Below are 90,935 nucleotides of genomic sequence, written 5' to 3'. Positions count from 1 at the left end.
CTTAAAAAATTCAGTTAGCTTGTCAAAGATACCAAACATAGACTTTCTCCTAATTTAAAACATTTGCAAGTAGTGGAATTAATTTAATACCGATTAGTACAATTCCTCCACCAGCCATAAGCTGCTTTATGCCTAATTAGAGATTGTAAAATACTTGTAGTGTGTCTGTATTTCCTATGAAATTGTAGTAAATATCAATTGTTTGGGTGATTTCTCCATTCACTACTTCTTTTTCGTGAACATAGATTTTTGAGATGAGTTCGTTTAAGGTTTCTTTGTCCAGCTTCTTTATATCCCTATGTTTTTTTATGAGTTCAATCCATTTTTTGACATTAATATCTTCAAGATCTTCTTTAACAATCAATTTTTGATTATCTTCTATTCTTTGATTTAGATAATCTTGTTCTTTCTGTGATTTTTCAAGAATTTTTTGGAAGTTACTTTCACTTATCTTGTTATCTAGCCAGTCATCATATAGTCTTTCAATCTTTTTAGTTAAGTCTTCTACTCTTATCTGGTCTTCGTAAATCTTATCCATGATGAATTTTTGTTCTTCTTCATTATCAATTTCTCGTGATTTTTCAAGTGCTTTTATGATTTCTTTTTCATCTTTTAATGCTATTTCTGCATTTTTTCTAATATCTTTAAGCACTATCTCATAAAGAGTATCGTAATAAATTCTATGTTGACTACATAATGATTTTCCATATCTTCTATAAGTGTTACAAGTGAGTAACTTTTCTCTTTTTTTCGATTTGTTTCTTCCAAGATTTAAAGATTTTCCACAATCGGGACATTTCACAATTCCTGCAAATATACTTTCTTCTCCATTTTTAAATGGTCTTCTCCTGCTCTTTAATTTTTCATTTGCTATATTATAAATATCTTCAGAAATAATTGGTTCGTGTGTATTTTCTACTATTATCCATTCCTCTTTGGGTTTATCGGATAACCAACCTACTTTGAATTTATAATTAACTTTTTGACTAGCAATATGACCAATATAAACTGGGTTTTCAATAATTTCTTTTAGGGTTGTGCAGTCCCACCAATACTCTCCACCATCTACGGTCATTTCTAACTTAGTTTTTTTATTTCTAAGTCCTTTTTTTCTATTCCACCAGGTAGGTGTAGGTATTTTTTCTTCAAATAGTCTTCTTCTAATTGCTTGTACTCCATAACCACTAAAAGCAAGATCAAAAATTTTTTCAACAATCCATGAAGTTTCATCATCGATTACTAATTTATGTGGATCTTCATTGTCTTTCCTATATCCTATTGGAGCAAGACAACCAATAAATTTTCCTTGCCTTGCTCTTGTCATATAGGCAGATTTCATCTTTTTAGAAACATCTCTTGAATAAAACTCGTTTAAAACATTTTTAAAAGGAACTATTTCGTTGTTTTCTTGAAAGGTATCTACTCCATCATTTAAAGCTATATATCTGACATTGTTCTTTGGGAAGAAATTTTCTGTATAGTACCCAGTCTGCAAATAGTTTCTTCCAAGTCTTGATAAGTCCTTAGTGATTACTATATCCACTTTTTTATTTTCAATATCTCTAATTAGTCTTTGAAATGATGGTCTATTTGTATTTAATCCAGTATATCCATCATCTATATATACATCGTAAATACTCCAACCCCTTGATTTTACATAGTTTTCTAAAAGTTCCTTTTGGTTTTGTATGCTGGCACTCTCTCCTTTCTGCTCATCATCTTTAGATAGTCTGCAATAAATTGCAGCTTTGAATGAAAAGTGATTTGAATTTGTTTGTATCATTTCCTATTCCTCCTTATTTGAGTTTTCGGAAATAACACAACTTTCTCTAAAACTATTTTTATTATAGCACTCTTTTTTATTACTATCAATATTATATTTGTTATACTCAATTTCATTAGTATTATTTAATTTGCTTGATTTTTTTATTAGTCTTAGAAAAGCGTCCGTATCTGTTCTTCTATCATCATAATTTCTTTTTACAATGTATTTTGTTTGTCTTTTTGTCATAGCTTATCCTTTCATACAATAAAAAAAAGGCGATTAGATTTTTAATTTTCTAATCGCCTTTTAAGTGTCATATTTACATTTTTATTATCTCTGGCATACTTTGATACCTTTTTAGACTTAAAGTCTTTAATAATGCCTTTCCACCTCTTTTTACCTATAAAGATTCTCCTACGTCATAGTTCATTTTTTTATTCCCTCCTTGATGTCTTAGTTTTTCTTTGTCTTCTTCATACCATTTTAAGATTGTCGCATAGTGGTTTTGATAGGTCTTGCCACTACTTTTCATGTATCTTGATAGTTTATTTATCATTATTTCTGTGTGTGAGTTTAATTTTTCTTTAAGGGTCTTATATTCTTCTTTGCTTAACCTTACATTTTTGAATTCTCCATAAAAAATGGGGGTGGACTTTTTATCTATCTCTCCCTCTCTCCCCTTATCTATACTAACCTTATCTAATCTACCCTTATCTATACTGGGTTGACCACTTGACAACCTTTGGTTAACCAGATGACAACCAACTTTTTCTTCTGAAATATATGCTCCATTGTCCGTTTGATAAAGCTGTTGTTTCTGCTCTATATACATTGTTGGCTTATATCTGTCTTTTCTAATATAGTTATTTATCTTCCAATGAGTAATGACGATAATTCCCTGATCAAAGACTATCACAAAGCCTTTGGCAATAAGTATTTTTAGGTCATCTTCATTAGCTCCGATAATTTTGATGATTTTCTTAGGATTATTTACAAAACCATCATCATCTGCCCTCATTGATAGATGAAAATACAGGCATTGACTACTTAGTGGCATATCCAAAAATAAATCGCTATCCACTATCTTTAGTGAAAACATTCTTTTATCTGCCATGCTTTCCTACCTTTCTTCAAATAAAAAAAGACGATAGGTTTTATTTCTACCGCCTTGCGTACATTTATTACGTTTTCAAATTTATTTTAGTTCGTTTTCAATTTCTTCTATGGTTGGTAATGCTCCCTTTAACCTTTCAGGAATTAAGTTTTGTAGTTGATATTCTGAAATTCCAATAGGCTCTCTGGAGCTTTCAGAAGCATATTTTGCCAATACATTATCCTTTGTCTTACAGATTAAAAGACCTATTGTTTGATTATCCCCATCTCCCTTTAATATATGGTTTACAGATGTTACATAGGTTCCAAGTTGCCCTATATCCGCTGGTTTAAATGCGGAAATTTTAACCTCCACAACTACATAGCAATGTAGCTTAATGTTGTAGAATAACATATCAATAAATTCTTCTGAATTTCCAACTACAAGTCTATATTCTCTGCCCACGAACGAAAAACCTGTCCCTAGCTCCAATAAGAATTTTTGAATATTATCCATCAAAGCGTCTTTCAATTCTTTTTCATCATAATTTTGCCTTATAGATATAAAGTCAAAATTATACGGATCTCTCGTCATTTCATTGGCTAAATCACTTTGTGTAGCAGGCAAATTATTTGTGAAATTTGTTATTGCTTTTCCTTGTCTCTCAAATAGATCTGTATCCAAGAAATTTAAAAGCACAGCTCTACTCCAGCTATTTTCTAATGTTTTAGATATAAAGAAAAATGCTTTATTCAAATTTCCCTCACATCTATCCATAATATATCTTTGATGTCCCCATGGGATACTAAAAATCATATTAAAATCTCCACCGACTTTAGATATTTGTAAATCGTCCACAAGCTGTGGACGATTTAATGGCGAATACATTTCATAAAATTTCTTCATATATTTTAAATTAGTAACAGAAAATCCTTTAACATTGGGAATTTCATTTTTTAAATCCGAACTTAATTTTTTATAGAATCCGCTTCCCCATCTGCTTTCTGCCTTTAAGTTAATAATTTCTTCTCCTAAACTATAATAAAACTTTAGCATTTCAGAATTGACCGAAACTGCTGCTTTAAGTTGTCTGCTTGTATATGATCTTTTTATTTTCTCAAGCATTTTTATATATTCACCATCTCCTATAATATCTAAATCTTTTTTATCCATTCTAATCACTCCAATCTGATTCTTTTTATTTTATTCTATCTCTTTCACCAATGGTGGGAGTTTTAATCTTTTTATCACAATCAGCTTACGGTAAACAAGCTCATTTTATCATTACACATTTAGTTTAATTAATGTGATTATACCAAAAATGTTAAATCTTTTCTATCTCTCCCTCTCTCTCTTTATCTATCTCTATATCTTTCTCTATCTCTTGTCGGACATGGGTTGGACTCATTAAGGACAATGTCCTCTGTTTATTTTGTCTGTAAAAAATTCTTTTTTTAATTTTATCCAATAATATCTTTTGTTTGTTGCCATATCTGCTCCTTTCTTGATTTTCGATAATCGAAATTCTTGATTTCCGATTTTCGGAATTCTTGATTTCCGATTTTCGGAAGTCTTGTTATTTTAGTTATTTAAGGGTGTAACTTTTCGTTACTCCCTTAGATTTCTCTGGTCATATCTTTTTTACTTGGTTTTACTTTTTCTTTTACTTTTCTTTTGACTTTTTCTTTTGTCTTATCCTTGTTCTTGGATAGGTCTTTGTATTTCTTTATTTGTTTTAGGATACTTTCTTTTTCTTTTTTATTTTCCTTGGCTATGACTTGCTTAAAGGCATATTCCATTACTTTTATGTCTTTGGCTTGGAAGAATATTTCATAGTTTTTGCTTTCTTTGTTTTTCATTACTGAGAAACTTACTCCAAGTTTGTTTAGTTCTTTTCTTAAGTCTTTGAGGTTGCTTTGATCTATGCTTATATTTTCTAGTTGTCCTTTTTTGTAGAGGTCTTTTATTTTTATTTCATCGCCAATAAGGCTTTTTAGGTTTCCATTTGCTTTTTCTAAAGTATCATTCATCTTTTTTCTAATTTCTTTGTCTAATTTAATTGATTCTTTTGCTGCCTTTATTGTGTATGATATTATGGTTTGTGCTGCTTGCCCTGCTTCTTTGCTTATTTCTTCGTTTATCATGCTTTATCTCCTTTGTTTGAATTAAAAAAAGGGAAGTATAGGCTTTAATTTTTCTATACTTCCCTTTGATTGTTTTTATTTTATTGTTCTTGGTGGTGGAATGCTTTATTTTGATGTTTTTATAGCTTACTTAGGTATTTGTACCTTTTATACTTTAAAATAGCTTACAATGCCTTTCCACCTTTAGTAGTTTATGTGCGTTCTTTTGTCTGATAGATAGTTTTTCATGTTGGAATATATAATCTGTATTTCTTCATTGCTCATCGCTTTTATTTCTTCTGTGCTTTTATAGGTTTTGTATGTTCCATCTTGATCTGCTTTTATGAGTTCATCTATTAGCTCTTGCCTTTTATTCATCTCTATTACCTCCTAGATCTGCCTTTAGTTGTTTGGTCATATTATAGCTTGGATAAGATATTTTTACCAGGTCTTATCTTTCTTGATCCATTTTCTTGTTTTTCATCATTTCTCTGTATTCATTATCTTTAATAACTTGGTCTTGGAATTTTTTAATCTGTGCTATTACACTTGGTTTTTCACCTTGTTTTATTAGCTTATCTATTTCTATGGATAAATCTATGCCAAGTTCTTTGTTTACAAAATCTACTGAATATTTTATATGATTAATTTCCTGGTATTCATCTTTTATCTTGTCTTTTTCTCTATTTATTTCTTCAAGATTTGCCATTAAAAGATTTTTTTCTTCATTCCATTTTTTAGGACTTAGTTTTTCCTTATCTGATAGGAGTTTTTTTAATTTCTCGCTTACTACCTTATATTGGTCTATATCTTTCTTATGTTTGTTATAGAATTTGTCTTTTGTGAATATGTTTTTCTTTTGGTATTCTTCATAAACTCCTTTTTTGGCTTTGTAGATTTCATAGTATAGAATTTTCTTTTCTACATCTTCCATTTCTTTATGGATTGTCTTTGCTTTTTTATTTAGTTTGTAACTATTGGACTTTAAGCTTTCTATTTTTATTTGTAACTGACCAATGGTTTCTATGTTATTTTTTCTTAAATAACTATATGCACTCGTTAGCTTTTTAAAGTCATATTTTTCTTTATTAGTTTTTGCATATCCTTTTAGATATTTACTTTTTTCTTTTTGAATTTCTGAATAAGTTAATAGATAATTTGTTAGATTGAAAAGTTTAGGGTTGTCTATTACCTTATCTCTTTCTATATCCTTAAATTTTTCATAAGCAGTAGTTAGGTTATCTAATAAATTTCCTATCCAACCCTTTAATGTTTTTATCTCTTCTTTTATTGTTTTTACAAGGTTATTATATTTTCTTATTTCTCTATTATAGTTTCCCTTGTCAGTTTCTATTCCCTTTCTTTCCATTGCACTTGCTGCTGATCCTAAATGGATTGTCGGTAGATAATCTGAATTTTGTCTTTTAAAACTTCTATGGTCTACTCTTTTTTCTATCTTGTTTTTTGCTAGGTATTCATTGCAAAGGTCTGAAAAATTTTCTCTCCATTTTTCTACATTGCCTTTATCGTTCCAGGTTGTTAGTTCTACTTTTCTTGTTTTAGGTTTTCCATTTTTGTTTAATACTTTTTCTCCTTTATCATCTAAGATATATTCTTTTTTTGACTTTGCTAAGAACTCTCCTTTTTCGTTTATGGGTCGCATTATGGTCATGATATGACAATGGATATTTCCATTTTTATCTTGACTCTCATCATGGATTGCATAATCTACTATCATTCCTTGTGATGTTAGATTTTCTTTTATAAATCTTTCGACTAGGTTTTTATTTTCACTTAAAGTTAATTCTTTTGGTAGTCCTATTATGAATTGTCTTGCTAGTTGTGCGTTAGAATTTTTTTCTGCCATTTCTACTTTATTCCATAAGGTCGACCTATCATTAAATTCTTTTGGTATATGATCAGGCAATATTATATTTTTTACTAATACTTTTTCTTTTCTTGTATAGTCATGGGTTACACCGTCCCATTCATTTTTTATTTTTTCTCCACTTATATATGCTGCACTTGCTACTGCACTTTTGCCTTTTCCTCTTGATATTATGTTTACTGAAAAATGAAAACTGTCTGCCATTTTTATCACTTCCTTTCTTTTTTGTTGTTTTAGGTGGAGGCTTAATAGATTTTTTATAGCCACCTTGTGAATGAGCGTTTTGAAATGATAGAATAGAAAAAGCCGACTACTGAATTAATTTTTGTTGTTTCAGTATGTCGGCTTAATTGTTACTTTCATTTCAAATTTTAAAAGTCAAGGGCGAGCGTTAGCGAGTTTATTTACCCTTGACTTTTAAAAAGCGAATGGTTGTTGCTCCCTGCAAGGGTTTGGCTCCGCAGGACGCAAGCACCCTTTAGGGTGTATAATTGCGCCCTTAGAAAATCTAAGGGATATTTGATTATTTTATTTTTCTTAATTTTCTCTCATTATTTTTAGTGTTTCTTTGAATTCTTTTGTCTTTGTTGCTTCTTCTAGTAGGATTTTTATTTCTTCATCTGTTAGTTCTTCTGCATTTTCTATAAGGCTTTCTAATATTGCTCCTCTAGTTATTAGCCTATGAGTTCTTTCTTTTCTTCTTTTTATTATGTCTTGTTTTAATATCTTCTTTTCTTGATTTTTTAGTTGCCTTAATCTTTCTTCTGTATCATCAATTTTATCTTTTATTTCTTTTGACTCTTGTCTTATTTGATCTAAATTTTTCATACTGATCTCCTTTCTTGTATTAAAAAAGAGATAACATTTCTGCTATCCCTTTCAAAGTTTCACTATTAAAATTTTATGTCTTTTGAAATATCATCTATGTATCTATAATGATTTTCTATTTTTTATTCTTTCTCCATTTGTTCCATTATTTTTTTATTATTTTATAATAATTTCCTCAAATTTAAGATTTAAAAAGGCTAAGTTTTTCTTACCAATATATCTTATATTGAATTAAAATTGCTACCTTAAATATCTTTCCGATTGTCGCATATACATATTATAATACTCTCCTTTTTTTGCCATCAATTGTTCATGTGAACCACTTTCTTTTATTTTACCATTTTCTAAGAAGTATATTGTATCCATTTTATATAAATTAGACAGATGATGAGATATTAATATTAGAGTCTTATCAGAGCATTTCTCCATCAATAAATCAAATATTTCACTCTCAGCAAGAGGGTCTATATTACTTAATGGTTCATCAAAAATGTATATTTTTTTGTCTTGAGAAAAAATTCTCGCTATTGCAATACGTTGCTCCTCTCCTCCCGAAAATAAAGTCCCTTTATTACTAAATTCTCTAGATATTTCTGTGAATATCCCGTTATCACAATTTTCTATCCTTTGCAACATTCTTAGTACTCGTAGCACTTCTATTACATTCCCAAAATCAACATCTTTCTCTGTTACTTCTTTCATTAAAACATTATCAATTATAGGTAACGAATACATTTTGAAATCCTGAAAAAGAACACTTATATTGTCCCTTATAATATTTATTTTTAAATCTTTATATAATTCATTTTTAAAATATAAACGACCCGATGTGGGATCATATAATCTACACAATAATTTTATTAATGTAGATTTACCTGCTCCATTTTCACCAACTATAGCAACTTTCTCTCCTTGCCTTATTTTCATATTTAGGTTTTCTATGGCATATACATTTGTTTCTGGATACATATAACTAACATTTTCTAACTGTATCTCAAGATTTTTCTCATCAACATAATCTACTTCACCATCATATACTTTTACATTGTATTCCAAAAAATTGAATAGATTTTCTAAATACAAACCATGTTCATATATTTCTGGAATAACCCTGAATAATGTGCTGATATACTCAATCAATCGCTGGTTACTGCCGGCTAGTGCTACAAAATCTCCTATAGAAATTAATTTAAAGAAAACTTTTCGTACAATATAAATTACTGTAATCAGATTAACGCCTTGAACAATCAAGTTCTGAAACACTAATACATATGAGTATTTTTTAGAAAAACTTTTAATTATTTTAATTATATTTGACAAATTATAGTTAAATTTCATTTTAATCAAAGATACGAATCCAGAGTGCATTCTTACATCCTTAGCATATTCTCTATCAGTACTAATTTTAAGAAAATAATCCACTTTTCGCTCTAATGGTGTTATTTTTTCATAAAAATCATATTGCATACTTATAGCTTTTTTATTTAAAAATAAGGACATTAATACACTTGAAAATGAAAATATAATTACAATTGGTTCCATAGTTATTATTAAACCAATAAATGCACCAATTCCTAAAATTGATGTCACAAAATTTGAAAGTGTTTCTTGAATATCTTCTATTCTTTTCTCTATCTGATCTTTAGATTTTTTAAATTCATCGTAATATTCCATTTTTTCAAAACACTCTAGCTCAAATTTAACACTCTTATCAAGCAGTAATTTTTGAAAATGACCCACTATAATTCTTTTGTTTTTAGCTATAAAAAACTGCTCTATAAATATATTTCAAATAAACAAAGTATAAATTTCTAATTATCTTTTTATATTTTCTTAAATGCTCGTAAAGCCTTATTCTATGTGCTTTCGAGTATTTTTACTGTAGGAAGATACTTCACGTTTCTTTGCATATTTCCTCATGTCTTAGCTGTCAGAAGTGGTAAATAAGTAGTAAATTCATTTGTACTACTAAGCAACAAGACGCTCCTGTTGCTTCTCTTTATTCAAGCGTTTCATTTCTGCCATTGCAGAATCGAATGTTGCATGTGCGTAATAGTTCAGCGTCATGGCTATATTAGCATGTCCCATAATGTACTGTAATGCCTTTGGATTCATTCCTGCATTTGCATAGTTGGTACAGAATGTATGTCGCAAACTATGTGGAGTGATGTGTGGCAATTTATCCTCGTTATACTTATTGTATTTCTTAACAAGACCTTTCATCATGCCGTTGTAATCACTTGCCACTTTTGGATAGTTCTTTCTATTAAGAAAGAGGAAATCACTATATCCATCAATCTCAACACGCTTATCATTCTTTCGATTCGCTAACACTCGCTTAAATGCTTGATAGGCTTCTTCAACCATAGGAACTTGACGTTCGCCACTTTTGGTCTTTGGTGTTTCAATGTAGTACCCAATTTCAGTATCTCTCAATAGCTGATGGTCTATATTGACAAGACGATTCTCAAAATCTAAATCTGGAAGTGTCAAACCACCAAACTCTGAAATACGAAGACCTGTTTTTAAGAGTATCAGAATTTCATCATAATTTTTGCTGTAGGTTTTATCAGCTTTTGCAAAGGCTAACAGTTTTTCTTCCTGTTCTTCTGTTAGTACGGTCTTAGGGACAGTATCATCATCAAGAACTGCTTTCAGTTGAAAGTCAAATGGATTCTTCCGAACACAATCATCTTGTATAGCAATATAGAATGAAGCCTTTAAAGAACGTTTGTAGTTATTGATGGTTTGATAAGCATAACCATTTTCACTCATTCTAATAGCCCATTCTTTAGCGTCTGATGGCTTAATACTGTCAATACTTCTTACACCTAACTTGTCTTTCTTCAAAATATCCATAAGATATTTGCGTCCAGTTTCAGTGTTTTTTCTAACCTTTGGTCTTTGAGCGTTCTGTTTTGCGTAAAGCTGGCAGAGTGTCATTTTCTTTCCTACAACATCAATACCATCATGAATGTCTTTCTGTAACTCTGCGATTTTCTCTCTAAGTGAGATACAATCACGCTTTCCTGCTGGTACTCGGTCTGTAGCCACAAGTTTCCACGAGTAAACAAATTGCGGTTCTCCAAATGAATCTATATATTTGTATAAGTATCTTCCGTCTTTTCGTTGGCTCTCTCCAGTCTTTAAGATTCGACCTTTATTGTCACGTCTTTTTTCTGACATGGCATTTGCTCCTTTCCTTTATGGAAAGAGCCTTGATACGACTTAATACTATTTTATCATATACAAGACCCTTTGGCGACGCTAGATTGCGTCCAATGTATCTATAATTTTTTCAAATTGTTTTCGTTTAATCTGAATACGATTGCCATTCATAATCAGCCAATTTGCATTTTTATTTTCCTCTGCCAAGCGTCGTAGCTTGTTTTCGCCAATACGAAAATATTTTGACGCTTCTTCAATGGTTAGGGTATAACGTTCCCAAATAGGAATGTCAGTCTGCTTCATAAAATCCTCCTTTCCAAATCACTTATTTGGATTTCATAAAAGTTGTTTTACCAGCAATCGAACAGCTTTAGCAAAGCTCACGGGAGTTCCACCCCTGCATGGTTCTCATGTAGCCATACTCATTGCCTGCGACGGTTTTATCACGCTCGGACTATTGACTGTATGGGAGTATCATTATCACGATAAGAATGTCGTTGCAGGCAATCCTGCTAAAGATTGCTTCTCGGATCACTAACATGAATCGCTCGCTATCTTTATAAGATAGGTCATGGCGGTTAGTTCCGTTGGCTCTTTTCTTATCGAAACGTATTCGATTACTTTTATTCAGTTTTCAAAGAACAATGGCTCGTTAGCCTATCAAAACACATTGAAAGCTCAATATGCTTTGGTGGAATAACAAACCTCCCTGTTCGGGAAGCGTGGAATGGTTTAGCACGCTTCCACGAAAGGAGAGAGGATATTACTTAATTTCAAATGACAAAATCTTTGTAATCAGTCTGGTTTCCATTCTTCCACGTAAGACTTCATCAACGACCATACTTTGATTGCCATATTCATCTTTCATAAGTCGTAGGGAACGCTTCGTTATGTACCCTCTGTAATGATGTAGAATCTGGTTAATCGCTTCGGTATCGCCATCTGTTGCCTTTACAATGAGAGGAAAGGGAATCATAGGATATTGTGTTTTCATTCTTCAAATTCCTCCATAAACTTTTTAATTAAGGCTAGTCCACTGGTTCTATGCCGATAGACAGTAGAACGGTTCAATTTCAACAGGTCTGCAATTTCTGAATCGCTCATGTCCATAAAGTAAAACAGCAGTAGAATTTCACGTTTCTTGTCTGGCAACTCACGTAATGCTTCACTCAACAAATCATTTTCAACGCCTAATGATAACCCATTGAGTGTAAAAATCTGAAAGTCAGTTGAATAGTTATCTGTTGTCGCAAACTGGCTAACAAGATAATCGCCAACATCCGAAAAGGACACCTCACGCTTTGCAATCCTTGAAAGATAAAGCATATAATTCTTTCGCTCGTCTTCCATAGCACGTTTACAGATATAGTCAAACTGATTTTCTATTGTGGTCTGAAAAGAAGATGGTTTCATGTTTCTCACCCCCTTTCTGTCTAGGAAAGGAAGTGAGCCTTGCTCGTTTATCTCCTTTCACTCTTAGTCCCAATGTGAAAGGGGGATTTGTTGCATTACTGATAAATAAACTTTGTAAAAAAGTTCTGAATAGCCAAAAAAGCATATAAACAGATTTATTTCTCTGTTTACATGCTTCTGTTATTCTATCTATATGATTTATAAAACCACATTGGTGGACGTACTTATCTATTGCAGATAGACGACTTTTTTTGATAAATACTCAATGTGGGGAACTTGATTGTATGTGATATACTTCATGGCGACTTTGACCTCCAACAAACCGCCATTTGGAAGTAAGATACAATATTTTAACAGCATAAATAGCACTACCATATAACGGTTTTTTTTATTGGCGTTTAGTAGTGCTTTTTATTAAATATGAACCTATAAACTATATAACATGTTTTTCTATACCTGTTTCTAATTCAATAGGAACAGTAAAATGTATAGAGGTGGTCTACTATGCGTAAAAAAGAAGATAAATATGATTTTAGAGCCTTTGGTTTAGCCATTAAAGAAGCTCGATTGAAACGAGGTTTAACTCGTGAACAAGTGGGAGCATTGATTGAGATTGACCCACGTTACTTAACTAATATTGAAAATAAGGGGCAACACCCCAGCATACAAGTTCTTTATGACCTTGTATCGTTACTTCATGTTTCCGTTGATGAATTTTTCTTACCTGCTAATAACTTGGTAAAAAGCACCCGACGATTACAGATAGAGAAATACATGGATAGCTTTACAGACAAAGAACTATCCTTAATGGAATCTTTAGCCAGCGGTATCAACGAAGCAAGAAACATCGAAGACTAATTAAAAGAATCCATACATAACGGAAAGAGCCGATAAAATGAGATTGTATTAATCTCATTTTATCGGCTCTACGTCTTTGCGTCTGGCTCTGTAATCACAGTTACTTTGAACTGCTTTATTTCAATTAAATTTTCTTGTCTGCATTTCGGACAATAGAGGGGGAATTTTTTTAATTCAGTATCTTCCCTTATCTTTAATCGTGTTTTATTTCCACATACAGGACACAATATCCACTTGTAGTTTATAATAACTATCTCCTCCTTTACACTTTAATTCAAATCTTTATTAAAGAATATTTCATCTTATTTAACAAGAAACCATATTTATATAACAACATAAAATACACTAAGTTATTTTATTGAACATATATCGTACTTTATCTATCCTACTATTTGGACGACGGGGCTGGCAAACAGGTTCACCGGTAGTAACATGGTACCCTTTTAACTCTGTTAAACAAACACTACGTCCATTTGTAAAGAAAGTTAAATCACTACGATATTCTTGAATACATCGAGCAGGGATTTCTCCACTAAGAATGACCTCATTATTTTTCAATTGAGTGTCTACGATGTTCGCACAATATTTAGGAGCATCGTTGTATGCTCGTGAAAGATATTCCTGTGGCGCATAAATTTTAAAACTAAGATATGGCTCTAACAATTCTGTTCCAGCTTTTTTTAAGACTTGTTCCAATACAATAGGAGCAAGCATTCGAAAATCTGCTGGGGTACTAACAGGGCTATAGTATAAGCCATACTTAAAACAGATTTTACAGTCCGTCACATTCCAACCATATAATCCTTGTTCGCAACCATAGCGTATCCCTTCCATAACTGCATTTTGAAATGATTGATTTAAGTATCCAAGAGAAACCGAGCTCTCATACTGCATTCCACTTCCCAACGGAAGCGGTGATACAGATAAACCAATGGAAGCCCAGAAAGGATTTGGCGGCACTTCGATGTGAATGGTATATTCTGCATTTTTTAACGGTCTCTCCATATAAATGACTGTAGGCTCTTTTAGTTCTATCTCCACATGATACTTTTCTTGCAACAGTGCACTAATCACTTCCATTTGTACTTTCCCTAAGAAAGAAAGTATAATTTCATGTGTCGTAGAATCCACGTAATATCGTAGAAGCGGATCACTATCTGAGATTTCCAAAAGGGCATCAAGCAACATTTCTCTCTGTTCAGGTTTACTCGGTTCAACAGTTGTTTGTAGTAGAGGGTGCGGATTTTCAATCTTTTTTCTCTGTGGCAATAGTTTTGTATCTCCAAGAACACTATTTAACTTCAAAAACTCATTTTGCAAAATAACAATTTCTCCAGAATAAGCTCTATCAATCTTACATAATTCACCATTTATTGAAGTATACATTTCTGTAACTTTTATTTTTTCTTTTTCTGATACTCTAACCGAATCTCGTAAATGTAGTACTCCACTATAAAGGCGTATATATGCAAGACGTTGTCTTTTTTTTGTATATTCAATTTTGAAAACATTTCCGCAAAGTTCAGACGGACCTCGATGTGTTGATGAATAAAATTTATTCGTAATCACTTCTATAAGGTTATCAATCCCTATATTGTTTTTTGCACTTCCGTGATAAACAGGGAACAGGGAACAATTATGAAATCTTATGCTTTCCTCTTGTTCGAGTTCCAATGCTTCTAATGATTTACCGGACATATATTTCTCTAAAAGGTCATCGTTTCCCTCTATTACCGTATCCCATTGTTCAGATTCGGTAAAGTTCGTCACACACATATTAGGATACAGTTCTACCTTCTGTTTGATTACAATTTCGGCAGAAAGTTTCTCTTTAATATCCTGATAAACCGTTGATAAATCAATTCCATTTTGGTCAATCTTATTGATAAAAAAGATTGTGGGAATCCCCATTTTCCTAAGTGCATGAAATAATATACGAGTTTGTGCTTGTACGCCATCTTTTGCAGAAATCAGTAGAATTGCCCCATCTAAAACTGATAATGAACGATATACTTCTGCTAAGAAATCCATATGTCCTGGCGTGTCTATGATGTTCACCTTCGTATTTTCCCACTGAAAAGAGGTTATTCCTGTCTGAATTGTAATTCCTCTCTGACGTTCTAAAAGCGTATTATCCGTCCTCGTTGTACCTTTGTCCACGCTTCCTAATTCTGTAATCGCTCCACTGTTATATAATAAGCTTTCTGTTAAGGTAGTTTTTCCTGCATCAACATGAGCTAAAACTCCAATATTAATAATTTTCATGTGATTTTCCTCCATTCAAAAACCCAAAAGGGCATAAAAATCCCAGTGATAAATACTTTTATCACTGGGATTTTTATGCATAACCATAGGTATACAAAGCATACAGATATTCTCTGGATACTTTAGAATCACATGATAAAGGTATTCTTAAACTGGGTACAAAAAACTAAGCCCTCCTAAAAAAGGACATCTAATTATTTGTTCCCGCTATCAAATTGACAGTTTATTTAAGAATACCTTGCCGCATATTTATTAACTCCTTTTAAATAGTCACTTAAATAATAGCACGTAAGAGCATATTTGTAAAGGAATCTCCAATTTTTTATCAAAAAGAGTACATGATTACAAAGTATCTGTAATCATGTACCAATATTTGTTATTTTACAATCTTCCAATTACTCCCGTTCTTTTCAAGTACCAAATCAAATTGAGATACCTGCGTTGCTTTGGTCTGCTGGTCGATATACTCCACTGTCAGCGATACCGTGACTTGATTATCCTTACGATTGTGAATAGGATTTACCAGTTCTTGAAAGATGTACTCTTTTCCGATTGGTTTTAATATCCCGTCATTCACATAGTAGGAAAGTTCACTGGCTGTCGCTGTAGGATAGAGCTTGAAGAACGTCGTTAAAAACTCATTGATTTCATTGGTTGTAATGGAATCAACCGTCCCCTCACTTTCAATGGCTTTTGGTTTATAACTTGATTTCTTAGGTATGTTGGTAATGGTCGGATTCTTAACCAGTACCATATTTCCAGAACCATCTACATAGACACTCACTATATAAGCAGAGTGGACGGTCTTTGTATTTTCTCCCTCTGTAATGAGCTGGTCTACACTGTAGGTTACATTAAACTCATTGTCGCCAGTTGGCTCTACCGTCCATATCTGAAATCCTCTTACAGAAGACGATACAGGAATATCTTTGCGTACTGTATCAACATTGAGAGCTTGAAGTTCATCTGTCAGATAGCCTTTTAGACTTTCCATTCGATTATCAATGGACTTATCGGATTGCTCCCATGAATAGTAGACTTTCGCAAAGTTCTCTACAAAATTTTCTACATGATGAGTATCAACGTATTCCTTTTCTATGATAGTTGTTTCGTGAATAGTATGAGTATCAATAGCTGTAAAGTGCTTGAATATCGCAAAGCTGAAACTAAGCCCTAAAAGTACCCACAAGGCAATCACAACCTTTTTATGAGGATTGACCTTATAGTATACACGGATAAATATTCCCATCTGTATCAAATGCTAAGCTCTTATATCCAGCTCCACACCTATTTTGATTCAACGAATTACTAGCAAGTGGTAACCCTCTTCTTTTTTCAAAATACGCTACACTATGGGTCAAATATCTACCACTTTCAAACATGTAATCCGCAAGTTCTTTAAGTTGATTTTCAAATATACTTGGATCTTCTTCTTTCCAAACATCTTCATAAACTAAATTCGACTCAACATTTTTAAATCCAAGATCCCATAAGTGAATTATACTATCTTTTAGATATACTAAATCCTCACTTGAAAATGTCGATTTTTGAAATATTTCATCCTCATAGTCTTGTTTGTATTTGTAAAACGATTTAATAACCTTGTCATAAGAACCTTTTCCATCCCTAGTAATTCTTGTTAAATCATGTTTTTCTTTAGTTCCATCAATACTGAATCCAAATCCAGCATGATACCTGTGCTTTTTTAAATAATCTTCCATTATTTTTGAATCATATAATGTCCCATTTGTGGAAAAGGAAAATTGAAGATTATTAAACCATTTATGCCTTTTGCTATATAGCAACAGACAGATATAATCGCTTATTTTATCTATCAATTCCATTTCTAATAATGGTTCTCCACCAATAAAATCAATCAATAAATTATCTGATAAGTTATTACAATATGGATCATTCACAATAAAGTCTACTATTTTTTTGGCTGTTTCAAATGTCATCTTTTTGAAATTATTCTTCCCAACCATATAACAATATGTACATTCCAGATTACATTCTTCTGTTACACACATAGTTACATTTAAATAATTACCTTTTTCCCATGATATTTTAGAAATCCTATCATTTCGAAATGATCTACTAAGTATTGAATTTATGTCTGCTATAGCCATCATTTTCCTCCTAAGTATCTAATTTTAGATTTTCCATTCTTTTTGAATTCAATACGCATGATGTTATTAATAACATCAAATATATTACACAAAGTGCAACATTTCCACCTGACTTAGAAAATCCAAGTTTATTAACCACAAATATCTCTATAGCTACAAGCACAATAGAGCCAATTAGCCCTATTACTAACCACAAATCACCTTTATCTAAATCAATAAAGTACAAAGCCAAGTAAAATATTGATACCATTTGTAGAATAAAAGCTAACAAAATATTTAATAAAATAATAAAATCCGAAAAACCATAATCAAAATAATGCTTACCTGCATGAATTGATATATAATTCAGGATTACTAACATTAATACAGACAGAAAAATAATAACTATTTGACTTACATATTTTGACAAAATTATGTTTTTCTTTTTTATCGGTAACATGAACTCGTATTTATACAATTTTAAATCATAATCTTTTCTCTGTGATAAAAGTATTAATAAACTGTTGGAGAATATTACAACTGCGCAATATGCAAAAACAAGCATTTGCGTGCTAGAAAAAAGATTTATCAAAATCCAAATTGTAAGCAAAAACGCATTCATTACACATATGTTTTTAATATTTTTATAATATATTTCTAATAATAGACCTTTCATATATTAGGATTCTCCTCCCTCTGTCAAAATCAGCAAAATTTCATCAAAATTAGGTTTATTTACAACAAATTCTTTATACTTATTCTTTATCTTCGATATATCTTTTACTAAAATATTTACTCTCCCATATTCTCTCCTATATGAAATTATGTCTGTTTTATCGACTTTTTCTAAATCCGTATCATTACAACGAAGTATCCCATAGTTATATAACAATTCATCTTTTTCTTCGCTCAACACGACTTTACCATTATCCATAAAAACTATATAATCAGCTATTTTTTCCAAGTCTGTTGTAATATGTGATGATATATATACCGAGTGTTCTGGGTTTTCTATAAATTCTAATAATATACATAAAATCTCATCTCTACTTACTGGGTCTAACCCTGAAGTAATTTCATCTAATATGAGAAGTTTTGTTTCATGAGACAATGCTATAGCCAACGATAACTTTTTTTTCATTCCAAATGAAAATTGCTTAGTTTTCTTGTCTATTGGCAAATTAAATCGATTCAAATAATTTTTAAAACTATCTTCTTCCCAATTACTATAATTAAATTTCATTACCTCATTTATCTCATTAGGCGTTAATAATAATGAAAAGTTTGGGTCATCTAAAACAACACCTATGTGTTTTTTAATATCTACTTGATTACAATCTTCAGTACCAAATATCTCTATTTTTCCATCATCTTTTTGAAACATTCCAAGTATACAAGAAATAGTAGTACTTTTCCCCGCTCCATTTCTTCCTATATTTCCTACAATAGATCCATAAGGTACTTCAATATTTATATTTTTCAAAGAAAAATCATTTGTTTTATTCTTTTTATTTAATCCAGATACCCTTAATGCTAATTTATTTTCATATGAATCCATCATTGCCCCTCCTCATATATCTTTTTTATTAAATCTATCAAATCATCTATTGAAATAGAACTTGATTGTATGCTCTTGACAATTTTCTTAGCTAAATCTTCCACTTCTTTATATGTTTCTATTTTTTGTAATTCAATATTTCTTGCTGATATAAAACTGCCTTTGCCATGAATAGTTTCAATAAATCCATCTTTTTGTAAATTTTCATAAGCCTTTTGAACTGTAATTACAGCTACCTTAAGATTTCTAGCCAATACTCTCATAGATGGTATAGAATCTCCAGTTTTCAAATCTTCATTCATAATTTGTTTTTTTATCTGATTTTCGATTTGTTCATAAATCGGTTCGCTAGAATCGGTATTTATTATAATATTGATATTGCACCTCCTGTTTCAGAAGTGTACTTATGTGTACTTGTTATTTTAATAATACCACCAATAAAAATTTTTTTCAACCCCCTTAATTTCCCAATTTTGAGTATAAAAAAAGACGATATAGTTTTAATTTCTATCGTCTAAATCAAATTATTCTAATATACGTCAAATTTATGTTACTAAAGTACTAATTTCTTCCATTTTCTAACCTTAGTTCTAAATGTACCAAATGGTGCTACTGTATTTACATGAATAAATTTATACACTTCCCAAGTTGCTGTTTTTGTTGCTTCATCTGCCCATTTTCTCATATGAGGTTTAAATAATTCTTCTTCTGTTAGCTCATCTATCATAAGATAAATATCTTCAATATTTTTTGTTAATTGTTCTTTTAGTTCCTTTAAAGATTTATGAGCGTAAGCTTCTGTAAACCATTGATATAATTCGGCTAATTGATTCCACTTGAATTTATCTGATGGTGTTTTTACTTCAAGTCCTTTTTTCTCATCTTCTTCCCATTTCAATACTAAAGCTGTCCAACCTACTTGATAGGCAAGATTTTCTGCTGGTGTCCTATCAACTTCGTCTACTCTTTTATCTTTTAATTCTTCTGGGATATTATCAAACTCTGAAATATATTTTGCAAAAGTTTTTTTAATCTCATTTTTTAATTCTTCCTTACTTTCATAAGACCTCATATGCCTACCTCCATGGTTTGTATATAGATATTTTGCCAAAAATAATTATATCTTAATATTTAATCATAATCTTCCAGTAACTTGTAATTCTTATGTTTTGTGATATCAAATTTATCAGATAGTAAAAGTCTTACTACTCTTATCTGGTATATACACGTGCCTCCATCCATTACTGTTATTTCAATAAAATTTTAGATAACTTTATTAAGATTTTCTTTGATTCCTTATAAATCAAGTTTAAAGAACTATAAGAATTTAAATCTCTTGTTCAAATTCATCTTCAAAACTAATAATATCATTAGGAGTGCAAGATAGAGCCTTACATATTCTTTCTAAATTCTTAAATGTAATTGGTTTATCCTTGCCCATTTGTGCCATAACATTTGTTGTAAGCCCTGCCATAGCTATTACATCAGTTTTCTTTAAACCTTTTTTTGCTAACTGTATCCATAATGGTTTATAGTTAAGTGCCATAATATCCCTCTTTTTATGTTCATTAGATTTATTTAATTATAGCATAAATATTGATTTCATTCAATCTTACATTGATTTAGTGATTTATTTTAGAGAATTTGTTGTGTTATTCCGTCCTTATTTTGCCATAAATTGCTTAATACCTTGGGATTTAGCACCAGATAGTGATAGGTAATCCTTTGATGTTATCTCCGGATTTTCCCCCACTTCACACCGTGCATGCGACTTTCACCGCACACGGCGTTCCATCACAAGAAAGATTTTCACGTTTTAACTAAGACTTACACACTTCGTAACAAATTATTTTTTTCTAAATTAGTGGCAATCCTGCCATTTTTCTAAGCTTATTACATTTCTCGATCTGCTTGACCGTTAAGCCAAGCTCTTTTATATATTTTTGGATTGTATCTTCTTTTGTTGCATGGATAAGTATATGAACTGCTTCTGTAACAAGAATTAAGTTGCTATAACTGTCTGTACCGCCTTGTTCAAGCGGTATCTTGTGATGGCAATGTATATCGTTTGGTGTAAGTTTTACACCTGTTACCTCACATCTGCCATATTGAGCTGCAAAGAGCGAGATTCTGTTGTCTGCAAACTCTATACTCTTATCAAGTACAGGATGTCTCATCAACCAAACAAGTGTATCTACATCAATTTGCAGATTTTTATGAATAAAAGCTCTGCCCTTTACAGTGTATTTATTTACAACCTTTTTCTTGTGTTTTGCGTCCTTTGTCCTAATATATCCAGCTGGAATTAGCGGATGTCCATTAAGGAAGCGAATTTGTTTACTTTTTCCATATTTTTCTTTGATAAATCCTTTGTTTAGCGTTCCACTGGTTTTAATATCAAGTCTGTTGTTCATCTGCTTTTTAATGTGAAAGGCTATTTTAGCAAAGTCCAAACTTACATTTGTTGCTATTTGGTAGTAATTATGCAAGCCTGAAACAGTGGCATTATACTTGGCTATTGCTTTGTACTGTTCCTTTTCGTTTGCAGGTCTTTTTATATCCGCAACACATTTAGAAATATTTTCTTTTGCATTTTTCAGTGCCTTATCACTTATATGCGACTGTACAACAAACTTTTTGCCTTTTGGTTTAACCTTAAGCTTAAATCCTAAGAACTCCGAATACCTTTGTTTTAGATTTGTTATTTTAGATTTTTCTTCACTCACATTTAGTTTTAATCGGTCTTGCAACCATTTTGTAACTGCCTGATAGGTTCTTTTTGCATCGTAGTAATTACGGCAAAATATCTTAAAATCATCAGCATACCTTACAATGTATATTTCTTTTAGGTTGCTTGTTCTTAAAGCTCTGTAAGTATGGCTTTTTATCTCTGTTCCTTGACTGTTCGTTCTCTGTTTATATGGATAATGCGTAGGCATTGTCAGCCATTGAGATGAAACCCACCAATCTAATTCGTTCAAGACTACATTAGATAGTAGCGGTGATAATATTCCGCCTTGTGGTGTTCCCTTTGTTGGTGTAATTACCTTTTTATCGGGCATAACTATGTCTGCTTTAAGCATTTCCTTAATGATACAAAGTAACTTTTTGTCATGGATTCCTAAATTCCAAAGCTGCCTTATGAGCTTTGCATGATATACGTTATCGAAAAATCCTTGTATATCAATATCGACTACATAGTGTAAGTGCTGTATCTGCATTAGTCTTGCACATTCTGCAATAGCGTGTTCCGTACTCCTGTTAGGTCGAAACCCATAGGAACTGTCATGAAACTTGGCTTCACATATCGGCTCTAATATTTGCAAGATACATTGTTGTACAATTCTATCTACAATAGTTGGTATTCCTAAAGGTCTAATTTTCCCATTAGGCTTTCGCATTTCCACTCTCTTTACAGGGCGTGGCTTATACCAATGAAACTGTTTTTGTATGAGAGAAATGTATTCTTCTTCATTTAGCCTTGATAGATGTTTTATTGTTCTGCCATCTACCCCAGCCGTATGACTTCCTTTGTTCCCTTTTATACTACGATAGGCAAGTTTAATATTTTCTCTTGAAGTTATCAACTCCATTAAATTTGAAAATACTTTATTATTACCGCTATCTTCATATAAATCATCAAGGACTTTTTGCAAGTCATAGTATTCCGTATAACGGATTTTGTTTTGTTTCAGTGTTTGTTTCGAAGTGGACACAGTCACCATCTCCTTTCGGATTTGATTTTCTTTGTCATACTCGAAGCTGTGTTTGTCTTAATTTCAGTTCTTGTACTTTCCTGTGACTGGTGGCTATCCCTCCACGAACTTATTATTTTCGCTTCATAGGTACTGTGCCACCACTTTCACCGAGATAAAGAATAGTTATATGCTGTTTTTTTCAGTCATTTTCCCATTCAACACTTCATTAGCATTAGACTGCTTCCATGCTCTTGGCTTACCACGTTCCGACAATCTTATCTTTGAATACGTTTAGGTTCTTCCTCTAAGCCTGTGTTTAGTTTTCACCATATCGCCTGTAACGATATATGGATTTTCATAACAACCATTCTTACTCATCCACAAACACCCCATCTTTGATGGGAATTGCCGTTAGGCAAATTCAAACGTTTAGACCCTTACATTCGGAAGTACGTCAGTGCTTTGGTATACACATTCTCACCATGCGTATTCGACACCCGACATATAGATAGCACCGTCCACCTCTGAACAGCTTTCGTGTCTGATGTTAATATCAGTCTTACGGCTACTCTCTGCCGACTTCACCGAGCTTTTGACAATGAAATAGTCTAATATTCATTGCCAATCGGAGTATCAGTGTAGGCATTTCAGGGCGTTACCCCGTCATTCTACCTATCAGATTGCTAGTTCTCCTAAGTTTTGAACTTTCAGTCCTTCGACTTAGTGCATAAGCTTTTCACTTATGAACGTGTCGCACGGTTATCATTACCATAACCTTCCATTAAGTTAATAACTCCCCATGCTCCTAAACCTGCACCAATTGCAGTTACAAGTGTCTTTAAAACTCCAACTCCAGCTGTAAAAAATTCCATATTATTCCTCCTCGTTTTCTTTCTCTTATTTTCTATTTTGTTTAGTGATTTAACTATAAAATTCTTGTAGACCTTATCTCCTTTTTTGTTTTCTTTGAAATATCCAAAGACATGGATCAGATCCCCTTTTTCAAATTCTTTTACAATTTCTACCTTTTCTCCATATACTGAGCAATTTGTATATTCTTTGCCCTTTCCATATTTTTTTACAAGAGCAAAATTTGCTACTTGAACATTTTCTCCATCTTTTTCAAATTCTGAAAATTCAGCTTCCTTAACTAAATTTGCATTAATATTTATCATTTCTCTATCCATTAATTTCTTCTCCTTAATCTAAAAATTTCAATTAAAAAAGCGACTGAACTTATATTTCAATCGCTAAATGTCTTATATATTAAATTGTTTTAAGTGGGACTTCTTATCCTTACCATCTTAACCTCCTGATTTTGAGTATAAAAAAGACGATAGAGTTTTTAATTTCTATCGCCTATCAACACTTTATTTCTATTCTTCTAAAATCGATACTTCAAGGTCTATCGCTTTAAATGTAACAGTTATTCCTACTTCTTCTTTTACTGTTTTTTCAAATAGCTCAGCTATATCATATGGGGACATATCATATATATCTTCATACCATTCATTACTTTCATCGTACATTGTCTCACATATTGCTTCAATATAATTTTTCTTATCCCTTGTGAGTTCTGTATCACTTTCTAAAATAAACTGCTCACCATTTATATTTAATATAATTAAAGATGATTTTCTATTTTCGCACATTTTGCTTTCTCCATAAACTCAAATGTTTAACCTATTTATCTTATAACTTGATTTTAACTTTACCTTATCTCTATTTGTTAGATACTCTTCAACATCAAACAAGTTTTTCTTATCATAATCTTCTAATAACTTATAATTCTTATGCTTTGTAATATCAAATTTATCAGATAAGAAAGGTCTTACTCCTCTTAGTTGGTATATACACTTACCACCATCCATTACAGTTATTTCATCTTGGCTCATAAGTTCCTTACCAGTTTTTTGGTAATTTAGACCAAAAGATTTTTGGTTGGATCTTGTTTCTGATGTGTTATATAGGTCTATGGTTTCTTTTCCTAAGGTTTCTGATAATTCTTTTACTGTTGTTTTTTCTTTTCCTCCTAGAAAGAGTGTAGAGTCACAGTTACCAACTATTGTATCTGCATGGTCTTTATAAATTGCTTTTAATTGAGATTGTGCTTGCAGTATTATACTTGCTGATATTTCTCTTGAACGAATTGTCGCTATTAATTTTTCAAATTTAGGAATTAAGCCTATATTTGCAAACTCATCAAGTAGACATCTTACATGAACTGGAAGTCTTCCACCATACACATCATCTGCCTTATCACATAGTAGGTTAAATAATTGAGAATACATTATTGAAACTACAAAGTTAAAAGTATCGTCAGTATCTGATATTATTACGAATAGAGCAGTTTTCCTATCTCCAATTTTATCGAGTTCTAATTCATCTTCGCTCATTAGTTCTCTAAGCTCTCTTATATCAAAAGGTGCAAGTCTTGCTCCACAAGATATTAGAATTGACTTAGCAGTTTTTCCTGCTGCCAGCTTATATTTCTTATATTGCTTAACTGCAAAATGACTTGGGTCTTTCTTTTCAAGAGCTTCAAAAAGCCTATCAATTGGGTTCATATAGGTTTCGTCATCTTCTCTAACCTCACTTGCGTCAATCATATCCAAAAGTGTCTTAAAGTTCTTTTCTTCTTCTGGTGCTTCATAATAGATATAACCGATGAGGGCAGTGTAATATAACTTTTCAGCCTTTACCCAGAAATCTTCTCCTGCCTTTTCTCCATCTCCCTTGGTGTTAGCAATTATAGTTTGGACAAGCTTTAAAATATCTTTTTCACTTCTCAAATAAGCAAATGGATTGTATTTCATAGATTTTTTAAAGTTTATTGTGTTTAATATCTTTATGTCATATCCATTTTCATAAAGCATTTTCCCACACTCTAACACAAGCGTGCCTTTAGGGTCTGTTACTACATAGGAAGAGTGCATTTGCATTAGATTTGGCTTTACATAAAATCTTGTTTTACCTGATCCAGAACCACCTATTACTAATACATTTTTATTTCTAGCATATTTAGGGTTTTTAGGTCTTGAGTTCATTGTTAGTCTTTCGGTATTAGTTATAAGAACATTGTTTTCAAACTTAGGGTCAATGTATGGAGCAATATCCTTACTTTCTCCCCATCTTGCAGATCCATATTCCTTGCCTTGCCTATATTTCTTTTTGTTTTTACCTTTGCTATATACTATTAGCTTAACAATGGCAGCAACTGAAATACCTACTAATAAGTCCCTTGGATTAAGGCTTGGTATATAAGATAAAGTTCCTATGTCAGAAATTCCCACCATTATTCTATCAATAATATCTCCTCCTACATAAGAATTGATGTGCTTAGAAAAAATATTTCCAATGTAGAAAAAGGATAAATAGGGAATGTTTGATAATATAAATTTCTTTGGGTTGTCTATTTTAATTAAGTTTTTAATATCAGAAAGAATGGCTTCTAATACCTTATTCATCGTAGAAACCTTCGCTATCTAATAAAATTAGTAGGTAGTGTCTTCCTTTTGGTGTTATAAATGTTTGTATGCCTACAAGTGTACCTAGTGGATCAACCCATTCTTTTACTTCAAAATATCCCTTGTTCTTATCTGCATAAGGTAAGAGTTTCTTTTTCTTATCTCTATAAATTAATCCCTTATCCATTAAAAAACTTATAAACTGATTTTGTGGTATTCCTAACTCCTTGGCAGTATTTCTAAAGTTTGTAAGTAGGTTATAATCTACTAATTTGTCATAATAATCTGCTTTTGGTCTTAATTCTTCAATCTCTTCTTCTCTTTCGGCAATAATTCTATTGGCTACCAGAATTGCATCTGCAAGTAGATCTTCATTAGTTTTCTTTTCTTGCCCTAATATATATCCTCCATTCTTTCTAATACTTGGTAAGACTTCTCTAGTTACCCAAGCTTTGAATATTTTTGCTTGTGGTAGTTTTGATGAGAGGATAAGTGAATACAATCCTGATTCGTTAATTATTGAAATATTCTGTATTCCTCCAGGGGTGTTCCATTTCGTTACACCCTTATCTTCTTCATCTACATGGTCATAAACAGCTTTTCTTGGATTGACATATCCTAGCATAGTTGCTACTTCATTTGCTATAAAGAAAAACTCACCGTCTTTTTCTATAACAGTGAGTTTCCCAAAATTCTTATTTTCAAATGTTTTTAAATTACTTATCATAAGCTTTGCTCCTTATGTTTATTTTTAACTTTATCTTTACTAATGTTGTCCTTAGCCATATCTTTAAACTTATTTATAGTCTTCGTTATTGAATCTTTTCTATCGGCTTTTCTTTCAGAAGTCTTAACTGCTTTTTTAAAGGCATGTTCCATTACTTTTATATCCTTAGATTGAAAAAACACAGAGTGGTTACCAGTTTCCTTATCTTTCATAACAGAAAACTTCACTCCGTGTTTATTTAAAATTTTCTTTAGTTCTTTTAACTCAGAATCCTTTAGATTAATTTCTTCTAACTGTCCCTTTTTAACCATATCCTTTAGCTTTACTTCTTCTCCATTATTTTTTATTACATTTTTCAAGCCTCCTTGTTCTTCTATTTGCTTGTGTACTTTCTTTAAGGCATCAAGAATTGTTTTACTTGTTGCTTTTGCAAGCCTTACTTCAAGATTAAGACTCGACCTAGATACTTCTTCATTAATCATCTATTCCACCTCCATATAAAAGTAACTCTTTGTATTTTCTTAACTTCTCTTGATGGATTTTTCTTCTAAAATCTTCTCCCGTAACTTTAACTGGTATTGTCATTTCAAGTATTCTTGAATATATTCTCTGATACTCAAGGTCAATGTTTGGATTTTGAATAATTTCCAATGATAAGTTTGTAGTAAAAATTGTCGGCCTACCCTTTAAGTATCTTGAGTTTATAATGTTATATACTTGTTCTCTTGCATAAGATGTATCCCTTTCAATTCCAAGATCATCTAATATTAACAAAGGAATATTAGATAGCTTATTTATAATTTCATTTGAATCTAGCTTAAATGCAGATTTTTGTATTTGATTTATAACCTGAGATAAATTCATAATCTTAACTTTAACTTGTTCTCTTTCAATTAATTCATTTGCAATAGAACAAGCAAGATAAGTCTTTCCACTGCCAACATCTCCATAAAATAAAAGTCCAACATTGTCTTCCTTCATTTGCTCAAAATTTTTAGCATAATTATAGGCAACCTTGTAAGATTGACCTTCTTCATTTAAGAATCTCTCAAAAGTATATTGGTGTTGGTTTGGCGATGAAAAACAATCTCTTTTTAGCGATGATATTCTCGTTAATATTTCTCTTTCTTCATTTTCCTTATCTCTTTTTATTTCACATTCACATTTAATTCTTGGAATAAACTTTGTAAATCCAATGTCAAGTAATTCTCCATCGACTCTTTTACCACATTCCTTACAATAAATATGTCCATTCCTTTCAATATCATTTTCTCTTAATACAAAATCTTTTAAGCTTATCATAAACTCTCTCCTATATCGTAATTCATTTTTCTTGTTGATTTGTCATTAATATTTTTTGCCTGATCATTAAGATACCAATTGATTATCGTTGCCTTGTGATCTTGATAAACTCTGTTATTTGCTTTCATGTAAGATGATAATCTATCAATGTACTCACTAATTCTGCTTCCTAACTCATTTGTTAAGTCCTTGTATTCTTCATCAGTCAAAAATATATTTTTATATATTCCATAAGGCTTTTGTCCCTTACTAAAATCATTATTTCTTAACTCATTATTACTAATATTGTTATAGTTACCTTCCGATTTTCGAAAATCTTGACTTTCGTTATTCGAATCTCTTGAATTTCGATTATCGAACTTCTGGAATTTTGTTTTTCGAACTTCTTGATTTTTAAATTTCGTATTATTAAATATGCTCATAAAGTCTTTAACATAGATTCTGTTAGGCTTTCCAAGTCCTTGTCTTTTCTTTTCAATCAGTCCTATCCCTGATTTAATATCAAGCTCAGCTATTAATTTATTTGCTTTTTCACTCGCACAATTAAATTGATCTTTTATACTTTCAATTGTGTAGTAAATAAAGACTTTTCCATCTTCATCTATCCAGCCATTTTTATATGAAATACCCATTCGATTAAGCATATATGAATACAAAACTTTAGCTTCAATAGAAATGCTCTCAAAAATCTCATCTTCCATTAATACCATAGGTAACCTAATGAAGTTATACATTTCAGATTGCCTATTATAAAAATAATCAAAATTCATCCCTACCTCCTTTCTTTAAAATAAAAAAGAGCAGCCTTATTTAAGCTACTCTTGTAGAAAGTGTAAAATGGGTTTTCTCTTATTATATTTTCTTTGTGTCTCCTCATACCAGTTGTAAAACTACTCTTACGTCCATGTAGTTTTTTTGGGTCTTTTTGACGTATCCTTCTTCATCTTTATCGAAGACAAAATGCTTATAAAACTGCTTAAAATGCAGGATTTCTAAATTTACATCTTTTGTATCAACGCTATAGTCTCCACATGAGATGTTTTTGGAAACTGGTCTACTATTTCTAATTCTTCTATTTTATATCCTCTTTCTTCAAATACTTGTAGGTCACGAACTAAGGTTACAGGGTTACATGATATATATAGGAACTTTTCTGGGTCAAAGTCTATTATTTTGTCTATTGCTTTTGGATTTATTCCTTCTCTTGGTGGGTCTAGGACTATTAGATCAGGATTTTTATCCAAGTCATCTAAAACTTTTAGAACGTCTGATGCTATGAACTCAACATTGTCGATCCCGTTAAGTTTGGCATTTTCTCTTGCTGCTTCTACTGCTTCTTCTACTATTTCTACACCAATAACTTTTTTTGCTGATTCAGCCAAGACTTGTGTGATTGTTCCTGTTCCTGAATAGAGATCAAAAACCAACTTATCTTTTGCGTCAATTTTTTCTCTCGCCATCTTGTACAAAACTTCTGCGGATCTAGTGTTTGTTTGGAAAAATGAGAAGGGACTTATTTTAAATTTAAGTCCTAGTACTTCTTCTTCAATGTGATCCTTTCCATAAATTAAATTCATTTCTTCTGGAACTATGGCATCTGATAAGGCATCATTTTTTACGTGATAAATTGATACAATTTCTCCTTCAAGATCTAAGTTGAGTAAGAATTTTATAAATGCTTCTCTATCTAGTTCGCTTTGACTAGATGTTGCAAGCAAAATCATAATTTCTCCAGTTTTTGTCGCCTTTCTTATTAAAAGGTGACGCAAAAATCCCTCGTGTCTTTTTCTGTTGTATTGTACTTCTCCAATTTCTTCAAAGTAGTTTCTTATTTCTGCTCTTATTGTATTAAAGTCAGAGTCAACAATATTGCAGTCTGTTGTGTTAATTATCTCATGAAATCTATTTTTTACGTGAAGTCCTAGGGAAAGAGGTCCACCCTTGTACTCGTCGCCAAAGGTATATTCCATTTTATTTCTATAATATTTGTGGACTGGTGATGGAATTATTTCTATTTGTCTTTTAATTCCATTTTCTTCAAATAGTTTTTCTATTAATTCTTTTTTATATTTTATTTCATCGTCGTATTTTAGTGTTTGATAAGTACAGCCGCCACATTTTTCAAAGCGTGGGCAGGGATTTCCTTTTTCTATGACAGATCTTTCTATTATGTTTAAAAGTTTTGCTTTTTTTGACCTTCTGCCTCTTGCTTTTATTTCTACTTTTTGACCTAGGATTCCTCCCTTAAATTCGTATTTTCTATCTTCAAATTTCCCCCTTGATATGTTGGGAAATCTTGATTCATCTATTTTAACTATAATGCTCATTAGCTCACTCCTTTAGGAAAATTATATCAAATTATATGAACCCCCTCAATTTAATAAATTAATAAAATTATGGATAATATTTATATTTTTTATGAGACTTTAATATATATTTTTGTTTTATTTGGTATAATACATTTGATAAGACTTTGTTAGTGGGCAAAAACCCCACAGATTTTTATTGGAGGTATTATAATGAAAAAAACATGGTTGGTATTGCTACTTGCAATGCTAATGACTCTTACTGCTTGTGGCGGCAACAAAAAAGAAGCTACAGCAGATGCAGATGGTAATGTAATTGAGGATTTAAAAATCCAATTTGTTCCTTCTAGGGAACCAGATGAAATTGTAACTAAGACTGAACCACTTAAAGAAATCTTAAAGACTAAGCTTGCTGAAAAAGGATACGATGTTAAAAACATTGATATCACAGTTGGTACAAACTATGAATCAACTGGTGAAGCTCTAAGTGCTGGTTCTGTTGATGTTGGATTTATCCCTGGTGGCACTTATGCAATTTACGATGATGGTGCTGAAGTTCTTTTAACTGCAACAAGAAAGGGACTTTCAATTGAATCTGATGATCCAAAAGAATGGAATGATAAAAAGCCTACAGACAAAGCTGAAGAACAAGTTGATTTCTACAGAGCTTTAATAATTGCTGGACCTACTGAAAAGGGTAAGGAACTTGCTGCAAAAGTAAATAATGGAGAAGAATTAACTTGGGAAGATCTTTCAAGTGCTAAATGGTCTGTAATGGGATCATCTTCTTCTGCAGGATATATTTACCCATACCTTTGGTTACAAAAGAATTATGAAAAGGGCCTAACTGACCTTCCTTCTGTTGTTCAAGCTGACTCTTATCCATCTTCTATGGCAAGACTTGCTTCTGGTCAAGTTGATATTATGGTTGGTTTTGCTGATGTGAGAATGGACAATGCAGAAAAATGGCAAAATGAATTCGGAAAAACTGCTTCAATCTGGGACGAAACAAATGTAATTGGTGTTACTGATAAAATTTACAATGACACAATTTCAGTATCTAAGAACTCAGAAATTATGACTGACGAATTCAAAAAAGCTCTTCAAGATTCCTTCATCGAAATCGGTGAAAGTGAAGAAGGAAAAGATATCATCGCAATCTACAGCCACGAAGGTTACAAGGCTGCTGAAGATAAAAACTACGATGGCGAAAGAGAAGCACAAAAACTATTAAAAGAACTTAAAAATTAAGAAAGAGCTTCAGTAGAAGCTCTTTTTTATGAGGAGAATTATGATTGAATTTAAGAATGTAGATAAAGTATATCCTGGTGGATTTAAAGCCCTAAAAGATATTAATTTAACTATTGATGATGGCGAATTTGTTGCCATAATAGGAAGATCTGGTGCCGGCAAATCTACCTTAATTAGAACTATAAATAAGATGCACGACATAAATGCAGGGACTCTCACAGTTGATGGTGTTGATGTAAAAAGTTTAAAGGGAAAAGACCTTAGAAAATTTAGGAGAAATATTGGTATGATATTCCAATCTTTTAACCTAGTAGAAAGAATTTCTGTCATAAAAAATGTTATGTCATCCTTTGTCCCTGATTTAAACCCAATCCAATCACTTTTTGGAATTTACCCAAGAGAGTGTAAAGTAAAAGCACTTGAAGCTCTTGAACAAGTAGATATTCTTGACAAAGCTTTTGAAAGAGCTGACAACTTATCTGGTGGACAACAACAAAGAGTTGCCCTTGCAAGGACACTTGTCCAAAACCCAAGTATTATTCTTGCTGACGAACCAGTTGCCAGTCTTGACCCAGTTACTGCAAGACAAGTCATGGATTATTTTAAAAAGATTAACGAAAATCTTGGAATAACAATTCTTTTAAATATCCACCACGTTGAACTTGCCCTTGAATATGCGACAATGGTCCTTGGTGTTCGTGATGGAGAAGTAATTTATTACGGTCCTGCCAAAGATGTAGATGATTCCGTTTTAAAATCTATTTATGGAGATTCCTTTGAAGAAATAAAAATGGAGGAAATATGAGCCTCTACTACAAAATTTTCAAACCCAAAAAACATATTCTAAAGTCTGGAAAAGAAGTTTATGAGTATCCAACTTTGACAATTCCTGTTCTCATTCTCTTGCTTCTTTTTACCATTCTTTCTGTAAGAGTAACAAATTTTTCACTGGCAACACTTGCTAAAAATATTCACAAGCTCTTTGCCATTTTATCTCCAATGTTTAAGCCGAACTTTTCCTACTTTCCTTCAGTTGTAGGACCACTTTTGGACACAATAAAAATGTCCTTTTTAGGATCTTTTTTGGGAGCAGTTTTGGCTATGCCTTTTGCTTTCTTGGCTTCAAACAACATGGTGAAAAACAAGGTCATAAATTGGATAGTTAAATTATTATTCTCTATTCTTCGTACCATTCCAACTCTTGTATCTGCACTTATAGCAACATATATTTTTGGACTTGGTGCCTTTGCAGGTACAGTTGCCATATTTTTATTTTCCTTCTCTTATGTTGGAAAACTAACTTATGAACAAATAGAGACAGTTAATATGGGAGCCTTTGAAGCTATGATATCAATGGGCTTTACTAGGGTAATGGCATTTTTTAAATCTATTGTGCCAGAAATTTTACCCTTCTATTTATCAACTGCCCTTTATAACTTTGAAGGTAACGTGAGATACGCTGCCATCCTTGGTTATGTTGGAGCCGGTGGCTTAGGACTTCTTATTAACGAAAACATTAACTGGAGAGACTACAACCGTGTAGGAATGATTCTTTTGACGCTACTTATAACAGTGTTCATCATAGAAAATATCAGCTCCTACTTTAGAAGAAAGTTGAATTAATATGTCAGAAAAAGTAATACAAAAATTAAAACAAGAACCAAAAAATCGTGGCTATATAATAATGATTGTGGCTATAGTCCTTTTTATGATAATTTGGTCATCTTCTGTAATAAATTTTGAATCCGCAACAAAAGATGGAACAGAAGTTGCAAAAAATATTATAAAAGGAATTTTTAATCCAAAAAAAGAAATGCTATTTAACCTAACAACAAAAGGTGTCCCTTACCTATTACTTGAAACTATGTGTATAGCTTTCTTGGGTACACTTGTTGGCGCAATAATTGCCATGCCACTTAGCTTTTTAGCATCATCAAATATTGTTGCAGCTCCAATTGCATATCTAGTAAGACTTCTTATTATTCTAATAAGAACAATACCATCAATAGTTTACGGTCTTATGTTTATAAGAGTAACAGGACCAGGTCCCTTTGCAGGACTTATGACCATGTCTTTCACATCAATTGGCATGCTTACAAAATTATTTTCAGACAACATTATGAATTTAAACAAGGCAATACTCGAGTCTTTTTCATCAATTGGTGCAACAACTTTCCAAAAAATTCGCTTTGGAATAATTCCACAACTCTTTGCCAACTTTGCATCAACAACAATTTATCGTTTTGACATAAATTTAAGAGATGCTGCAGTCCTTGGACTAGTTGGAGCTGGTGGAATTGGTTCACCACTTATGTTTGCCATAAACTCTTACAAATGGCAAGAAGTTGGAGCAATACTCTTGGGACTTATTATCCTAGTTTTATTTATAGAATATTTCTCAACAAAAATTAGAGCAAGATTAGTAGGTGAAAAATGAAATTAAAAATAATTCACACCTCAGACTTGCATGGATATTTTTTCCCAACAGATTATCTAGATAGAAAGATTAAAGAAACAGCTTACCTTTCACTCCTAAACAATATAGAAAAAGATGAACATGTAATTTTGACAGACGGAGGCGACATTCTCCAAGGTTCATCCTTTGACTACTTTGTAAAAGAAAACCTAAACTCAGATATAATAGCAGACATCATGCAAAATGTAGACTATTATACCCTGGGCAATCACGATTTTAACTACGGCTACGAATACCTAAAAACTTATATCGAAAACATGAAGGGAAAACTTGTTTGTGCCAATGTAAAAGACAAACTAGGCAAAATAAAAATTGACCCTTATGCAATAAAAGAAATTGACGGCTATAAAATCGGATTTGCAGGAATAGTCACAGACTGGGTGAATCTCTGGGAAAGAGAAGAAAACATAAAAAACTTTGAAATAAGAGATGCCTTTGAAGAAGCAAAAAAAGTTCTAGAAGAATTAAAAAGAGAAAAAACAGACTTAAACATTTTAATATATCACGGCGGTTATGAAATTGACCTTGAAAGTGGAGAAAAACTAACAGATACAACAGAAAATATTGGTGGAAAAATTGCAAAAGAATTGGACTTTGACATAATCTTAGCTGGTCACCAACACATGGAGCTTGCAGGAAAAATAAATAATACTCTTGCCATAGAAACACCAGCAAACGGTGCTAAAGCAGCCCTTGTTGAAGTTGATTTTGACACAAAAGAAATAAATTCTTCTTTTATAGAAGCTAAACTTGGAGAAAATCCTCTAATAAAAAAATATAAAAACATAGAAAAAAAAGTTCAGGACTATTTAGACCTTCCAATAGCAAAACTCAGCCGTGACTACATGCCAGAAGATAGAATTAAAATGGCACTTAAAGGATCAGACTTGTCAGACCTAATAAATAAAATCCAATTGGAATACACCGGTGCAGACATTTCCATAACATCCTTTGCCAATGTAATATCAGGCTTAAAGAAAAACTTGACCACAAGAGATGTCCTAAACACATATAGATTTCCTAACACAACAGTAGTACTTGAAATCGACGGCAAAACACTAAGAGATGCCCTAGAACAAAACTTTTCATATATCGAATACGATGGAAGTTACAAAGTATCAAAGAAGTTTTTAGAACCAAAAGAAGAACACTACAACTTTGACTTTTTCTATGGAATTGACTATGAAAAAGACCTCACAAAAGAAGTGGGAAAAAGAATAGGCAAAATCTTTTTTAAAGGAAAAGAAATAAAAGATAGCGATAAATTTTCCCTTGTCATGAATAACTACAGAGCAACAGGTGCCGGCGGTTTCAATATGTATAAGGACTTAAAAGTCCTAAAAAATTACGATAAAGAAGTAACAGAAATACTTTTAAATTACTTTAGAAATCTATAAAACAAAAAGAGCTTAAAGGCTCTTTTTTTATTGGATATTTACTTATACCAGTTTAGAAAAATTATTTAAAAAAAGGCAAAAAAATAAGACAGTTTCCTGTCTTATTCGTAAAGATTTCTGCCACCAAATTTAATTTTGCTATTATTTAGCGCTTTCTTTTGTGGATAGTTGTAATTAGAAATCATCGACCTAAAAAGCGTAGCAGCTTCAGATCTCCTAATTGATCTTGTAGGATAAAAGTTACCGTCAGAATAACCCCTCAAAATGCCTGTGTCCACAAGGGCACCTACATATCCTCTTGCCGAAGGGCTTATCATTGCCCTGTCGCCAAACTCATTTGTAGAACCTTCTTTCGGTGATAGCGAATATACATATCCAAGAATTTCTGCAACTTCTTCTCTTGTAATTTCCCTATTTGGATTTAACCTACCAGTTGTTGGTTTAATGTAACCTGCCTTTATGCCCTTAGCTACATCACTATAAAACCAATCAGATGTACTTACATCAGAAAAAGTGACAGTATAAGTTTTGTCATAGCCAGCTAAACTATTTATAGTGGCATAAAACTCTACTCTTGACATGTTTTCATTCGGTTTGAAAGTCCCATCTTGGTAACCAGACATAATTCTCTTATCTGTTATAAAATCTACAGAAGACTCAGCCCAGTGACCTCTTGTGTCTCTAAAAGTTTTCGCAGATACAGTGCTTGTCAAAATCAATGCTGAGGAGATAATGATCAATGAAGTCTTTTTAAAAATCTTCATCTTTATCACCTTCATTCTTATTATATATCATTTATTATCATTTAACAGACTTTCTATTTTAAGTTTCTGTTACAAAGAATTTTTCCCTGTAATACTCCTGCAACATTCGTTCGACTTATAATTTATCTTTGCAATATCTCTTCTCAAAATAATTTATATTTATTAGTAATTAAATAAACATTAAAAAATTTGCAAATAAAAAGAGAACAGATTATGTACATTTATAACTGTTCTCTAAGGGAAGAAAAAAGATGATGAAGTTTTCACTTCATGTATATTGTACGTTAGATATTTTATTTTGTCAATGCTTTTATGAAAATATTTTCAGAATATTTTATTTTTAGAATTATGGCTATTCTATCTGAATATATCTTGCTTTTGTTTTTATGTTAAAATAATTATGAATATCTTTTCACAGATTACACTCTTTGTTTTTTTATGTTAAAATGTATTAGAGGTGATATTTTGTTAAAGGATATAATTTTAAAAAGACGAAGTGTTAGAAAATATAAAGATAAAGAAGTTGATAGAGAAAAGTTAGAAGAACTTTTAATGTACGCATCTATGGGACCAAGTAACGGAAATTCTCACCCAGTTGAATTTATTGTAGTTGATGATAAAGAAAGAATCGAAGAATTATCCAATATGGATTCTTTTGCCACTCTTTATCTAAAAGACGCTCCAGTAATTGTAATAGTTATTGCAAACACAGATATTTGCAAAACTTGGGTTGAAGAAGCATCACTAACTGCTGCTTATTTGCAACTTCTTTTAGAAGAAGAAGGGCTATCATCTTCTTGGATCAATGTTAAAGAAGGAAACACAGCAGGAAAAATTTCTTACGAAGAATATTTTGCCGAAAACTTTGGAGTAAAAAAACCATACAAAGCACAATGCCTAATTCCTATTGGTTATAAGAAGTCAGGAACAAAGGACCACGAAGAATTTGATATATCTTCAAAAGTTCACTATAACGAATTTTAATTTAAGCTGAAAGAAAATCCGATTAATTTCGGATTTTTTATTTTTATTAAAACTAAAAAAAGATCCACCTAAAAAAGGTGAATCTACACATTTTATTTAAATAAACTTACTATAAAATCTATTAATTTATCCAAGAAACTCTTTGTATTTTCTACTGCTTTTTCTCCTTCAGGAGAATTTAAAAATTTTGAAGCCTTATCCTTGTACTTGACGGCAGTATCTGCAAGTCTATTCCAATCCACATCAGCATTTTTCATATTGTTAAAAAGACTAACTAACTTATCTTCTTGGTTCTTTGTCAAATTAATATTGTAATTATTTGTCACATTTTCAATTATAAGCCTTACTTCATTTTCATCTTTTGGCATATTTTTCGCCATGGCATCTTTGATTTCATATATGATGTCATTTGTTTTTTCATCGCCAAGTTCTTCAGAAAGTTTTGTTTGTACTACTAATTCTTCATTGGCAACTTTCTTTAAATCTTCTGGCAATTCTTTTCCAGTATTTTCTTCATAGGCTTTTAAAATTCCCGTCAAAGCTGCTGTACCACTTACCTTTCCAGGTGCAGTTACATAAATTTCTGCATCTTCGACACCAACAGTGTTAAGAGCGTTTATAAAAGCATCTTCTTTTACAACTCTTATATTGTCAGATAATTCAACAGTGAGTCCACTGCCAGCTTTTTGATATCTGACAATAGCTGAAGAAATTGCCTTGTTTCCAATTTCTTTTGAAGTCAAAACATCTCCAAGATACTTATATTCTTCTGCATTTGTAACTTCTATTATTTTTGCATCATCAGATACATTCATTTCACGAAGCATTTCATTCTTTTGATTTTCTTTTAAATCTCTACCAAGAGTTACAATTTCATCGCCTTCCTTAGCAAAAACAAAGCTAGGAAGTAGGGCAAGAGAAAGTCCCAGCACAATAAATTTATTTCTTATCTTCATAACATCCTCCATTTTTTTATTATCATAACAATTATATATGAATAATACTTAAAAAGTATGTGAAATTTATCTGTCACTTATTAAGAATTTCTTAAAATTTTGTTTTTTATTCTTTGAGAATTTTTATCTTATAATTCTAAATTATATTCACAAGAAAAAAGAGCCGGTCTTCCAGCTCTTTAAATCGTAATTTATTCTTCATTTTCTTCATGAAATCTAATCATATCTTCAAATATAAACCACATATCTTGGACTTCGTCTTTTTTTGTTGAGGAGAAAGGAATTATGTTTTCTCTGTGTTCTACTCCCAATTTTTTTGCTATTAGAGAAATTTGTTTATCTACTTGAGATCTTTTTATTTTGTCCTTTTTTGTTGCAATAACTATTCCTGAAAATCCTGAATCTAAAATATAGTCATACATCTGTTTATCAAGGGCTGTTGGTTCGTGTCTAATGTCCACAAGCAATATTGTTTCTAAAAGATTTTCTCTATTTTCAAGATATCTATTGATTATGCCTGCCCATTTTTCTTTTTCTGATTTTGCAATTTTTGCATATCCATAACCAGGTAAGTCAACTAGACGCAGGTCATCATTCACTTTGTAAAAATTTATTGTTCTAGTTTTCCCTGGTGTGGATGATGTTCTTGCAAGATTTTTTCTATTTAGCATTGCATTTATAAAAGATGATTTTCCAACATTGGATCTGCCTGCAAAGGCAAATTCTGGCAAATTTTCTTTGGGATATTGTTTTTCTTCTACTGCAACTTTTTCTAAGTCAGCCTTATTTATCTTCACTAAAATCACCTATCGCAATCTCTGCAACTTCTTCAAATTTAGAAACCGGTCTTATGTCTAATTTTTTAATAGCTTCTTCTTCAATTTCTTTTAAGTCTCTCTTGTTTTCTTCTGGAATTATTACCGTTTTAACTCCATATCTTTCAGCTGCCAAAAGTTTTTCTTTTAGTCCGCCAATTGGAAGAACTTTTCCTCTTAGGGTAATTTCTCCTGTCATGGCAACGTCATTTTTCACAGGTTTTTTGGTCAATGCAGACAAGACTGAAGTTGCAATTGTAATCCCCGCAGATGGTCCATCTTTTGGCACAGCTCCTTCTGGAACGTGGATGTGTATATCTGTATTTGTCCTAAAGTCCGGATCAATTTTATATTTATCTATATTAGATGCAATGTGAGAAATAGCTGCTATGGCTGATTCTTTCATTACATCTCCAAGAGAACCTGTTAGGGTTAATTTTCCTTTTCCTGGCATAACAGTTGCTTCTATTACAAGACTTGTTCCACCTACTTCTGTCCATGCAAGTCCATTAACTGAACCAACTTCAGGAGTTTTTTCTGCTTCAGATATTAAATAAATTTTTTCTCCAAGGAAGTCTTCTATATTTCTAGTAGATACAGAAACTTTTTCCAAGTCTTCTTCTACTATTTTTAGGGCAGATTTTCTTATTATCTTTGAAATTTGCTTTTCAAGTCCTCTAACTCCAGATTCACGAGTGTAATAGTCTATTATGTCTTTAAGGGCTCTTTCAGAAATATTTATATTTTCTTTTTTAAGTCCATTTTCTTCGATTTGCTTGGAAACTAAATATTTTTTTGCAATATTTAATTTTTCATTAGGAGTATATCCTTCTATTTGGATTACTTCCATCCTATCAAGAAGAGGTCTTGGTATAGTTGATGTGGAGTTAGCTGTGGCTATGAAAAATACCTTTGATAGGTCAAAGGGAAGTTCTAAATATCTGTCTGTAAAGGAATTGTTTTGTTCAGGATCCAAAACTTCTAAAAGGGCAGAAGCAGGATCTCCCTTAAAATCATTTCCTACCTTATCTATTTCGTCAAATAAAAATACAGGGTCGTTTTTTCCAGCTTTTTTTATCAGTGATATAATTCTTCCAGGAAGAGCTCCAATATAAGTTCTTCTGTGACCTCTAATTTCTGCTTCGTCAGTCACTCCACCAAGGCTCATGCGGACAAATTCTTTATTTAGAGAATTTGCAATTGACTGTGCAATTGAAGTCTTCCCAACTCCAGGAGGTCCAACTAAACAGAGTATAGGTCCTCTTCCCTTATTGCCAGACAAAATTCTAACAGCAATAAATTCTAATATTCTCTCTTTAACTTTTTTAAGTCCATAATGATCTTCGTTTAAAACTTTTCTAGCTTCGCTGATATTAGTTTTTTCTTCTCCACTTTCAAGCCAAGGAAGATCTATTATCCAGTCTAGATAATTTATTAAAAGAGAATAATCTGGAGATTGTGAATTCAAATTGCTAAGTTTTTGGACTTCTTTTAGTGCTTTGTCCTTAACTTCTTCAGGAAGTGCTTTTTCTTCGATTTTTTTCTTATAAGATTCAGTTAATTCTTCCTCATCTTCTCCATCTCCAAGTTCTTTGTGAATAACTCTTAGTTGTTCTTTCAAGTAGTATTCTTTTTGGACCTCGTCCATTTTCTTTTTCACTTGGTCGTTTATATTTTTTTCTATGGAAAGAATTTCAATTTCCTTTTTCATAACCTCATGAAAGGCAACAAGTCTTTCATAAATGTCTGTTGTCTCCAAAAGTTTTTGATAATCTTCCAATTTTAAATTCAAATATCCCACAACTGTGTCAATAAATCTTGATGGGTCATCAGTATCAGCAATATTTGAAATAAGACCTGGGAAAAATTTTTCATCTAGAGATGAATAAGATTCTATATCACTAAGGGCAAGTCTTAGGGCAGCTTCAACTTCTTCGTCTTCTTTAAAGTCACTTTCCTTGTCATGAAGAATTTCTATCTCTGCTTCTATCATTTCTTCTGTGATATTAAGTTCAGAAATTTTTGCCCTTTCTTCGCCCTCGACTAATACTCTCACAATTCCACCAGGCAGTTTTAAAATTTGTTTTATAGTTGCCACAGTCCCAATTTCAAAGATATCTTCTCTCTTTGGTTCTTCTACTTCTAGTTCTCTTTGAGCTACCAAAAATATTTTGGAATCTTTCATTTCTGCTGCATCTATTGCATTAAGAGAAATATTTCTCCCACAGTCAAAGTGCATGACCATGTGGGGAAAGATAACTAGATCTCGAAGTGGGATAAGTGGTAATTTTATTTTATCCATTTTTCACCTTCTAAAAAAGCCGTGGCAAGCACGGCTAATTATTTATTTATTTTTTTATTAATTCAGCAGCTTCAGTTCCATCTACTGATTCTTTTGTTATTTTTACTGCTTTGATGTCATCTCTTGAAGGAATTTCGTACATGACATTCATAATAGTATTTTCTATAACGCCTCTTAATCCTCTTGCACCAGCCTTTTTCTCAATTGCCTTTCTTGCAATATAAGTTAAAGCTTCGTCATCAAAGATTAAATCAACATCGTCAAACTTTAGAAGTTCTCTATATTGTTTTACTAGAGCGTTCTTTGGCTTAGTCAAGATTTCAACTAAAGCCTCTTCATCTAATTCTTCAAGAGTAATAGTAACAGGTAGTCTACCTATAAGTTCAGGAATTAGACCGAACTTTAAAAGGTCTTCAGTTTCTACCTTTTGCAAAATATTTTCTCTATTAGCTTTCTTATCCATGATTTCAGAACCAAAGCCCATAGAAGATTTTGCAGTCCTATTTTCTATAATTTTGTCAATTCCGTCAAAGGCTCCACCAACAATGAATAGGATATTTGAGGTATCAACTTGAATAAATTCTTGTGAAGGATGTTTTCTTCCACCTTGTGGTGGCACATTGGCAACAGTCCCCTCAATAATTTTTAAGAGAGCTTGTTGAACTCCTTCGCCACTTACATCTCTTGTGATAGATACATTTTCAGATTTTCTAGCAATCTTATCTATCTCGTCAATATAAATAATTCCTTTTTCTGCTCTTTCAATGTCGTAATCAGCATTTTGAATAAGTTTCAAAATAATATTTTCAACATCTTCGCCAACATAACCAGCTTCAGTGAGAGTAGTTGCATCGGCAATAGCAAAGGGAACATTTAAAAGCCTAGCAAGAGTTTGTGCAAGCAAAGTTTTACCAGAACCAGTTGGTCCAATCATTAAAATGTTGGACTTTTGAAGTTCAATATCGCTGCTAACCTTCCTATTTGATGAAATTCTCTTGTAGTGATTGTAAACAGCTACAGCAAGAGCACGCTTGGCATCTTCTTGCTTAACCACATATTGATCCAAGATTTCTTTTATTTCAGCAGGCTTTTTTAATTCAAAGTCCTTCTTCATTTCTTGGGGAACTTCATTTTCTAAGATTGTGTGACATCTTTCGATGCACTCATCACAAATATTGACATTAGGTCCAGCAATCAATCTATTCACTTGGTTTTGCGTTTTGCCACAGAATGAACATCTTAAAATTTCATCTGTATTAGACATATCTCACCTCAAGATCTTTTCTCAATAACTTTATCGATTAAACCATAATCTTTTGCTTCTTCAGAATTTAACCAGTAGTCCCTATCAGTATCTCTTTCGATTTTTTCTAGGTCTTGACCAGTTCTTTCAGCAAGAATTTCATTTAATTTATGTCTAATTTTTAAAATCTTTTCAGCATTAATTTGGATGTCACTTGCCTGACCTTGTGCTCCACCTGATGGTTGGTGAATCATAATGTCAGAGTTTGGAAGAGCAAATCTCTTACCCTTAGCACCTGATGCAAGTAAAAATGCACCCATAGATGCTGCCATTCCAATACAAATTGTTGATACATCTGGCTTTATATAATTCATAGTGTCATAAATCGCAAAGCCTGCAGAAACAGATCCGCCTGGTGAATTTATATAAAGTTGAATATCCTTATTTGGATCTTCAGCTTCCAAAAACAAAAGTTGGGCAACAATTAAATCTGCCATAGTATCATTTACTTCGCCACTTGCAAAAATAATTCTATCTTTTAAAAGTCTTGAGTAAATGTCGTAAGATCTTTCGCCTCTATTAGTTTGTTCTACTACCATTGGCACTAGTGCCATTTAATCACATCCTTGATTATTTATCTTCTTTAGCTTCTTCTATATCCTCATCAGAAATTTCTTCTGGTTCAACAAATTTTGCCTTTTCAACAAGAGTTTCAATAGCTTTTCTCTTTTGAAGGTCATCTCTAACAACGTCCTTGTTTTCGTTAAGCATGTATTCTCTCATTTTTTCCATGTGGTCTTTGTCGTCCTTGAAGTAATCTTCAACAACTTTGTTTACTTCTTCTTCAATTTCTTCATCTGTTATTTCAATTTTCATGTCTTTAACAAGAGCTTCTAGAGCAAGGTCATTCTTAACAGTTTTTTCTGCTTCAGGTCTCATAGTATTTTTGAAATCTTCAAGACTTTGACCAATCATCTTGATGTAGTCTTCAAAGCTAATACCTTGAGCTCTTAAACTTTGGTCATAATTTCTAATCATGTCATCGATTTGAGCATTAATCATTCCTTCAGGAATGTCTGCTTCAATCATTTCGCCGATTTTATCAATAGCTCTTCTTTGTTTTTCCATTTCAGAAGTTGTCTTAAATTCTTCTTCTTTTTTCTTTCTAAGATCTGCCTTAAATTCATCAAGAGTGTCAAATTCAGAAATATCTTTAACAAATTCATCATCAAGTTCTGGAAGTTCTTCATAAGAAATTCCATTTAATTTAATTTCGAATTTAGCATCTTTACCAGCTAAATCTTTTTGGTGATAATCTTCTGGGAATTTAACAGTAATATCAAATTCTTCGCCAATTTCATGTCCAATTAATTGTTCTTCAAAACCTGGAATAAATGTATTAGAACCAATCTTTAAATCTTGGCTTTCAGCTTCTCCACCTTCGAAGTATTTTCCGTCAACAGAACCTTTAAAATCGATATTTACAGTGTCGCCATCTTCTACAGATCTGTCATCAACATTTATAATTCTTGCGTTCATTGATCTTTGGTTTTCAACTTCAGAATCAATAAGTTCATCAGTTACTTCAAGAGTTGGGTCTTCGATTTCAATTCCTTCGTAATCTTTAATTTCAACTTCAGGTCTAACATCAACAGAAACATTAATAACAAGGTCTTCAGCCTTTTCAATGCTTTCTTCGTCAATATCAATATTTGGTTGGTCTACAACTTTAAGATCTAATTCTTTAATTGCTTTTTCATATTCTTGAGGAAGAAGTTCATTAATAGCATCTTCAAAGAATACATCTTTACCATACATGTTTTCGATCATATTCTTAGGAACATGACCCTTTCTAAATCCAGGAATTTGGAAGTATTTTTTATTTTTCTTATAAACTTCATTTTCAGCTTTTTTTATATCTTCTCTTTTTAAAACAATGTCAAAAAAGACAGTGTTGTTTTCTTTCTTTTTAATTTCCATTTCAATTGCCTCCTCGCTCATCGCGTTTTTCATATCTCTATATTATAACATAAATTATTTTAAAAACCTATTAAATAGCTCTGTCCTTTAGTATCTTAGAGAGAATTTCCATCTCTTCATCATTAAGAGTTATACCCTTAGACATCTTTTGATGGTCTTTATCCCATTCTCTCAAGTCATACTTAGCTGGTCTGTCATTAAAAGAAACCTTGTTGAGTTCCTTTGTCCAGCCCTTAGCACTTTCAGATAAAACTCCCAAGTGCTCAGTAATCTCAAATTTAAAATCGCCCATACTACCTAACCTTTTCTACTTCATTTATAATATTTTCAATTGCTTCATCAGCAGGAATTTCAGAATTTTCCATTTCCCTTCTAGTTGAATACTCAACAATAGAATCAGCTGATTTCTTTCCACAAGTAATTCTTAGCGGAATACCAATAAGGTCTCTATCCTTAAACTTGACTCCAGCTCTTTCCTTTCTGTCATCAAGTAAAACTTCTACACCCTTAGCTTGAAGCTTTTCATAAATCTTTTCTCCAAGAGCAACTTGATCTTCGTTTTTAGTATTTACTATAGTAACAATTGCTTCATAAGGTGCCACAGACATTGGCCAGATAATACCATTATCATCGTGATTTTGCTCAATAACTGCTGTCACAGATCTTGTAATACCAACTCCGTAAGAACCCATATAGAAATAATTTGACTTTCCATTTTCATCTAAGTAAGTCGCATTTAAAGCTTCTGAATATTTTGTACCCAATTTAAAAATATTTCCAACTTCTATGCCTCTAGCAAATTTATACTCTTCATCAGTTTCAGGAACCTTGTCGCCTTCAGCTACAAGTAGAAGATCATCTACAACTTCGCCTTCAAAGTCACGACCATAATTTGCATTGATGTAGTGGTATTCACTTTCATTAGCACCAACAACAAGATTGTCCATTTCAGTAAGTCTCTTATCAAAAATCATTCTGACATCAAGACCAAGAGGACCAGTATAACCTGGACTAGACTTAATAGCTTTGATTTCCTCGTCGTCCATCATTCTAATATCATGTTCAGCAACTCCCGTATAAGAAACAAGCTTTGCAAGATTTAGTTCCCTATCCCCAGGAATAAACACAATAACAGCTTCATCTCCAAGCATTAAATCTACTGCCTTGGCACATCTCTTTTGATCAAGCTTTAAGAAAGAAGAAACTTCTTCAATTGTCTTTGCATTTGGAGTATTAACTTTTTCAAGTTCCCTTTTATCTTCAGCTTCAGGAAGAATATACTCAACAGGAGCCTTTTCTTCAGTAGCACCAAATTTTCCAGACTCAGAATAAACAATTACACCTTCGCCAGTTTCTGAAAGAGCAATAAACTCATGAGAAGCAGTGCCTCCCATAGCACCATTGTCCCCTTCAACAATTTTATAATCAAGCTCTAGCCTATCAAAAATCTTTTCATAAGCATCGTACATATTCATATAAGCAGTGTGAAGAGTTTCAGGTGAAGTATCAAAAGTATAAGCATCCTTCATAGAAAATTCTCTTGCCCTATTTATACCAAATCTAGGTCTCTTTTCGTCTCTGTACTTAGTTTGAATTTGGTAAAGATTAAGAGGAAGATCCTTATAAGACTTAACTTCGTCCCTTATAAGAGTAGTAAAATATTCTTCAGCAGTTGGTCCAAGACAAAACTCTCTGTCATTTCTGTCCTTTAACTTAAACATTTCAGGACCAAACTTTTCCCATCTACCAGACTCTTTCCAGATTTCAGCAGGTTGAATAGCAGACATTAAAATCTCCATAGAACCAGCCTTATCCATTTCTTCACGAACAATATTTTCAATTTTTCTAATAGATCTATAGCCAAGTGGCAAGTATGTATATACACCACTAGCAGATTTTCTAATCATACCTGCTCTTAAAAGAAACTTGTGAGATGCAATCTCTGCATCTTGTGGATCCTCCCTAAGAGTTGGCATATAAAGTTTTGATAATCTCATATTACCTCCATAATAAAAGTATTATAATAAATAAAATAATTTTCTACAAGTTTTTACATAAAATCTCATAGCACGCTATTTTTATTATACTATAAAGACTAGAAGACTTCACAAAATTGTTAGAATTAATTTACCTTTGTGTTAAGATTTTCTTCTATATGACTAAATAATTTTTTCCTTGTATTATTTAGTGAACTCGTAAAAGATTTTTTACTTCACAGCTTCCAGTGACTTCATAAAAGTTCATTACTTTATAAGATTTAATAACTTCATAAGAGTTTATCACTTCATAAGATTTAACAACTTCACAAAAATCTATCACTTTATATTTTTAAATTAACATTTTCATTTTTGTCTCTTAACTTTATAATTCATAGGAGACCTCTTTAAAAATAAAAAAGATGCCCCTTTCGAAAAACTAATTTCCTTAACCAGGCATCTCACATACACTAAATAATTTCGTAAATAAAAACTTATTAAATTAATCCTTCACATCAATAACTTCAAAAAGATCAGGTGGATATAAATAATCCTCCCCTTCTTCATCAATAATCCTGTACCAATCCTTTTCAATACTAATAACATCGTAGATCTTTCCATTAATCAGATAAACAGGGTCCGTTTCCCCAATAAATTTTACTTTGATAAAAATCACCCTTTGCTTTTATAGTGGTCCTGAATAACATTTAATTCATACACTTGTCAATGGTGCGACGAGATCTTTTTTATCACTCGCTGGGCGAGTAAAAATTTTCAATCCACGCACCCGCAATGGGTGCGACTTATTGCTTCCGTTTCTTTGATGTTATTCTCTTTACAATACTCTAAATAATCTATTACTCTATATTTGAAATCTTGGGTAGCTTCTTCTTCTGTTTTTCCATGATATAAGAAATAACCTTGAGTATTTAAGATTTTCCCATAATATAAATTATCTTCTTTGCTGAATTTTAAAGTACCACAAATATTTTTGTGTTTCAATATTTTCACAATATACTTTCCTTTTTTATTTCAATCCACGCACCCACGAAGGGTGCGACTAAACTCTCTAATCTCGTATAACTTTACATCTTCATTTCAATCCACGCACCCATGAAGGGTGCGATGTAAAATGTTATCATACTATATATAGTGTTATTATTATTTCAATCCACGCACCCATGAAGGGTGCGACCTTCCGAGAATTTACGATTTACACCAATTCCCATATTTCAATCCACGCACCCATGAAGGGTGCGACTCTTCCGAGAATTTACGATTTACACCAATTCCCATATTTCAATCCACGCACCCACGAAGGGTGCGACTTATCACCCCTTATCCTAAGTACATTACGTCAACAATTTCAATCCACGCACCCACGAAGGGTGCGACTTGTTAATTATGCTATTGAAAATCATGTAAAAGGATTTCAATCCACGCACCCACGAAGGGTGCGACTGTATGGATTCGTTGAGATTTTTTATCGTGGAGTCATTTCAATCCACGCACCCACGAAGGGTGCGACGAATTTGGTTACAAACCTAAGAATTCTACTGAAATTTCAATCCACGCACCCACGAAGGGTGCGACAACAGTCTGTGTGTGAATGTGACGGTTCGAAAGATATTTCAATCCACGCACCCACGAAGGGTGCGACGTTATCAAAATAATATAATTACATTACAAGATAAATATTTCAATCCACGCACCCACGAAGGGTGCGACTTACAGACCTAAAAATACCAATCAAAATAATTTAACAATTTCAATCCACGCACCCACGAAGGGTGCGACAATTACATTAAAATAAGAGATTTAGCAAAATTACTATTTCAATCCACGCACCCACGAAGGGTGCGACGTTACCTCTCATGTTAGGGACAAGCACACAAGTATAATTTCAATCCACGCACCCACGAAGGGTGCGACTATACCTCTTTTGATGCAGGACATAAGTCAGACATTCAAATTTCAATCCACGCACCCACGAAGGGTGCGACCGTAAAACTGATAGATAAGATAAGGCAGAAAATAGATATTTCAATCCACGCACCCACGAAGGGTGCGACAAATCAAGGTCTATATCCTATATATGCAAGAGTGCCATTTCAATCCACGCACCCACGAAGGGTGCGACATCATCAATTATTTCAATCTTAGACTTTACCTTTCATTTCAATCCACGCACCCACGAAGGGTGCGACTGCATTTTTTAGCCATTATATCCTACTAAAAAATACAGCTAATCATTTTTTTAAGAGTTTTGTCTCATTTTTTCTTGTTTTTTATGAGTTAGGTCTAAGTTTTTTATGTTCAGATAAGAATCTCATGTAATTATAAGATTAACAAGTCTTTTTCTGGGTTATAGCTGTCGTCTTTTCCCAAACTTTCCACTCTTCTCTCCCAGTTTTTACCCAAATTATATATTCTTATGGAGTCTTTTTCTGGGTCAATTATTTTCCTTAATTTGTTTTTTATCTCTACTAAATCTGCTGGATAAATATTTAATTCAAATACTGAATTTTGAACTCTTTGTCCGTAATCGACACAGACTTTTGCTACTTGTCTTAGTCTCCTTTTACCAGCTGGAGATACAGTTTCTACATCATAGGTTATTAATACTTGCACTTTAACCTCCCATCATAAAAGGTGGATAGGCCTCTATGTCCCCTCTAAGGTAGGAATTTAATAGAAGAGCTTGAACGTGAGGAATAAGTCCAATTTTTATGTTTTCTTCTATAAAAGGATGATATATTTCTTCTTGATCTCTCTTAGTTAAATTTTCCAGAACTATTTGCCTACCCTTTTCATTTAAGAGTGTGGCGCCATTTTCCTTTACTTCAAAATGCTTCTTATTTATTCTATTTAAGTTTATCATTGAGAGTGTGAATTTATCAACTAAAAAGGCTCGCATCTCCTCTATTATATCAAGTGCCATACTCACTCTTCCTGGTCTATCTGTGTGGAAAAATCCTGCATAAGAGTCTATTCCAACACCTTCAAGGGCTGCAGCAATGTTATTCGTAAGAAGCGAGTAGAGAAAGGATATACAGGCATTAAATCTATCCATAGGTGGTCTTTTGCTCCTATCTATAAAATAGAAATCTTCTCTTTGTTTTATTATTAATTCGTCTAATACAGAGAAATATTCTCTTGCAATTGCTCCTTCTATTCCTCTTAGGCTGTCTTTGTTTTGACATTTTTTTATTTCTTGCATGAGTATTTTTATGGAATCTATTGTTTCTTCCAACTTTTTGATGTCAACTTTATCTTTGTTGTCTAATTTTCCTCTTATAAGGACTTTTCTAGAGTTATATGCCTTAGCGTAGATGATATTTTTTGCAAAATCCAAGGATTCTTCTGAATCCTGCATCTTGTATTGTTTCTTTCTCGTATAAATATTTCCATAGGATGCTCCTATCACTCTTCCGCAATATTTCCCATAGGGTGTGAAAAATGTTAAAGCTACATTTTCTTCCATACACATCTTCATTAAATCTGGACTTACTCCCATATAATTAAAGCAAACTATTTGTTTTAATATGTGGATTGGATATCTTGCGATTCTCTTTGAATCAAGTGTTATAGAAATATTTCTTCCTTCTTTTCTCAAATAATAATCTGGGTTAGTCACATATAAGGTGTTCAGTAATTTTTTCATAATTCTGCCCCATAAATATAATTTCCAACATTTTTTATCTTCTTAGTTATTCTAGGACTGCACTCATCATATAGTGAACACATTCTGCAGTTCTTATAATTTTCCGCCCTGGGAATAATTTTTTCGTCATAGTATTTATGCATCTCTCTTGCTGCATCAACAGTTAACTTTCTTAATTCATCTGTAAAAGGCACTTTTTCTCGACTATCAGTTTCATTGTAATAAATGTATCCATATTCTAGTTTTATATTGAAATTCTCCTCTATGCAAATTGCTTGTGCCATTAATTGTGCGTTGTCGTAATTGTATTTTTTCTTTTTGCCCCTCTTATATTCTACAATTACTGGAAGCCACTTCCCCTTTCTATTTTTTAGCTCTATACCTTCATCTGATTTGTGAAATTCAATTGCATCGAGTCTGCCAGAGAGCCCCAAATTTTTGGAACTCACTGACATTGCTCTTGATATTATTATGTCACCTCTTTTTTCTTTTATGAAGGGCTTATCTACTTTTGTGTGGATGACTTGACCTTCTGCTGTAAAGGAATTTTCTGTCCAAATATTTTCTATATGGATTAGTGCCCACTGTCTTTTGCAAAACAAAAAATGTTGTATTCCATTTAACATTAAATAGTCATCTTCGGCATACATTTTTATATACCTTGAATATGTTCTACTCTAAGTCCCTTTTCTTCATATTCTTTTAATTTTTCTTGGTCTAATCTTATATTATAATCTTCATATTTTACTTTTAGATCTTCTGCATTTGGTAAATCGTACTTTATAAGATCTCTTATTTTACCACTTGACACATCTCCAATTTTTGATGAGTGGTTAAACCAAAATATGTCTTTCACTTCCATGGATCCGTCTGGTCTTGCTGAAGAAATATCATTTAAAAATAAAGTTTTTATACATTCTTTCACTGTTTCTACATCTTCTTCATCAAATCCAGTTTTTTCAGCAAAGTATGAGTTTATGCTTCCATTTACTACATAAACTCCATAGTCAACAAAGTGTTTTGTTCCCATTGTATCTGCAGATCTCGTTTTTCCCGCTGCAGGTTCCATGCCACTTATGGATTTTGTAATTTGCATTGTTGTGATTTCTATAGGTTCAATAGATTTTGCAATTGATATGGAAACTGGTCCTCTTATTCCAAGAGCTCTTTTTTGGTAAGTAAAAACTTGTCCAAAAGACCTTATGTCAAGCCATTTTTCATTAGCTATTTTTTCTACTTCTTCGTCAGATTCTTTTTTAAATACATCTTCAAATCTCTTTTGAAGGGATCTAAATCCATCATCACTTCTATCTAAGGATTTTACAAAAATGTCATGACCCATATCTTGCATCCTATTTCTTATTTTTCTCTTTAGGCAAACGTCAGATATTTCTCCGAAGCCTCTGTTATCTATTCTCGGCATATTGCCAGTAAGTGGATCTCCATTTGGATTTGCTCCAGAAACTTCTATTGTAAAAATAAAATCTACCTTATTGTTTATCATTATTTTCCTCACTTTCTAAACTTTTTTTATCTTCTTTTTTGGTAAATAAGTCTGCCATTTGTGCTTCATATCCAAATATGAAACCTGAACTAAGGGGTTTATTAGTTTCTTTTAGTTTATAATCGTAGTTTTCGCTAATTAAGTTTGTAACTTCTCTTATTTCTTTTTTTATCTTAAAATAAATTCCTCTTTTAGATTCATTATTGAGTAACTTATCTTCATAAGGTCTAATTAGATTTCTAAGTCTTAAATTCATTGTCACTGGTTTATTTACAAAACTAGTCCAAAGTTTCTCAGCATTTGTAAGTCTATCAGTATCCATATCGTAGGTTAATTTTTCTAATCTTTCGTACAAGGCCAGTAACCTTCCAAATAAGTAAGACCTATCTGTTTCTTTTCTATCTAACATATTGCTATTAATTCCCTCCTTATCCTTTAAGGCTGCCAAGGCACATAGCTTAACTTGTTGCCACGATTTATCGTAATTCAATCTATTTCTAATATTTACTTCCAAAGCTCTTGTAATATTTTGAGGCATATCCCTGCCTTCAACTATTGCCATTATAATATTTTTATACTGGTCAGTTGAAAAGCTCTTCTTTGATACTTCCAACCCCTTTTCTCTTTCAACTCCGTAAGCTGTTTGGATTAAAGCAAAAGGACTTGGAGTGTAGAGGTGTTTTCCCTTTTCTTTTGTAGTCCTTATCCAATTATATTTACCTTGCCACTTCACCAAGTTCTCTTTAAGTCTTGAAGTTTCCATTTCTTTAAAATATTTTAAAGCTACCCTTCCATTACTAACCTTGTCAATTATTGCAATGTAGTACTTGGAAGTGTCATTAAATAAAATTCTTCCACTAGTAAAGGACTTTACAATTTCATCAGATCTTGCATCAGAAATAGTCATAAAAGTTTCTTTTCTATTTTCTTGCAAAACTTCCTCTGATGGCATAAAGGCTCTTTTATTTCTGGCACTAGTTTTCTTTTCTTCTAAACTTTTTTCTAACTTTCTAGTTGGATCCATTTCAGATTTATTTTGAATATCATCAGAAAACCAACTGAGGACATAAGTAAATTCACCAAGCCACCTAGAAGTGTTTTCTCCATTCAAAAGTGCCTTTGCCATTTGAATAATTTTTTGACTAGAGTCTTTGCCAATTTTTATAGTTTCATCGGGCTTATCAAATCTTCCCAAGAAATTTTCATTGTTGGCAGTTATTTGTGAAATAAGCCTTGCTGAACCAATAAGAGGCTTGTGTTTTAAGCACAAAAAGTCTTCTTTTCCAGATATATTGCAAATAATTTTTTCAGAATCTTTATCTCTTGCAAAACTTTCTTCTGTGTATTTTATGAACTTTTCTTGCAAATTTTTATTCTCTGAAAGTCTTAAATCTTTTTTTCCATCATAATTTTCAACTGCAAAAGTCAAAAAAACTTTGGAAAAATCCACAGTAACACTTTTAGGCTTTTTTTCTGAATTATCAATATATTCAACAGTTTTATCCTTTGTAATCTTATAATCTCTATAAAGTTTTGAAAGTATGCCCTCGAAAACCTTTTCTTTTATGATATAATCGTGAATGATTTTTACAAAATCATCTTCACATTGATTTAACCAAGATTCCTGCTGATTAATATAGGCATTAGACTTTTTTGTATTATCCTGAATTATATAGTCAAAGTTATCGAAAAGAGGATGGGGCGCAACTCCACTAGACCTTGCAACAGAATCTTCTGTCACAGGGAAAATTACAATGTCTCCTTCTTCTAAAAATTTTGCATCTACTAATTCGCTCTTTTTATTAAGTAAAATTTCTACAATATTCTTGCCATTGGACTTCATGGAATTGTGATAAATTGGCAGTATCAAACTTGCTTTATCGTCTAGATTTCCCACTAAATTATTTTCAAGTCCAAAATTATATGAATTATATAAAGCTGTTAAAAAACTCAATATATCACCTCCATCAATAGTCTTCTAATTCTTGGTCTACTGTCTTTGTGAGACTAGGCTCTTTAAAAGAATAATTTGAAACTTCATTTATTATTGGGCATTCTTCTGGTCTTGGGAATTTTATTCTTCCACTTTTCATATTTATCATTCCATAAGCTGATTTTAGCATTTCACCAGACTTCTTTGGATAAATTAGTCCAACTAACATAAGTCCAAATCCTAAATTACTTTCATCATAATATCCCTTGTCACTTTCATATTCTTCTTCAGTCAAGTATTCAATGTAGCCCTGACATTCTGAAACCCCCAAAAAAATTGACCTTCTTCCGCCTCTTTTTAGAGATCTTTCTGTTATGGCTTCATGCTTTAAAAAGTTTCTGTCATTTTTAAGATCTTCTCTATCTTCATTCCACTCAAAGTGAAATTTAACATAGTAACAAGGATCAAAAATATAGGTATATGCCGACAAATCAGACTTGTAATCTTTTAATAAAAGTCTCATACCTTGAGTGTAGGACTCGATTTTATTCATTATCCTAACTTCATCAATGACATTTGTAATTGTGGGTTTAAAATAATTTGCATCAATTATTCCTTTTAGGGCTTCTCTGGTAGGCACGCTATATGAGATCTTTTCCCCTCCGCTCTTACTTTCAGGTGAAGTAAAAAGAGCTCTATCACCATATACTTTTGCATAAAAGTATTTTGACTTATTCAAGTCTTTCACCTCCTCATATTTAAAAATTTTTTATGAAAACGAAATCATCTCTTCTACTTTCATCATAATGTTAAAACAGATGTTTTGTCAAGCTCAAATTTAATTTGTTTTTATTTAGAATTCTTTCTTTAAAAAAAGACCCTAATATAAAAAAGGGTCTTTTTCATTTACAATATAAAAGTATCTGCTTTTTCAAAATTTAATCCAAATTTATCATGGTAAAATTCTTCTGGAAGTATATGAATATTTCCATCCAAAATATTTTCACAAGAGGTCAAATCTTTTTTAGCTACAGAAACTGTGTGTCTTGAAAGTCTTTTTACTATTGACTTTAACTCTTTTAAATTTTTTTTATAATCTTCTCCATATAATATTAAAGAAAGATCTCTTAGTCTATTTAAATCTTCTGCACTTTCTTTATAATTTACAATTGCTGTATTTTGACTGTTTTCAATAAGTTCAAATTCTCTATAAGCTTTTTTAAAGGATTGAAATAAATCAAAGTAAATTTGTCTTTCTTCGTCAATTATATATCCCGCTATTTCCTTTAATTCTTCAACTTGGTTTAATTTTTTAAAATCTCCGCAAATTTTTTTATTTTCAGATAATAATTCTAAAATGTTTGAATACTGATCTAATTTTAAGTTTGCATAGAGTTTTTCAAAATAATTTTCTGTCAATTCCTTTATGTCTAAATCTTTTACACTTTCATTTAAGGCTGCCTTGCAGGCAAGTTTTCTCTCGTCAACTCCCTTTAGCATAGAAGTCTTTTCTTCATTTTTATCTAAATTTATTAAATAAGTAAAAGCATTTTTTCTTTTAGCTTCTCTGTTGCACCTTCCCATTGCCTGTATTATTGAATCCATACCAGAAAGGGACCTAATGACAAGATCAAAGTCCACATCAACTCCAGCTTCAATAAGTTGTGTTGAAATTACGCAGATTTTATCTCCATCTTTTAATCTACTTTTTATTTCTCCAATCTTTTTTAACCTGTCGCTTGCAGTTAAGTTAGTAGTAAGATAATACAAATCTTCCTCATAATAATTATCTTCTAGCAAGTCATATAATTTTTTTACAACTTTTTTGGTATTTAAAATAACTAAAATTGCCTTGTCAGAATTTTCTAAAACTAAATCTCTTATATCCTGAGAAGAATACATTTCATTTATGTCACCATAAATTTTTAATTTTGTCCTTTCAAAAGCTGAAAAATCATAATTTTTATGCTCAATAATATCTACATTTTCCCCATACATATCTCCATAAGATAGTTTGTGAAGAAGAGAAACTGAAGCATTTGTAGGTTGTGTCGCAGTGGACAAAACAATGGTCGCCTTCATTACAATTTTCATAAAATTAAGAGAAAGATTTGTAATATATAAAAATTCTGTTGGAATAGATTGCCACTCGTCCAAAATAATTACAGAATTAATAAATGATTTAAATCTCCTTAAATTTGATGACTTGCCCTTAAATATAGAATTGTAAAACTGAACCATAGTTGTCAAAACTACAGGAGAATTCCAATCATCTAGGAGATATTTTTTCCTAACTTCATAAAGAGAATCATCCTTGTCGTCATTTATAGCTTCACTTTTGTCGTCAACAACATTTGAATGATGTTCTAAGACAAAATCATCATTAGCTAAAATTCCTCTCATCTCAGAGGCATTTTGTTCAAGAACTGAAAGAAAAGACGTCACATAAAAAAATCTGTCCTTATCCTTATAATTTATTTGATTTATTCCATATCTAAGGGACAAGAGGGTTTTGCCAGCACCAGTTGGCAAATCTAATTTATAAATTCCAACTTCATCTTTTTTTGACCTAGTCAAAATGTCATCAGAAATTTGCTTTCTTAAAATATTTAATTTCCCTTCGGGCTCTCCAAAAGATTGATATTTTTTATTAATATTTTCTTCAAATGTTTTTTCTACTTGCCTCAATTTGTCTTTGTCTTCATCAGGAATTACTTTGTCATAGGCGTTTATGGTGTCCAAAATGTCCGATGATTTTAAAATTGAAATCAAAAGTCTAATTAACATAGACTTATAAAAACATAGGGCTTCAGACTTTTTGTCCTTAGAGTACTCATCAGATGTTTTCTCTAATTTTTTTAAGATTTCTACATATTCTAAAAATCCCTGGCAAAATAAATCCACTAAATAAATTCCCTTAGATTCATAAAATTTTTCTACAAGTTCGTAAAATTCATCAAGAGAAAAATTTTCTCCCTTAATGTCGCCAAATCTATAAGATTCTTTTTCAATTTTTTTGATCCTGTCAAGGCTTGTCAAGACATATGCCATATCTTCATTTTTCCTAACCATATCGTATTGAGAATGGTGGGACATAATGGTGTAAATCAAAATATTTATATAGTCACTTAATTCTAAAAAAAGTTTTTTATCCTTTTCTAAAATATCTCTTAATTCTAAGATAGATTTATTTGTAGTCGTGTCAATTTCTTCAAAAACTCTATCATAAATTTTCACGACAAATAGACCACCTAAACTAGAGTGGTCTACCATCTTATTAGAAGATTCAATTATTTTTTCTTGGAAATCAAGACTCGCCTTGCCTATGTCGTGAAGAAGTCCTGTTAAAAAAGAAATATTTCCTATATCAACTTTTTCGCCAAAACTTTTTGCCTCAAGTCCTGTGTTTATGAGGTGAGAATAAAGACTTTGTTTCTTTTCTGTATCAGTCCTATCTATATGAGCGTACAATTTATCTAACATAAAAGCACCCCGCAAATTTTTAATAACTTTTAATAACCCTTGTCGAAGTCTACTATATTTTTGAAGTCGCCATCATTTCTAAGAGCTTTTAAATTTTGATAAGCTGTAACAAATTGTCTATAACCAAGATCTTCACAAGAAAATGAAATATGAGGATAGATGTAGACATTTTCCATTTCCCAAAGTGGAGAATCTTCACTTAGTGGTTCTTCCTCAAATACATCTAGGGCAGCTCCTCTTACTTTTTTAGATTTTAAGGCATCAATTAGAGCTTCTTCATCAATAGTTGCCCCTCTAGATATATTTACAATTACAGAATCATCTTTTAAATTTTCAAATCTTTCTTTATTCAAAATATGATGAGTTTTTTCAGTACCTGGCAGGCACATAATAATATAGTCCATCTCTGGCAAAATTTTATCTAGCTCATCTAGTGAATATACATTATCAAAGGGCTCTACCTTTCTTCCACTTGTGTTAAAACCATTTAATTCCATATCGAAACCCTTGAGTCTCTTGGCACCTGCAAGAGCTATTGTTCCAGTTCCCATAAATAGTGCCTTTTTCCCATAAAGATTGTATGAAAAAGATCTTTTTCCCCAAGCTTTTTTATTTTGATTTTCTATATTTTTTCTGTCAAATTTATTAATTTGTAAAAGTCCATAAACTATCCACTCTGCTATTGGGTCGTCGTAGGCACCATTATTGTTGGACAAAATTATTTCATTATCTTTAATATATTCCAAATCTAGAAAATCTATTCCAACTGATGTCAAAAAAATATATTTTAAATTTTTGTGATTTTTGTAATTTATTTTTTTTAGATTTATTGCTCCAATTAAAATATCTTCACCGTAGTCATCTTTTTCATTGGGATTATTTTCATCATAAGTTAAAACTTCGTAACCTAGTTTTTCAATTTTTTTTCCATATTTTTTTGCAAAAGGCGCTGCAATTAAAACTTTCATTTTTACCTCCATTTTTATTTACATAAAAGTATTTCTATCTTTAATAATTTAATTCGAATTCTAATTAAATTATAGGACATGTGAGATTTTTAGTAAATAGGCGGCTTATTGTAAAAGTTTTTTAAATATAATATAATTATAAAGTAGATGAAAGGAGTCTTTATGAGCTTTTTTAGAACTTTACCAACAAAACTTAGTTTTAATACAAGTGAAAAAATTCAAATAGCAAATGCCGAACTCACTAGCGGAGAATTCGCAATAGCTATAGATATCTTAAATGGCGAGGACTCTTATGTAACGAATATTGAGTTTGCAGTAAAATTCAAATCCATTGAAAAGTCTTATCTCTTTAATGGTCGTGAATTTTATTTTCAACAAGCAGTAAATATTGCACCTTACACCCGCTATTTCTTGGATCCTTTTATCCTTGATGAAAGATTTTATGATGCAAGGGCAATTGACATTTATATTTCCAAATATACAGCTGATGGAAAAAATTATAACTGCTCTGATAAAAAATATGAAATTAGTCTTCCAGTAATACCTGAGAAAAAACGTGCACAAATAAAGGAAACTCTCGGCGAAGGCATAAAAACTTATGGCGAAAATCAAATTGATTTTTGGAGATGCGCTTGTGGTTTTATAAATGAAAAAGAAACTAATGAATGTGAATTTTGTGGAAGAAACAAGAGCTTTGTCTTAAACAATCTAACAGAAGCTCTAATAAACTCCAAAATTTTAAATGTAATTGAAAACACAAGATCAACATCTGATATTAACTTAAAAAACTTAGAAACCCACTTAACTCAAACAAACCTCTCAAAAATTGCTCCAAATACCAAAAGTCTAAAACTCGATAGGACCAATGAAGTGAGTCCAAAAAAATCCAAATCTTTTTCTGGCAAAAAAGTTTTCTTCACTATCGTTTTTATAATTTTCTTTTCTATAGTTTCTCTTTTTATAATAAACATTGCTAAAACTTCGAGAAACGAAAGCAAAATTGACGACGCAAAGGGCCTTGCCTCAAGTGGTGAGTACAGAGAAGCCCTTGAAATGTATACTGAAGCGACTAAGGACAAAATGAGTCCCGAAAACTTAAATGAAATAGATAATTTAAAGAAACTTGTAGCCTCTGATGAATTTTTCCAAAAGGGTCAAGAACTTTTTGAAGAAAAGGATTATATAGACTCTGCCTACAATTTTAAAAAGGTAATTCAAGAAGATGAAAAAAATTATAAATTAGCTCAAGATAAACTTCTCTTAATAGAAAATATTATCTTAGAAGAAGTAAAATCTTCATATCAAAATGACAAAACCGATGCCCTTTTACTTTTAAACTCTTATCTCAATGTTGTGCCTGAATCTGCAAAGGCGTCAACTTTAAAAAGAGAAATTGAAAGTGCAAATAATTTAGATGTGCAAAAAAGTGAAAATCTAAGAGAGAGCTTTGAAAAAGAAGAAAATGAAAAAGATTCAGCAGAAATGGCAAAAAAATCTTACGAACTTCTTCACACTTATAGAAATGTTGCCACAGACAAGGCAAATCTTAGAAATGAACCAAGCGTGGACTCTGACATCATAAAAGTCTTGGATAAGGAAACTGAACTCTATGTTTTGGAAACAAAAATCGAACAGAGCGAGCGAATCTGGTGTTATGTTGAAGTGAAAAATGCAATTTCACAAGAAAATTTAAGAGGTTGGATTTCCAATAAAACCTTAAATTAATTTATCTCCACTTAGCTGGAGATTTTTTTTATAAAAATTTTTAAAATAAATGAACCTTTTTATGTCCTAAATAGTCTTATAAGTAGATGCATCTATGAGAGGAGGAAAAAAATGAATCGTGAAATAAAATTTACAGAAGAAGATTTCGAAAAATTAAAAACTGGCGACAAAGATTCCTTTGACCTCCTTTACGAGGAATACTACCTAGTCTTATATAGGACTGGTCTCTTAATCTTGGGAAATAAGGAAGATGCTGAAGATGTCCTCCAAGACACTTTTGTATCAATTTATAAAAACGCAAAATCTCTTTCTGATTTTGAAAAACTAAGGCCTTGGATCTTCTCCATCTTAAAGAACACTTCCTACACAAGATATAAGAAGAGGAAGAGAGAGTTTCCTGATGAATTTATCTTTGATAAGGCAGAAAAAAGTCCGACTTATCTTGGAGAAGATGAGATAGAAGAAAAATCTGAGATCCAAGATGCCCTCATGAATTTAAAAGAAAAGGAAAGAGAAGTCCTAGTCCTATATTATTACAACGACTTCTCCATAGAAGAAATCGCAAAAATTTTGAATACATTTAAAGGAACAGTTAAGTCTAGACTTTATAGGGCTCGAAAAAATTTAAAGAAAGAACTTTTAAAAACAAGTGAAGTATATGAAGGAGAGTTATTATGAAAGATTTTGATAATTATATAAAAAATGAACTGAATAAGTCTGTTGAAGATTCTTCTCCTTCTGATTATCTTAAAAATAAAATTGATTTGGAAATCAATTCACAAGAAGAAAAAGGAGAATTTAAAATGAAAAAAAGATTTGTATTAGTGGCAGCTGCTGCCCTTGTCCTTTCAGCAGGCGTATTTGCAGCAGGAAAAATTACAGGAACAATTTCATCTTCATCGTCTTATTATAACTACACAAACTATACTGACATGGCAAAGGCAGAAAAGAAGTCTGGCTTCGATGCCTATGCCCCAGAAAGTTTAGGGGACTATAAGTTTGACGGAATCACAATGGTTAACATGGCAGACATAGATGACACTGGAGCAAAAATAAATAAGAGAAAGGCAATTAAAGTAACTTATAAAAACGAAGCAGACGACAAAGTTATTCTTTCAATTGACAAGTATCCAGAAAGTTCAGTACCTACTTCAGAACAAGCCCATCAAGAAATGAGAGAAATTAAGGGCGTGCAAGTTTATTATTCAAGATTGGAAAGCGTCGTTTTACCAGATGAAAAATATGCAACAAAAGAAGAACTTGAAAGGTCAAAAAATGATCCTTTCTTTAACTTAGCTATTGGTTCAGATAAAAGAGAAGAAGACGCTTCAAAGCACCTAGTCTTTGACTACAAGGGAGTCCAATATGCATTAATGGCTGGAGATGACATGGACATAAATGAATTTTATAAAATGGCAGAAGATATTATAAAATAATTTTTTCGCGGTTAGTTAAATAAAACATTTTTCTTAAATATTTGATAGTTGTAAATTTTTAAAATCTAAATAGCAAAAAAGGACCCTCGCGGTCCTTCTTTTTATAAGTTTAATTTTTAGAGCTCATTTTCTTATACATTTCTATGTTAGTGTCATTTAAAAATTCGTAGGCTGCATTTATTTCTTGGAATTTTTCTTTTGCGCCAGCTTCCTTATTTAAGTCTGGGTGATATTTTTTTGCCATCTTCCTGTAGGCAAGTTTTATTTCATATTTGTCTGCAGTGTAATTTACCCCAAGAGTGTCGCAGGCTTTTTCGTATTGGTCCTTAAAGCCATAAGAAGCACCAGGTCTAGAAGATGATGAGCTTCCTCCATAATTATTTCCATAGGAACCCCCATAGTTATTGCCATAAGTTCCTCCTTGATTTTCGTAAAATCCTCCATAACCAGCTTGTCTAAAGAATTCTTCAAATTCAGAAAAATCATCAAAGCTTGTCCAAGTAAAGCCACCAAAATCTTTAAATCTTTGATTAAATTCTTCTTCTCTTTGCTTTCTCTTTTCTTCCTCTTGTCTAAGTCTTTCTCTTTCTTTTTTCTCCCAATAAGCTCTTCCATATCCAGAGATACTTTCGAATTCATTTTCTTTTCCAAGAAGATAGTGATCTGCCCTATCGTAGAAAAATTCTGTAACCATGTAGTGGACATACTTCAAAAAAGATTCTGACACATTTCCAAGTAGTGGGACGATTAATGCCAAAACAATTAAGGTGTAGAGCCAATTATTTTGAGTTAGTCCTCTCCAAGCAAAGGGATTTAATAACAAGAGTATTATTAAACATCCTCCCATGGAAATTATGTACAATAAAAATCTTCTAACTGCAGAAAATAAATCCACAGCAATATTTACTATTACAATTAAAAGGGTCAAGAGAAGGTCAAAAAATTTCCCAAGTCCCTTATAAAAATATCCTAAAATTTTATTCATTCTTTATTCCTTTTCTATATTCTTCTAAAAATTTCTTGTCTTCAATGACAAGTCCCCACTCATTTGCCAAAAATTCAAGGTGGTGGGTAAATTCGTGAAGCAAAACTTCTTCTAGCTTTTCCCTAAGTCTGTCACTTGATGAAAATCTGTACATTTCCATAAAGGATCCGTAATAAATTTTTATCATATTGCCAAGGACTGACCTTTGATATTCTCCCATAACTAAGAGATCGTCATTTCTCGCTTCTTCGTGATATTTTTTATCTTCTACTAAGATTATACCGCCATTTAAGTGATCAAAGGCATAAGCTGGGATAGATTCACAGATTTCATCTAAAATCTCTTCCACTTCATCAATCCTATTTAGATAATAGTCATCTTCACTTTCCTCTTCATAAGAAGGATAATTATTTGAAATTATTTCTCTATCTTCTTCCTTATCTTCATAATCCTTATCACTTATGAAACTTTCGTCTTCCTTTGTCTTTGGAATTTCAATGTTTTCATCTGAATTTAAAAACATCTCATCTTCTCTTTTATCATAAATTTCTTGGATCAATTCAAGCGGAATATCAAAATTATTTTCTTCATCGCTATAAAAAATTTTTTTCCCATTTTCATCAATCATAATTTCACCTACAAAATAAAAAACTGTAGAAAACTACAGTTTTATCTACTTTATTTAATTATAATACCCCAACTTAAAATTTTCCACACATCTTAAATATCATAGCAATCTGCAAGTTTTTTCCCTGGAACTGATGAGAGGAGTTTCTTTGTGTAAGCTTCTTTTGGATTTTCAAAAATTTCTTCTGAATCTGCATACTCCACACATTTACCGTGATACATTACAAGAACTTCTTCTGCCACGTGTCTAACAACAGAGAGGTCGTGAGATATAAAAATCATAGAAAGACCAAGATCTTTTTGCAAATTTTCCATTAAGTTTATAATTTGTGCTTGAATAGAAACATCAAGAGCAGATGTTGGTTCATCAGCGACAATTATCTTTGGATCAACTGCAAGAGCTCTTGCAATGGAAATTCTCTGTCTTTGACCTCCAGAAAATTCATGGGGATATCTCTCCATGTGATATTCTGATAAACCACAAATTTCCATGGTTTCAAGAACTTTTTTATAAATCTTTTTCTTGTCTTTTTCTCCCAAGAGATTTCTTATGCCCGATGCAATAATATCCTTACATTTTTTTCTTGGATTAAGGGAAGAATAAGGATCTTGAAAAATCATTTGGACATCTCTTCTGTAAGCTTTTAATTCTCTTTGATTTTCCTCTAAAATATTTTTCCCTTGATAAATTATTCCTCCACTGGCATCAGGATAAAGACCCATTACGCACCTGGCAAGAGTTGATTTACCAGATCCACTTTCTCCAACTACTCCCAATGTGTGTGAAGTCTTTAAGTCAAAGGAAATATCATTAACTGCCTTTAGAGTCTTGTTTTTATTTAATTTGAATTCCTTGTTTAAATTTTTGACCTGTAAAATTATTTTATCTTCCATATAATCACCTGTACAAGAAACAACTTACCTTATGTCCATCAATATCAACTTCTTCAGGTAGCTTTTCTTCACAAATTTTCATTTTTTCATCACACCTGTCACAGAAGTTGCAACGTTCTGGAAGATCTATTGGATTTGGCACAGATCCCCTAATTGTGTATAGCTCATCCTTTTTCTTGTGAGCACTTGGTATCGCCTTAATTAGTCCTCTTGTGTAAGGATGAAGTGGATTATTAAAAATATCACGAGCCTTTGCTCTTTCCACAACTTTACCTGCATACATTACATTTACATAATCTGCAATATCAGACACAACTCCAAGATCGTGAGTTATAAAAATAATAGAAGCCTTCATATCTTCTTTTAATTTTTTCATAAGCTCCAAGACTTCTTTTTGGATAGTCACGTCTAAGGCTGTCGTCGGCTCATCTGCTATTAAAAGTTTTGGAGAAGATGAGAGTGCCATGGCAATCATAATTCTTTGTCTCATACCTCCAGAAAGTTCGTGAGGGTAAGAATTGTAGACATCTTCAGCCCTATCTATTTCAACTTTTTTTATCATCTCAATAGATTTTTCTTTGGCTGTTTTTTTGTCCATCTTAAAGTGAGTTCTAAAGACTTCAGACATTTGGTAACCAACTTTTAAGGCTGGATTTAGGGAAGTCATTGGTTCTTGAAAAATCATTGAAATTTCATTTCCCCTGATCTTTCTAAGTTCTTCAGCTGAAAGTTCTAGAAGATTTTTCCCTTCAAAATTTATTTCTCCAGAAATTTTTTCAAGAGAGGACTTGTCAAGTAAACCCATAATTGCAAGTGTTGTCACAGATTTTCCCGATCCACTTTCTCCAACAATAGCCGTTGTCATCCCGTCACGAGTATTTATATTTACTTTATTAACTGCTTTTACAATTCCTTGGGAGCTTTTAAAAAAAACTTCAAGGTTTTTTATTTCTAATAACATATTACCTCCTGAACTTTGGATCAAAGGCATCTCTTAGGGCGTCGCCAACTATATTTAAAACTAAGATAGTAAGGGCAATTGCTATACCTGGAAATAATGTTATGTGAGGATAATTTCTTATATAAGCTCTCCCCTCAGATAGCATTTGACCCCATTCTGCTTCTGGTGGCATAATTCCCATTCCAATAAAGGAAAGTGAAGCTGCAGATAAAATAGCAGTCCCAACTCCAATAGTTGCTTGAACAATTATAGGCGCAAAACAGTTGGGAAGAATTTCTGCAAAAATTAATTTAAAAGTTTTAACACCTGCAAGTCTCGCTGATTCAATGTATTCTAAATTTTTTACGGACATAACCTGACTTCTAACAATTCTTGCATAGGAGGGAATAGATGAAAGAGAAACTGCCAAAATTAAATTTCTCATTCCTCCACCAAGAGCTGCTGCAAGGGCAATGGCAAGGACAAGTTGTGGAATTGATAATATTGTGTCCATAACTCTCATTATTATGGCATCAAAAACTCCTTCATAATATCCTGCAAAGGCACCAATAATAACTCCAATTACTGTTGAGATAATTACTGATGAGAATCCAATTTTTAGAGAAATTTGTGCTCCCTTTAGGACTCTTGAAAATATGTCACGTCCAAAATTATCTGTTCCCATTAAATGTTTAGCACTTGGTTTTAAAAAATTGTCTTTTGGAAATTGTTCTGTGTAGTCGTAAGGTGCAAGGAAATCTGCAAAAATTGCCGCAAAAATTATTAGAATTAAAATTCCAAGAGCGACAAGTGCAATTTTGTTCCTCTTATAATATTTAAAAAATGTTTTAAATCTCTTTAACATATCTCACCTACTTGTACTCTGACTTTATTCTAGGATTAATAAATCCGTAAAGTATATCCACTACAATGGAAATCACTGAATAAACTATGGCTATAAGCATAATTGCTCCAAGGATAATTGGATAGTCACGAGTTTTTATAGAGTCAACCATTAGTCTTCCAATTCCTGGTATAGAAAAAATAGTTTCTGTCAATATACTTCCACCAAGAAGTCCTCCTGCTTGAAGTCCAATTGTTGTTATAACTGGAATCATTGCATTTTTTAGAGCGTGAACAAAAATAATTTTTTTCTTGCTAAGTCCCTTTGAATAAGCAGTCCTAATATAATCCTTGTCCAAAACATCTAACATGGCAGATCTTGTCATCCTCATTATTACTGCAGATGATTGAAATCCAAGGGCAAACCAAGGAAGGATCATCTGCTTTATGGAAGAAAATCCTGATGCAGGTAAAAGTTTTAACTTTGTAGAAAAAATTATAATTAATAAAAGTCCTGACCAGAAAATCGGCATAGCAAGTCCAATCATTCCTAAAGCTGTGATAATGGAATCAACAAAAGTATTTTTGTTTAAAGCTGCAATAACTCCAAAAGTTATACCCATTATAATTGCAATAATAAGAGCCCCACCTGCAAGTTTAATAGTTGTTGGAAAAACTCTTAAAAGTGCTTCTGTAACTGATCTTCCTGATTGATAACTTGTGCCCAAATCAAAATGTAAGACTAGGTTTTTTAAATAATTACCATATTGAACCAAGAAGGGTTCATTTAGTCCTAGACTCTCTCTTATAGCTTCTACTGTTTCCTTTGGAGCATTGGGGCCTGCTGCTGCAAGGGCAGCATCTCCAGGTGATAGATAAAGAAGCAAGAATACAATAAAACTTACACCAAGAAGAGTAGGTATTAAAATCAAGAGTCTTTTTAATACATATTTTGTCATATCTAATCCTTTCTTTCCTAGAAAAGACAAAATTCACCAAATAAGAACTTGGTGAATTTCAAAAAAATTATTTTTCTAATAATGTTACATCTTTAAGTTCTTGTGGATATTTTGGAAGTAACTCTAGTCCTTCTATCCTATTGTTAGCTGCCACAAGTGTTTCACCATAGCAAATGTATAACCATGGATATTCTTCATTTATAAGCTCTTGAGCTCTCTTATAAATTTCAGCTCTTTTTGCTTCATCAACTGTTGAAAGACCTTCCTTCATTAAATTATCAAGTTCTTCGTTGCCAAAGTACATATAGTTTGGTCCTTCACCCTTATTTGAAGTATGGAAAGGTTGGAAAAGTTCATAGTGAGCATCGACAATTGATGGATTCCAACTCATGATGAACATGTTGTGTTCTTGTCTTTTTAGTGCATCAACAAAAGCACCCCATTCAAGTCTTTCTACATTAAGACCAATTCCGTATTCCTTTAATTGAGCTTGCATCATAGTTGCAACATTAACTCTTTGAGCATTGTCAGATGTGTAAATTGAAAGATTTGTTCCTTCTCCCACGCCTGCTTGTGCAAAAAGTTCCTTTGCCTTTTCTTTATTTACTTTATTTGCTTCAAGTGAATCAGCAATTGAGTATTTGAAGTTAGGGTTAATTGGACTAGTTGCAAGCTTTCCACTGTCCATATAAACAGTTTCAAAAATTGTGTTCATATCAATTGCATTTATCATAGCTTCTCTGGCTTCTTTCTTGTCAAAAGGTGCCTTTGCCATATTAAATCCAATGAAGTGAACTGAGTTATCTAACTTTCTATAAAGTTTTAAGTCTTCACTTTCTTCGATGTTTTTAATTTCACTTGGGTCAATCTTATAAGCTAAGTCAACTCCACCACTTTCAAGTTCAATAAGTCTTTGAGATGCTTCTGGTATTACCTTCATTTCGATTCCAGCAATTTGTGGCTTATCTCCCCAATAATTTTCATTTACTGAGAAAGTAGCGTGGTCATTTTGAATCCATTCATCTAGTACAAAAGGACCAGTTCCCATTGGTGCAGTAGCAAGGTCTGCTCCACCTTCAACATATTTCTTTGAAAGAATTGAAACTGCTGGGTGAGAAAGTGAGTTTAAGAAAGCTGCATCTGCTTCAGTTAATTTAAAAGAGAAAGTCAAGTCATCTTCTTTTTGGTAAGAATTTTTGTCAATTTTTCCATAAAATGGTTTGAACTTTTCAGTTTCTGCTGCTCTATTTAATGTAAAGATTACATCATCAACTGTAAGAGGATCTCCATTGGAGAACTTAACTCCTTCTCTTAGTTTTATCTTAAAAGTTTGTGGGTCAGGGTTTTCAATAGATTCAGCAAGTGAATTTACAATTTCGCCCTTTGCATTTCTCTTAACCAAAGTGTCATAGACTTGGATTAATATATTTTCAGCATAATCGTCATTAATTGAATCAGTTTCTAGAGTAGTAGTATCTTCTGAAACTGCTACCTTTAGAACTTTTCCCTCTTCATTAGACTTATCATTAGAGGAACAAGCCGTCATAAATAGCGAAAGCACTAAAAGCATTCCAATAATTAATCTTTTTTTCATTATCATTTTCCTTTCTTAAATTCTTTTTATATCTGCTCCAAGATTTCTAAATTTTTCTTCAATTTTTTCATAACCTCTGTCTATATGATGAATTTCAGAAATTTCAGTTTCACCTTCAGAAACTAATCCCGCAAGTATAAGTGCAGCACCTGCTCTTAAATCTGTCGCAGAAACTTTAGATCCGTATAATTTGTTTTTACCCAAAAGTATAGCTTCTCTATCTACTACTTTGATTTTTGCACCCATTTTTTTAAGTTCTTCTGCGTGCATAAATCTGTTTTCAAAAACTGTTTCTATAACAGATGATTGACCTTCAGCTTGTGTGAGTAGTGCCATAAATTGTGCTTGTAAATCTGTTGGGAAACCTGGATGAGGAAGAGTTTTTATTTCTATTGGTTTAATTTCATCTGTTCCAATTACCCTAACTGTTTCTCCATTTTCTATTACCTTGGCGCCAGTTTCTTCTAATTTTGCTATAACAGGTTTTAAATGAGAAGTTATAATATTTTCTATAGTTATATCTCCTCCAGTAATTGCTGCTGCAACCATAAAAGTTCCAGCCTCAATCCTATCTGGTATTACTTGGTGAGTACATCCGCCTAACTTTTCAACACCCTTGATTTTTATAGTAGAAGTTCCTGCACCAGTTACCTTTGCTCCCATTTTATTTAAGAAGTTTGCAAGATCGACAATTTCTGGTTCCATGGCACAGTTTTCCATAACAGTTTCGCCTTCGGCAAGAACTGCTGCTGTCATTATATTTTCAGTTGCTCCAACTGATGGGAAGTCAAGATAAATTCTAGTTCCAACTAATTTGTCACATTCTGCCTTAATTTCTCCATGAGTCATTTCAATTTCTGCACCTAATGCCCTAAAACCCTTTAAGTGCAAATCAATTGGTCTGGATCCAATATTACAGCCTCCTGGAAGAGAATTGTAAGCCTTATTTAATTTTGCAAGAAGTGGTCCCATGACAAGAAAAGATGCTCTCATCTTGCTCATTAGTTCATAGTCAGTTTTATAAGAGTTAAGACCACTTGGATCTATGACAAGTCTATTGCCATCTTTTTCTATTTTAAGTCCAAGTTTCCTTAAAACCTCTGTAATTATTTCAACATCTTTAAGTTCAGGAATATCTTCTAAAACTATTTCTTCTGTTCCAAGAATAGTTGCTGCTAAAATTGGCAGCGCTGCGTTCTTTGCACCTGAAATTCTAACCTTGCCCTTTAATGGGCCCTTTGATTTTACTAATATTTTATCCAAAAGGATTCCTCCTATATTATTTTATTAATATCTATTTAATAATTATATCATAGACACTCTTAATATATAAGGAGTTAAAACAATGGCTATTAATAAAATATTTAATTATGATAAAATATCTTATTATAGAAAAGGAGTCTTATATGAGAAAATTTATCCGTGAAAAATATAGAGATGTGGAAGAATCTATTTATGCCATAGACTATTCTAGCATCTATGATGATTTTATTAATTTTGGAGTCGGCGATCCCGATCTTAGGACAGACGAAACTATAATAAAAGAAGCCTATGATTCACAAATGGCTGGACACACTCACTATGCAGACCCACAAGGTTATATAAAATTTAGAGAGGCTATTGCAAAACTTTATGAAGAAGACTTTGGGGTAAAATGTGACCCAAAGGAAATTTTAATAACTATGTCTGGAACAGAAGCTATGTTCTTAATCCTTCAGGCAATTTTAAATAAGGGCGATGAAGTTATTGTGCCTTCCCCATATTTTAGCGTCTATCCTGATCAAATAGAAATGGCAGGAGGAAAAACTGTCTTTTACGACACAAAATTTGAAAATGATTTTGAAATTATTCCCAGCGAACTTGAAAAATTAATAAATAAAAATACTAAAGCAATAATTATAAACACTCCCAACAATCCAACAGGAGCAGTATATACAGATGAATGTCTAAAAGAAATTTATGAACTTGCTGTAAAACACGATATTCTTGTGATTTGCGATGACATTTACACAATTTATTCCTACGAATCTAAATTCTCTCCAATGATAAAATATGACAAAAATTTTGAAAGAGTAATTTCCATTTCTTCAATGTCCAAGGATTTTGTCATGACCGGTTGGAGACTTGGAGCTATTGTTGCTCACGAAAATCTAATAAAAGCAGTAAATGCAATTCACACCAACACAGTCTATGCAGTCCCAACTATTTGCCAATATGCTGGTGTCATTGGAATTGAAAATAGAAAGAAAATTTGCCCAGCATTATATAATGAATACAAGGAAAGAATGTATCTTGCCTATGAGAGATTAAAAAAATTAAAATATGTAGAAGTTATGAAACCCAAGGGAACTTTTTATATTTTTCCAAAGATAAATGTTCCTGGTATGACTACAAAAGAAGTTGTAAAAGAAATTTTGGAAAAGGCTCATGTAAATTTAATTGATGGCAAGGCCTTCGGTGATGCTGGAGAGGGCTTTATTAGAATTGCTGTTACTGTCAATAAGGACAAAATTAACGAAGCCTTTGACAGAATAGAAAATTTAGACATTTTTAAAAAATAGTTTTATTATAAATATTTTTAAGAGTATTAAAAAAGACTGAGTTTTTATCCTCAGTCTAATTTTTTATTATTTAGTTTTATTATTTCACTTTCCTAGTTTATTTTCTCTTCCATAATAAAATAAATATTGATTGGCAAAACCTGCATTTTCTCCAAAGACTTCTCTTCCTCTTATTGCAATTTTTGATTTTGGAGTCACTTCTTTTAGATACAATTCTTCCATAACTCTTTTTATCCAAACATCAACTGGAAAAGACTCCTTCCTATCAAAGGCAAATAAAAGTATGCAATCTGCAACTTTAGGTCCAACTCCAGGAAGTAATTGTAGCTCTTTTCTCGCATCTTCAAGGTCCATTTTTTCAATTTCAGAAATATTTACTTGACCTGATTTAATTAATTTTGCTGTTTCCACTATCCTCTTGTCGCGAAATCCAACACGAGCAAATTCCCTGAGGTCTTCTGGTCTTGCAAGAGCTAGTTTATCTGGACTTGGGAAAGAGTAATATTTTCTATTTTCATCTTCTCCCAAATAATCTCCGTACATTTCAGAAATTTTTTCAATGGCTTTTTTTATTCTTGGTATTTGATTATTGGCAGATATTATAAAGGAAATAATTGTCTCAAACTTGTCTTGATTTAAGATTCTTATGCCCTTCCCATAATCAGTTGCCCTTTTCATAACTTCATCCTTTGCAAGATTTTCCATAACTTTTTTATAATCTCTTGAAAGGTCAAAATAATCATAAAAAATTTCACTAAAAGACCTTTCGTCGACGCCCTTTAAAATTATTTCATCTCCAACTTTTTTTGCATTGGAAACTTTTCCATGAGTTATAAAAGTAAAAGAATCATCATCTTCTTCATACCATCTAAAAGCTTGCCCACAAGTGAAAATATCCCTTGGATCAAATTCTTCTAGGTCTCTAATCTTGCAAAAACCATCATCAAAATTTATCTTCATTAAAAATAAAACCCCTATAAATAAAAAAGCTATTAATAAATAATAGCTTAGCTAATTTCCTTCATGAAATAAGAAAGTGTAAGAAGAGAATCATTAAGTCTTATATTTTCAATTACAACTCCCTCTGGTCCCTTTAAATCATAGGGCGCAAAGTTCCAAATACCTTTCACACCTGCATCAATTACCTTAGTTGCCACATCTTCACAGACGTCTCTTGGCACAGTTATAATTGCAACATCAACTTTCTCATCTCTTATGTATTTTTCCAAATCTCTCATGTTTCGAACTTTAATACCACTAATATCATCAATATCATCCTTGATATCAAAAAGAGAAATCACATTAAAACCAGAATCCCTAAATCCATTGTATCTTGCAATTGCCTGTCCAAGCCTACCAGCTCCAATTACAATTGACTTGTAAGACTTGTCTATACCAAGAATCTTATCAACTTGTTCCTTTAAAGCCTTAGTGTTGTAACCGTAGCCCTGTTGACCAAATCCCCCAAAATTATTTAAGTCCTGTCTAATTTGCGAAGCAGAAAAACCTGTGAGTCCACTAAGCTCCTTTGATGAAACTCTCTCAATTCCATCTTCTATAAGCTCTTTTAAGTATCTATGATAAACTGGCATTCTCCTTATAACGGTCTCGGAAATACCCCTTGCATTCTTCAGCAAATTAACACCTCCCAATTGTTTATATTATAACAATCCTTTTCATATTTGTAAATTAAGGGTCTTTATAATATTTTTTTTATTATGTTTTTTAAGTCTAAAGATTTTTTGAAATTATATTAAATCTAAAAATTTTCATAAAAAAATCGCCCTTAGGCGACTTTTAATCTTCAACTAAAACCCCTTGAACGACAAACCTTGTGTCCTTAGGCGAACAAGTTTGTAAAGTTATGAAATCCCTAACCTTATCTGGCATTTCTCCTTTTACAATATTTCTTTCTTTGACATATTCTAGGAGTTCTTTTCCCTCTTCATCAAGATAGCTTGTATTTCTAAAGTTATCGTAAGGTCCTGCATTGTAAGCTGCAAAGACCTTGTATTTTTTATAACCTTCAAGTGAATAAATTTCTATAAATCTCTCTTCATTAAAAAAGCTTTCTTCTTCATACTTGTGAAGGTCCTTAAAATTGCCGGCACGCTGATTGTTGTGACCGTAGATTATTGTGTTTTGGTCAGAAAAATTTTCATTGTTCCTATAATCCATAAAGATGGCACCAAAAACATTGTACTCATCCTTATAGTTGTGGTTTAGGTAATATTCATTGTCGCTTCCCTTTACCAAAGGATAGTCTATTTCTGTTCCGCCAACTTTTATCCAGGCAATAATAGATGGGTAGTCTTTCCTAAGGTCCTCAATTCTTTTTACGGCTTCACGATTTCTATTTTCTTTTTCATCAACTTTTGGATCAGGAGTCTCTAGCTCTTTTTTTTCAAATTTTTCTTGAACTTCTCTTGTGTCAGCTTTAAAGGCCTTGTCATTTTTGTTGTAATCATAAATCCTATAAAGGCTTGTTGCCAAAATTATTATTAGAATTATTTCTATTATAGTTAAAATTTTATTTTTCATATTTTTCCCTTCTTATGGTATCTTATATTTTAATTTTTATTAGTTCAAGCTATTTTTTAGTTTTAAATGAAAATTGTATTTTTATAAATTTGACAACTGGATCATTTTTAACATATTATTATAATATAGTTTTACACGTTAAATTGATATAAATACTTTTGATAGAGGTGTTTTTCTTGAAAAAAGATAAATATAGTGAAATGAAAAAGAAAATTCCAAATATAAAAAATATAATGAGAATTAGGCAAAGTAGAAAGAAAGGTGACATGGGCTACCTTGATTTTTTCATGCTTGGTTTTGGATCCATGGTTGGAGTTGGCTGGGCGGTTTCTTCTAATCGCTGGATAGCTCAAGCTGGTGGTCCCATACCTGCCTTTCTTGGATTTATAATTGCAACTATTCTTTTAATACCAATTGGACTATGTCATGGGGAGTTACTTGCCACCCTTCCACAGGCTGGTGGGGTCATGGTCTATACTAGTAAGGCCTTTGGTAGAAAGTTATCCTTTCTTTCATCTTGGTTTCTTGCTCTTTCTTATCTAACGATACTCCCTTGGGAAGCTATTTATATAAACACAATTCTCAAAAAATTAGTGCCTTTTTTATCTAGTTCAAAGATCCTTTATTATGTGGCTGGTTATCCCATACAAGCTTCTTCAATTATTATGGGAGTAATACTCGCTCTTCTATTATTTTTTATAAATTTTAAAGGATCAAATTTTGCTTCAAAGCTTCAATCTATACTTTCTATTTTAATAATTTTAATAGGTTTTATAGTTATTATTTTTTCCTTTAAAGCTGGAAGCCTTTATAATTTCTACCCAATTTATAAAAACGTCGGTGAAGGAAATCACTCTTCACTTTTTGGTGGAATAATAGCGGTTATTGTAATTGTTCCCTTTTTTATGTCTGGCTTTGACACCATTGCCCAGTCAGTGGAAGAAACTTCACCCGATAAAAAATTTAAAAATGTCGCCATTGCCATGGTTCTTTCTATAATAGCAGCAGGAGTTTTTTATTCACTTGTCATACTTTCAACAGGAAGTGTCTCCAACTGGCAAGCCTATTCTCTTGCAAGTCCACCTGCCATGGGATATTTACTACAAGACGCTTATAGAGGAAAACTTGGTTTTATTCTTGATAAATTAATTGTAATAGGAACTGTATCTGGTCTTTTCTCAACTTGGAATGGAATGTTTATGGCATCGGCAAGACTACTTCAATCTATGGCAAAAAATAATCTTATTCCAAAAGTTTTTGCAAAGGAACATGCTGAATATGGCACTCCTGTAATAGCTCTTATTTTCAGCTTTTTCTTTGCTGCTGTCGGTCCTTTTGTGGGCATGAATTTAATAGATCCCTTGACTAGTCTTGGTTCAGTTTCTTTTGTAATTGGATGGTTCTTAACTTGTCTATCCTTAGCTGCTTTGATTAATAAAGAAAAAGATTATTATACTTCCTTTAAGGCTCCCGGTGGAAAACTAACTATTTATCCAGCAATAATAATTTCTGCTATTATTGTAATTTCCACTTTTATCCCAAAAACTCCTTCTTTTATGGGCTACACTGCCCTAATTATTTTCTTCATTTGGTTACTTTTGGGATTAGCCTTTTTAAAATTTTATAATAAAAAAGAGAGATAAAATTTATCTCTCAATATTATACATAAATTCCTATTGCCAAAATTATTGAGGCAAGGACCATTATAAGTCTTCCAAGCAGTGATAACAAATTTTTGGAGGACTTGTCTTCTTTATATTTCCTAAAAATTTCTGGGATTTCTCTTAGCCAAAAGATTGCAAAAAATATAAATGCCAGGCACTTTAATAAATCCATATTAAGCCTCACTTATGTCAAAGAAATTTTCTGCTATCATGCATCTTATGGATCCGCCTCCAAATTTTGAAATTGTGGTAACGTCAATTGGAAGAATTTTATCATATTTTTCGATTTTTTCTCTATTTTCTCTTGTGAGAACTTCAAAGGCAGATTTTGAAATCACAAGTATATTTTTGTCCCTTCCCTTTAACTCGATAGAATTTCCTGCATAATTATCAAATTCATCTTTATTTATAGAAATTATTTCCTTTCCAGAGTCTCTTAAACTTTTTAAAACTTCATCCTTATTTTCTGTTATTAAATCATCTGCAATAATGGCGAATTTTTCTCCAACCATCATCATTACATTGGTGTGGTAGATATTGGTTTTATGGTCTTCTGCTTTAAAATAAATTGGCTTTAAACCAAACATTTTTGCAAATTTTAAAAATTCATCTTTGTCACATCTCTTTGAAAGACTTCCATAACAAATATTATTCCACCTATCTATTACAACTGCACCAGTTCCTTCAAGAACTCTTTCTTCATTATTTCTAAAATCAATAATTTCTGCCTTATTATAATCGATTATCTTTTTTAGCTGAGGAAGGATTTTTTCATATTCTTCATTTCTATTTTCTGTGTACATTTGTGATATAAAAATCTTTCCAGGAAAGGTTACAAAAACATTGTTTGGAAAAATTGAATCTGGTGTAGTATCATCAAAATCTTCTATAACATCAACATGAATCATATTTTGACGAAGTAAGTCCACTGCATTGTCAAATTCCTTCAAAGCTCTTTCTTGCATCTCTTCTTCTGTTGTTTTTTTTGGCTTAACTTGGTAAATATTATCCTTAGCCGTCTCTTTATTAAATTTAAAGGCATAGGGCCTAACTAAAATCACTCTATCTGTTATCATCATTTTCTCCTTAATTTATGTCGTCTTTACAAGAAAAGACCCTCCAAGAGGAGGGATATTTCTCACAAAATTTATAAATAATAATTTATTACATTTTCTAGTAAAAGTAAATTTGTAATGCTCCCTATTCCACCAGGTACTGGAGAAAAGGCTCCAATTTTTCCATTGACAGATTTTTCATCTAAGTCGCCTCTGTATTTTCCTTCTTTATTTTTTGAAGTTCCAATGTCTATTACCACTGCATCTTCATTAAAATAAGTTTCGTCTAAAATTTCTGCAATGCCCATGGCTGTAAAAATAATATGGGCAGACTTAGTATATTTTTTCAAATCACGAGTTCCTTCGTGGCAAACTGTTACTGTTGCAAGTTCACTTAAAAGAATCATAGCAAGGGGTTTGCCAACAACATTTGAGTGATTAATTATAACAACATCCTTGCCAGTAAGTTCATAATCATAAAAATCCAAAAGTTCGCGTGCTGCCTTTGATGCAAGGGGAATAAATCCATCTAAGTGACCGCTGTAGACCTTAGATCTATTTATTGGACTCATACAGTCCACGTCTTTTTTGGGATCAATGGCAAGTGAAATTACATCTTCATTAATAGATTCAGGAAGAGGTCTAAAAACTAGAATGCCCCCAATTTTTTCATCTTGATTTAATTTTTTTAGTCTTTCTAATATTTGCTCTTCACTTGCGTCAATTGGAAATTCATTTACATCAACCTCAACCCCAAGTTTTTCTGCAGATTTTTTTATTCCCTTTAAATAGGCAAGAGATCCGTAGTCATCTCCCACTCTTATAATAGAAATTATTGGATTTTCTTTTAATTTTTCAATTTTATCTCTCAGCTCTTTGCTCTTTTTATCAACATAGCCCTTTGCATATAAAATCTTAGTCATTCTTTACCTCGTCTGGAAGATAAACTTCTACAGCTTCTTTTAAAATTCTTATCTTGATTGGAAGATCTGGTCCCTTATCTCCGTCAATATCAATTGTGATTTTTTCATCATCTAAAGGAGATATCTCAACTTCTTTTACTGTATAATGAATAATGCCTTTCCCATCTTCAATATCTCCAATTATAGAATCCTTTAAAATTTCTAGCATATCTGTAGGAGCGTCACTTGTTTGTATAAATAAATTTGCCCTTCCATTATCCATTTCTTCATTTTTCTTAGTGAACTCTATATTTCCAATCTTATTAGTAAGTCCTACCAATAAATGGTCAACTTCCCCTTCATAATCTCCTCCATCTGACTTTATGGAAAGATTATATTTTTTTGCAGCAACTAGATTTTCTATGGATTTCTTTATATAGGCAAGTCCACCTAGCTTTGATTTTTCTTCAGAAGAAACTTCGTGGATTGCTTCTGGAACTGGTCCAAGTGATGCAAAAAGACTAAATACTTCATCATTAACTTCGCCTAAATCAATCTTTTTTGTCTTTTTAAAGTCAAAGGCTTCTATTGCTTCATCTTTATCTTGGGGAATATTTAATCTTTTTGCCAATAAATTTCCTGTACCACCTGGCAAGATTAAAAGCTTTGCTTTTGACTTAGTTTTTTTCATTCCAAGTAAGACTTCATTTACACTTCCATCTCCACCAAAAACTCCAATAGAATCAATATCTTTTGTTTCTTCAACAAATTTTGTCCCATCTCCAGCTTTTTTTGTTTCTCTTATAATAACTTGGTCAAAATATTTTTTAAGCTTATCTTCTATTTTTCCAACAAATTCTTTTCCACTTTCATCGCCAGAATTTGGATTGTAAATAAATAATATTTTAGTCATAAAAAACTCCTTATTTAAAAATCAATAAACTATCATTCCGCCATTTGGAGAAATTATTTGTCCTGTCATGTAGGAATTTTTATCAGAAATCATAAAGGCAACTAGTTCTGCAATTTCTTCTGTCGTAGCAAGTCTACCCATGGGTATATCTTCTGATAATATGCACAAATTATCATTTCCAATTTCTCTTGTCATTGGTGTATCAACTGCACCTGGTGCCACTGCATTTACTGTTATGCCAGAATAACCTAGTTCTTGAGCTAAGGCTTTTGTAAGTGCATTTATAGCTCCCTTAGTAGCAGAATAATGACTTTCCATAGATCCACCGACTATTCCCCAAATTGATGTCATATTTAAAATTTTTCCTGAATGTTTTTCTAACATATAAGGAAGGGCTGCGTGAATAGAATTATAAACACCTTTTACATTTACATCAAAAATTTCGTCCCAAGTTTTCTCGTCAATATCTTGGAAAAGAGCATAAGAAGAAATTCCTGCATTGTTAATTAGTATGTCTACTCCCTTAAATCTCTTTGAAACTTCATCAAACATTCTTTCCACTTCAGAAAATTTTCTAATGTCTGCCTTTAATGCTAGGGCATCTTTTCCCATTTCTCTTATTTCTTTTTCTAGTTCTTTTGCTTCTTTTTCAGATTTATTGTAGTTAATTATTATTCTATAATCTTCTCTTGCAAGTCTTCTTGCAATATCTCTTCCTATTCCACGAGAAGCTCCTGTTATGAGTACAGTCTTCATCTTAGATCTTCCACCAACCTTTATTTCATTATACCAAATTTATAAAATTATTTTGCAAAAAAAGACTCTATATCAAATATTGAGGAGGCTCGTTAATTCAAGTCTCCTAAACATTTGAAATAGAGTCTATAAAATACATTACAATTAATTATAACGTATTTTTAATATTTTTATAGGCTTGCCGCAATATTCATCGCTATAGTTATTACAAATGAGTTTACAACGTTGATAAATAAACTACCTATTAGGGGCACTAAAAAGAAAGCCTTAGGTGAATAACCATACTTTTCACTTAATGTATCCATATTTGCCATTGCTGTTGGAACTGCCCCTAGCCCAAATCCACAGTGTCCAGCAGCTATTATACTAGCATCATAATCTCGTCCCATAAGTCTGAATGTAAAAAATATAGAGAATAAAGCCATAAGTAAAACTTGGCCAAACAATAGCATCAACATAGGTGTAGCAAGCTCTGCTAATTCCCATAACTTTAATTTCATCATGCTCATAGCTAAGAAAATAGATAGTGAAATATTTCCCATTAATTCTAACTCAGAATGATGTATGTGAAACCTATTACTATCATTATTTAAATTTAGTATTGCAGCTGACGCTAGCATTCCTCCTACTGATGCAGGAAAATTCAAACCAGACATACTTAACAATTTTGATAAAACTGTCCCTAACCCAATTGATATCAACATCAAATATGAAGATTCTGTAAAACCTTTGATTGTTAATTCATTTTCCATACTGGATTCAAAATCAATAATATTACCATCTGTACTTGCTGTCTTCGTTATTGATTTCTTTTCAATTAAAAATTTACCAACAGGCCCGCCTATTAAAGCTCCAGCAACTAGACCGAAAGTAGCAGATGATAAAGTAATTGTAGTTGCAGTATCTAAACCTAATTTTACTAAATCAGGAGCAAATGCAGCACTAGTTCCATGCCCACCAGTCATAGGTATAGATGCTGTTGCTATACCAACTAATGGATCCACTCCGATAATTAACGACCCTATTATACCCCATGCATTTTGTAAAATTACCATGAAGCTTGATAGTATCAAGAATACAATTGCTGCTTTTCCAGCTTTTTTTAGCAATGGGATACTAGCAGTAAATCCAATACTAGTATAGAACACGAGCATAAAGAAATCACTCAAAACAAAATCAAATTCAATCATAAATGTTTTTGTCACGTACCCCAAAAGCGTTATAATAGTAAAAATAATACCTCCAACAACAGGCACAGGTATACAAAATTTTTCTAATAAATAAATTCTGTTTTTCACAAAGGATCCTAATAATAAGACAAGTACTGCGATAGTAGAAGTATAAAACATATTTAATTCAATAGTGTACATAATGTCCTCCTTATATTAAGTATTAGTCATAATCAAAAGCTATTTTCCCGTTCTTCAATATTTCAACTCCATCTGCTACAACTGTAGCTCCCGTCATTATCGCATCATAGTGACAAGCTGCTTTTAAAGTTCCACCTAAGTTTATACTAGTCCCTATACCTATATGAACAGATCCATATACTCCTTCATCTTCTAGCATTAATCCAATAAATCTACAGTTTGGATTTAAACCAATTCCTAGCTCAGCAATGTTATAAACATTAGGATCATTCATGGACTCAAAGTTATCTGCTAATAATTTTGCCTGATACCCTCCTTTTATATCTACAATAAATCCATCCACAACTTCAAACTCTATAGGTTCTTCTAAAAGCCCTATACCTATATAAGGTACACTAGCATCTGCTACAATTTTCCCTTGCGCAGTTCCTTCTATAGGAGATACATTGGCTTCAATAGTTGGTGCTGTTGAAAACTCGCCAGGTTCAACTAAACAATATAATGAATTACCTCTTCTTCCTTCAGCTGAAAACTTTAAATCCGTTCCAAGAGGAGTTGTCAAGTGAACTTCTTTAGAGTTGGCTAACATACTAGCTACTTTCTTGCATAATGGCGCTTGCTTTTCAAAATCGCATTCCATTCCACCATGAATCATCATATCTTCGCTAAACTGAGTGAGAACTATACCTCTACTTCCATTGGATATTGCTTCTTTTACCGCATTTGTATGCGTTATAGATTTTTCAACAACTGATAAAAAAGCATCTGATGCTTTCATGGCTTCTGAGATTATTTTCGGCGGTTCATTACTGTCAAATTCTCTAGGCATCATAATATTTATAACCGGTTCAATATCTTTCCTTAAGGCTGAAGCAGCAATTACTTCGGCTATGTTAATTTTTTCTGGCTCGGTAACAATTAGTAGTTTTTCCCCCTTTTTCATTTTTAAATTTGTGTCAATTAGCTTATCAGCAATCTTTCCCATTAAAATTTTTTTCATATTCATTCTCCTTTTCTATATTCTATAGAATATATTATGTTGAATATATTATATCTTATTTTTTATTACTTTACAACAGTAAATTTAAAGTAATAAAAAAACTAACCTCCTTAAGTTGAATCTAAGATCCAATTTAAGGAGGTTAGTTTTAATATGTTTTTTTCTTTTTTAATATATAACTGCAACCTTTACTTATATGATCATCCAAATATTTCTTTGATAACTCTAAATTTTTATTTTTGATGGCTCTTAGAATATTCAAATGTTCTTCTAATATTTCAGTTCTTCTATCTTGATCAACTGCTGATATATTTCTATCCCTAATTAATACATCATTTAAGTCTATAAGTAGCTTCTTCAATCTTTTGTTACCAGATTTATCTATAAGGAAATTATGAAGTTTATTACTCATATCAACATTTTTTCTAATGTCTTTTGTTATAATATTGTCCTCAATCTCTTCAATTAATTCATCTATCTCTAATTCAGTTATGTTTGGCATTGCGAGTTCTAATGCTAAGTTTTCAAGGGATTTTCTACACTCATAAACTTCTATTAGTTCTTTTTCAGAAAATATTTTAACATATACTCCTTTGTACGGAATTATTTCTAAAAAACCCTCTGCACCTAATCTTCTAAACGCTTCTCTTACTGGAGTTGCACTAACACCCAATAGTTTGGCAATGTCTAATTCATTTAACTTCTGTCCATCTTCGAAAACATCATCTAATAGCATCTGCTTTAAAGACTCATATACTTGCTGATTTAGCGTTTTTTTATTATTAATTTTATATTTATTTTCAATTTTCTTTTCCATAGTTTTCTAATCTCCATATACAATATATTTATATCTAATTTAGAGTTCTGGCTGCAATTTATTAAGTTACAAAATTTTAATCAATAGACAATCATTCCGCCATTTGGAGAAATTATTTGTCCTGTCATGTAGGAATTTTTATCAGAAATCATAAAGGCAACTAGTTCTGCAATTTCTTCTGTCGTAGCAAGTCTACCCATGGGTATATCTTCTGATAATATGCACAAATTATCATTTCCAATTTCTCTTGTCATTGGTGTATCAACTGCACCTGGTGCCACTGCATTTACTGTGATGCCAGAATAACCTAGTTCTTGGGCTAGGGCTTTTGTAAGTGCATTTATAGCTCCCTTTGTAGCAGAATAATGACTTTCCATAGATCCGCCGACTATTCCCCAAATTGATGTCATATTTAAAATTTTACCTGAATGTTTTTCTAACATATAAGGAAGAGCTGCGTGAATAGAATTATAAACACCTTTTACATTTACATCAAAAATTTCGTCCCAAGTTTTTTCGTCAATATCTTGGAAAAGAGCATAAGAAGAAATTCCTGCATTGTTAATTAGTATGTCTACTCCCTTAAATCTCTTTGAAACTTCATCAAACATTATTTCCACTTCAGAAAATTTTCTAATGTCTGCCTTTAATGCTAGGGCATCTTTTCCCATTTCTCTTATTTCTTTTTCTAGTTCTTTTGCTTCTTTTTCAGATTTATTGTAGTTAATTATTATTCTATAATCTTCTCTTGCAAGTCTTCTTGCAATATCTCTTCCTATTCCACGAGAAGCTCCTGTTATGAGTACAGTCTTCATCTTAAATCTTCCACCAACCTTTATTTCATTATACCAAATTTATAAAATAATTTTATTCCAAAAATTTTTAAAAAATAAAAAAGCCATGCTCTTAGACATAGCTTTTTTTAGGTAAATATGCTTTATTATTAAATTTCTACTCTAGCTTCTTCATCAAAGTTTTCTTCTGGGATAGGTCTTTTTACAATGTGATTGTAATAGATCTTTTCAACTGCCATAGAAATAGCATTGTCGCCTGTTACGTTACAAGCTGTACCAAAAGAGTCTTGAGTTAGATATAGTGAAATTAAAATTGTTGCAAGTGTTCCTGATGAATCAATTCCTACTACTGGTAAGAATGGAAGAGCACTCATTACTGCTCCACCTGGTGCACCTGGTGCTGCTACCATGGCAACTCCAAGGATTCCTATAAATTTAAGAAGTAGTGGGAATGAATGTGGCATATCAAACATTGAAAGTAATGTAAATACACATGCTGTTAGAGTAATCATTGATCCAGCTAAGTGAACTGTTGCACAAAGTGGAATACAGAATTCTCTAATTTGTCTAGTTACTCCCATTTTTCTGTTACATGCTACGTTAACTGGAATAGTTGCTGCAGATGATTGTGTTCCTACAGCTGTTAAGTAAGCTGGCACTGCTTCTTTTAGGCACTTGAATGGATTTCTTCCAGAATATGCTCCTGCAACTGAAAATTGTATTACTAAGTAAATTAGGTGTAGTGCAATGATGCAGATGAAGATTTTCCAGAATATTCCAAGAATTGCAAATACAGATCCTGAATAAGATAGGTTACAGAAGTTACCAAAAATAAAGAATGGTAATAGTGGAATTACGAATTTTGATAATACCATATTAATAATTTCATTAAATTCGTTAATTGCCTTGTAGAATATTTCTCCTGATCCCTTAGCTCTTAAAGCTGAAACTGTTAATCCTAGCATAAATGCAAGTACAAGTGCTGCTGTTACGTCTATAAATGCTGATAATGGAATTTCAAAAAATGGTGCTACTTCATTTGCTGTAGCCTTTTGAACTTGGTCTGCAAGTTCTGGTTTTATAAAGCTTGGGAAAATAGACTTTGCCATTGTATAAGAAAGTGAACCTGCAATAAGTGTTGATGCATAAGCAAGACCTACTGTAGCTCCAAGAAGTTTTCCAGCACCTTCTGATAAATCTGCTATACCCTTAGATACAAAGGCAATAATCATTAGTGGAATAATGAAGTTTAAAAATGCTCCAAATAATCCAGATATTGTAATTGCAACTTTAGTAACCCATTCTGGTAAAAATTGTCCAACTAGGATACCTAGTGCAATGGCAATAATAAGTCTAGGAATTAGACCTATTTTTTTCTTTTCTTTCATTTTCTTTAATCCTCCTTAATATTTAAAAACTTAGCTCTAATTTTTTTGCCAGTTTTTGTGCCTGCAAGTCCACCAAGACCAGTCTCCCTAATAGATTCATGTAGCAAGTGACCAACTTCTCCCATAGCTTGACAAACTTCGTCAAAGGGAACAATGGATTTTATACCTGCAAGAGCCATATCAGCTGATATAAAAGAATTCATAACACCTGATGCGTTCCTAAAAGTACATGGATACTCTACTAGTCCTGCGATTGGATCACAGGCTAGCCCCATTACATTTATAAGTGTAATGCTGGCTGCGTTTAGTGCTTCTTCTGAGCTTCCACCAATCATCTCAACTAATGCAGCTGCTGCCATTGCGCTGGCAGAACCACATTCTGCTTGGCATCCACCTTCAGCACCGGCGAATGTAGCATATTTACCAATAATTTGCCCTATTCCTATTGATGTCAATAGTCCATTTATTAAAACCTCATCATCTAAGCCATATTTTTCCTTGGCAGACATTAAAGCTGCCGGCACAATACCAGAACTTCCAGCAGTTGGCGCTGCTGCAATAGTTCCCATATTAGCATTAGTCTCAGATGTGGAAAAGGCCATAGCCATTGCCCTAACTAAGAATTTACTAGTCAAAGGGTCTTTTTCCTTTTGATAGTCGTTCATCATCTTTGCGAATCCATCTATCATTTTATATTCAGTTCCATAGGATTTTTCAAGAGTTTCTTTAGACGATGATTTCATCACTTCCAAAATTTCTCTTAATTTATCCTTCATCTCTTCTTCAGTCATTTTAAGAGCCCTAGTTTCGCCTCTTAAAACTAAATCATAGATGTGGATATTATCTTTTTTACAAACTTCAATTATTTCATTAGCTGTATTTAACATTTAGACCTCCACATATTTTGCTGTAATATATCTGGAATTATTAAGTAATTTATCTATAATATTTTGATTTGCACCTTCGTCTAACTCCACAGTTAAGGTAACAATATTTGTGAGCTCATCCTTAGTAGTATTAATTGATTCAATATTATAGGATTCACCTGCTAAGATAGTTGACACTTCGGCGATAACACCTTTTTGTTCATCATATTGAAATAAAAATGTAGGAAATCTTCCATCATAATCAACTTTTATACCATTAATATCAACTATTTTCATATTTCCGCCGCCAATAGAGGAACCTATTACATATTCACTGTCTCTATCTTTGTAATTAAATTTTACTTTAACAGTATTTGGATGATAATCTTCTCCCAAATCCATAGGAATGAAAGAATAATTTATTCCCTTTTTATCGGCAATTTCATAAGCATCTCTAATAGAACTGTCATAGGTTTTAAAACCCATTATTCCACCTAGAAGAGCCCTGTCTGTTCCGTGCCCCTTATATGTAAAGGCAAAGGAACCATGTAGATAAAACTCGACGCTTTCATAATCATCTGGACAAATCTTTGCTGCCACTCTTGCGATTTTACAAGCACCTGCAGTATGCGATGATGATGGACCAACCATTATAGGTCCCAGTATTTCAAATGAACTGTACTCTTTCAATTAGATTGCCTCCTTATTAGTTAGACATTAGTTAGACATATTTTAGCATAAAGTTTCCAAATTGTGAAATGAATTTATGTTAATGGATTTGATAAATTACAAATTTTCTCTCAATTTTAACAAGTTAATAAGATATTATACCGGATACATTTACTTTATTCTATTACAGCACTACTAATAATGGCTATATTCCTAGATTATTCTTGCAAGTATAGTATAGATAATATATTATTAATTTATGAGGATATTATTTTCATTCAAGGAGGATTTATATGAAAGAAAAAAACAAAAAGGTCAAAGACCAAAATGATGTCGGCGGCTTTCTGAAAGGCGTAGAAAAAATTGGTAATAAATTACCTCACCCTGCCATGATTTTTGCAATACTTAGTGTAATCGTAATCATAATTTCTTATTTTGCAGCAAAATCTGGCATGAGCGTAACTTATTTTGACGCTAAAGCCAAAGAAGAAGTAACGAAAGAAGCTGTTTCCCTACTTAACTGGGAAGGACTTTCTTATATTTTTAACTCTGCAACAGAAAACTTTACAGGTTTTGCTCCATTAGGAACAGTTCTTGTAGCTATGCTTGGTGTTGGTGTTGCTGAAAACAGTGGACTTTTTGATGCTACATTAAAAAGACTTTTATCAAATGTAAACCCTACACTTTTAACAGCTACAGTTGTTTTCGCAGGTGTTATGTCAAATATCGCATCTGATGCAGGATATCTTGTAGTAGTTCCACTTGGAGCACTTATCTTTGCTAACGCAGGTCGTCACCCACTTGCTGGTATTGCAGCAGGTTTTGCTGGTGTAAGTGGTGGTTTCTCAGCCAACTTAATTCTTGGAACAACTGACCCACTTCTTACTAATATCACAAACGAAGCCCTAAGAGCTGGTGGAATTGATATGGAACTTGCAGCTACTTGTAACTGGTACTTCCTATTTGTTTCTACATTCTTTATAACAATTGTTGGTACTCTTGTAACAAATAAAATAGTTGAAAAGAACTTAGGAGAATACAATGGATCTTATCAGGCAGATGAACACCCTCTTACTGACTTAGAAAGAAAGGGTCTTAAAAATGCACTTATAGCTTTAATTATTTTTGTAGCTGTAATGGCATTCTTAATGTTCCCAGAAAATGCACCATTTAGAGAATTTGAAGAAGGTAAAAATGCAATGACTCTTAAGAATTTCTTAGGTCATGGACTTATCCCAGCAATGCTTTTACTTTTCTTAGTACCTGGACTTGTTTATGGTAAAACTGTTGGAACTATCAAAACTTCTCACGACCTTGTTGCTAAAATGACTAAGGCAATGCAAGGAATGGGCGGATACCTTGTACTAGCATTCTTTGCAGCACAATTCGTATCTTACTTTAACAAGACTAACCTTGGTCTTATACTTGCAAAAAACGGAGCAGACTTCTTAGAATCAGTTGGTTTTAAAGGTCTTCCACTTCTTATAATGTTTATCTTGCTATCAGCTTTCCTTAACCTATTTATGGGATCAGCTTCAGCAAAATGGGCAATTATGGCTCCAATCTTTGTGCCAATGATGTACAATCTTGGACTTTCACCTGCACTTACACAAGTTGCATATAGAATTGGTGACTCTTCAACAAATATCATCACACCACTTATGTCATACTTTGCAATGATCGTAGTATTTATGCAAAAATATGACGAAGAATCTGGACTTGGAACACTTACATCAATGATGCTTCCATACTCTATGTGTTTCTTAGTTGGTTGGACAGTTCTAATGATAGTTTGGTACCTAATAGGTCTACCTGTTGGACCAGAAGCACCACTTCACGTTCAAGACATGGTGTCAATGCTATTTATATAATAAATTTTTAAATATTCTCAAAAAAATAAACCCGGTGGAAAATTCCATCGGGTATTTTTATTATTTTTAATGTTGACATTAGCTGTTTCTTCTGTTATTTTTTTGTTAATTTTTAATTAATAGGAGCTTTATATGAATGAAAATTTTAAAAAAGGTGCAATTATTTTATACTTTTTAATATTCATAATTTTTGGATGTATTAATTTATTTTATCCCTTAAATAAATTAATTGTACTCACATATAGCGTATTAACTACAATCATTTTAATCAAATGTGAAAGCATGTTTAGATTTAAAATAAATAAAAATATAAAAAACATTGCAATAATTTATATTATTTTAGTTTTGATAGAATTCTTTATAGAGGACTTTATTTCTCCAATGATATCTAACTCACCACAAAATCATGTTTTTATTTTTCTTAGTTCTTTATCTATTTTAACTATTTATAAAATATTAAAATATAAGAAGTATGAATGAAAAAAGGCGCTGTTTATCTACAGCGTCTTTTTTAGCCCACACCAAAATCTGTTATTTCAAATAAAATATCTAGGTGGGGATCATCTTCAAGATACCTATATTTTTCTACAAACCACTTAACAAGTTCATCGTCTCTTTTTATATCTGTGGAGTTGTTCATAAAAATATTTACTGTTGCATGAGAAAATTCTTTTATAATTTCCATGTCCCTATCTATCATTTCTCTTGTCTGACCCTTTATGCCCACCATGACGCAGGGTGAGTCAAAATATTTTTTAACTTCCCTATAGTCTTTAAAATCTGCGCCTTTTTTTAGGACATTTTCTCTAAAGTCATTGTCAAAAGTTTCTATTCCCGTCTTAAAAGTTATTGGGACTTTAAAAAAATCTCTCATTTCATGAAGTCTATTTCTATAAATCCAGTGGGCTTCAAAAAATAATCTCTTAATATTTTTTTCTTCAACAATTCTTTTTATTTCTCTAAGAGTAGCTTCTGTCAAATCAAAAACTGATGCAGAATCAATTACTTCTAAGACGCCAAATTCCCCAGTGACATTTTTTAAAACTTCAAAATTTATCTCGTCAATTTTTTTATTATCTACCTCGTTATCTTCTATATAATCACAAAAAGTACACTTGCCCCACTTGCAAGGCCTTGCCTTTAGAAGGACAATTTCCCTTTTTGTCTTGTCAGTAATTTTTGAATATCTATTGATAAAATCATCTCCTTTAAGAAATTTCATCTTCTAAAATATTTTAACACAAATATTTTAGAAAAATTTTTAAAAGATTAAAAGTTGACATCTCAACAAGTATTATTTATACTAAAGCTTGAATTAAAATATAGTGGGGTGTTTATGCTAGATAGATTTAATTACTTTTCCAGTGAAGTCTTTGCTATTGTAAAAAACTGGCAAAAGATAGCTAGCCAAGTCATGAAAGATTTTGGTTTGACCTCAAGTCAGCTCATCTATATGCTTGCTCTTTATGACCACGATAAGCTTAATTCAACAGAACTTGTGAAAATAAGTGGAAAGGACAAGTCTGATGTGTCTAGAAATCTTAATCAAATGATAAAATCTGGCATCGTAGAAAAAAAGTCAAATAACAAAAATAACTACGGAGGCAGTTTTTATCTGACAGACAAAGGCAGGCTTATAGGTTCCAAGATTAGTGAAAAGACAATGGAATATATGGAGCTTGCAAATAAAAATATTTCAAGGGAAAAAAAGGAAATCTTCTACGAAGTCCTAGATGCCCTATCAGAAAATATTGAGAAATTGACAGAAAATTGTAATTGAGAATAATTAATTTGAATATTTTTTTCAAATTTTTGTATAGATTTTAAATTGAGAGGAAAAATATGGCAGTAAAAATAATTGTGGGATCAACTTGTGATATTGAGGAAAATATTGAGAAGGACTTAATTGTAGTTCCCCTTCATGTAACTTTTGGTGAAGAAGATTTTTTAGATTCAGTTGAAATTACAAAAGACGAATTTTATGAAAGACTTGAAAAGAAAGAAGAGTTTCCCAAGACAAGTCAACCAACACCTGTGGCATTTATGGATGTTTATCAAAAAGTTGTTGATGCTGGCGATGAAGCAGTTGTAATTGTCTTGTCGTCAAAATTATCTGGCACTTATCAAAGTGCTTCTTTGGCAAGAGATGGATTTGAAGATAAAATTTTTATAGTTGACAGTTTAAATGTTTCTAACGCCGAAGGAGTCCTAGTGGATTATGCATTAAGTCTTGTAAAGGAAGGAAAATCAGCAAGAGAAATTGCAGAAATTTTAGATGAGGCAAAAAAGAAACTTAGACTAATAGTTTTAGTTGATACACTAGAATATCTTGAAAGAGGTGGCAGGATTTCAAAAACTTCTGCTTTAATTGGAAATCTCTTTTCTGTTAAAGTTCTTTTAACTATGAAAGATGGGGTTATCACTACTGTTGGAAAGGCAAAGGGCACAAAAAATGCTAACAGCCTTTTTATAAGTGAAATTGAAAGAACTGGATCTATTGATTTTACAAAACCTCTAAAGCTTGGCTACACTGGACGTGATGTCAAAAAAATTGACAAATATATAAGAGATACAAAAAAACTTTGGGAAGATGAAATTCCAAGTCCAGACTTTATACAAATTGGCAGTGTCGTTGGAACTCACACAGGTCCAGGAGCACTTTTCTTATCTTATTTTTGTAAATAATTTAATATAAGTTCTTAGGTTCCTAAAATTTAGGGACCTTTTTATTTATAAATGCCATGAAGCTCTAGATTTCTTTATCAAATTTGAATTCTATGGTAAAATAAGTGAGATAGGAGTTGATTTATTGGAAAAAGAAACTGATTTTAAGGGACTCCTTAGACTTTTTACTAGGTCTATAATTATTTCAATGATTGGAATGATTTTTCCCTTTCTCTATATTTTATTTCCTTCTATGTATGTGGCTGAATCTGTAAAAGAAGGAATAATAAAAGTGATGGCAACTCTACTTGCAGTTGTCTTATTAATCAGCGCTCTCTTGGGTCCCATAGAGGCCATAGTTATATTTACAATTTTTGGACCCTTTATACTGATTTTTCACTATATGATTACTACAAAAAGGTCTGTCTCTATGACTATTCTAGCGACATCCTTAATATTTTTTACATCAATAATAGTTTTATTATTTGCTTTTGGGATTAATAGTGAAGTCCTAAATTCAAAGGAAACTATTATGGCTATTACAAATTTTTACAAGAATTTGGGATCTGATACTGGTATAAATGCTGGTGCTTTGGCAATTTTTGCTGATAACATAGAAATTTATTACAAAAAGTTTTTGCAAATTTTGCCATCAGTCTTGATAATCATATCTCTTGTAACATCCTATGTCACTTACACATGGGCTGGAAGGAATTTGCTTTCAAGAGGAATTATTATAATACAACCTTCTTCCCTTGAATTTTTAAAATTTCCAAGAGAAATTATCTTTTTATCACTTGCAAGTCTTGCCTTATTTTCACTAACTGGCGACTATTTT

General features: G+C 32.1%; 94 protein-coding genes, 2 pseudogenes and 1 CRISPR repeat array (1 of these 97 only partly in view). Of the genes and pseudogenes, 17 read left to right on the top strand and 79 right to left on the bottom strand.

Annotated elements, in window-relative coordinates; all coding sequences use genetic code 11:
• Window positions 1-49: 49 nt before the first annotated feature.
• The 14 genes from BN3657_RS04130 to BN3657_RS04060 all read right to left on the bottom strand — a co-directional run bounded on the left by BN3657_RS04130 (window position 50) and on the right by BN3657_RS04060 (window position 12,278).
• The gene (locus tag BN3657_RS04130) at window positions 50-130 is read right to left on the bottom strand and encodes a Maff2 family mobile element protein (protein ID WP_425277032.1); all 81 of its coding nucleotides are present in this window, start codon (window positions 128-130) and stop codon (window positions 50-52) included.
• Between the two features lie 6 nt (window positions 131-136).
• The gene (locus tag BN3657_RS04125; RefSeq protein ID WP_062551880.1) at window positions 137-1,783 is read right to left on the bottom strand and encodes a recombinase family protein; all 1,647 of its coding nucleotides are present in this window, start codon (window positions 1,781-1,783) and stop codon (window positions 137-139) included.
• A gap of 3 nt (window positions 1,784-1,786) precedes the next feature.
• Window positions 1,787-2,011 (bottom strand): hypothetical protein, encoded by a 225-nt coding sequence (locus BN3657_RS04120; protein WP_007516568.1) that lies wholly within the window; start codon window positions 2,009-2,011, stop codon window positions 1,787-1,789.
• A gap of 154 nt (window positions 2,012-2,165) precedes the next feature.
• Complete coding sequence (locus tag BN3657_RS04115) at window positions 2,166-2,879, bottom strand: hypothetical protein (protein ID WP_062551879.1); 714 nt, start codon at window positions 2,877-2,879, stop codon at window positions 2,166-2,168.
• 81 nt (window positions 2,880-2,960) lie between these two features.
• Window positions 2,961-4,031, bottom strand: coding sequence for a PDDEXK nuclease domain-containing protein (locus BN3657_RS04110; protein WP_062551878.1), 1,071 nt, complete (start codon window positions 4,029-4,031; stop codon window positions 2,961-2,963).
• 443 nt (window positions 4,032-4,474) lie between these two features.
• Window positions 4,475-5,002, bottom strand: a complete 528-nt coding sequence (locus tag BN3657_RS04100; RefSeq protein WP_009345651.1) for a PcfB family protein — start codon at window positions 5,000-5,002, stop codon at window positions 4,475-4,477.
• A 183-nt stretch (window positions 5,003-5,185) separates the two neighbouring features.
• A complete protein-coding gene (locus tag BN3657_RS08550; protein ID WP_062551877.1) occupies window positions 5,186-5,359 on the bottom strand; it encodes a hypothetical protein in 174 nt (57 codons plus the stop codon).
• Between the two features lie 73 nt (window positions 5,360-5,432).
• Entirely contained in the window at window positions 5,433-7,073 is a 1,641-nt protein-coding gene (gene mobQ / locus BN3657_RS04095) for a MobQ family relaxase (RefSeq protein WP_062551876.1), read from the bottom strand.
• A gap of 333 nt (window positions 7,074-7,406) precedes the next feature.
• Window positions 7,407-7,697, bottom strand: a complete 291-nt coding sequence (locus BN3657_RS04090) for a DUF3847 domain-containing protein (protein ID WP_009346049.1) — start codon at window positions 7,695-7,697, stop codon at window positions 7,407-7,409.
• Window positions 7,698-7,937: 240 nt separating this feature from the next.
• Window positions 7,938-9,371, bottom strand: a complete 1,434-nt coding sequence (locus BN3657_RS04085; protein WP_225791830.1) for an ATP-binding cassette domain-containing protein — start codon at window positions 9,369-9,371, stop codon at window positions 7,938-7,940.
• 294 nt (window positions 9,372-9,665) lie between these two features.
• Window positions 9,666-10,883: a tyrosine-type recombinase/integrase gene (locus tag BN3657_RS04080; RefSeq protein WP_001291561.1), complete on the bottom strand. Its 1,218-nt coding sequence runs from the start codon at window positions 10,881-10,883 to the stop codon at window positions 9,666-9,668.
• An 81-nt stretch (window positions 10,884-10,964) separates the two neighbouring features.
• Entirely contained in the window at window positions 10,965-11,168 is a 204-nt protein-coding gene (locus BN3657_RS04075; RefSeq protein WP_000814511.1) for an excisionase, read from the bottom strand.
• 460 nt (window positions 11,169-11,628) lie between these two features.
• The gene (locus tag BN3657_RS04065) at window positions 11,629-11,859 is read right to left on the bottom strand and encodes a helix-turn-helix domain-containing protein (protein ID WP_000857133.1); all 231 of its coding nucleotides are present in this window, start codon (window positions 11,857-11,859) and stop codon (window positions 11,629-11,631) included.
• Entirely contained in the window at window positions 11,856-12,278 is a 423-nt protein-coding gene (locus tag BN3657_RS04060; protein ID WP_062551875.1) for a sigma-70 family RNA polymerase sigma factor, read from the bottom strand. The genes BN3657_RS04065 and BN3657_RS04060 overlap by 4 nt, the downstream gene beginning before the upstream one ends.
• A gap of 504 nt (window positions 12,279-12,782) precedes the next feature.
• Here BN3657_RS04060 and BN3657_RS04055 point away from each other — a divergent pair.
• Window positions 12,783-13,136: a helix-turn-helix transcriptional regulator gene (locus tag BN3657_RS04055; RefSeq protein ID WP_001227347.1), complete on the top strand. Its 354-nt coding sequence runs from the start codon at window positions 12,783-12,785 to the stop codon at window positions 13,134-13,136.
• Window positions 13,137-13,204: 68 nt separating this feature from the next.
• Here BN3657_RS04055 and BN3657_RS04050 read toward each other — a convergent pair whose 3' ends face one another.
• The 21 genes and pseudogenes from BN3657_RS04050 to rlmD form a co-directional block, all read right to left on the bottom strand.
• Window positions 13,205-13,363, bottom strand: a complete 159-nt coding sequence (locus BN3657_RS04050; protein WP_062551874.1) for a cysteine-rich KTR domain-containing protein — start codon at window positions 13,361-13,363, stop codon at window positions 13,205-13,207.
• Window positions 13,364-13,481: 118 nt separating this feature from the next.
• The gene (gene tet(M), locus BN3657_RS04045; protein ID WP_000691727.1) at window positions 13,482-15,401 is read right to left on the bottom strand and encodes a tetracycline resistance ribosomal protection protein Tet(M); all 1,920 of its coding nucleotides are present in this window, start codon (window positions 15,399-15,401) and stop codon (window positions 13,482-13,484) included.
• Window positions 15,402-15,416: 15 nt separating this feature from the next.
• On the bottom strand, window positions 15,417-15,503 hold the full coding sequence (locus tag BN3657_RS04040) for a tetracycline resistance determinant leader peptide (RefSeq protein ID WP_011058339.1): 87 nt from the start codon (window positions 15,501-15,503) through the stop codon (window positions 15,417-15,419).
• A 274-nt stretch (window positions 15,504-15,777) separates the two neighbouring features.
• Window positions 15,778-16,650 carry a conjugal transfer protein gene (locus BN3657_RS04035; RefSeq protein ID WP_062551873.1) on the bottom strand — a complete coding sequence of 291 codons (873 nt, stop codon included), beginning with the start codon at window positions 16,648-16,650 and terminating at the stop codon, window positions 15,778-15,780.
• Window positions 16,622-17,533 carry a radical SAM protein gene (locus tag BN3657_RS04030; protein ID WP_082676819.1) on the bottom strand — a complete coding sequence of 304 codons (912 nt, stop codon included), beginning with the start codon at window positions 17,531-17,533 and terminating at the stop codon, window positions 16,622-16,624. The genes BN3657_RS04035 and BN3657_RS04030 overlap by 29 nt, the downstream gene beginning before the upstream one ends.
• Before the next feature lie 7 nt (window positions 17,534-17,540).
• Window positions 17,541-18,185 carry an ABC-2 transporter permease gene (locus tag BN3657_RS04025; protein ID WP_009346091.1) on the bottom strand — a complete coding sequence of 215 codons (645 nt, stop codon included), beginning with the start codon at window positions 18,183-18,185 and terminating at the stop codon, window positions 17,541-17,543.
• A gap of 3 nt (window positions 18,186-18,188) precedes the next feature.
• Window positions 18,189-19,070 (bottom strand): ABC transporter ATP-binding protein, encoded by an 882-nt coding sequence (locus BN3657_RS04020; protein ID WP_009346093.1) that lies wholly within the window; start codon window positions 19,068-19,070, stop codon window positions 18,189-18,191.
• Window positions 19,067-19,396, bottom strand: coding sequence for a GntR family transcriptional regulator (locus BN3657_RS04015; protein ID WP_255348613.1), 330 nt, complete (start codon window positions 19,394-19,396; stop codon window positions 19,067-19,069). The genes BN3657_RS04020 and BN3657_RS04015 overlap by 4 nt, the downstream gene beginning before the upstream one ends.
• 224 nt (window positions 19,397-19,620) lie before the next feature.
• Window positions 19,621-20,139: a ClbS/DfsB family four-helix bundle protein gene (locus BN3657_RS04010; RefSeq protein WP_004830103.1), complete on the bottom strand. Its 519-nt coding sequence runs from the start codon at window positions 20,137-20,139 to the stop codon at window positions 19,621-19,623.
• 62 nt (window positions 20,140-20,201) lie between these two features.
• A pseudogene (locus BN3657_RS08690) lies at window positions 20,202-20,321 on the bottom strand (conjugal transfer protein); the annotation flags it as partial.
• 73 nt (window positions 20,322-20,394) lie between these two features.
• Window positions 20,395-20,613, bottom strand: a complete 219-nt coding sequence (locus BN3657_RS04000) for a helix-turn-helix domain-containing protein (protein ID WP_004830100.1) — start codon at window positions 20,611-20,613, stop codon at window positions 20,395-20,397.
• A 310-nt stretch (window positions 20,614-20,923) separates the two neighbouring features.
• Window positions 20,924-22,783, bottom strand: a complete 1,860-nt coding sequence (ltrA, locus tag BN3657_RS03995; protein ID WP_062551871.1) for a group II intron reverse transcriptase/maturase — start codon at window positions 22,781-22,783, stop codon at window positions 20,924-20,926.
• 722 nt (window positions 22,784-23,505) lie between these two features.
• Window positions 23,506-23,637: a Maff2 family mobile element protein gene (locus BN3657_RS03990; protein ID WP_000394205.1), complete on the bottom strand. Its 132-nt coding sequence runs from the start codon at window positions 23,635-23,637 to the stop codon at window positions 23,506-23,508.
• A gap of 1 nt (window position 23,638) precedes the next feature.
• Window positions 23,639-23,952: pseudogene (locus BN3657_RS03985) on the bottom strand (single-stranded DNA-binding protein).
• A 189-nt stretch (window positions 23,953-24,141) separates the two neighbouring features.
• Window positions 24,142-24,417, bottom strand: coding sequence for a hypothetical protein (locus tag BN3657_RS03980; RefSeq protein WP_054251341.1), 276 nt, complete (start codon window positions 24,415-24,417; stop codon window positions 24,142-24,144).
• Window positions 24,418-24,435: 18 nt separating this feature from the next.
• On the bottom strand, window positions 24,436-26,232 hold the full coding sequence (locus BN3657_RS03975; RefSeq protein ID WP_062551870.1) for a VirD4-like conjugal transfer protein, CD1115 family: 1,797 nt from the start codon (window positions 26,230-26,232) through the stop codon (window positions 24,436-24,438).
• Window positions 26,225-26,959: a BRO family protein gene (locus BN3657_RS03970; RefSeq protein ID WP_054251339.1), complete on the bottom strand. Its 735-nt coding sequence runs from the start codon at window positions 26,957-26,959 to the stop codon at window positions 26,225-26,227. The genes BN3657_RS03975 and BN3657_RS03970 overlap by 8 nt, the downstream gene beginning before the upstream one ends.
• Entirely contained in the window at window positions 26,956-27,441 is a 486-nt protein-coding gene (locus BN3657_RS03965; protein ID WP_054251338.1) for a PcfB family protein, read from the bottom strand. Before BN3657_RS03965 ends, BN3657_RS03970 begins: the two co-directional genes overlap by 4 nt.
• Window positions 27,434-28,261, bottom strand: a complete 828-nt coding sequence (locus tag BN3657_RS03960; RefSeq protein WP_054251337.1) for an ATP-binding protein — start codon at window positions 28,259-28,261, stop codon at window positions 27,434-27,436. Before BN3657_RS03960 ends, BN3657_RS03965 begins: the two co-directional genes overlap by 8 nt.
• A complete protein-coding gene (locus BN3657_RS03955; protein WP_054251336.1) occupies window positions 28,258-29,031 on the bottom strand; it encodes a replication initiator protein A in 774 nt (257 codons plus the stop codon). The genes BN3657_RS03960 and BN3657_RS03955 overlap by 4 nt, the downstream gene beginning before the upstream one ends.
• A gap of 228 nt (window positions 29,032-29,259) precedes the next feature.
• Complete coding sequence (rlmD, locus tag BN3657_RS03950; RefSeq protein ID WP_062551869.1) at window positions 29,260-30,588, bottom strand: 23S rRNA (uracil(1939)-C(5))-methyltransferase RlmD; 1,329 nt, start codon at window positions 30,586-30,588, stop codon at window positions 29,260-29,262.
• Window positions 30,589-30,780: 192 nt separating this feature from the next.
• On the opposite strand from rlmD, the gene BN3657_RS03945 reads away from it, so the two are divergent.
• The 5 genes from BN3657_RS03945 to BN3657_RS03925 are packed head-to-tail and all read left to right on the top strand — an operon-like array spanning window position 30,781 to window position 35,691.
• Window positions 30,781-31,818 (top strand): phosphate/phosphite/phosphonate ABC transporter substrate-binding protein, encoded by a 1,038-nt coding sequence (locus BN3657_RS03945; RefSeq protein WP_062551868.1) that lies wholly within the window; start codon window positions 30,781-30,783, stop codon window positions 31,816-31,818.
• 40 nt (window positions 31,819-31,858) lie between these two features.
• A complete protein-coding gene (phnC, locus tag BN3657_RS03940) occupies window positions 31,859-32,623 on the top strand; it encodes a phosphonate ABC transporter ATP-binding protein (RefSeq protein WP_062551867.1) in 765 nt (254 codons plus the stop codon).
• Window positions 32,620-33,441 (top strand): phosphonate ABC transporter, permease protein PhnE, encoded by an 822-nt coding sequence (gene phnE / locus BN3657_RS03935; RefSeq protein ID WP_062551866.1) that lies wholly within the window; start codon window positions 32,620-32,622, stop codon window positions 33,439-33,441. Before phnC ends, phnE (BN3657_RS03935) begins: the two co-directional genes overlap by 4 nt.
• A gap of 1 nt (window position 33,442) precedes the next feature.
• Entirely contained in the window at window positions 33,443-34,255 is an 813-nt protein-coding gene (gene phnE / locus BN3657_RS03930) for a phosphonate ABC transporter, permease protein PhnE (protein WP_062551865.1), read from the top strand.
• Entirely contained in the window at window positions 34,252-35,691 is a 1,440-nt protein-coding gene (locus BN3657_RS03925) for a bifunctional metallophosphatase/5'-nucleotidase (protein ID WP_062551864.1), read from the top strand. The genes phnE (BN3657_RS03930) and BN3657_RS03925 overlap by 4 nt, the downstream gene beginning before the upstream one ends.
• Before the next feature lie 101 nt (window positions 35,692-35,792).
• On the opposite strand, the gene BN3657_RS03920 is transcribed toward BN3657_RS03925, so the two are convergent.
• Window positions 35,793-36,455 (bottom strand): S-layer homology domain-containing protein, encoded by a 663-nt coding sequence (locus tag BN3657_RS03920; RefSeq protein WP_019138945.1) that lies wholly within the window; start codon window positions 36,453-36,455, stop codon window positions 35,793-35,795.
• Window positions 36,456-36,920: 465 nt separating this feature from the next.
• On the opposite strand from BN3657_RS03920, the gene BN3657_RS03915 reads away from it, so the two are divergent.
• Window positions 36,921-37,439, top strand: coding sequence for a nitroreductase family protein (locus BN3657_RS03915; protein WP_062551863.1), 519 nt, complete (start codon window positions 36,921-36,923; stop codon window positions 37,437-37,439).
• A 92-nt stretch (window positions 37,440-37,531) separates the two neighbouring features.
• Here BN3657_RS03915 and BN3657_RS03910 read toward each other — a convergent pair whose 3' ends face one another.
• The 19 genes from BN3657_RS03910 to BN3657_RS03835 form a co-directional block, all read right to left on the bottom strand.
• Window positions 37,532-38,395, bottom strand: a complete 864-nt coding sequence (locus tag BN3657_RS03910) for a DUF1002 domain-containing protein (RefSeq protein WP_062551862.1) — start codon at window positions 38,393-38,395, stop codon at window positions 37,532-37,534.
• Between the two features lie 191 nt (window positions 38,396-38,586).
• On the bottom strand, window positions 38,587-39,192 hold the full coding sequence (gene yihA, locus BN3657_RS03905) for a ribosome biogenesis GTP-binding protein YihA/YsxC (protein WP_019138948.1): 606 nt from the start codon (window positions 39,190-39,192) through the stop codon (window positions 38,587-38,589).
• Entirely contained in the window at window positions 39,179-41,512 is a 2,334-nt protein-coding gene (gene lon / locus BN3657_RS03900) for an endopeptidase La (RefSeq protein ID WP_062551861.1), read from the bottom strand. The genes yihA and lon overlap by 14 nt, the downstream gene beginning before the upstream one ends.
• A 46-nt stretch (window positions 41,513-41,558) precedes the next feature.
• On the bottom strand, window positions 41,559-42,776 hold the full coding sequence (gene clpX, locus BN3657_RS03895; RefSeq protein WP_019138949.1) for an ATP-dependent Clp protease ATP-binding subunit ClpX: 1,218 nt from the start codon (window positions 42,774-42,776) through the stop codon (window positions 41,559-41,561).
• Window positions 42,777-42,784: 8 nt separating this feature from the next.
• Window positions 42,785-43,369 carry an ATP-dependent Clp endopeptidase proteolytic subunit ClpP gene (gene clpP, locus BN3657_RS03890; protein ID WP_019138950.1) on the bottom strand — a complete coding sequence of 195 codons (585 nt, stop codon included), beginning with the start codon at window positions 43,367-43,369 and terminating at the stop codon, window positions 42,785-42,787.
• A gap of 16 nt (window positions 43,370-43,385) precedes the next feature.
• A complete protein-coding gene (gene tig, locus BN3657_RS03885; RefSeq protein WP_062551860.1) occupies window positions 43,386-44,735 on the bottom strand; it encodes a trigger factor in 1,350 nt (449 codons plus the stop codon).
• Between the two features lie 70 nt (window positions 44,736-44,805).
• Complete coding sequence (locus BN3657_RS03880; RefSeq protein WP_019138952.1) at window positions 44,806-45,027, bottom strand: YdbC family protein; 222 nt, start codon at window positions 45,025-45,027, stop codon at window positions 44,806-44,808.
• A 1-nt stretch (window position 45,028) separates the two neighbouring features.
• Window positions 45,029-46,732 carry a proline--tRNA ligase gene (locus tag BN3657_RS03875; protein ID WP_062551859.1) on the bottom strand — a complete coding sequence of 568 codons (1,704 nt, stop codon included), beginning with the start codon at window positions 46,730-46,732 and terminating at the stop codon, window positions 45,029-45,031.
• A gap of 187 nt (window positions 46,733-46,919) precedes the next feature.
• Window positions 46,920-47,054, bottom strand: a complete 135-nt coding sequence (locus BN3657_RS08655) for a hypothetical protein (RefSeq protein ID WP_268258896.1) — start codon at window positions 47,052-47,054, stop codon at window positions 46,920-46,922.
• 159 nt (window positions 47,055-47,213) lie between these two features.
• Window positions 47,214-47,387 carry a hypothetical protein gene (locus BN3657_RS08500; RefSeq protein WP_154664287.1) on the bottom strand — a complete coding sequence of 58 codons (174 nt, stop codon included), beginning with the start codon at window positions 47,385-47,387 and terminating at the stop codon, window positions 47,214-47,216.
• 98 nt (window positions 47,388-47,485) lie between these two features.
• Window positions 47,486-47,722 carry a hypothetical protein gene (locus BN3657_RS08425; RefSeq protein WP_062551858.1) on the bottom strand — a complete coding sequence of 79 codons (237 nt, stop codon included), beginning with the start codon at window positions 47,720-47,722 and terminating at the stop codon, window positions 47,486-47,488.
• An 18-nt stretch (window positions 47,723-47,740) separates the two neighbouring features.
• Window positions 47,741-48,918: direct repeats of the CRISPR family, unit length 32 nt; unit sequence ATTTCAATCCACGCACCCACGAAGGGTGCGAC.
• A gap of 130 nt (window positions 48,919-49,048) precedes the next feature.
• On the bottom strand, window positions 49,049-49,342 hold the full coding sequence (gene cas2 / locus BN3657_RS03870; RefSeq protein ID WP_062551857.1) for a CRISPR-associated endonuclease Cas2: 294 nt from the start codon (window positions 49,340-49,342) through the stop codon (window positions 49,049-49,051).
• Between the two features lies 1 nt (window position 49,343).
• Window positions 49,344-50,375, bottom strand: coding sequence for a type I-C CRISPR-associated endonuclease Cas1c (cas1c, locus tag BN3657_RS03865; protein ID WP_062551856.1), 1,032 nt, complete (start codon window positions 50,373-50,375; stop codon window positions 49,344-49,346).
• Complete coding sequence (gene cas4, locus BN3657_RS03860) at window positions 50,372-51,025, bottom strand: CRISPR-associated protein Cas4 (protein ID WP_062551855.1); 654 nt, start codon at window positions 51,023-51,025, stop codon at window positions 50,372-50,374. Before cas4 ends, cas1c begins: the two co-directional genes overlap by 4 nt.
• A 2-nt stretch (window positions 51,026-51,027) precedes the next feature.
• Window positions 51,028-51,879: a type I-C CRISPR-associated protein Cas7/Csd2 gene (gene cas7c / locus BN3657_RS03855; RefSeq protein ID WP_062551854.1), complete on the bottom strand. Its 852-nt coding sequence runs from the start codon at window positions 51,877-51,879 to the stop codon at window positions 51,028-51,030.
• A complete protein-coding gene (gene cas8c, locus BN3657_RS03850; protein WP_062551853.1) occupies window positions 51,866-53,833 on the bottom strand; it encodes a type I-C CRISPR-associated protein Cas8c/Csd1 in 1,968 nt (655 codons plus the stop codon). Before cas8c ends, cas7c begins: the two co-directional genes overlap by 14 nt.
• Before the next feature lie 13 nt (window positions 53,834-53,846).
• Entirely contained in the window at window positions 53,847-54,560 is a 714-nt protein-coding gene (cas5c, locus tag BN3657_RS03845) for a type I-C CRISPR-associated protein Cas5c (protein ID WP_230204181.1), read from the bottom strand.
• A 158-nt stretch (window positions 54,561-54,718) separates the two neighbouring features.
• Window positions 54,719-57,295, bottom strand: a complete 2,577-nt coding sequence (locus tag BN3657_RS03840) for a CRISPR-associated helicase/endonuclease Cas3 (RefSeq protein ID WP_062551851.1) — start codon at window positions 57,293-57,295, stop codon at window positions 54,719-54,721.
• Between the two features lie 29 nt (window positions 57,296-57,324).
• Window positions 57,325-58,263, bottom strand: coding sequence for a phosphoglycerate dehydrogenase (locus BN3657_RS03835; protein ID WP_062551850.1), 939 nt, complete (start codon window positions 58,261-58,263; stop codon window positions 57,325-57,327).
• A gap of 162 nt (window positions 58,264-58,425) precedes the next feature.
• Between BN3657_RS03835 and BN3657_RS03830 the strand changes: the two genes are divergently transcribed.
• The 3 genes from BN3657_RS03830 to BN3657_RS03820 all read left to right on the top strand — a co-directional run bounded on the left by BN3657_RS03830 (window position 58,426) and on the right by BN3657_RS03820 (window position 61,424).
• A complete protein-coding gene (locus BN3657_RS03830; protein WP_062551849.1) occupies window positions 58,426-59,988 on the top strand; it encodes an SH3 domain-containing protein in 1,563 nt (520 codons plus the stop codon).
• A gap of 111 nt (window positions 59,989-60,099) precedes the next feature.
• Window positions 60,100-60,666: an RNA polymerase sigma factor gene (locus BN3657_RS03825; protein WP_062551848.1), complete on the top strand. Its 567-nt coding sequence runs from the start codon at window positions 60,100-60,102 to the stop codon at window positions 60,664-60,666.
• Window positions 60,663-61,424 (top strand): hypothetical protein, encoded by a 762-nt coding sequence (locus BN3657_RS03820; protein ID WP_062551847.1) that lies wholly within the window; start codon window positions 60,663-60,665, stop codon window positions 61,422-61,424. Before BN3657_RS03825 ends, BN3657_RS03820 begins: the two co-directional genes overlap by 4 nt.
• 109 nt (window positions 61,425-61,533) lie before the next feature.
• Here the strand turns inward: BN3657_RS03820 and BN3657_RS03815 are convergent, their stop codons facing one another.
• The 8 genes from BN3657_RS03815 to murA form a co-directional block, all read right to left on the bottom strand.
• On the bottom strand, window positions 61,534-62,409 hold the full coding sequence (locus tag BN3657_RS03815; RefSeq protein WP_062551846.1) for a DnaJ domain-containing protein: 876 nt from the start codon (window positions 62,407-62,409) through the stop codon (window positions 61,534-61,536).
• On the bottom strand, window positions 62,402-63,037 hold the full coding sequence (locus BN3657_RS03810) for a metallopeptidase family protein (RefSeq protein WP_082676818.1): 636 nt from the start codon (window positions 63,035-63,037) through the stop codon (window positions 62,402-62,404). The genes BN3657_RS03815 and BN3657_RS03810 overlap by 8 nt, the downstream gene beginning before the upstream one ends.
• Window positions 63,038-63,129: 92 nt before the next feature.
• Window positions 63,130-63,930, bottom strand: coding sequence for an ATP-binding cassette domain-containing protein (locus tag BN3657_RS03805; protein WP_062551845.1), 801 nt, complete (start codon window positions 63,928-63,930; stop codon window positions 63,130-63,132).
• 4 nt (window positions 63,931-63,934) lie between these two features.
• Window positions 63,935-64,891, bottom strand: coding sequence for an ABC transporter ATP-binding protein (locus tag BN3657_RS03800; RefSeq protein WP_062551844.1), 957 nt, complete (start codon window positions 64,889-64,891; stop codon window positions 63,935-63,937).
• Between the two features lies 1 nt (window position 64,892).
• Window positions 64,893-65,735: an ABC transporter permease gene (locus BN3657_RS03795; protein WP_062551843.1), complete on the bottom strand. Its 843-nt coding sequence runs from the start codon at window positions 65,733-65,735 to the stop codon at window positions 64,893-64,895.
• Between the two features lie 7 nt (window positions 65,736-65,742).
• On the bottom strand, window positions 65,743-66,672 hold the full coding sequence (locus tag BN3657_RS03790; protein ID WP_062551893.1) for an ABC transporter permease: 930 nt from the start codon (window positions 66,670-66,672) through the stop codon (window positions 65,743-65,745).
• Window positions 66,673-66,739: 67 nt separating this feature from the next.
• Entirely contained in the window at window positions 66,740-68,266 is a 1,527-nt protein-coding gene (locus tag BN3657_RS03785) for an ABC transporter substrate-binding protein (protein ID WP_062551842.1), read from the bottom strand.
• A gap of 15 nt (window positions 68,267-68,281) precedes the next feature.
• Window positions 68,282-69,529 (bottom strand): UDP-N-acetylglucosamine 1-carboxyvinyltransferase, encoded by a 1,248-nt coding sequence (gene murA, locus BN3657_RS03780; protein WP_062551841.1) that lies wholly within the window; start codon window positions 69,527-69,529, stop codon window positions 68,282-68,284.
• A 143-nt stretch (window positions 69,530-69,672) separates the two neighbouring features.
• Here murA and BN3657_RS03775 point away from each other — a divergent pair, with 143 nt between their 5' ends.
• On the top strand, window positions 69,673-70,827 hold the full coding sequence (locus BN3657_RS03775; RefSeq protein WP_062551840.1) for an aminotransferase class I/II-fold pyridoxal phosphate-dependent enzyme: 1,155 nt from the start codon (window positions 69,673-69,675) through the stop codon (window positions 70,825-70,827).
• Window positions 70,828-70,911: 84 nt separating this feature from the next.
• Here BN3657_RS03775 and BN3657_RS03770 read toward each other — a convergent pair whose 3' ends face one another.
• The 3 genes from BN3657_RS03770 to srtB form a co-directional block, all read right to left on the bottom strand.
• Window positions 70,912-71,787 carry a DNA-3-methyladenine glycosylase family protein gene (locus BN3657_RS03770; protein WP_062551839.1) on the bottom strand — a complete coding sequence of 292 codons (876 nt, stop codon included), beginning with the start codon at window positions 71,785-71,787 and terminating at the stop codon, window positions 70,912-70,914.
• A gap of 47 nt (window positions 71,788-71,834) precedes the next feature.
• Window positions 71,835-72,464, bottom strand: coding sequence for a redox-sensing transcriptional repressor Rex (locus BN3657_RS03765; protein WP_062551838.1), 630 nt, complete (start codon window positions 72,462-72,464; stop codon window positions 71,835-71,837).
• Window positions 72,465-72,624: 160 nt separating this feature from the next.
• On the bottom strand, window positions 72,625-73,368 hold the full coding sequence (srtB, locus tag BN3657_RS03760) for a class B sortase (RefSeq protein ID WP_062551837.1): 744 nt from the start codon (window positions 73,366-73,368) through the stop codon (window positions 72,625-72,627).
• 176 nt (window positions 73,369-73,544) lie between these two features.
• On the opposite strand from srtB, the gene BN3657_RS03755 reads away from it, so the two are divergent.
• Window positions 73,545-75,011, top strand: coding sequence for an APC family permease (locus tag BN3657_RS03755; protein ID WP_062551836.1), 1,467 nt, complete (start codon window positions 73,545-73,547; stop codon window positions 75,009-75,011).
• A 16-nt stretch (window positions 75,012-75,027) separates the two neighbouring features.
• Here the strand turns inward: BN3657_RS03755 and BN3657_RS08495 are convergent, their stop codons facing one another.
• The 12 genes from BN3657_RS08495 to sdaAB all read right to left on the bottom strand — a co-directional run bounded on the left by BN3657_RS08495 (window position 75,028) and on the right by sdaAB (window position 85,583).
• Window positions 75,028-75,204, bottom strand: coding sequence for a hypothetical protein (locus tag BN3657_RS08495; protein ID WP_154664286.1), 177 nt, complete (start codon window positions 75,202-75,204; stop codon window positions 75,028-75,030).
• Between the two features lies 1 nt (window position 75,205).
• The gene (locus tag BN3657_RS03750) at window positions 75,206-76,108 is read right to left on the bottom strand and encodes an arginine deiminase-related protein (protein ID WP_062551835.1); all 903 of its coding nucleotides are present in this window, start codon (window positions 76,106-76,108) and stop codon (window positions 75,206-75,208) included.
• A 71-nt stretch (window positions 76,109-76,179) separates the two neighbouring features.
• Complete coding sequence (locus BN3657_RS03745) at window positions 76,180-77,010, bottom strand: bifunctional 5,10-methylenetetrahydrofolate dehydrogenase/5,10-methenyltetrahydrofolate cyclohydrolase (protein ID WP_062551834.1); 831 nt, start codon at window positions 77,008-77,010, stop codon at window positions 76,180-76,182.
• Window positions 77,003-77,902 (bottom strand): diacylglycerol/lipid kinase family protein, encoded by a 900-nt coding sequence (locus tag BN3657_RS03740; RefSeq protein WP_062551833.1) that lies wholly within the window; start codon window positions 77,900-77,902, stop codon window positions 77,003-77,005. The genes BN3657_RS03745 and BN3657_RS03740 overlap by 8 nt, the downstream gene beginning before the upstream one ends.
• Window positions 77,903-77,923: 21 nt before the next feature.
• Window positions 77,924-78,658, bottom strand: coding sequence for an elongation factor P 5-aminopentanone reductase (gene ymfI, locus BN3657_RS03735; protein WP_062551832.1), 735 nt, complete (start codon window positions 78,656-78,658; stop codon window positions 77,924-77,926).
• 170 nt (window positions 78,659-78,828) lie between these two features.
• A complete protein-coding gene (gltS, locus tag BN3657_RS03730) occupies window positions 78,829-80,028 on the bottom strand; it encodes a sodium/glutamate symporter (RefSeq protein ID WP_062551831.1) in 1,200 nt (399 codons plus the stop codon).
• 22 nt (window positions 80,029-80,050) lie between these two features.
• On the bottom strand, window positions 80,051-81,028 hold the full coding sequence (locus BN3657_RS03725; RefSeq protein WP_062551830.1) for an aminopeptidase: 978 nt from the start codon (window positions 81,026-81,028) through the stop codon (window positions 80,051-80,053).
• A 148-nt stretch (window positions 81,029-81,176) separates the two neighbouring features.
• Window positions 81,177-81,845 carry a GntR family transcriptional regulator gene (locus BN3657_RS03720; RefSeq protein WP_062551829.1) on the bottom strand — a complete coding sequence of 223 codons (669 nt, stop codon included), beginning with the start codon at window positions 81,843-81,845 and terminating at the stop codon, window positions 81,177-81,179.
• Between the two features lie 80 nt (window positions 81,846-81,925).
• A complete protein-coding gene (ymfI, locus tag BN3657_RS03715; protein ID WP_062551828.1) occupies window positions 81,926-82,660 on the bottom strand; it encodes an elongation factor P 5-aminopentanone reductase in 735 nt (244 codons plus the stop codon).
• A gap of 128 nt (window positions 82,661-82,788) precedes the next feature.
• On the bottom strand, window positions 82,789-84,027 hold the full coding sequence (locus BN3657_RS03710) for a dicarboxylate/amino acid:cation symporter (protein ID WP_062551827.1): 1,239 nt from the start codon (window positions 84,025-84,027) through the stop codon (window positions 82,789-82,791).
• A 5-nt stretch (window positions 84,028-84,032) separates the two neighbouring features.
• Window positions 84,033-84,914: an L-serine ammonia-lyase, iron-sulfur-dependent, subunit alpha gene (gene sdaAA / locus BN3657_RS03705; protein ID WP_062551826.1), complete on the bottom strand. Its 882-nt coding sequence runs from the start codon at window positions 84,912-84,914 to the stop codon at window positions 84,033-84,035.
• A complete protein-coding gene (sdaAB, locus tag BN3657_RS03700; protein ID WP_062551825.1) occupies window positions 84,915-85,583 on the bottom strand; it encodes an L-serine ammonia-lyase, iron-sulfur-dependent subunit beta in 669 nt (222 codons plus the stop codon).
• A 272-nt stretch (window positions 85,584-85,855) separates the two neighbouring features.
• Between sdaAB and BN3657_RS03695 the strand changes: the two genes are divergently transcribed.
• Window positions 85,856-87,433: an AbgT family transporter gene (locus BN3657_RS03695; protein WP_062551824.1), complete on the top strand. Its 1,578-nt coding sequence runs from the start codon at window positions 85,856-85,858 to the stop codon at window positions 87,431-87,433.
• Between the two features lie 132 nt (window positions 87,434-87,565).
• A complete protein-coding gene (locus tag BN3657_RS03690) occupies window positions 87,566-87,913 on the top strand; it encodes a hypothetical protein (protein WP_062551823.1) in 348 nt (115 codons plus the stop codon).
• 31 nt (window positions 87,914-87,944) lie between these two features.
• On the opposite strand, the gene BN3657_RS03685 is transcribed toward BN3657_RS03690, so the two are convergent.
• A complete protein-coding gene (locus tag BN3657_RS03685; RefSeq protein WP_098039831.1) occupies window positions 87,945-88,655 on the bottom strand; it encodes a radical SAM protein in 711 nt (236 codons plus the stop codon).
• Window positions 88,656-88,769: 114 nt separating this feature from the next.
• Here BN3657_RS03685 and BN3657_RS03680 point away from each other — a divergent pair, with 114 nt between their 5' ends.
• The 3 genes from BN3657_RS03680 to BN3657_RS03670 form a co-directional block, all read left to right on the top strand.
• Window positions 88,770-89,213: a MarR family winged helix-turn-helix transcriptional regulator gene (locus tag BN3657_RS03680; protein WP_062551822.1), complete on the top strand. Its 444-nt coding sequence runs from the start codon at window positions 88,770-88,772 to the stop codon at window positions 89,211-89,213.
• Between the two features lie 62 nt (window positions 89,214-89,275).
• Window positions 89,276-90,118 carry a DegV family protein gene (locus tag BN3657_RS03675; RefSeq protein WP_062551821.1) on the top strand — a complete coding sequence of 281 codons (843 nt, stop codon included), beginning with the start codon at window positions 89,276-89,278 and terminating at the stop codon, window positions 90,116-90,118.
• 124 nt (window positions 90,119-90,242) lie between these two features.
• Window positions 90,243-90,935: the 5' portion of a DUF2232 domain-containing protein gene (locus BN3657_RS03670; RefSeq protein WP_062551820.1), read on the top strand. 225 nt of this gene lie beyond the right edge of the window; the window shows 693 of its 918 coding nt (coding positions 1-693); the start codon lies at window positions 90,243-90,245; the stop codon falls past the right edge of the window.

Source organism: Peptoniphilus phoceensis, assembly GCF_001517665.2.
Classification (GTDB): domain Bacteria; phylum Bacillota; class Clostridia; order Tissierellales; family Peptoniphilaceae; genus Peptoniphilus_A; species Peptoniphilus_A timonensis.
This window is presented reverse-complemented; position numbering and strand designations above follow the sequence as displayed.

Bases quoted from the DNA above. Each gene is read 5' to 3' on its own strand.
- BN3657_RS04125 (WP_062551880.1), bottom strand. From the start codon at position 1,783: ATGATACAAACAAATTCAAATCACTTTTCATTCAAAGCTGCAATTTAT.
- BN3657_RS04120 (WP_007516568.1), bottom strand. From the start codon at position 2,011: ATGACAAAAAGACAAACAAAATACATTGTAAAAAGAAATTATGATGAT.
- BN3657_RS04115 (WP_062551879.1), bottom strand. From the start codon at position 2,879: ATGGCAGATAAAAGAATGTTTTCACTAAAGATAGTGGATAGCGATTTA.
- BN3657_RS04110 (WP_062551878.1), bottom strand. From the start codon at position 4,031: ATGGATAAAAAAGATTTAGATATTATAGGAGATGGTGAATATATAAAA.
- BN3657_RS04100 (WP_009345651.1), bottom strand. From the start codon at position 5,002: ATGATAAACGAAGAAATAAGCAAAGAAGCAGGGCAAGCAGCACAAACC.
- BN3657_RS08550 (WP_062551877.1), bottom strand. From the start codon at position 5,359: ATGAATAAAAGGCAAGAGCTAATAGATGAACTCATAAAAGCAGATCAA.
- mobQ (WP_062551876.1), bottom strand. From the start codon at position 7,073: ATGGCAGACAGTTTTCATTTTTCAGTAAACATAATATCAAGAGGAAAA.
- BN3657_RS04090 (WP_009346049.1), bottom strand. From the start codon at position 7,697: ATGAAAAATTTAGATCAAATAAGACAAGAGTCAAAAGAAATAAAAGAT.
- BN3657_RS04085 (WP_225791830.1), bottom strand. From the start codon at position 9,371: ATGGAATATTACGATGAATTTAAAAAATCTAAAGATCAGATAGAGAAA.
- BN3657_RS04080 (WP_001291561.1), bottom strand. From the start codon at position 10,883: ATGTCAGAAAAAAGACGTGACAATAAAGGTCGAATCTTAAAGACTGGA.
- BN3657_RS04075 (WP_000814511.1), bottom strand. From the start codon at position 11,168: ATGAAGCAGACTGACATTCCTATTTGGGAACGTTATACCCTAACCATT.
- BN3657_RS04065 (WP_000857133.1), bottom strand. From the start codon at position 11,859: ATGAAAACACAATATCCTATGATTCCCTTTCCTCTCATTGTAAAGGCA.
- BN3657_RS04060 (WP_062551875.1), bottom strand. From the start codon at position 12,278: ATGAAACCATCTTCTTTTCAGACCACAATAGAAAATCAGTTTGACTAT.
- BN3657_RS04055 (WP_001227347.1), top strand. From the start codon at position 12,783: ATGCGTAAAAAAGAAGATAAATATGATTTTAGAGCCTTTGGTTTAGCC.
- BN3657_RS04040 (WP_011058339.1), bottom strand. From the start codon at position 15,503: ATGCTTTGTATACCTATGGTTATGCATAAAAATCCCAGTGATAAAAGT.
- BN3657_RS04035 (WP_062551873.1), bottom strand. From the start codon at position 16,650: ATGGGAATATTTATCCGTGTATACTATAAGGTCAATCCTCATAAAAAG.
- BN3657_RS04030 (WP_082676819.1), bottom strand. From the start codon at position 17,533: ATGATGGCTATAGCAGACATAAATTCAATACTTAGTAGATCATTTCGA.
- BN3657_RS04025 (WP_009346091.1), bottom strand. From the start codon at position 18,185: ATGAAAGGTCTATTATTAGAAATATATTATAAAAATATTAAAAACATA.
- BN3657_RS04020 (WP_009346093.1), bottom strand. From the start codon at position 19,070: ATGATGGATTCATATGAAAATAAATTAGCATTAAGGGTATCTGGATTA.
- BN3657_RS04010 (WP_004830103.1), bottom strand. From the start codon at position 20,139: ATGAGGTCTTATGAAAGTAAGGAAGAATTAAAAAATGAGATTAAAAAA.
- BN3657_RS04000 (WP_004830100.1), bottom strand. From the start codon at position 20,613: ATGGCACTTAACTATAAACCATTATGGATACAGTTAGCAAAAAAAGGT.
- BN3657_RS03990 (WP_000394205.1), bottom strand. From the start codon at position 23,637: ATGGAATTTTTTACAGCTGGAGTTGGAGTTTTAAAGACACTTGTAACT.
- BN3657_RS03980 (WP_054251341.1), bottom strand. From the start codon at position 24,417: ATGTGCGAAAATAGAAAATCATCTTTAATTATATTAAATATAAATGGT.
- BN3657_RS03975 (WP_062551870.1), bottom strand. From the start codon at position 26,232: ATGAATAAGGTATTAGAAGCCATTCTTTCTGATATTAAAAACTTAATT.
- BN3657_RS03970 (WP_054251339.1), bottom strand. From the start codon at position 26,959: ATGATAAGTAATTTAAAAACATTTGAAAATAAGAATTTTGGGAAACTC.
- BN3657_RS03965 (WP_054251338.1), bottom strand. From the start codon at position 27,441: ATGATTAATGAAGAAGTATCTAGGTCGAGTCTTAATCTTGAAGTAAGG.
- BN3657_RS03960 (WP_054251337.1), bottom strand. From the start codon at position 28,261: ATGATAAGCTTAAAAGATTTTGTATTAAGAGAAAATGATATTGAAAGG.
- BN3657_RS03955 (WP_054251336.1), bottom strand. From the start codon at position 29,031: ATGAATTTTGATTATTTTTATAATAGGCAATCTGAAATGTATAACTTC.
- rlmD (WP_062551869.1), bottom strand. From the start codon at position 30,588: ATGAGCATTATAGTTAAAATAGATGAATCAAGATTTCCCAACATATCA.
- BN3657_RS03945 (WP_062551868.1), top strand. From the start codon at position 30,781: ATGAAAAAAACATGGTTGGTATTGCTACTTGCAATGCTAATGACTCTT.
- phnC (WP_062551867.1), top strand. From the start codon at position 31,859: ATGATTGAATTTAAGAATGTAGATAAAGTATATCCTGGTGGATTTAAA.
- phnE (WP_062551866.1), top strand. From the start codon at position 32,620: ATGAGCCTCTACTACAAAATTTTCAAACCCAAAAAACATATTCTAAAG.
- phnE (WP_062551865.1), top strand. From the start codon at position 33,443: ATGTCAGAAAAAGTAATACAAAAATTAAAACAAGAACCAAAAAATCGT.
- BN3657_RS03925 (WP_062551864.1), top strand. From the start codon at position 34,252: ATGAAATTAAAAATAATTCACACCTCAGACTTGCATGGATATTTTTTC.
- BN3657_RS03920 (WP_019138945.1), bottom strand. From the start codon at position 36,455: ATGAAGATTTTTAAAAAGACTTCATTGATCATTATCTCCTCAGCATTG.
- BN3657_RS03910 (WP_062551862.1), bottom strand. From the start codon at position 38,395: ATGAAGATAAGAAATAAATTTATTGTGCTGGGACTTTCTCTTGCCCTA.
- lon (WP_062551861.1), bottom strand. From the start codon at position 41,512: ATGGATAAAATAAAATTACCACTTATCCCACTTCGAGATCTAGTTATC.
- clpX (WP_019138949.1), bottom strand. From the start codon at position 42,776: ATGTCTAATACAGATGAAATTTTAAGATGTTCATTCTGTGGCAAAACG.
- clpP (WP_019138950.1), bottom strand. From the start codon at position 43,369: ATGGCACTAGTGCCAATGGTAGTAGAACAAACTAATAGAGGCGAAAGA.
- tig (WP_062551860.1), bottom strand. From the start codon at position 44,735: ATGGAAATTAAAAAGAAAGAAAACAACACTGTCTTTTTTGACATTGTT.
- BN3657_RS03880 (WP_019138952.1), bottom strand. From the start codon at position 45,027: ATGGGCGATTTTAAATTTGAGATTACTGAGCACTTGGGAGTTTTATCT.
- BN3657_RS03875 (WP_062551859.1), bottom strand. From the start codon at position 46,732: ATGAGATTATCAAAACTTTATATGCCAACTCTTAGGGAGGATCCACAA.
- cas1c (WP_062551856.1), bottom strand. From the start codon at position 50,375: ATGAAAAAATTACTGAACACCTTATATGTGACTAACCCAGATTATTAT.
- cas4 (WP_062551855.1), bottom strand. From the start codon at position 51,025: ATGTATGCCGAAGATGACTATTTAATGTTAAATGGAATACAACATTTT.
- cas7c (WP_062551854.1), bottom strand. From the start codon at position 51,879: ATGATAAACAATAAGGTAGATTTTATTTTTACAATAGAAGTTTCTGGA.
- BN3657_RS03840 (WP_062551851.1), bottom strand. From the start codon at position 57,295: ATGTTAGATAAATTGTACGCTCATATAGATAGGACTGATACAGAAAAG.
- BN3657_RS03835 (WP_062551850.1), bottom strand. From the start codon at position 58,263: ATGAAAGTTTTAATTGCAGCGCCTTTTGCAAAAAAATATGGAAAAAAA.
- BN3657_RS03830 (WP_062551849.1), top strand. From the start codon at position 58,426: ATGAGCTTTTTTAGAACTTTACCAACAAAACTTAGTTTTAATACAAGT.
- BN3657_RS03825 (WP_062551848.1), top strand. From the start codon at position 60,100: ATGAATCGTGAAATAAAATTTACAGAAGAAGATTTCGAAAAATTAAAA.
- BN3657_RS03820 (WP_062551847.1), top strand. From the start codon at position 60,663: ATGAAAGATTTTGATAATTATATAAAAAATGAACTGAATAAGTCTGTT.
- BN3657_RS03815 (WP_062551846.1), bottom strand. From the start codon at position 62,409: ATGAATAAAATTTTAGGATATTTTTATAAGGGACTTGGGAAATTTTTT.
- BN3657_RS03810 (WP_082676818.1), bottom strand. From the start codon at position 63,037: ATGATTGATGAAAATGGGAAAAAAATTTTTTATAGCGATGAAGAAAAT.
- BN3657_RS03805 (WP_062551845.1), bottom strand. From the start codon at position 63,930: ATGGAAGATAAAATAATTTTACAGGTCAAAAATTTAAACAAGGAATTC.
- BN3657_RS03800 (WP_062551844.1), bottom strand. From the start codon at position 64,891: ATGTTATTAGAAATAAAAAACCTTGAAGTTTTTTTTAAAAGCTCCCAA.
- BN3657_RS03795 (WP_062551843.1), bottom strand. From the start codon at position 65,735: ATGTTAAAGAGATTTAAAACATTTTTTAAATATTATAAGAGGAACAAA.
- BN3657_RS03790 (WP_062551893.1), bottom strand. From the start codon at position 66,672: ATGACAAAATATGTATTAAAAAGACTCTTGATTTTAATACCTACTCTT.
- BN3657_RS03785 (WP_062551842.1), bottom strand. From the start codon at position 68,266: ATGAAAAAAAGATTAATTATTGGAATGCTTTTAGTGCTTTCGCTATTT.
- BN3657_RS03775 (WP_062551840.1), top strand. From the start codon at position 69,673: ATGAGAAAATTTATCCGTGAAAAATATAGAGATGTGGAAGAATCTATT.
- BN3657_RS03770 (WP_062551839.1), bottom strand. From the start codon at position 71,787: ATGAAGATAAATTTTGATGATGGTTTTTGCAAGATTAGAGACCTAGAA.
- srtB (WP_062551837.1), bottom strand. From the start codon at position 73,368: ATGAAAAATAAAATTTTAACTATAATAGAAATAATTCTAATAATAATT.
- BN3657_RS08495 (WP_154664286.1), bottom strand. From the start codon at position 75,204: ATGGATTTATTAAAGTGCCTGGCATTTATATTTTTTGCAATCTTTTGG.
- BN3657_RS03750 (WP_062551835.1), bottom strand. From the start codon at position 76,108: ATGATAACAGATAGAGTGATTTTAGTTAGGCCCTATGCCTTTAAATTT.
- BN3657_RS03745 (WP_062551834.1), bottom strand. From the start codon at position 77,010: ATGACTAAGATTTTATATGCAAAGGGCTATGTTGATAAAAAGAGCAAA.
- BN3657_RS03740 (WP_062551833.1), bottom strand. From the start codon at position 77,902: ATGACTAAAATATTATTTATTTACAATCCAAATTCTGGCGATGAAAGT.
- ymfI (WP_062551832.1), bottom strand. From the start codon at position 78,658: ATGAAGACTGTACTCATAACAGGAGCTTCTCGTGGAATAGGAAGAGAT.
- gltS (WP_062551831.1), bottom strand. From the start codon at position 80,028: ATGTACACTATTGAATTAAATATGTTTTATACTTCTACTATCGCAGTA.
- BN3657_RS03725 (WP_062551830.1), bottom strand. From the start codon at position 81,028: ATGAAAAAAATTTTAATGGGAAAGATTGCTGATAAGCTAATTGACACA.
- BN3657_RS03720 (WP_062551829.1), bottom strand. From the start codon at position 81,845: ATGGAAAAGAAAATTGAAAATAAATATAAAATTAATAATAAAAAAACG.
- ymfI (WP_062551828.1), bottom strand. From the start codon at position 82,660: ATGAAGACTGTACTCATAACAGGAGCTTCTCGTGGAATAGGAAGAGAT.
- BN3657_RS03710 (WP_062551827.1), bottom strand. From the start codon at position 84,027: ATGAAAGAAAAGAAAAAAATAGGTCTAATTCCTAGACTTATTATTGCC.
- sdaAA (WP_062551826.1), bottom strand. From the start codon at position 84,914: ATGTTAAATACAGCTAATGAAATAATTGAAGTTTGTAAAAAAGATAAT.
- BN3657_RS03695 (WP_062551824.1), top strand. From the start codon at position 85,856: ATGAAAGAAAAAAACAAAAAGGTCAAAGACCAAAATGATGTCGGCGGC.
- BN3657_RS03690 (WP_062551823.1), top strand. From the start codon at position 87,566: ATGAATGAAAATTTTAAAAAAGGTGCAATTATTTTATACTTTTTAATA.
- BN3657_RS03685 (WP_098039831.1), bottom strand. From the start codon at position 88,655: ATGAAATTTCTTAAAGGAGATGATTTTATCAATAGATATTCAAAAATT.
- BN3657_RS03680 (WP_062551822.1), top strand. From the start codon at position 88,770: ATGCTAGATAGATTTAATTACTTTTCCAGTGAAGTCTTTGCTATTGTA.
- BN3657_RS03675 (WP_062551821.1), top strand. From the start codon at position 89,276: ATGGCAGTAAAAATAATTGTGGGATCAACTTGTGATATTGAGGAAAAT.